The following is a 115343-nucleotide window of genomic DNA, read 5'->3' on the forward strand; positions in this document are numbered from 1 at the left end:
AAATAAAACTCTTGTTTTTTAGTAAAAATTCGTAACTTAAAGTATCAAATCATCATAGATAAAATGTTCTATAACGTGCAAAATGCGATATATATATTGGCATAGGTGCCGGAAAAAAAGTTGATGTATTATATTGACAATGCAACATGTTCCGTAAAAATCATATCCCCTTTTCTCGCCCCATCTCTTATTAAAAAACTTATCGACCTGCATAATAGGAACTTCCATGTAGAATTAATCACGACAGATGATATAGAGGGCTATTATGGTGATTTAGAAAAGAATATCCATAAACTGATTATCCAGTACAGTAGTACATACTGATGAAAATGCACGTTTATCTGGAAAACGATAGTAAATAGCAAAGTTTATCGTTTTTCTCTTTGTTTTTTTATTGGCAGAGTCTATCTCTTGGAGTTTCTATAATACTAAAGAAATTGATTCTATTCGGTATTTAATTTCTATATTAGGGATATGTATTGTATTGGGCTGGTTTTTGAATATCAAAATTAAAAACAAGCGAATATTTACATATACATAGAAGCAATTGTTCCCTTTTATAGCCCTTTTTTCGTCAAATGGCCACTACGATAGTGATATATACATCTATAGTAAAATGAATATCATAGATGATAGGATTGTTTTTTAGGCACATTCAATTTTTACTAAAAGTGGTATACAAAACAATTAAGAAATCAAAATTAGCGTGACAGATTGGGAAGCTTGTATGAAGAATCAATTGAAATCACATCACTTTTTATCCCTAAAAAGGAAACAGATTTATTTTGTATAGTACTCAATAAGCATTAAAATAATTGGCTGATTATTAATTTTAAATTTAAATAGCATTATGACAATTAACAATAATACAATCATAATTATAATTAATCCATATTTGACTAATAAGAATTGACCTTTATTTAATTCTTTTTGTAAATCCATTAAGTTCCCAATTCCAGTTGATTTTTAATTAATTTGAAATAACCTCCTCTATTATTTATTAGCTCTAAATGAGTTCCTTTTTCAACTATTTCTCCCTTATCTAAAACTAATATCTGATCTGCGTTCTTGACTGTACTTAATCTATGGGCAATTATTACAACTGTTCTATTTTTAAAAAAAAATTGTAAATTATTTTGAATTACATTCTCATTTTCTGCATCCAATGCACTCGTTGCTTCATCCAAAAAAACAAAGTTAGGGTCTTTGTAAATTGCTCTAGCGATTAATATTCTCTGTCGCTCTCCACCAGAAATACCATTACCAGAAGCTCCTATTTTTGTATCTAATTTCATTGGCAAAGAATTTATGAAATCCTCAATATTTGCTATTTTTATTGCATAATTTAATTTTTTTAAATCTAATTTATCTCCAGTAATTATGTTTTGCTTAATGGAATCAGAAAATATATATCCATCTTGCATAACTACACCACAGTTATTCCTCCAGCTTTTAGGTGAAATTTCAGATAAATTATGTTTATCAATATAAATGTCACCCGCTGTTGGCTCATAAAATTTTAATAACAATTTCATCAATGTTGTCTTACCGCTCCCACTAGCTCCTACTATTGCTGTTACTTTCCCATTAGGTATTTGCAGGTTTAATTTTTTTAATACATAAGGAGATTTTGGGCCTTCATATTGGTAGCTTAAATCATTTACAATAATCCCTTTAGCAATATCGTTTACAGCCCTAGCATACTTCACCTGATTTTTTCTTTCTTCATCTTCTAAACTTTCGACTTCCATTAATCTCTCAAAACTTAACTTAGCATCTTGCAATGATCTAAAAAAGTTAATCATTTGACTTATTGGAGAGTTCATTTGTCCAATTATATATGAAATTGCTAATAAACCACCCAATGTTATGTTTTCATTAATCACTTCTTTAGCGGCAATATACGTTACAAATATGTTTTTAAACTGATTAATAAACTGAAAACCTGTTAATTGATATTGATCTAGTTTTAATACCCTTTGGTTTACTGCGAATAACTTCAATTGTATTTTACCCCACTCTTCCTTTTTATAATTATCAAAATTATTAAGTTTTATCTCTTGAATACCATTTATTAATTCATAAATAGATTCTTGATTTTCTCCTTTTTTTTGAAATAAATAATAGTCTAATATTTTTCTTTTTTTTAGGAAAACTACCGACCAAATAATTGATATAAGAGTCAAAATAGTATAACTAATTGCGATTTCAACATCATAACGTAATAGAACTAAAAAGAAAATGGAAAAACTTATAAAAGAAAACAATGTAATTAAGCTTTGTGAGGTTAAAAATGTTTCTATTCTTTCATGATCTTGAATTCTTTGTTGAAAATCTCCAACGACTTTTGTGTCAAAAAAATTAATTGGGAGCTTTAAAATTTTGTTTAAAAAGTCAGATAAAATTGAAATATTAACTCTTGTTCCTAAATAAAGAGTAACCCAATTTCTAATCACTTCAATAATTGTAGTACCTAAAAACAAAAATACCTGAGCTAAAAGCAATAGCAATACAACATTCAATTTTTTATTTTCAATTCCTTCATCTATGACTTTCTGAGTTAGAAATGGAAAAATTAAAGTAATTAAACTACCAACCATTAGTCCTAAGAAAAGTTGAAAAACTTCTTTTTTATATGGTTTTATATATTTAAATATTTCAAAAAAGGTAGGTTTGTTTTTAACTTTTGGCGGTATTAATTCATAAAATTTTTCTGTTGGACTAAGAAATAGAGCTATACCCTCCCCATCTTTATTGCACCAACTTTTTTTAAAGTCTTCCTCTTTAATTGAAATAGCTCCATAACCAGGATCAATTATTTTATAACTTGATTTTTTTATTTTAGTAATAATAACAAAATGCCCCTGCTTCCAATGTAATATTGAAGGTTGGTTTAAATTTTTTTTCAGATCTTCTAAAGTAAGTTTAGTAGCAAATGTCTCAAAACCAATTTTTTCAGCAGCATCATTCAAACCTAAAAGACTTACACCATCACTGGTTATATATGTAATATCTCTAATATATTTCAATGGGTAATTTTTTCCATAATTATTTGATATCATACTAAGGCAAGCAGGTCCACAATCCATTTGGTCATATTGAGGAATAAATTTCATCTGATTTAAATGTTTTATACTTTTTTAATCCTTTTTCTTTCTTGTAGTACTTTTCAAGAAGACCGTAAAAAACTAACTCATGCATACCTGAATTAGCTGTTATAAACCTATTAACTGTCATATGTATATAATGACTAATTAAATCTTTTATAATAGATTTAGACTCATTTATTAATCTGGAATCTATTATATTCTTCAATGCAATGTTTCGTTTATGAATTAATCTGGAATATGAATCTTTATTTAGTATTATTTTATGAATACGATCATATTCTTTTCTAAACTTTCTATCAATTTGGACTCTAATAATTTTATTAGAGTTTAACTCAATAGATATACTTTTATACATAGTATCTAGCATCGAGTATTTTTCTTCAAGAGAAAAATTAAACAACTCGAAATAAGTATCTATGCTCTTAAGACAATATAGCCATAAATCGTCTTCTCTATCATCTTTTTTCAAAGACTTAAGTAGCCTAACAATCATTGTACTGTCTTCACTGAAAACCGTCTCGGTTTCTTCGATATATTTCCCGTGATATCTTTCTACTTCTCTTTCGTATGTACAAATATCCAATTTCCAAACAATACCATTTGAAACAGTCTCTTTAAAACAATTATTAAACATATCTATAACCCTTCCTTTTTCTTGCTCATTTATTAAATGTAGTCTTATTCTCAAATGAAAGTCAGGATCTTTATACCTAATAAAAAACCATTTATCTATTATTTTACCTTTTTTGAGTTTTTCAATAATTTCATCAACTTTACTTATCAAAATCTTATTCGCTACATTTATTCCTGTGAATATTTTAAAATATATCCATTCATCGCATGGAGGAAAACTTCTTTTTATATCCTCGTATTTTATCTTAGAGTCAGTGTCAATCGGTTTAGGTTGACTATAAAAAGACATTAAGTATTCATTACAAAATGAATTTGTTTTATGATCTGAGATAAATTCAACAACTATAATTCTTTTCTTTTTTTCTAATTCTTCAAGTAACCAATCTACCATATAAGGATTTTCTAAATCCAATAATATTGGCTCTCTATTGTTTTCCAGTAATGAAATAAGATTTGGAATTTTTAGCTTCTTCAAAAACTTTTTAAAATTGCAACCCAAATCTGTTTCCCCATTTTTTGTCTTAAAATCATTAAAATCAGAATATTTAATATTCCACCTTGCTAGAGAGAAAATAATTTCCTCTCCATATTTAATTCTTGGAATAAAGTCAAAATATTGATAAAAAAGATGGTTTAGATGTAGGTCGAGTATATTACTTCGATATTGAGATTGAAGGTCACATAAAAAATGATACACAGGAAGCGTGTCTCTGTGGTAATTCTGAGCAGAAGATAAGAAAGGAATTATTTCCTTTTGATTTTTATCTTTTAGTTTAATATTACCATCAACTATACTTATTGATATATCTTTTAATAAAACTGTTTTTGTTCTACTACTAGCTTTTGATAAAATAGAAATTTCACAATCTCTATCAATATTTCTAATAGAAATATTTCCAGCTCTGTATGCAGGTAAGTGAATTATTTCTGCCAGTAATTTGTTTGGAAATATTTTTTTTTCAGTTTTTGTAATTTCATTAGCAAATTTTCTCATTTCATCATCACTTGATGTAAAACGACCAATATAGTGCAAAGCAGTTGTACTCCCTACTGACAGTAAAGAAATAGTGTCTTTAATTTTACTGTATAAAACTGAAAATGTTCCTGAAAATGCCTTAGTATTTTTCGCCTCATTAAGAGCATCTAAGTCCTCTAATTTTAAATCTATTTCTGTAGCATCATTTTTAAGTGCTTTAAGAATAGTTTTAAACCAAAAACCATCGATATTTTTATTACTAGAAAATTGCAGTTCATTATTTGGGTTCTCTATTTGATTAAAATCTATGTCGTCAATAACATTAGAAAAAGAGTTAAAATCATTTTCATCTTGGATATACCCAATACCAGTTACATTATCTAAAACTGACAACAAAGGCATTTGCCTAGCCTCATATCGTTTCATATAAGCTTCAATAAACTTATTTAAATTTCTATTTGGAACATACTTGTTTATAAAGTTTTTAGGTGTAAATACGGATAATATTTGAATAGCTTTATTAATTTTTTTTACATCTTTATGAAAAGAAAAGTCTTTTTTTTGAGGTAGTATTTTTTTAAAGTTTGTATTGACTAAATATTTAGGATTAAATTGTAACTTCGATTTTAGGGCAATATTAATTATCTCCTTGTATTTAGAAATATTATTATACTTAGTTGTATTATCTAAATCTATTAGACCTTTATCTAACTCATTGAGTAAGTTGAATACTGATTTTATATATTCATTAGGGTTCTTCATAAAGTTTTCTTCAAAAAAAACTATCAACTGCTTTAAAGGTGACTTATGATTTAAACAGGTATCTAATGAGCTTCTTATTATTTGTGATTTTATTAACGCATGTAAATACTCATCTATTTCGTGTTTTTCTATTCCCTCAAGGTTATCAGACAAAATATTATGAAGTTCTTTTAACGATAACCCTCTTTCTATTTTTTTTAAGACAAAATTCAAAACCTCATCTTTATTAATAGTTGAGAGTTTAAAATTTATGTCATTGGTGTTTTCTACTACTTCTATATACCTTATTTCATTTCCTAATGTGTAATAGGTATTATTTGGAAAATATTTAAGTCTTGATTTTATTTCTTGTTTTTTATTCATACTATGAATAAGCCTCATCAAGAAAGACATATCTAAACTAGAAAACCTATCATGGGAAACATCCACACGATCATTGTTGGAATTTTGTTCCAAAATTGAATATGTTGAAAATAATCCAAAAGGGACTGGATTAGAAGTAGTTCTGATATAGTACTTTAAAATACTTCGTATTATTTTTTTTTCTTTTTTCTCTTTATAATTATAACCGTTATAAAACTTTTCCCATTCATAATATAATTCAGGAGATGCTAGAAAAATCCCTTCTTTAAAAAGTGAATTATTAAAAAGTTTTTTCACAAAAGGTGTAATTTCTCTTTCTTGCTTAGGAATTTTAAAAAAATTGCTGAAAAGTAAAGTAGGTTCTCTTAAAATAACTTTATCAAAACAGAGTAGTTTGTTATCTTTCATATACTTCGTTAAGTTGTGTTAATTTAAATTTTTCAGCTATTTGAAAAATACTATTAATTTTTTCTTCATTATTAGAGTTAATATCAAAAAGAATAAACTCATCAACACCATAAGAATCTCTATATTTGTTTAATAAATCAAAAAGTGAGTTCAAAGTAACTGGTATAATTTTCCATGCTTGCGATAACGAAACTCCCTCTTTTTTACAAGCTAACTCAAATTTTACCTTAGCTTCTTTAATTGTTTTTCCAATTGATATACCAACTGCTATATTAACTTTAGGGTAAAATCCATTTTGGCTAAAAAACATTTCCTTATGCTTTATTAAATTTTCTTTTTCCAACCCAATATCACTAGTCCCTTGACCATGAAATAAAGACCTAGAAACATTAAATTTATATTTAATTATATCATCAAAATTATTGTATGAACTAGATAAATACCAAAGCTCCGGTAAATCTCCTTTAAAAGGGGGGATTATCACCTCTTTTTCTTCGAAATTGTATTGCTCGTTATTTATTAAATCAGCTATCTCAGAAATTTTTTGATTATAAAACCCTTTTTTACTAAAGTCTATTTTTTCTTTTAAATACTTTATCCCAGGATTACCTTTAGCCAAACCTAAATCTACTCGCCCTAAAAAGAGATTATTTAATAATTTAAAGTTTGTTACAACTGAATATGGTTCATACATTTTAATTAAAGTTCCTGCTGAACCAACTCTAACATTTTCGGTCATACCTGCTATAATTGTAAGTAGAATATCAGGATTTGTATATGGAATTCTTGGGTCTGGGCCATGATGCTCTCCTAGCCAAAACCTAGTATAATTCAACCTGTCAGCTACTGTAGCATATTCTATTATTTCATTTATAGCACTTAATGAATTTTTATCGCCTCTATCTCCAAATTCTAAAAGACCTAATGATATATCATTCATAGCTTAAATATTTATTAAATATAAGTTGTTTATTATTTCAATTTTATTACCACTGACAGCATACAAAGACACAGCTCCTCCTAACCAACCAGTTAAAATTTCTAAATCCCTATCTCGAAAAACACCTTTAACCATTCTTTGTTCCATGAAGCTTAAAGTTTTCTCTTTCCAAAAATCTATAGATTTTTCGTACATGCTATTTGTAGTTAATTTATATAAGCTGTAATACATAATTAAAATTCCACTGCTCCCATGACACATATGGAAATTCCTAACAGCAGTTTTATCTTCTTCTGTTCTATTTAGAGTACTTTGTGATAATAAAGTCGCTATATTTAAAATCTCATCATCATTAAATAGAATAGAAGTTTTATGCATTACTAAGGAACGACTTAAGTCTCCGTTACACCAGCCTAATCTATTTGTATAATAGTATTTATTGTTTTTATTCTGTCTAGAAAATGTAATTTTATTATTAGTTATGTTATAAGGGAATAAAGAACTAAAATCAGATAATTTTCCTCTTATCATATCAACATCTACAGTAATATCTTTTCTAAATAGACATAAAGATTTGGTAGTTTTTACAGCTATTTCTTTTACTTTATATTTTCTTATTCCTTTAATATAAAGGTTAAGGCATATAGATATGATTGCAAAACTGCCGTGTGCTATACCAAAATTAATCCCTTCAACATAAGGGTCATCAAAATTATTATAGAATAAAAAATCATTATCTACTGCGTATTCATATAGTTTATCTACTACTTCATTACAATAATCAACTCTATTTACTTCACTTAGATAATGAAGTAATCCTACAGCTCCATAGAAAAAATCAAATCTTTCTTCTTTCAACATTGTTAAGCAGTTTTCATAAGCACTATCACTAATTACATCTAATTGTTCTGAGTATTCCTTACCTAAAGCTTCCTCTTTCAACAAGACATTTAATAAGATACCTAAGCCAACTAGTCCATCTGCCAGTGTTATATTTTTAATTATTTCTGATTTATTTTCCGATATATCAGCAAAGATACTTTCAAGTACCTCTTGTGTCTTTAACAAAAAACTATCTTCATTTTCAATCTTATAAACTAAGAAGGAATAAAGTGCTAAACTTAATTTTCCTGAAAAAATACTTTCATCTTCAAAATCTGATATTTCAGAGTGTAAAACTTTCTCATTAATGAAAGAAAGAACCTTATTAATTCGTTTATCTATTTTTTTCATAAATCTTTATAATTTAGAAAACTTAAGTACTCATGTGATTGAGAGATTAATTGAGTATTAATCAAAGCTAATCCAATACCTATTAATCCGTGTTGAAAAGATAATTGAATTGTTTCATCAAAGCCATTTACATACGTTTTGTAACCTACCCAACTCGATTTATGGTTATTAAAATTAATAACACGATTCATCCAATAGTCAGCTGCCTTTCCGTAATTAGCTGATAGTTTTTTGAATTTATCGAAAAAACCAAAAAGTCCTGAAGCTCCATATATTAATTCAGCATCTTTTATGAAAATCCCATCATCATCTCTGAAGTTAGATGCATTATCTAAGATTTCCTCCCCAATTTTAAAGTAATCTATATCAACATATTTTCCTAAATGTAAGAAAGTATAACCTATACCAACATCCCCATATCCTAAACACTGGTAACTATTTTGATTTTTTTCTTCTCTTATATCAGTGAGAGGGAAAAGAGTATTTGGTACTTCTTGTTTAAAACTTAGTAAAAACGAAGTTGATTTTTTAATCATTTTAATGCATTTTTCTTTTTCTAATTGATTTTCTACCATTCTAGACAAAAAATAAATTATTCCAGACATCCCATGAACAAAACCTAACTCAACTATTGGATTTTCTTTATTTCGCATTGGAAATTTCCAGAAAATAGATTTTGTGTTTTTTGATATTGATAATTCATCAATAATGTTTAGTAAAGAAATCAAATCTGATTTATTGTTTATTGTAAAAGTTTCTCTCAGGTTTATTAAATAATTTCCAATATTCAAAGCTCCTCTTAAAGCTCCTAAATCTTTATCTTCTATTTTATCTTTTAATAATTTTAATATAGGAGATTCAATTTCTTTAATTAATTTTAAAGCATCATGCTTTTCAATACATTCTTTTTTATATAGAAAACAAACATATTCTCCCAATTCTATTAGATCGAACATTGAAAAATCCTCAACCTTTCCTTTACCTAAATATGCTATTGCCTTTTTTAAATAATAATAAGTTTTACCTAAATTTTCTTCTTTCTTAGTGTATAGGTAGTAGTAATAATAAAATAATGAAAGACCAAGAATACCGTCTTTTAAGCTAATAGAATTAAATTTATTTCTCGATTTTCTTAAAACTTTTTCTATGTCATGTATTCTTTTATCGATTTTATTTATCATATCAATATTGCTTCTGATATACAGGATTATCTTCGTATAAACAACAAAGAGGATAGTTAACTAGCAGGAAGTTCATCTTTTTTAGGTTGATAAAAGTGATACACAAAGCTTTTGAAATTTTGTGTATCATATTTAGGACAGTTATTGTGTACCAATTGCCCCCTCATCTGGTACGCATGTATTCACTCTACAAGTACATTTAGGACCACTTGAACTAAACACTTTACCTCCCTTTACTGTAGCCATTTGACTTTCTTGAAGTTTTGATAATGTTTCTTTATCAAGCTTTAATCTTTTTTTTAATTTGATTTTACTCATAATAATTATTTTTAGATTAATAAATCAGACTTAATACCATAGTTGATATTAAGTCTGAATAGTTTTATGCAAAAGCTAATTCTTCTGTACCATTACAAGAATTATCTCTACAAGTACATTTAGGACCACTTGAACTAAATACTTTACCTCCTTTTACAGCAGCCATTTGGCTTTCTTGAAGTTTTGATAATGTTTCTTTGTCAAGTTTTAATCCTTTTTTTAATTTGATTTTACTCATAATAATTATTTTTAGATTAATAAAAATGGCACACAAAATTTCAAAAACTTTGTGTGCCATAGTTAAGGCAACTACTCTGCACCAATAGCAACCTCTTTTGGCTTACAAGAGTTGTCTCTACAGGTACAAGCTGGTCCGCTTGAACTAAAAACTTTACCTCCTTTTACAGCGTGCATTTGACTCTCCTGTAGTTTAGATAAAGATTCTTTGTTCAATTGCAACCCTTTTGTTAATTTGATTTTACTCATAATTAAAAATTTAAAAAATTAATAAACAGGTTCTTTTAAAGTCGTAACCACTCTTGGACTAACATATGCATATGTATTTTTTATTTTCTAAATAAGAACTGTCATTTTCTAAGTTTTAATCAAGTCTATCTCTTTCACTTTCATTCCCAAAACTCACTCTTTTTCTCTTAATCTTATTATTTCCAAATTTATAGCGTATAGAAAATCTTATTCTTTGCCTATCATACTCTAATTGCCTATTGAAACTTATGCCGTTTGTTTCACTTTTAAGTCCCAAATTATTTGAATTTAGAATGTCTTGGAAGTTCACTGTAAACAGCCATTTCTTACTTAAAGAATTATATCTTAAGCCTAAATCAAGATTATATGCGTCAGATAAAAAATATACTCCATCTACTCCTGATGATGAGTACCAAAAATTTAATTCTCCAGAAAGTTGTTTATTTGAGGTTACATGGAAAGAATTATTAATTTGAAAATAATAATTGAAGCCTGCTTGATTATCTACAGTGCTGGCTATCAAAGAGTTAATTTCAGAATAGTTAATATTGAATTGTAGATATGAACTCAACCAATTTACAATTCCTTTTAAGGTGTACGATTCCGTTAAACCTAATGAATAACTGTTAACAAAATTTTCCCAAATTGTATATCTTAAATTATTTGAATTTTCAACTATTGTTATTTGATCAGAACCATTATTTGTTTCAGAATAATATAATGTAGTATTTAAATTATTTTTAAATGAATGACTAAATTCCAAATTATCTATAAAATAAGGTTTTAAAAATGGGTTTCCTTCCGAATAAATAAATGGGTTAGAATACCAACGAAAAGGGTTTAATTGAGAATAATTAGGTCTATTGACTCTTTTTCCATAACTCACAGAATAGTTATTTTTCTCATTAGGAGAATATGTTACATAAGCAGAGGGAAATAATTGTGAAAAATTATTTTCGCTAATTGTGTTCCCTTGTGTTAAACTTATAGAAGTCCCCTTAGTTTGTGTAAGCTCTAACCTTGTTCCAAATTTCAAACTCCATTTACCTAAATTCTTTTGAAAGTTTATGTATAGTGCTTGTATATCTTCATTATATTTAAAATCATTAGTTCTGCTTGGATCAAGCATAAAATCGTCATTAATTTTACCAAATGTTTTGATTCCACTACTAGTCTCAATAAATGAAAGTTTCGTTCCAACTGACATATTTAGAAATTTATAAGGAAGAGTAAAGTCAGCAGAAGCTGTGAAAAAGTTAATTTCTTGAGTTGAATTAAACCTTTCTATTATATTAGTACTAGCTTGATTTGTTGATGTTTCATTTAATTTTTCGGACTCATTATCATAATTCAAATAATCAAAATCAACTTTCATTATTTTACCTAAAGTATCAAGTTTAGACTTCAAAAAAACATTTAAAGAATGGTATTCTTTATCAATTTCATAGTGACCTTCTGTTGATGTCAACTCGTTTAATGAGGATGAGTTATTTTCTTCTAAAGAAGTAGGATTACTATAACTAGATAGATAACCAAAACCAATATCCATTTTCGGAGAAATATCATAATTAAATTCCAATCTGCTAGAAAGAAATTTCGATTTATTCTTACTATCTTCATTTATATTTGTTATTCCTTGATTATAAAATATACTCTCTTCTTCACTTGAACCAACTGAACCAAGACCACTATTAATATTTAATGATACTGATGTTTTATTCTTTTGAAAATTAAACCCACCTCCTAAATAGCCTTTAGAGTACCTAGATTTCTGATACGTTGATCTAATAAAACCCGAAAAAGAATCATTTTTATTTTTCTTTAATATTATGTTTACCAATCCACTATTCCCATCTGCATCATATTCAGCTGGAGGATTTGTAATCAGTTCTATTTTATCTATGTTTTCAGAAGGTAATGATTGTAGGAAATCGGTTAGATCATCACCAGATAGTTTAATAATTCTATCATTGACCATAACTCCTAGTCCACTTTTCCCTATTAAAGATAATTTCCCATCATTAATTTTAAGCAATGGGGTATATTTTAATGCATCAATGGCATTACCTCCATCGATTGAAATACTTTTACTAACATTAAAAATCAACCTATCCACTTTTCTTTCAATCTGAGGCTTATTAGCTGTTATCAAGACTTCTTTTAGTTCATTTTTGCTATTAATCAAGATTATATTTCCAAAATCTTTATCACCACTTAGTATTACTTCTTGTGTCCAATCTTCAAAACCCAAAAAACTTATATTTAGCATATATTCGCCTTCTTCTACCAATAAATTAAAGGCTCCATCATTATCTGTAGTAGTACCATTAACTATCTTGTTATCTTGGTTAGTTAAATAAACATTAACAAACTCAATCGGGGTGTATAAAGAATCTTTTACAACTCCTTTTATTTCAATTTGGGAATAAGCAAAAAAGGGCAGGAATAATATTAAGTAATAAAGTTTAGATAAATTCAAAGCTTAAATAATTAAAAAATGATAACTTCTAAAACTATAAACTTCAAATCTAAATGAAGTATGGGATGCGCATAAAAAAAGTATGGGCAACCCATACTTTTTTATGACTTTAATTATATGCTAGATTAGTGTTTATATGAACCCTTTTTCTTTAGCTTTTTGTAGTAATTTTTTATCATATGGACTTACAGCATCAAAAATTTGTTTCATTCGACTTTTTCGTTTTTCAATGGCAGGAAGTGAGAGTTTTAATATTTTAGGAAGGTCTTTCATCATGGTCCCTATTGAAAGTTCAAATAACATTTTTCTATCTATAGCATCTAACAAAAAGTCGTTGGTAACTTCTTTGCGAAGCAACTTTATGACAGTCTTACTATAATATGGAGGGTCTTGAATTACATTATTAATTGCCTCTACCAAACTTTTAGGCTTAATGTCATTTTTCACCAAAAATCCGTCAGGATCAAGATTCTTAATAATACTATGAATTCTATAATTATCATTGAAAGTTGTCGATACAATAATTTTTGTATTTGGCATCAATTTATTTATTTTTAAGCCCAAATCTTCTCCGGATATAATCGTTTTATCTTTTGAAGGCGGTAAACTTATATCTAAAAAAACAATATCCAACATTTTATTTTTATCTGAATAGGAGTTTATTTTGATAACAGCGGTATCACAATCATGAGCTTCATCTATATCGAATGATACAGTGTCGTTATTTTTTCCAACATAATTAAACGCACTCTTATAGGCATTCGTTATTAAAGGATGGTCATCAATAAGCAATACTGTATATTCTTTATTATCCATATTTTTTAATGTATTGGAATAGTAAAATGTAAAGTGGTTCCTTTGCCAATTTTTGATGAAATGGAACAGATACCTTTTAATTTTTGTATTCGAGATTTCATATTTTTAATACCAATTCCTTTTTTTCGTTTATTAACATCAAAGCCTATACCGTTATCATTTACACTTACTATCAAATTACTTTTTTCTACTGAACAGTTTAAAACAACCTTTGTTGCTCTGGCATATTTAATAATATTTTGTAATGCTTCCTGTAAAATCCTGTATAAATTTATTTTAACAGTTTCATCGATTCCGCTCCAGGAAATAGTATCGTCAATATTTAATTGGTATCTAAAATTGCCCAAATTACTTTTGTTTTCAAAAAGCTGGTTTAATACAGAGCTAAAATCAATTTCAGAACTATCAAAATTAGCATTTAACTTATGGGAGACCTCTCTTATTTCTTTTTCTATAACCTGCAATTCATCTAAGAAAGATTCATATTTATTTAAGGTGTCATCGTTTCCTTTAATGTCTAAAAACCCTAAATCAACACGAATCCCCAAAAGCTTTCCAAGAATACCATCGTGCAATTCCTGCGATATTCTATTACGTTCTTTTGTTTTTTCCTCTTCTAATTTTGCCTGTTGTCTAAGCGTTAAAATATAGACCTGTTCATTGGCTTTTTGTTGTTCGGTTTCCAATAATAATCTTTTGTTTCTCAATCTCTGTATTACGATATAGTAAATAAGCGATACAAAAAGCACGATTATCAAACTTATAATCAATATCTGCATTTTTTGCTTTGATAAGCGTTGGGTTTCTTCAATATATTCATCTGTTTCGTAGGCTATTCGAGTAAATTTATTTTGAGTTTTACGGTCAAAATCTTGTAGACTATCATTATACGTAATATATTTCTCCAGATAACCTTTTGAATTTTTAATATCTAGCCTAGATAATACTTTAAGAGAAGCTAAATAATCTCGACTATTTTTTATTCTCCTTGATAATGAATTTGCTTCTTTAGCAAAATTTATGGCACTAACCGTATCACCAATAAATGAATAATATTTTGATAGGTGAATTTTGCTTATAACTATACCTGCTTTATTATTGATGCTATCCCTAATTTTTAGAGATTCGTATAAATCATTTTTTACATTAGTTGTATCCTTATTAAGAAGTTTACAATAAGCTTTATTATCTATTACTCTGGCATACTTCTCTATATTTTTGATTTTTAAACTATCACTTTCTAAAATTTTATTGAAACAGTTTAATGCCTTCAAATAGTCTCCTTTTTCAAGATATACAAGACCAATATTATTTAAACTTGCGTCATAAAAATCTTTTTTGTTCTTTAACTTATCTAAATACTCCAGAGCCTTATTATGATAAAACAGTGCTTTGTCATATTCTTTAATATCATTTTGTAATAAAGCCAAATGATTATACGACGCATATAGTGCTTCATTCTTTTTTAAGGACTTATATTTTGAAATGGCCTTTATAATTAAAATTTCACTTCCAGAATAATCCCTATAACGTCCTTTGATAAAAGACATACCATATAACATTTTTGCCGCATAGTTTTGTTGGTTTATACTCTCAAATAAATTATAGGCTTTATTATAGTGGTAGTAAGCCGTATCATATGCTACTATTTTCTTATAATAGTTTGCATTGTTCCAATACACATCTGCTAAGGCAAAAGTATCTTTAAGTTTTAAGGCCAATTGATAAGTTTCCTTATTTAGTTCTTTAAAACGGAGCGTATCTTTTAACTTTAAATATTGATAGGCAATTTCACTTAAAGTTCGGGTAGCGAAGGTGTCAGTTTCATTAGACTTTATAGCTACATAAGCTTTCTTTAAATAGAGTTTTCGATTTTTTAAAGGAAGGGTTGCTTCTTTTGAAGATTTTATCCAAAGTGCAACACTATCATTTCTTGATTCAGTTTGGATTGTTTGGACAGGTTTAGAATTACAGCCCTGTAGAATATAGCATAGGAAAAATAGTATTGTTTTATGTACGATTTTCAATCTCAAGAAAGGTTTGTTTATAAATACAAATCTAAAAAAAGCCTTTAACTTATTATGTCAAAGGCTGTTTGATTTTATAATTTACAGAATGCTATCCCTTTTCCGTTTGATCAACATCTTCTCCGTCATCTCCAGTGGCTTGTATTTCAGTTTGGTTAATTTCTGAGTCTTCTGTAAGATCATCAACAGTACAGGAAACAATAAAATTAGAGAGTAAAACTAAAATAAATATACTTTTTAAGATTTTCATAAATGCAAAATTTTAAGATTAAACAATAGTGTATTTAGCTACATAAATAGCAGCCGTTTAAAATTGTGCACAATAAAAGCGTTAGTAATTTTTATAACGCTAGTGAAGCTCCGATTACAAAAATACTATCAAGAGATGAAGATGATAACCTAAAAAAGAGGTAATTAGTAAAATCTACACACCTGTTAGGAAAATCCTGTTTCTATATAGGGAAATTAATTTAAGGTAATAAATGCTCTATTAGATAAAGTTGCATTTATAGTATTAATGTTCTGGATAAACGTTTTTGTAAAAGGAATTTTATGGGCAGGAGCTTTAATAATGCAAACTGACTTCCCGTATTGGATTCTGGAAACATGCTTGCTATTTATAATATAGCTTTTATGAATTCTTAAAAAGAATTTTGGCAATGTGTTTTCAAATGTTTTTAATGTTTTATAAGCACCTATTACAGATCCATCTTTCATATGAAAATCAGTGGTGTTATTATCAGCTTTCAAAAAAAGGATATCGGTAGTATTTAAATATTGATAATCCTTATTCGATTTAAGACATATAATATCACAATTAGATGATGGATATCTTTTTTTATATCTGAGAACACTTCTATACAAACTGAGTTCAGTAAGCGGTTTTAAAAGGTAGTCGAAGAAATTATACCTAAAAGCTTTATACGCATTTTTTTCCGAAGAAGATAATCCGATAAAAGCGGGTAGGTTTTTATTATGTTGGTTGACATCTAAAAGGAAATCTGAAAAATTATCAATGGTAGTATCCATATCCAAAAAAACAATATCAGGATTTTTCTTAAATATCAGGGTAAGTGCTTCACCTTCATTATCAGTATTGCCGGAAAAGGTAATATCTTCAAAACCATCTAAAACGCTTCGGATGCTTCTTGTTATTTCAACTTTCTTTTCTATAATGATGTAACGCTTCAAAACATAACATTTAATACCTGTAAAATATACCCATTAGCAATACAATCACCGTATGGCTGTCCCATAAAAATAGTATGGATAGCACATACCAGTACTATTAAGAATTTAAAGAGCTTTCTATTTCATAATAAATTCAAGACAAAATGAAAGCTTATAAGGAAATAGTAAGAAAATTAGATAGCGAACTGGATATATTGGAAACCGAAACAGAAGATGTTTTGATAAAAGCAGAAAAAGGAATTAAACTTACCAAGAAAGCCTTAAAAGGTATCCGAAATCTGGTTGCCGATTGCGAGTTTAAAACAAAGCAAGATGAAATATCATTTTTCAAAAAGACAAAACCAAGACTTTTTAGCAGGCTTATTTATTATGTAAAACTGTTTAACATAGAAAGCAAAAGACCTAGGAGCAGCAGTAAATCACAAATCAAATATTTAAACAAACATATAGATAGGCTTCAAAACTATTTTAACGATAATCTGGAATTTTATCAGTATTACCGTAGAAATGCCACATCATTAGACGAGCAATACTTTTTAAGAGGAAAAGCTGATATACGGTTGTACTCCGATACTTTTCATTTTTTTACCGATGAACAATTTTCTACTAGCCATGATAGTACGGTTGCGACTATTTTAGCTTATGATTTGCTCATAATACACTTAAAGACTGAAATAGATAAACTAGAAAAATATAACGAAAAGGATGCAATTAATCCTCCTTTTAGAAAAAAATCAAAACTTTTTTGGACAGGGCATAAGACAGATTTAATAGAATTAATCTATGCCTTGCACAGTAGTGGGGTAATCAATAGTGGTACAGTAGGCATTAAAGAATTGGCAATAGCTGCGGAACGTTTGTTCAATGTCAATTTAGGGAATTACTATCATACTTTTGTTGACATTAGAGCTAGAAAGGTCAATAATACAAAGTTCATCGATGTGTTAAAAGAAGCATTATTAAAACGCTATCGGGAATCTGATGCCTAAAATACCATACCTATACCCAAGTTGGGTAAAATCAAAATCCTATCCCAATTCATTTTTTTATATCGAAATGGTTGCTGCACCATTTTAGCAAGCAACTAAATAGAACTAATATAACCCATTAAAAATGAGCAAATAAAAATACCCTACTTGGGTATAGGTATAGAATAAAAACCGATATTACTACTCAAATTTGTAAAACGAAAGTCAAATCACGGTAAAGCTGTCATTTAAAAATGAATAACCTTGGCAGCTTTACTTTTTAAATCGTTTTACTATGGCAGCAACAATTATCACTACAGAAGATTTGTATGAGTTCAAAATGGAACTTATAGAAGAAATCAAACAACTATTTAATCAGAATTCAGGAAGTGTAACCAAAAAATGGATGAAGTCACCCGAAGTGCGTGAACTTCTTGGTATCTCACCAGGCACTTTACAAAATCTACGAATCAACGGCACAATACCCTACACCAAAGTTGGTGGTGTCTTGTATTACGATTATCAAGAAATAATGCAAGTATTGGAGAATAATCGCGTGCATAATAAATTCTGATTTTGGAGGGTATAAACTACATCAAGCACCTTAATAGAGTCTTGACTTTATTTTCAAAAGATAATCGATTGAATCCAAGTCATATTAGCTTATATATGGCATTGTTTCAAATATGGAATGACTATCACTTTAAATCTTCTTTTTATATCAATCGCGCCGAAACTATGGATTTATCAAAACTAGGTTCAAAAACCACTTATCATAGATGTATTAAAGAATTAAGTCATTGGAAATACATCTTATACGAGCCCTCACACAACCCATTTCGAGGTAGTAAAATTAGGATGTTCAATTTCGGGACAACTTCTGAACAACCCTTGGACACCTCCCATACCAATATCGAGACAACTTACGAACAAGTAGTGGTATCTAAAGATAAACTTATCAAAACAGGAAGAAACAATACAAACAACTCAAAACAAAAAAATTATAAAAAAAAGAACTTTGATAAAAGTGAGAAACCTAAAACAACTGTGCCATATCAGGACAACTTAAAGACAACAACGGATAAAAATTATAACGAGCCCTTATGAAAACCCCGACACCACATATCATTTTTGAAGCTGACAAGCATTATGAACTTGGTAAGCTAAAAGGCAATCAAATCCTCTATGATTTTGACAAGATATTGGTATATCTAGATGCCAAAGGAAAATTGTTGTTTGGCAATAAATTCAAGATTTATAAAGAAGATAGAAGCATACTTTACAAACTCTGCAACTATCAAATCAGAGATTATCATACCTGCAAAAAAATAGGCATTAACCTGAAGAAAGGCATTTTACTTTCTGGACCAGTAGGCTGTGGTAAAACCAGTTTAATGAAACTCATTCGCCATATCACACCACATTACAAAGCCTATGAAATGATACCAACTCGTAACATCACCTTTGCATTTAATTATATTGGCTATTCCACTATTGAACAATATGGAGATAGCCGTTTTTATTGTTTTGATGATTTAGGTGTTGAACCTACGGGACGCTTTTTTGGAAAAGATTGCAATGTAATGGGTGAATTGTTGCTATCTCGTTATGAGTTGTTTTTAAATCATCGTGTAAAAACTCACGGAACAACCAACCTTAATGCTCAAGAACTAGAAGAACGTTATGGTAACCGGGTGCGCTCTCGAATGCGTGAGCTTTTTAATTTGATTGGGTTTGATAAAGGAAGTAAGGATAAAAGGAGATAGATTGATTTGTATTATAGTTTTTTGTATATTTAAACATTCCCTTAACTGTCTTAATTAATAGCAGAGATTAAGAATTATTTTTTTTAAACTTTAAAGTAGATAGATATTGAATGTCTAACTGTTAAGTATTGGACTATTCTTCTCGACAAACTTTTAGTTTATAAAGTTAAATTAATATGGGGGACATCTTCAAGTCAATAGCACTGTGTTTTTCAGGAGGAGGTTATCGAGCAGCTTGTTTTTCCTTAGGAGTTTTGTCATTTTTTGAAGAAATTGAGCTTCTCAAAAACGTTAAGGCAATATCTACAGTATCAGGAGGGACCATAACTGGTGTAAAATATGCACAAAGCCAACATGAAAGTAAAGAATTTGATGAATTCTTTAAAGAGTATTATAAATGGTTGAAAGATGATAAACTTTCGGGGAGGGCAGTTTCCCATATAAAAGGCACAAAAGTTTGGAAATCCCCTGAAAATAAACATAAAAAAAGAAATCCCATTAATGCCTTTGCCGTTGAGTATAATAAGGCTTTAAAAAATACCACTCTTGGTAATGTTCAAGATACCATATTAAAGAAGAAAACCCATTTGGAACGGGTAGTGTTCAATGCCACAGACTTTAGTACCGGGACACCGTTTAGATTTCAAAACGTTGAGGGTACAAATTTCAGATTTGGTAATACTGAAGCACATAAATACAAAGTGCTTATGGATCAAGTAAAGTTAGGGGATATATTGGCCTCATCCTCAGCATTTCCAGGAGGCTTTGAGCCTATTAGATTTCCAAATGACTTTGTTCCCGGTGAATATAAGGATGATGGGATTGGTTTGATGGATGGGGGCATTCTCGATAACCAAGGGTCTTCGGCGTTTATAAAAAACAACCCCAAGAACAACCCACATGATTTGATCTTTGTTTCCGATGTGGCGTCACCCTACATGAAACCTTTTCAATTTGCAAAAAAGAACAGGTTGACGAAAATATTGAAATGGATTTCAAGTATGCCAATATTTGTGGTTACCGTGATACTTACAATAATCTCATTCAAATATGAAAAATGGCCATTATATACTATAGGAATAATTCTATCGACAATAATGTTGGCAATTCAAATAATCCTTTACGTTGCTTCCGTTCAATTAAAAAAAGCTACAGGAATTGAACAAAATTTAACCATACCCCCGGATAGGTTCGGAACCTATTTGATCGATAGGGCAAAATCGCTATTGAAAATGGCCGGTGAGGTATTTTTAAAGAACGACCGTAGGCAAAACACAACTAACATTTACAAGGACTATTGGAAGATTACAACAACAGCTGCCATATACGAATTAAGGTGTGAAGATAATAATGGAAAGGATATCAATAAACCAGAAAATGTTAAGGAATGGGACAAAATCAAAAAGTATACGGGTGATATTCCAAGTAACATTAAAAAAGTTGCTAAAGAAAGCGCAAGCTTTCGCACTACCCTATGGTTTAGTAAGTCGGATAAGAGAGATAATACTTTAGATAAAGTAATAGCCAGCGGAGAGTTTACCGCTTGCTATAATTTAATTGCCCATTTGGTGCGCAAATACCCTCAAGAAATTAGTGAAGAAAATAGTGTTGCCAAAAAACTTTTGAAACGATTGTTAAAAGAGTGGGTGAAATTCGGGAAAGATCCATACTTTTTATTGAATAGTAGAAAACCCTAGCCAAGTAATTATAAATAAATTTTAGTAAATATGCCAGCTTATAGACACCTTAAAGGATACACCCTCGATCCTAGTTTTTCAACGCTTCTTTCGACCTATACGATTAACGAAAAAGTTTATCGTATACGTTGGGAAGAGGAAATTTTACCAGGACCCAAGGGAGATTATTTAGAGGTCATTGATTTTGACCCACCTAACAACTGTTGGTATAAGCCAGTTGATATTAATGACGTCAATATCTTATCACAGAATGGACTTACACCAAGTGAAGGAAACCCTCAATTTCATCAGCAATTTGTTTATACCATTGCTATGAGAATAATTGAAGTTTTTGAAGATGCCTTGGGAAGAAAGATTATATGGCGACCAAGACTATCAGAAGATGATAAAGGGAGATACAATGAAGAATACATACCTCGTTTAAAATTGTACCCACATGCTTTGTTGGAGCCAAACGCATATTACACCCCGGAAAAAAAATCTATTCTGTTCGGATATTTCAAGGCCAAAGACCTTTTACAGGGTGTAAATGTACCGGGAAGTACAGTATTTACCTGTTTGTCACCAGATATTATAGCTCATGAAATGACCCATGCCATTTTAGATAGTATCCATCCACACTTTATTGAGAACACCAATGTAGATGTTGGAGCATTCCATGAGGCATTTGCCGATACAATAGCATTATTAGAGCGGCTAAACAATAGAGACCTTGTTGTGCACCAATTGACATTTGCAAAAGGTAGATTGGATAATGAATCCATATTTGGAGAATTGGCTACACAGGTGGGTCAGGCAATTGGTTTTGGGCATACTGCACTTAGAAGTGCGATAGGCACTAAATCAGGTGATGGTTGGGAAAGGAGAACACCAGATAGGATGGCATTAAGAACTACAAACCAAGTTCATGATCGTGGGGCAATATTTGTAGCTTGTATTTTTGATGCATTTATAAGACTATATAACCATCGCACCAATGATCTTTTCCGTATAGCCAACCCTGGTTCGCTACTGCATCCTGATCTCATTCAAAGACTAGCGACAGAGGTACTTGAAATTAGCCAGAACTTACTAAAGATTTGTATTCAGGCACTTGACTTTGTTCCACCTTGCGATATTACCTTTGGTGATTACATTCGGGCATTAATAACGGCAGATTATGAAATGGCTCCAGAAGATGATGGTGGTTATAGAGTAGCTCTGATTGAGGCATTTCGTGAATGGGGTTTTAGTGTTGACCGGGTTAATACAATGTCTATCGATAGCCTAAAATGGAATCCGACCAAAGAAATGTTCGATGAGGAATTTGATAAAAATGCTCTGGACATTATTATAAAAAATATTAGACCCAAGATTAGAGAGCTTTTAGGCCTTAAACTGCGAGAGAATATATACAACAAAACGAAGGAAATCAATGCCATTTTACATGCTATCATAACAAAAGGATTGATCAATCTTCAGGATAGTGATAGCCATATAATAAATGAACTCAATTCTTATTACAGTACCTACAATGACCATTTAAAAGGAGACAGGGAGAAGATAGATAGCATGAAGAACAATCCAGAATGGACTAGTTTTTTAGAAAAGTTGGGGTTAATGCCCGATATGAGCTACCAACATACTTACGAAGGAGAAATAGTCCCTTTTAGTAATGATTTTAAGCTACAAGTGTTAAACGTTCGGCCTGTCTATCGTACTAGTCGTGAGGGAGCACGAATAGATCAAGTGGTGGTAACCATACTACAGACACTAAGGGTAAATGAGAGAGGGCATGATCTGGACGGGCTTAAATTCAGAGGAGGTTGTACCCTTGTCTTCGATTTGTCTGAGACATCTGCCCTTAACTATGCAATCGTAAAAAGACTAACAAGTCCAAGGAGGTTGAAAGAGCAATTGGAATATCAAACAGGTATGGATAATTATTATGTTGACCAAACTTCGTACATGGACGAGGATATGGCTTTCAAACCATTAAGTATACAAAATTTACACACACATGAATGATCATCTAACAACAAAGGTACGTATGTACCGAATGCATGAGCTCGGTGACTGTTTCTTATTGTCCTTTGAACACAAGGACGTAAAAAGCCATGTCTTGATTGATTGTGGTTCTTTTAGAAACTCAAATGCATCTTCAAAAAAATTCAAGGAAATTACATCCGATATTCGTAATATAGTTGGAGATAAAGGCCTTGATCTGGTGGTGGCCACGCACCAACATAATGACCATATGTCAGGGTTTCAATATGGTAGGGCTGATTTTGAAAACATTGGGATCAATCAAGTATTTCTTTCTTGGTTGGACGATGAAAATGATTCTCTTGCTCTTGATATTGGAGAACAACATGATAAGGTAGTCAGGCGGTTAGCTGCTATTCGAGGGATATTGAAGAAGAAGAAAATCAAAGAATTGGATCCTGTCCGTATGGCTTTGGATGAAGTGGTTGACGAAAGGAGCTTTAGTCCGGACAATTCTTTTACAGGGAAAGCCACACAATTTTTAAAAGAGGCTGGGATAAATCCCATACAATATCTTCGTCCGGGTCAAATTGTAGATGTTCCCAACATGTCCAATGATATAGTTCGCATACATGTTTTGGGACCACCAAGGGATTACAAAGCTATTAGGTCTACTAATCCAAGAAAAGGTGAGTCATATGATAAGCATCTAGCAAATATTATGTTCTCGATTGATGAATTGAATAATGCCTTGCAAGATCAATCGCCAGACCCTCACTTCCCTTTTAATAATAAATTTAGAGAGATTCCTGCCGATAAAACCAAAGCTAATGCTTCAACAATTGCTCAATATAGAGAATATAATAAGGTAAAATGGCAGAAAATTGATCATGACTGGTTGAGCATTGCTAAAAGATTTGCCCTACATCTCAATTCTTATACCAATAATACAAGCTTGGTTTTAGCTTTTGAACTGGTAAAATCAGGTAGGATATTACTTTTTGTTGGAGATGCTCAGGCTGGGAATTGGCGATCTTGGGATTCAATAGATTGGAAGGACAGTAAAAACCATCTTGATATTGATGTCCTTTTAAGGAACACAGTATTCTATAAAGTTGGTCACCACGGTAGCCATAATTCCACATCAAAAAAAGCTTTAGATCGCATGACTCATGAAGATTTGGTCGCTTTTATCCCTGTGAATAAAAAAGATCCGAACTTAACCAAAAAGAATCCTTGGAGAATGCCAGCCAAAAACCTATATAAAGAGCTTAACAAGAGAACCAAAGGACGAATGGCTAGAATGGATGAAGGAAAGGTCAGACGAAAAAAGAACAATTGGAAACCTAGAAGCCTGAAAGTTGATCCTTTGTTTGTAGAATATACAATCAACGATTGAAGTTGAAAAACTAGTACTGCTTTAAAGAATGTACCGCATTTCCAATTTCGAGAAGCAATTCCAGATGGAATGATGCTTTTCTATAATTGAAAGTAAGATTTACCCTTACCTGTTGCTTTATGATTTGGGCGTAGAACTTACTGGTAGATTCTTTGGAAAAGATTGCAATGTGATGGGTGAAATACTACTATCACGCTTTGAGCTTTTTTAAACCATCGAGTTAGAACACACGGCACAACCAACCTCAACGCTCAAGAGTTGGAAGAGCGATATGGCAACAGAGTTCGCTCTCGAATGCGTGAGCTATTTAATTTAATAGGGTTTGATAGAGAGAGTAAGGATAAGAGGAAATAACCTTATAAACTGTTAGGATTCAAAACTTAAGTAAATAACATTTTATTATATTTATAGTCAATAACATCCAATATATTAACACTTAAGAGCTAATGGATTTCCTTTGGCTTTTTTAATTATGTGTTCTTTGGATAAACTAAATATAGTGTATGTCTGATGTTGCAAAAGGACCATTTGCAGGTTATATTTATCAATTTGAACAAGGGTTACATGAATTAACCTCTTTAGAACATGGTGAAGATTACCTTTCCATTGAGGATGTTGATGATGTCGCTACACACAAGTCAAATGGAACTGTTCTTATGACTTTACAGGCCAAACATAGTATTTCTCAAAGCGGTTCAACTTTTTCAGATGGTAGTTATAGTCTTTGGAGAACAATTGAAATTTGGTTAACTAAATTGGAAGATGGAACATTTAATACTGAAACTGAATTTATTTGTGCAACGAATAAGAAAATACCTGAAAATTCTTTGATTAATACTTTATCGAATGGAACTTTAGAAGAGTCCGTTTTAGCAATAAAGGATTTAAAGTCAAGGTTGGCTAAGAAGAGAAAAGAAAAAATGGACAAAGGAGATAATTTAACAGCAATAAACAAAATCTCTTCTATTGTTAACGCGGTTCTGAAACAGGAAGAACTTTTAACTATTTTGCTTTCTGGCATAAAGGTTAAAGATGAAATTAATCTTAAGGATAAAATTTGTGGCAAATTGTTTTTAGGAGGAGATAATATTACTGATTTACAAAGAGATAATATTTACGAAGGATTATTAGGATGGATACAAAATAGTTGTATTTATAAATGGAGAAATGGAAAAACTGCTATTATAAAAAAGAAAGATCTCGATAACAAGTATCAAAGTTTAAGAGATTCACCTTCCATAATTAAGGCAATTTTTAGAGGTAAAAATCAAATAGAAATTGAGGACGATTTAATAGAATCAAAAAAAGGAGACGTTTTTGTGCAACAGTTAGAGGGGATTTCTTTGAGGAAAGAGGCAAAACAAAGGATTATTAGAAAGGCCATTGAGGATTACTTAAGGTATGAAATCGAACACACATATATAATTAATGAAGTCGGAGATTTTACTAAAACCGATTTCGATCATTTCATAGAACAATGCTATGAACAATGGCAAGATGTTTTTGACTCATTCATTATTAAGGAAACTGAAGAGTATACTGAAGATGAGATGAATGAAATGGCTGTTAATATTTATAATCATGTCATGAAAAAATTAGAAATGAAATTTCAATTAGATTATTCTTTTCATGCAGATAATATTTATATAAAAAATGGAGGTTTTCTGAAGCTATCAAATATCCCTAAAATCGGATGGCATCCAAATTGGGAAAATTTATATTTAAAAAAGAAAAATGATTAGAGATTACGAAAAAGAGTTTGATCTTTATAGAATTATGCAAAATAGTGCAATTAGCGCACTAGCGATTCATAGTTTTACATTAGGTTATTATAAGATTGCTAGGCATAAACCCGAGAAGTTAAATTTTCCTAAATTACTTTATCTATTTTACGTCCTACCCATTGTATACCATAGAAAATCTCGAGATACTTTTAAAAGCTCTAATGAGATTTACACTGCTTTGGCAAATGATAAGAACGTAATTTTAGGACTTCAAGATCGATCCAATAAAATGTCCCCTCAAACATTTGAAGCTATTAATCTTCTTTATAGTAAGAAAATTTTATCCTATAATAAGCCCGAAAAAACTGTGGTTATTCTTCGAGGGTATCAGACTGAAAAGATAAATATTATAAGCAGTCTTGGAAGAGAAAATGTTGTTAGAATGATTCAAGATAGTGCCTATAAATTGGGGCATATTTTTGCCAAGAACAGCGAGAAAAATATTCAACTCACTTTAAATATTAGATTCTAATGCAATTAAAAATAAAAAATATTATTCTTTACCCTTCTAATTTAGAATCCAAGCCAAGGGTTATCTCTTTCAGTTTTGACAAGTTGAACATAATTACAGGGTATAGCCAGAGAGGGAAATCTGCAATTATAGATATAATTGATTATTGTTTAGGGAGCGGGGAATGTAATATTCCTGTTGGTAAAATAAGAAATTCTGTAAGTGTGTACGCACTTTATTTAAAAATTGGAAATGAATTTTATTTTATCGCACGCGAGAATTACGATGAATCTAAATCATCTATGTATTTTTATAAAGAGAATGTTAAAGGAGAAAATTTAACTTTGAGAAGTAATGAGTGGTTACAAAAAAAATCTGAATACAAAGTTAATACTCATTTTATAAAGAAAATGCTTAGCGAACTCGCAGGGTTTAAAAATTATTCAGATGATAGCGATTTTGGTTTCAACGCAGCGGCCAGTTTTAGAGATACTGCAGCATTTCAATTTCAGACGCAAAATATAATTGCGAACCCTTCAACTATGTTTTATAAAACAGACTCTTGGGAGCATCTTCAAAAGTTAAAAACCCTTTTTCCGCTTATTCTAGGATATAGTTCGTATGATATAATAGCTTTAGAAAGTGAAATTGATAATTTAGAAAAACAAAGAACTAAACTGGTTAATATTCTTGAAGACCTAAAAGAACAATACGAAAATTGGCAAAGCGACATTTATAAATATTATAGCGAAGCTGTTTCTTTGGGATTAACCAATTCGGATATTAATATTGAAACAGCATCAGTTAATGTTATAAAAGATACATTAGCGAAAATAATATTATCCGCAAGAAAGGGGAAACTTTATCAAAAAGGAAGCGCAAATAGATTTAGTAAAAAAGCTAAAGAATTAGTTGATAAAAGAGATTCTTTGGTAAGAAATTTAAATACATCAAAGAATAAATTATATAAGATAGAACAGCTTCAACAATCTAAAGAAGATCTCTTAGGAGAAGTAATTAAAGAAAAAGAGAATCGATTAAAACCAGTAGAGTGGTTTTTACAGCAAAATGGAAGTAATCACTGTCCTTTTTGTGACTCTGAATCTACTAAAGCAATTGACGAGCTTCTTTCCTTAAATGACGAAAAAGAGTTAAATCGTAAAATAATGGAAGAAGCTAAGTCTATAGAGTACAATTTTGATAAGGAGAAGAAAGATGTCAGTTCTGTTATTCAAAAAACCGAAAATAAAATTTTGGAAATTGAATCGAACTTGAAAATTTTGTTTGAACAAGAAAGTGAACTAAAAAAAGGGATTAAGGATTCATATGAATTTATTGGTAAAGTTGAACATGCTATTTCTAATTTGAGTAAAATTGAACCATCTGGGGAATTAAATAATGATATAGAAGTTTTAAACGGAAAAATTGCGACTAAAAAGACTTCACTCAATAGATTACGTAGCAAATTTGACAAAGAAGCTTCTCTCATAAGATTGTCTAAGTTAATCGGGAAATACGTAAAAATTCTTTCAATCGAGTCTAAAGAAAATAGAATTGTTCATCTTGATCCAGATAGTAGCTTAAATATAAAAATTGAAGACACTAAAACTGGAAATAAATATTATTTAGCTCGTTTGGGTAGTGGAGCAAATTACATGGGATATCATCTTGCAACAATGTTTGGATTACATGAGTTTTTTTGGAAACTGAATGAATCAGAAAAAGTCAACTACATACCGTCTTTTTTGGTTTTAGATCAGCCTAGTCAGGTTTATTACCCAGAAAGCTTAAATATGAAGAGCAAAGTCAAAAAAAACTCAAAGGATATTGAAGATACAAAAAAAATATTTGAAGCTTCAGCGGAATTTTTGAAAAATACTGAATATAATATCCAACTTCTTATTTTGGAACATGTTCCAAAATCAATGTGGGAAGATATTGACCCAAAAGTTGTTAATTTTGTAGAAGAATGGAGAGGGAATGAAGGGACAAATGAATATAGTGCCCTAATTCCGCAAGAATGGTAATGATTTTTATCATTATTTCTTAAGAAATAATTGTACAATAATTTTTAGTATTTCTCTTAAAATAATTATAACCTCTAAAAAGAAATCTTTCATAATTCCAGTTTTAAATAATTAGTAATTCCCACTAATATTGAAAGCGCTATCGCTCTTACGTTTTTAGACTTTTTAAAGTAGTCAGCTTCATCTGCATTTGTCATAAATCCCATTTCAACTAATACGGCAGGATAATTTCTTACCTCTCGTAATACCTGAAAATTGGCAAACTTGACGCCTCGTTTTTCAAAACCTAATTTTTTGGTAGCCTCATTTAAAATTAATAACCCTAAACCAATTGAGTCTTTAGTATTTTCTCTATCAGAATGGTGTACATAAACTTCAACACCATTCGATATAGTTGGTGAAGCATTACAATGTAATGATACAAATACATCAGCATTTAAAGCTTTGGCCAATTTACTTCTGTCACCCAGAGAAATCAGGGTGTCCGTGTATCTGGTTAAATAAATATCAAACTCATCACGTAAAACAGTTTTGTTTAGCTCAATAATTTGCTTGGCAATATCCAAGACCACATCCTTTTCTCTAATATCCTTTATACCAATGGCACCAGTATCATTTCCGCCGTGTCCAACATCGATAACTACCACTTGTTTCTGACCAAAAATCAAACAGACTTTTAGCAGCAAAATCACAAAAACTTGTGCTGAGCGACGTCGAAGTACGACGTTTTTGAGTCTTTGACGCTTTAAAAGTTTTAGGGTTATCAACATAAGCCTTTCTATTTTTCATACATTTTGATGTCAATTCGCATCAAACAGATATAACCTGATTTAAAATTTATTTTATTCACAAATAACTGATTATCAATAATATGAATTACAATATACAGTATTTTTCGAAAAGTAAAATCAAGCAAATTTTAAATCTATTTCGATATGAAAAAATCACTGTATCTCACTTCACTATTATTATTTATTTCAAACACCATTTTTGCACAAATTGGAGGTATAGAAGATTCGGTAAATGATATTTCCGATACCATTCGTTCCATTTTTCCAATTCTATTAGGCGTTATTTTCCTCGTTGGTTTCCTCTTTAATGCAGGACATTTCTTTGGCGAAAACGCTGACCTTAAAAAAGGAATCACGCGCGTACTAGTATTTGTGCTCATTGCGGGCGCAGTAGTCGGCATCTTTACCTACCTAATAAGCATCGTAGTTTAGTATGAAACGCTACGAAGTCTATAAAAACATACGAAAGCGCGCAATGATAATGGGTTTACCCATTTCATTGTTCGCTATGATGATGACATCCGTAATAGGTTCGTTATTGTTCATCATCTTTTCGTTCAGTTTTACTGTTATCATTTCGGTATTTGCCATTAATGCGGTTTTATATGTGGCACTTACGCATATTAACAGAAACCCAGCATTACTTCACATTAAAAAGGTGTTTCCGCTAACCATAAGTAATAAAAAAGAAAGTCACCTTTATTATGAGTAAGATAAACCTATCAGCATATCATCCCATTTTAGATATTCAAAACCATTTGGTGTTTTCCAATAATGGCAATGTAGTATTATGTTTTAAGGGGGAATTGCCTGAAATCTACTCTTTGTCTGAAAAAGACTTTGAAGACATACACGGAGCATGGTTTCAAGCTTTTAAATCCTTGCCTACAAGCACAGTTATTCATAAACAAGATGTATATCAAAAAGGCCACTATGTGGCCGATAGGCTACCCAAAAATACTTTTCTTCAAGAAGCGACATACAACCACTTCAAAGGAAGAGATTACTTAAAGCATCAAAGCTATTTGTTCTTTATCATGCCTTTCAATAAGGCGTTGAACAATACAAAGTTTGTCAACCCTTTCCGGAAAGTTGAAAAAGGCATCCATAAAAAAATGGACCATAACATTACTGAGTTTATGGCTTCGGTAAATGATGCTGTTTCCTTTATTAATAATAGCCGAAAGCTACTGATGAAACCAATGAATCAAGATGAAATTTTGGAATACACAAACAGTTATTTCAATGGTTTTAATGAGGGATTTGATACGGATGTTCAGCTAAAAAAGAAGCACATTGAAATTGGAGACTATAACTTTGATGTGCTGGCTGTAAACAGTGAGTTATGTTTTGGCGAAGTGGTACAAAGCAGTAAAACCAATGATAAATTTACTTCAGATGATTTTGTGTTTCACCAAGGCTTTATTGATGGGTTAGGGTTAAATCTCAATGAAAATCACATCGTCAATCAAATCATTTATTTGGATGACAAACATAAATGGCGCAAGCTACTTGATAAGAAGATTGAAGAGCTTAATAAGAGTTCCAACTTCGGTTCTCATAATAAAGTGGTGCTGAAGAAAATTCAACACATCGTAAATCAAATTAATGAGGATGATGCTTCAAGAATTATAAGAGGACATTTAAACGTCATTTTCTGGAGTAAGGAAGCCGAAGAGTTAGGCAGAATTGCATCCAAAATAAAGACAGAATTTAAAGAACTGGACATTGTACCTTATTATCCAAAAGGGGAAGAACGAAAAAACTTTTTTCTAAATTCTTATGCTTGCTTTTCGTCCAATTTTTCCAATGAAGATTTGTACGTCACCGATTTAAAACACGCACTGTGTTTATACATCAATAACAGCAATTATAAGTCTGACAAAACAGGAATTATCTTTAACGACAGACAATACAATATTCCTGTTTTAAAAGATGTTTGGGATGAAAAAAAGAAACGCATCAAGGCAAGAAACTTTGCGATTTTTGCACCTACGGGTGAGGGAAAATCCTTTTTAGCAAACAATATTCTACGCCAGTATTTTGAACAACAAGTTCGCTTGGTGATTATCGATTTGGGAGGCTCGTATTCCAAGTTTGCAAAGCTTTATCCAGACGACCATATCATATTACGTTACGAGCAGGGAAAGAACCTTGGCATCAATCCATTTTATATTTCTTCACAGGAAGACCTAACACCAGAACGATTGGAAGATTTGGGTGTATTCTTATTGGAATTATTGGCACTAAAGGATGCAACTAAAGCGCACGAAGTAGCTATCAAAAAAGCACTTCGTTATTACTATCAAAAAACAAATGGGAATAATTCCCTTGCTTCTTTGTATCAATTTATCGATGATAAAAAAGATACACTCATTCAGGAACTTAAAATACAAGAAGAGCATTTTAGTGTCTACAACTTTTTACACATCCTTTCGGAGTATGTCGATGATGGACTCTACAGCTTCTTGTTCAATGTAAGTGAAGACCAAACTTATAAGATTGAAGATAAGCGAATGATTGTCTTCGAGCTTGATGAAGTAAAGGATAATAAGGAAATTCTTTCGGTAATGTTAAAGCTGATAAAATCGGCTATCCAACGAACCATCTGGCGCAATCGTTCTGAACGTGGAATTATACTTTTTGATGAGTTTGCCAAACAATTGAAGTTTGATAACGTACTCGAAAGTGTAGAATTTTATTACCAGGCTATTAGAAAACAAAATGGGGCGATTGGTATTATTCTACAATCCATTAATCAGTTGCCTAACAATTCCACATCGGCAAGTATTCTAGAAAACACTCAAGTGATTTACAGCTTACGTAATGAGAAAGGTTATGATGAATTACAAAAGCGCTTAAACCTTTCAAGCCACGATTTAAACCAATTAAAATCCATTCGAAACAATCTAACAGGTGAACGCAAGTATACCGAAATGTTTATCAAGATTGGAAAAGAAAGCAACATTTTCCGATTAGAAGTACCTAAAGAAGTCTTTGCTGCATACCTCACAGACGGTAAGGAAAGCGAGCAGATAATGGCGCTATTTGAAGAACACGGCTCAATGGAAAAAGCCATCAACATATTTATTAAGCAGTCATAGACTGCATTTAGTATTAATCTTTAAAACGTAAAAAAATGAACTTTTCGAAGAAAAATCACGAACACCACCAAGGAAATAAGAATTTGGTGAGTAAAAACAAAATCAAGAAAACAATTTTATCCGCAGCGTTGCTCATACTTGTTAGTGCCACTGGCACTGCCCAGGGGATGCCAGTTTATGATAACACCAACTTTATCAGTTTAGCAAAGCAGCTCTTTGAAGCTGGTAAACAAACTTCACAATTATTGAAAACAGTTGACTTTTTAAAACAACAAAAAGAACGTATCGAGCAGGTAAGTAATGTTATTCAGCAACTAAATGCGGTGCAAGACATCATTCAGAATAATCAGCAATTATTCAATATGGTTCAAGGTGATTTACAAGAGATTTTAAACTCGGAGTATATCAAACCAGATGAAGTCAATCGCGTGACAGAATCTTTTACACAAATCATAGAAAGTTCAATGTCCACTGTTGATTATATCAATCAGATATTATCAAGTGGTAGCATGAAGATGACAGATGCTGAACGTGCAGAAGTATTGAAAAAACACGAATTAAAATCACAGGAAATGGTTGCCGAAGTGCAAGCGAAAACCAAACGTTATCGTGAGATTATTTCCTTCAGAAAAATGCAAGACATTATCAATAACAGAGAAACAGGCTATTAAAAAAGATGTTTTTAGGAATAGGATTAGAATATATAGATACGGTTTTCACTACGATAAAAAATAGTGACTTCTCACAGTACACCATTACTGGAATGAAGACGCTGGCTATTCTGTTTTTTCTAATCAATATTCTTAAAAAGTACAACGAGGGTATTGCCTCAACAGATGGGCATACTTGGGGATTAACACCAACGGAACTAGCGAAAAACTTAGCTATTGTCATTATAGTCATTTTTTCAACACAGGTATTAGGTGTTTTCGATTCCATTTTAGTGGCAATCGAAACCCAATACCGAGACACGGCTCCGGCACTCCTTCCTTTGCAGATGCAGGATATAGATTTGGAACAGGATGTGGGTGCCTTGGAAGCCGCCAAAAAAGCATTAGCAATGTTATACGAAGCTTTGGTGACACCATTGTATGGACTAAAAGTTTTGTCTTTTATCATGGCTATTTTCTTATGGCTGATTGATTTGTTTATCTACCCATTGTTCCTGGCAGAGCGATTCTTTTTGTTAGGGATTATGCAAGCCTTTTTCCCTTTGGTGATTAGTTTGGCTGTATTTGAAAAATTCAGAAACCTAGCCTATAACTTTTTCAAGCTCTATGCCGGTGTGTATATGCTTGTACCTGCTTTCTTTTTCGTGAATGTCTTTGTCAATAATCTCTATACGGAAATCAACACTAATTTTTGGAATGATTTATTCGGAACAAATTGGGGAAGTGAATTCTTTGCACCACTCATTGAATTTGGTTCATTAGGATTTATCGTGTTCCTGAAATTTAAACTCTACCGTCGTGCTACTTCTTTTGTCTTTAGGCTATTTAGCACTTAAAGTGCATTTGGCATCAAAACTCAATTTAAATATGAAAACACCTTATAAAAATATCTACTCTATACTAAAGTTAAATCGCTTTATAGTTTTAACCGTTGTTATTGGAGCTGTCCTTACTTGTATCATTTCGGTAGTGATGGTAATAAAATTGCACAAAGAAACTGTAAATAATGCCTTTGTGGTAAATGGTGATGGTAGTGTCATTCCTTTAAGGATGGTATCACAATTGGAAAATTTAGGTGTGGAAACACTTGCTCATTTAGACGTGTTTCACAACTACTTTTATAACATCGATGCCAGTAATTATGAAAAGAATTTAGAAAAGGCGCTTTGGTTGGGTAATAGCTCTGTGGATGCATTGTATAGACAGAAAAAAGCAGATGGAGTATACAACAGATTACTTCAGTACTCATTAGTTCAGAAAGTATTAAGTATCGACACCAAAATTGACTTACAAAATGAACCCTATGGGTTCGAAACCAAAACTATTTTTCAAATAAATCGAGGATCTGTTGTTGATACTTATGAGTTAACAACATCGGGAAATCTAATCCACGTCAATCGCAACTTTCCGAAGAACACACACGGATTACTCATTACCAACTTTTTTGAAAATCAACTTAAAAAAATAGAAAGCTATGAAGATAGAAAAGAATAAAATTGTCTTTGCGGGATTGATACTCTGCGTGGTATTGTTCATTGGTTCGTACTATGTCATCAATTTTAGCGATAATGAAGAACCTACTGTTGATACTAGTCAAATTCCAGTTCCTGAATTGGAAGATGAACAGAAAGAATACAAGTCCAAATTAGAAGCCCTGGACGATTTAAAAGAAGTACGCCAAACCAATGCGCCCAGTATTTATGATGAACGCTTACTGGACTCCACAGGAGTGTATGATGAAGATTTGTTAGAGAAAGAGAAGATGCGAATGATTGATAGTATTTACAATCAAGGAAAAATAAATTATACCGAAGCATCCTACCGAAAGTCTAAAATTCCGAACAAACCAACTATCGTAATTGAAAGAGATACTACCTCAAAAATTGAGCAACAGGAAACAGCTGTTGAAGCCAAAGAATTAGGCTTAGAGCATCAGCTATTTTTTGCATCGAATCCTGTAAAGAATGATATGCTTATTAATCAAAATACGGATGCCCAAATTTTCGTCGGAGTAGATGGAAAACAAACTGTTCGACAAAATTTTAGGTTGGAAATGCGATTAACAAAAGAAGCCACCATAAACGGAAAGCGTTTACCCAAGAACGCACCAATTTATGGTTTTGTAAAGTTTCAACCCAATCGTACAATGATATCCATTGAACATATCAATCACCAACCTGTAAAACTTTCGGCTCACGATTATCAAGATGGTAGCAACGGTATTTATATCGAAAATAGTTTTAGAGCTGAAGTGAGACAACAAGTGGTTGGTGATGCCATTAACGATATCAATATTGCTGGCGTTCCCCAGGTTTCAGGCATCAAAAAACTATTCCAGCGCAACAATCGCAACGTTAAAGTGACGATTGTTGACAACTACCAATTAATCTTAAAAATCTCAAAGAGATAATTTTAAAACTCACTCTTATGAAAAAATATATTATTATACTATCATTAGCTTTAATTAGTTCAGTTCAAGCACAAAAGCCATTAGACACCATTTATGTCAATGAGCATAAAAATGTTGCGCTGTTTTTTCCTAAACCCATACGTCAGGGAATCACTGGAACTTCAAATTTTGTATTCACTTATAATCGCGAAAAAGAACAATATTTTGGTTTGTTACAAGCCCAATCAGGAACAGAAAGTAATCTTTTAGCTGTCACCAATGATGGACAAGTCTATTCCTATATTTTAAAGTATAAAAAAGAGCTTCCAAAACTTAACTATTTTGTAGGATTAAGAGAAAGTATTGGTAATGAAGTCAGAAAAGCCATTAAGGAAAAACCAAGCGTACTACCAATTTCAGAAGCACAAAAGAGAATCACTTTTTTTGAAAGGTTTAGCAAGTATCTTTTAAAACTAAAACCTGAAAATCTAAAAACAAAACGGAATAAAGGTATAAAGTTACGATTACAAAAAATGGTATATCAAGGCGATGAAGTCTATTTGGTAATAGAATTTACCAATAACTCTGGAATTGATTTTGAGATTGATTACTTAAATGTATATCGCATTAATGGTAACAAAAAACGCAAAGCTTCCTACCAAAGATTGGAGCAAGAAATTATTCATAGATTTCAGTTTCCTTCAATGGTTAAGAATAAACATTCAAAGCGGTTTGTACTAACATTACCGAAGTTTGTTTTAGGTGATAATGAAAAATTGAAAATCGAGTTGATGGAATTGAAAGGGAATAGAAAGTTACAATTAAAGTAAATGAAAGCCTCTCAATTGAGAGGCTTTTGTATTTCTATCGAACAATTTGCAGATGATTGTGCGATGTAGTTTCATACGAACAATTTTGTTTTATATTCGTTTTTAACAAAACTTTCAACTTACCGAAATCCTTACTGATTTTCTTTTCTAAAACTCTAGCATAACGTTGAGTGGTTGACAATTTAGTATGACCTAATAATTTTGAGACAGTTTCTAACGGAACATCATTCAGCAGAGTAACAGTAGTCGCAAAAGTATGACGTGCTACGTGAAAGGTTATTCGCTTATGAATTCCTGCTTTTTCAATAATTATTTTCAAATACCTATTAGTCGCTTGATTGCTAAATACCGGCAGTAAGGAGTAATCATTATTGACATTTGGATGCTCGGAATACTTTTTTAAAATGCGCTTAGCTTCATCAAGTAGCGGAACTTTCACTGGCGTTTTTGTTTTCTTTCTGTGAACATGAATCCATTGCTCACCATCAATACCTGTTACAATACCATTCTTTTTTAAAAGTTTAACTTCAATATAGCTCAATCCTGTGTAGCAAGCAAAGACAAAAATATCGCTCACTAATTGTAATCCATCATCATCGAAAGTCAAGTTTTTGAAAATTTCAAGCTCATGTGTTTCTAGATAATTACTATCGTATTCATCGAATTTTAATTGATATAAAATAAATGGGTTTTGTTTTATCCAACTAAATTTTACAGCAATATTCAGGAGCTTTTGAAAGCGCTCTTGATGCTTCATAATTCCATTATTCGTTAGAGGTTGTGAAGCTCTTAATGGTTTACAAACACGCATATAGTTTTCAAAACTTGTTATAAACGAATAATCGATTGTTACCAATTTGACATCAGATACCTTTAATTTTTTAGATAAAAATTTCAGCAAATATTTTTCAGTAGCACCATAGTTTTTAGCTGTACCTGGTTCTAACTTTGGTAATTCATTTTTAAAATGATAATCCAATAACTCTTTTAATGTAGATACAGCTTTATCTTTACCTAAATATCGTTGTTTGATAGCTTGGGCTGTAATTAATTTATTCTCAACATAGAGCTGTTTATGGCAATCTAAAAGTTTGGCATATACATTATCTAAATATTGATTAATTGCCTTTGCACCAGAAATACGTGAATTAATTCTATTGGCAGAAGCTACCCAATAGTGAGGTAGCGTACTTCTCTTTGTGCTTACGTCTGCACGAATACCATCTACAGTAATTCTTGCATAAATAGGAATCTGTCCATTACTTTTTTCGGCTGATTTTTTCAACCAAAAGTGAATACTAAATGTTTTTGAAGTTCTCATTACTTTCGTTTTTAGTGAAACAATACTTTAAACGAAAGCCAAATCGCTATACGAAAGTCAAATGCGCGATTGAGAGTTTAAGATACGAATTTTTACAGAAATAAATAGGACACCTATTAGGACACCTTAACATATACTCTCAAAACGAAACAAATGGAAATAGTAAAAATTTAATTTACTGATTTCCATTTGATTAACTGTTTTTAGGTTTGTAATAAACCTTTAAAAGTCGGGGTGGCAGGATTATACCCAAACCACACAATATTATAGTTATCAGTCTGTTACAGATTCTGAAACTTAACTGTTAGCCGATTTGTTGACGATATTATAAATGAACTTAAAGTAAAATGCTTTACTTTCTGATGGTGCAAATATATAATTTGTAATATTCCAAACCAATATAAAAAGTCATTTATTTTATGGCTTTTATTTGCTCTTCAAACTCTGTTTATTATATCCTGTTCATCTATTTCAATATAGGTCTTTTATGCGGTTAACTTCTATAGAAAAATTTGTGGTAGAGAGTATTCATACAATATTTCCGAAATATAAACGTCGCAAAATATTTTCGGAAAAGGGATGGCATAAAGCCATCTCTTCTTCCATCGCTTATTCCGTTTCCTTTCCGCTCCAAAATTTTGTCTTTCGTTTGGTCGATGCTCAAATATTGTTTAATACTATTTCTTTTGTTAATTTACTCAATAATTTGTATATTGCTATATGGCAAAACAAATAGACATAGTTATTCATGAAAGTGAGTCAGAGTTAAAGGCTTTACTTAATCAACAGACCAAGCTGTTGGAATATCAGAGGGCAAAAGCATTATTATTAATAAAACAAGGTAAAGTTAGCTACACTTACCAATTGGCAAAAAAGCTTAAGCGTGAACGTAAGACTATATATAATTGGCTAAAGCTATATGCCCAAGAAGGGATAGCCTCTTATTTAAAGATAAAAAGTCGCGGTTCTCGCAAAGAGCAAATTCCTAAAGAAGTTAAAGAAGCACTATCAGTAAAGTTATCGGATTCATCCACGAGCATAACAAGTTATGTAGAGCTTTTGGAATGGATTGAAAACCATTTTGGTTTGGTTTTAAATTACAAGACACTTTACAGTCATTGTCGAGCCCATTATAATAGTGTTCTAAAAGTAGCACGAAAATCCCATCATAAAAAAGATGACAAGGCTGTAGAGGCCTTTAAAAAACTACCGGATAGGCTACTTGAGGTTAGAACTATTCTAAATAAAGATAAGTATGATAGTATGAACCTTTACTTTCAAGATGAAAGCAGGTTTAGGTTGATGACCAAACAAAACTAGTAGGAAGATACCAGCATAGTTATAAATGGTTATGGCTTTAGGGCTGTTTCTCACCTATTACAGAAGATAGTTTCTATTGGAGACACCATGGTTCTCCAATACTATCTTTAAAGGGTTCCTTAACGATTTTAGTAAACAAAACCCTAGAGAACTTAAAATCATCATCATCGATAACGCAGGATTCCGTGCTTGTCAAAGCATTAGTGTCCTTGATAATATCAAACTTATATGAATTCCGCCTTACAGTCCTGAACTAAACCCTGCCGAGAAAGTTTGGCAATGGATGAAAGCTAAAGTGACAATGAAACTCTTTAAAGATATTACAATATTGCAAGATAAAATTACAGAGATGGTTAATCAGCTCAATCCTCGGTTAGTTAAATCTATTACTGGCTATGAATTATACTCTAAAACATTTTTTGAGTATTTTTAAATCAGAAATGGTATAACATAGGTTTAGATAATACAAAAGCAAAAGAGTTAGCAGATTCGTTAAATGATTTGTTGGCTAATTATTCAATTTTTTATCAAAACACAAGAGGCTTTCACTGGAATATTAAAGGCGATAAATTTTTTGAATTACACGTTAAATTTGAAGAGTTATATAATGATCTTTTTGTAAAGATAGATGATATTGCCGAAAGAATACTTACGTTAGGTTACCATCCAAATCATCAATACACTAGCTATTTAAAAAGTTCCGAAATTAAAGAAGCGACTAAGGTAAGCAATGGCAATGAGTGTGTAGCACAAATTTTAAATGCTTTTAAAACATTATTGATAAAACAGCGACATATTTTAGACTTATCTTCAGAAATTGATGATGAAGGCACTAATGCTCTAATGAGCGATTATATTAGAGAGCAAGAAAAATTGGTTTGGATGTATAGCTCTTTTTTACAGGAATAATTTTTTTAGGACACAAGAAATTGTACGTGTAAAATTTTTATCATTAGCCTATTAAACTGTTAATAAAACGCTACATCATTAATCTAAATTGTAGCTTTTAAAAGTATTTCTAAAATCAAATAGCAAAAACAATATAGGCTTAATTTTATCGCCAAGCTTGTCATTAAGTATTTTAAAAGCTCTTGTTATGTGCCCTTCGACAGTTTTAATAGAAATGTTTAAATATTCTGAAATTTCAATATGCGTAAGACCTTCTTTTTTACTTAAAATAAATATTTTTTTGCACTTATAAGGCAGTTGTTCAATTTCTTTATTGACGAGATTCATTAAAAAGTCAATATCAAGCTGTTTATCGTCTATAACCAGATCTAGTGCTTCTAAGTACTTCTTTTCTAAATAAAGCAGCTTCTTGTCTTTTCTAAATTCGTCAATAAATTCATTATACACAGAGCGGTAAAGATAATTTTTTAATGACGAAGAAAATTCAATCTTTTTTCTTTTTGTCCAAATCTTTACAATAACATTTTGGACGATATCTTCGGCTTGAACATTATCTTTTGTTAAAGAAAGTGCATAAGCACATAATTTATGATAATAAAGATCCATAAGCATGTCATATGCCTTGCCGTCTCCAGTTTTTAGACGTGCAATTAAAAAATGATCTTTATTTATATTCAATTTTTAAAAAGTTCTAATGGTTTTTAGTTTGCCAAATGTAAAAAAAATGAAAAGAAAATAAAAGAAAATAGAGGGGGTAATAAAATTTACACGTCTATATTGTAAACTAAGCATAAATGGGTAAGTCAAAAATAGAATTAATTATTATTAAATTTCTAAATAATGAAGCAGGATATGATGACCTTAAAATTTTAGATTTTTGGCTAGGGAATACTGAAAATTTACCTTTTTTTAATCGATTTGTAAAAACAAATCATATAACAAATTTATGTATGAGCGAATTTAATGTAGAAGAAGCAAGATTAAATATTAAAAGAAAGTTAAAAGAAAGAAAAAGAAAAACTTTCAAGAAAAACTTTTATAAAACAACAGCAGTAGCTGTACTTGCGTTCTTACTAAGTGTGCCATTTTGGTATAATACAACTACTAAAAATTTAGAATATAAAACTGTAGAAGAAAAGGCTATCGTTCCAGGTACTAACAAAGCTATTTTAACTTTAGAAGATGGCAAACAAATTACTATCGAAGAAGATAAAAACTTCGCCACTAATAAAGTTTATAGTGACGGTAAGGGGTTAGTGTATACGAAGAAACAAAATGATAAAATAACTGCTACAGTTGAATATAATTACATTACTGTGCCTAGAGGAGGCGAATTCTACGTTGAACTTTCAGATGGCACCCAAGTTTGGTTAAATTCAGCATCAAAATTAAAATATCCTGTTTCATTTGTTAAAGGGAAGACCAGAGTTGTCGAATTACTATATGGTGAGGCTTATTTTGATGTTTCTCCCAGCTCAAAAAACAATAATTCAAAGTTTAAAGTAACTTCTAATTTACAAGACATTGAAGTTTTAGGTACCAAATTCAATATTAATGCGTATCAAGATGAAGAATATATAATTACCACCTTGGTTGAAGGGAAAGTGTTAGTAAAGAATCTGGTAAACAATAATTTTTTAACTCCAAGGCAACAGGCTATAATGAATATTGATACAGGAACTATTGAAGTGCTTAATGATGTAAATATTTCAGAGGTAATAGCCTGGAAAAATGGCATATTTAGTTTTAAGAATATGGCATTAAAAGATATAATGAAAACCCTTTCAAGATGGTATGATGTGCATGTTATTTTTACTAATCCTGAAATTGAATCAGTTGAATTTACAGGAGTATTAGGTAAAGAACAATCTATTGAAGAAATTCTTTTAACTATTGCTAATCCTAATGATTTAATATATGAAATTAAAGATAAAACTATAATTTTTAAATAAAAAATAAGGAAACATGGTTCGAATTTTCAGACACAAACCATTGTTTCCCTTTCTAGGTATTAATTAAAATAAATATTAACTAACACTTTACAAATTTATGGAATTAAAATTTACTACGGTGCTTTTCTTGGCTAAGAGAAGAACGCTTATACTATTTATGAAAATATTTATATTCTTATTTTGCACAGCAGTCTTTAGTTTATCCTCTGGTAATGTTTTTTCGCAAAATGTTAAAATTAATATAGACTCAGATAAATTAGTGACAGCAGATGAAGTTTTTGAAATGATAAAAAAACAAACTGATTATCGTTTTGTGTACAAGTCAGATGCATTTAAGGCAAGCCCAAAGATTCAATTAAAAAAAGGCTTAATCAAAGCACACGACTTAATTATAAAGGTATTATCTCATGGTGATTATGCATATCAATTAACAAAAAACAGAACTATTCTTTTAACAAAGAAACCTGAAGTTGCTAATTCTTTACAAGATGAGGTTAAAGGTGTTGTAACAGATAATGAAGGGCTACCATTGCCTGGAGTAACTGTTATTGAAAAGGGTACAACAAATGGTGTTGCTTCAGACTTTAATGGTAATTATACTATTAAAGTTAGCAGTGCTGATGCAATTTTGGTTTTTTCTTATATTGGGTATACCACTCAAGAAGTTAAAGTAGAAAATCGTTCTGAAATAAACATTCAGCTTATTCAAAGTGCTAATCAACTTGATGAGGTAATAATAACAGGGTATCAAGAAATTAAAGCAAACGAAACTACTGCTGCGTATAAAAATGTCACTAACGAACAATTGGACCGAAAAACCAGAACTAATATTACAAATAAGTTAGAAGGTTTGGTTCCTGGGCTTGTTCTTACTCCAGATCCTACGGAAGAAGGTGCAAGAAAATTAAATATTAGAGGTTTGGCAACTGTAACAGGTAATGCTAATCCTCTTATAGTAGTAGATGGTTTTCCGTTGGTAGGTGATCTTTCTACCATTAACCCAAATGATGTAGAAACCATAACCGTATTAAAAGATGCCTCAGCAGCTTCTATATATGGATCTCAATCTGCAAATGGTGTTATTGTAATTACTACAAAAAAAGGAGCTTTAGGAGAGAAATTTAGAGTAGATTACACCAGCAGTTACGCTATAACACAAGCTCCAGATCTTTCATATAGCTTACAAAGAGCTACTACTGATGATATAATTGATCTGCATCAAGGCACATTTGTAGATGGTTCACCTTCTTTTCTAGATGCTACTTTTAATATTGATCGCGTTTATAACGCATTGAATAGGGCACAATTTGGCGTAATTACACAAGATGAAGCCAATAACATCATCAACGGATTACGTGGAACAGATAACTTATCACAACTACAGGACGAACTAGTTAAAGATGTCACAGAATTGCAGCAAAATATTTCCATAAGTGGTGGGTCTGCTAAAAACACCTATAGAGCCTCTTTAAATTATGTAAATAATAAACCAAATACGCCAACTCAAAATGCAGATAGAGTTATTTTTGATTTAAGAAATAGTTCGCAACTATCAGATAAAATAAAATTGGATGTTTCTGGAAATTTTTCGCTTTTCAATTCTAAAGAAAATATTTTAGATAGAAATGTATTGTTGGGTTTACCAGCGTATAATCTTTTAAGAGATAGTAATGGCAACCCATTACCCGTAGAATTAGGCTCTCTTGGCGTATCTACTGGTGATATTCGAACAGGTGGTAAAAGCCCATCAGAAATACAGCGATTAATAGATTTAGGTTTATTAGACGAAACCTTTATACCACTATCAGATTTTAACGATCGATCGATTAGTAGTAAAAGTTTTAATATGAGACTTCAGGCTTTATTAAATATAGACATCTTAAAAAATTTAAAGGGTACTATTGGATTTCAATATGAAAATGGTAATTCAAAAAGTGATCGTTTTGCATCAGGTGATTCCCGAGAAATGAGAAATATAATCAACAATGCCGCAAGCAACTCATTTACTGGGAGTCCAGAAGATTATAACATCCCCTTAGGAGGAAGTTTAAGAGCTACCAGAGGCGATAGAGAATCATATACACTCAGAGGTCTATTAAATTTTAATAAGAATTTCTCTAATTCTGATCATATAATTAATAGCATCGCAGGTTTTGAATTAAGAAGCATTTCCTCTACAGGTAGCATTGTGACTCGATTTGGATACAACCCTGTTAGCTTACAATTCCAGTCTATTAACGAATTGGGATTGAGAGAGGGTATACCCACACAAGATTCTAATAGTAGTATCCTATTTTTTGATGTTAATGACCCAAATTTAGGTTTCAACAATTTTACTGAGCAAGTAAATCGCTTTGTTTCTGCTTATGGAAACGCTTCCTATACTTACAAGCGTAGATATACCGCTTCTGGAAGCATACGTGTCGACCAATCTAATCTATTCGGCACAAATCCTAAGTTTAGATATAAGCCTCTGTGGTCTGCTGGCTTAGCATGGAACGTATCAAACGAGCCTTTCTTTAATGTCGGTTTTATAGATAACCTAAACCTGCGTTATACCTATGGTGTAAATGGTAATATAGATAATTTGCAAGGTCCCTTTACAATTGCCCAAACTCAATTTGCATTTAGAACACAATCACAATCTAATCGCATCTTAAGTCCTGCTAATAATCAGCTTAGACGTGAAAGTACATATACATCAAATATTGGTTTAGACCTATCTGTTTTTAAAAACCGTTTAAACCTTACCTTAGATTATTACAACAGAAATAGTGAGGATTTACTTGCACCTGTACAGACAGATCCAACTAGTGGATTTCCAACTTTAGTTTTAAACCAATCTTCCATTGAAAATAAAGGTTTTGAAATAGGGTTAAATGCTAATATAATACAATCAGAAAATTTTCAATGGTCTTCAAATATCAACCTTAGAACAAATAAAAATTTGGTGAAGAGAGTCTTTATCGAAAATGATCTTCCTGCCTTTAGAGTTGCCGTACCTGCCATAGTTGAAGGGTTTCCTGCCAATAGCTTGTTTAGCTATCGATTTGGAGGGTTAGATGAAGAAGGTCGTGCTACCGCAATTAAGGAAGATGGTACGGTAATTACAGATTCTAGAGCAGCAGAAATTACTGATCTTGTGCATACAGGTACCGTAGACCCAACAGTTAGTGGTGGTATTACGAATAATATAAGATATAAAGGCTTCGAACTGTCATTTTTATTTGTCTATAATGGAGGGCATGTAATGATTAATGATACGTATGGCGGCATATATTCGGCAGTTCCTATTTCATACCATAGTGATGTAAATCGTAGATGGAGACAGCCTGGAGATGAAGCTACTACAAATATTCCTGCTGCAGCGTCAGCACCTCAGAATATTGAGAGATTGTTTACCCGTGCCGACATTAATGTATTAGAGGCAGACTATCTAAAATTAAGGGAGCTTATCTTTTCGTATAATTTTAATGAAAATGTATTGTCTAAAACGCCGTTTAAAGATTTAGGCATAAGATTTCAGGTAGATAATCTTTTTTATTGGGCTAAGAATGATGAAGGCATTGACCCAGAAGCACATGGTTTAGGAAGACGTTTTTTCTCTATTGAGCCAACATTTACATTTGGTATTAGAGCATCGTTTTAAATTAATATAATAACAGACGAAATAATGAAAAATATAACAAAATTTTTAGCATATACCTGTATCACAATTTTATTTTTTAGCTGTGATGATTATTTAGATGTGGAACCTACAGGCTTATTAATTCCTACTACAATAGAAGATTATGAGTTATTATTAAATAGCAATGAAATTGTCAGTTCAAATGATGAGAGGGTCATCTTTTATGCTGCAGACGATTTTTATGATATACAAAGCCCATTTTATCTTCTTTTACCAGAAGGTAGCAAACAACGTGCTTCTTATATTTGGGATGATGTTATTTACAGTGAAGATCAAAACCCTACATTATGGGCTGTACCTTATAGAAATATATTCACATATAATTTGATAATTGATGAAATTGATGCTGCTGAGGGTAATAATGAAGATTTAAAAGCATCTATTAAAGCAGAAGCACTAACAGGTAGAGCATTAGAATATTTATTATTGGTAAATACATTCGCCAAACATTACGACAGTAATACGGCAACATCAGACTTGGGTGTTCCTATTGTTACGATGCCTGATGTTAACTTACCTACGCCACGCAGATCTTCTGTCGAAGACGTTTATAATTTTATCATTGAGGACCTTACCCAAGCTATAGGTAACTTGCCTTCAGATAATACGAGTCGTTTTAGGGCAACCAAAGCAGCAGCTTATGGCTTACTTGCTCGTGCTTACCTTTTTCAAGGCAAATATACTGAGGCATTACAAAACGTAGAAAGTGCTTTGGATGAAAACAGCTTTTTGGGCAATTATACAAGTATTGTCACAGAAGACCCAAACTTCGATAATGCAGCTCAATTCCAGGCAAGAATAGCTCTAGAAGACGTATTTAATCAAGAACAGGTATACCACCGTAACTTTCAAGCATCAGGAGGTTTTAGCGGTTTAGGATACATAACTCCTGAAGTTGAGGCCTTATTTGAAGATGGTGATTTGAGAAGATTAGTAAGCCTAAACGATTTTGGAGGATTCTTCTCGGCACGACTTTGGCAGGCATTTCCTATGCTCTCTAATCATGCCATTTCGGTACCAGAAATGTATGTAATTAGAGCTGAATGTAATGCCAGGCTTGGCAATCTTCAAAGTGCGTTAGATGATATCAATTTGATTAGAAAAAATAGAATTTTGCCAGATTTTTATCAAGATATTATGTCATCTGATGCCGATGAAGTATTGCAAAAGGTATTAAATGAAAGAAGGATAGAATTATTGGCAACAGGTTTGAGATGGTTTGATCTAAAACGCCTTAATAAAGAGCCGCAGTTTGCAAAAACAATAACGCATACCTTAGATGGTGTAGATTACACATTAGAACCCAATTCTAATAATTATGTATTCCCTATTCCGTTACAGGTTATTGGGTTTAATCCAGATATGGAGCAAAATCCTAGAGATTAAAATAGTACTAACAGATAACACCTAAAATTTGGAAACTCTTCAGGTTTTAGGTGTTTTTAACAAAGCTTCAAATGAAAAGAATATATGTTTTAACATTCGTGATATTACTGTTTAATAGTGTTGCTTATGCTCAATCAGAGTGTGAAGTTAAGCTTCAATCAATCAACACCACATATAAAGGGGCATGTAAAAAGAAACTTGCTCATGGTAAAGGAGAAGCTAAAGGCGAAAAAGACACTTATATAGGCGACTTTAAAAAAGGATATCCGCACGGCGAAGGCACCTATACATGGGGAAATGGTAACATATATAAAGGAAGTTTTGCAAAAGGTAAAATGGATGGAAAAGGCGTGCTAACACTTGTTAAAGCCAACGGAGAAACAGAAATACAAGAAGGCTATTTTAAAAAAGGGAAATACCTAGGTAAATATAAAACACCCTATGTAGTAACAAATAATCAAGGAGTTAGAAAAGTTGATTTTCAAGAAGTTTTAAAGAAAACTACTAACGAAATAAAAATAACCATCTATGCGAATGGTAGAATTATTAATCCGCCATTAACAATTACCGATGCTAACAATTCGTTTATTGAAAATAGAAACGATGCTGTTGTACTTAAAAATGTAAATTTTCCAATAAAAAATATTGATGTCTCATTTACTTTTGAGTCTTTTTCTTATAGAGCCATTTTTGATATATACAAAGAAGGCTCTTGGCAGATAGCCATCTCATTATAAAATTTAAAGCTTATATGTCTTACAGATACTTCTATTTAGCTTTTACGCTAATATTCCTGTTTTTTTCTTGTCAACAATCTAAAAAGCAACAAGACACATTACCTCCAAACACTTTTAAAGTTTCTGGTAAAATAGAAAATTTAGATACAAAGGTGATGTTTTTTGACGGTAGAGATGCATCGGGTAACCGTGTTTGGGATACCATAAAGGTTGACCATGGTTTTTTTGAATATACAGGAAAAACCTTTGCACCAAGCCAGGTTAAAATCTGGCCAAGAATAGAACGTATTGAAAAAAGACCCAATAAAAGAAGTTCTATAGCCACACCTTCCAATAAATTTGAGTTTTTTGTATCTGATGGTGCTATTGTAAAATTTGATGGAAAAATTACCGATTTTGTTGAGGCGTATCCATCTGGTACAACAATTAATGAGGAGCTGGCTTCTTTAAATAAAGTGTTATATCCACTTCAAAATAAGCTTGCTAATTTCAAGGTTTTACGAGCAAAGTCTAATGAAGCAGAACAGAAACAACAACTTACAGATTCTATAGCTAATGTAGAAGCGATAATTTTAAATAACACTATTGATTTTATAAAACAAAATCCTACTTCTGAATTATCAGCCTTTTTAGTAAACGATTTAAATGCCAAATCCTTAATTTCTAAGGAAGAAATAGCAACCCTTTTTAAGGAACTCGATGGCGAAGCGTTAAAAACAAGTACTTTTTACCAATCGCTTAATACAAGAGTTATTGCCCTCAAATCTGTGGTTGTTGGTAATATGGCTCCTGCAGTAATCAGCACCGATTTAATAACAGGTAGTAAATTTAATTTAAACGACTTACGTGGTAAGATGGTGTTGCTAGATTTTTGGGGCACCTGGTGTGGACCTTGTGTTTCTGAAATGCCTAGACTAAAAAAATACCATGAGCAGTATAAAAATCAATTGGCCATTGTAGGCGTAAACCAAGGCGATCGATTAAAAAAAGTGCGAAAATTTGTTAACGATCATAATTATAACTGGCATCATATACCAGCGAAAGATTCACTAAAAAATTTAGTCGATGTTTTTAACGTTACCATATTTCCAACCAAAGTATTACTTGACGAAAAAGGAAAGATAATATACCATAAATCGGGTGTTGGAGATGATGCTTTTAAATTAATTGAACGTACTCTCAGCAATAAGTCAAATACGCATTAATACTTACGTAAAATGAAACCATTAAAAAATAAGACACTACACAAACTACCTATAATTGTACTGCTTACAATACTTACTGCATGTACAAAAGAAAGTAAAACCATAGCGATAGATGTCAAATTACCAAATTACAGTATTAAAGATTCTACAAATTTACTGTACTTAGTCAATAAGATTAGTTTAGACATTGTAGACTCTTTGAAGTTAGGCAGGGAAAATTACATTTTTCATATAGATAAAAAGCCTTATGAGGAAATATATTATGTGGGTGTGGGAAAAAACAAAACTCCCAGATCTTCTCTCGTAAGTTTTTTTGCTGGAGATAAGGATATGCAGATTGAGGTTGAAACAGAAAATAATGAAACTATAGCATCAACCATAAATGGGAAGGAGAAAGAACAAGTAACATACGAAGAATACTTAAAACGTATAAAAGTTATAGAAGATAAGGAAAAGGATTTGAATGTAAAGTGGGATCAGTTGGTTAAGGAAAATAAACAAAGAGATTCAATCTTAAGAGCACCTTTAGATTCAATTTATACAGAAATAACAAAAGAATATAAAGCGTTTTATGATGACTATATTGCCAATAATACAAATGCGACATCATTATACCTTTTAAATACTAAGCTTAGGTTTAAATATAATGCTGAAGAACTTACAAGTATGTTAACAAAATACCCAAGCGAGTACAGCTCAACTTTGGGATTTTTAAAATTAGAAGAGAAAATAGAGATACTTAACAATTTAAAAATTGGAGCCATTGCACCAGATTTTACAATACCTGACGTTAACGGCAACCCAGTCTCTCTTAGTTCTTTTAGAGGAAAATATACGCTTATAGACTTTTGGGCATCTTGGTGTGTACCTTGTAGAAAAGAGAATCCGCATGTGGTAGAAGCCTATAATTTATATAAAGATAAAGGCTTCGAAGTGTTAGGTGTATCGTATGATTTCCCTGGAAAAAGAAAAGCATGGCTAGAAGCCATTGAGCATGATAAATTACCATGGACACAAGTTTCAAATTTAATGGGTTGGAAAGATCCTACGGCAAAGTTATACAACATCAGAGGTATTCCAGCACCATTTTTGATAGATCCTGAAGGGAAAATCATTGCAAAATATGATGAGCTTAGAGGAGGCAATAACCTAATCAAAAAACTTTCAGAAATATTTGATACTAAAGTGATTAAATAAAAAGGTATAAGTAAGTCTTACTTAATATTTTTGACTATTGTTATTACTTTGCACTGGTGTACTATGCTTTATAGTCATGTACTAATTTTTTCAAATTGAAGCTATCTCTAGGAAAATATTCACCATTATTCACTTTTCCTAGAATTTGTGGACACCTTTTAAATAGTCGTTTCGCTGAACGTTTAAAAGCCTTAGGATTATTATAATTCAAAAAATAGATATCACTTTGATAAATAGGTAACAAGGTTGTTTGAAAAAACACTAATTTATGTGGAGCATATTAATTTTCCCAAACAATTGAACCAAACAATCTACTTGATTGTTTTTATAAATTAATGAATTTAACCCATTAGCAGCAGCACCTTATATTCCTTAAATTATAGATTTTTATGGTATCAATTGCAATGGGTTCATTTTTAACGTTCTTTTTCAAATCTACCAAATCTAGTTTATGTTGTAACATTAATGATTTCAATAACTTATTTGAAGATTTATCACTATAAAATTAAACATAATTAACTTCTAATTCCACTCAATCTTTAGTTTTTTCTCCTTTAGGTTTGTCTTTGGAAAAAAAGATTGACTTGTTATTAGTGGGATTTTGGAAACCATATCCTGTTTCGATGATGTCATTAAGCGTCAGTTATTTAAGTTTAACAAATGAATTACTAAATTGTTCTTTCTTTAGAACTCTATATCCAAACTGTGCGTTTAAATTCCAAATCCAACATAATGATGTTATTAATACAATTGATTCGTTTTAACTATTGTAATCGGTATCCTTTATCTACACTTTTTTAGGCTTAATTACAATCTCATACGATTTACCTTTTTTAACGATTTTCTTGGCGACTTTCTTAATATCTTTTTTACTAATAGCATTAAGAATAGCTTCAAAATTTTTAGGATCGTCTAAATTATAACCGTCTCTGTAAAATGTCTTTAACAATGACATTTTATAAGCGTTATGTGTTTTGTTTTGTTGCCTGTCTTTTCTATAATTTGTCAATGCTTTGTCGAGATCTTCTTGTTGTATTTTGCCTTTGCAAATTTTAGAAGTTTCTGAATGTACAATAGCAATGAGTTTCTCAGCCAAATCTGGGTTACAATCAAAACTAACACTTAAATAGGCCCTACTTTCTGGCTCTTTAACTAAATACGAATTCACCCTAGGTGAATAGACGCCACCCTCCTGTTCTCTAAGCCTATCTAGCAATCGTAATTCTAAAATATCGCCTAATGCCCTTACCAGATAATTGTTAGTCACATTATACTTCATGTCTAATTTGTAAGTTAAATTGACATTAGTCTTGGGGTCTTCCATAGCGATAAATATATCCTTGTCTATCTTATCGGCATTCCATTGTATATGGTGGTCGGTAAACCTTTCAAAGTCGTTATTAGTGGGAATGCTCGCAATGTATTTTTTTAATAACGGTTCAATTGTTTCAGGTTTCACGTCCCCAACTATAAAGAATTCAAAATCTGCAGCGTTTTTAAACCTGTCTAGATAAACGGCTTTTGTTCTTTCGAAAGAAACCTTATCTAAATAAGATTTGTCATAAATTAGTTTTCTAGGATTGTTTTTTCCATAGAGCGTAGTTATGATACTGTCTCTTATTTTTGAATTTAAGTTTTTGCTATTGGCAGTAATAGAATTTTTAATATTCTTTTTTAGAACAGTAAATGCTTCTTTATCAAATCTTGGTTTTACAAAATCTAAATGTACTAATTGTAACAACGTTTCAACATCTTTTGCTGTAGAAGCACCTATAAGCTCTTCCCTTGTTTCTCTAATATTAAGTCTTGTAAAGGCTGTTTTACCTGTTAAAAGCTTCTTTAAATCGGACGCTTTATAGTTTCCAACTCCTGAATTTGATTTAAGACTATTTACCAATGTTGCTTGTGCAAAATCTTGATTATTTAGTAAAGACGTTCCTCCAGGGCTTATTGCTTCAAGAGAAACAGCGTTTTTCTGCTTATCGGCAAATTTATAATGCACTTTTATACCATTACTTAAATTATAAGTTGTAGCATTTAATGCTTTATTGTTTATGGTACTTGTTATGGTGCCCTCTTTTATGTCAACCCCTTCCAATAAAGTTTTTCCCTCAAATGAATCTTTATAAGGTTTTAGTGTATAGTCATTTTCAACGTTATTTAGTATTTCATTTACTTCGGCTTTAGTTAAATTATGATGTCCTTCTACGCCAGTAACATTAATAAATCTATTCTTTTTTGTATATAATTTTTTAATAGTCTTATGAACATCTTCTGGTGTAATATTAGATAGCAGTTGTTTTACGAGATCATATTGCTTAACGATGTCTATTATAGTAATATTATTTAAATAGTCATCTTTAATTTTATTAATAATAGTACCATGGGCGATTTCATCTTTTTTACTAACCAGTGTTTCATAGTAATTTAAAAGTAATTTAACAGATCGATCTATTTCTGCAGCGGTATATCCAAATTTTACAGCTCTATTCAACTCAGTAACTACAGCCTTAAAAGCATCTTGTTGCTGGTTGGGTTTGGGTGAAATAGTTATACTCAACAGATTATTTACCCTTGAAAGTTGTGTATAATTAATACTGGCCGACAAAAAGGGCGCATCTGGCTTTTCTGCTTCATCGGCAATTCTTGTAGTAACTAAAGAGGTGGCCATATACTCAAGAAGCTCATCGCGTAAACTATTTACTGTTTGCGTCTCTAACGATTTTTTATGTCGAATACCTAGCTCTATACGTGAGGTTGAAATTTCAGTATCCATACCTAAGCTGTACAAAAGTTCGTCATTTTCGGGTATTTCTACTACAAATCGTTCTCTGGGATTTTTAACAGCGGGTATTTTAGAAAATAGGCTCTTTATTTTAGCTTCAATAGCATCTACATTAATATCTCCTATTATAGCTATTGCCTGTAAATCAGTGCGATACCAATCGTGATAAAAATCACGCAATGCCTGATATTTAAAATTTTCCACGATACGCATTAAGCCTATAGGTAATCTATCGGCATATTTTGAATGATTGAAGGTTACAGGTAGTGAGGTTTTAAATAAACGCATATTACCACTTTGCCTAGAGCGCCATTCTTCTTTAATAACGCCACGTTCTGCATCAATTTCTTCATCTGTAAGCAATAAATAGTTACACCAATCGTGCAGTACCAAAAGTCCTTTATCTATTAAAATTGGTGTTGTTGGCACATTATTTATGTTATAAACAGTCTCATCAAATGAGGTATAGGCATTGATATCCCTTCCAAAAATCAGCCCTTGTTTTTGAAACGTGTTAAGTATACCCTTGCCTTTAAAGTTTTGTGTACCATTAAATGCCATGTGCTCTAAAAAATGGGCCAGGCCTTGTTGGTTATCATTTTCTAATATAGAACCCACGTTTTGAATAATATAGAAACTGGCAGCTTTTTCTACAATATCTGTGCTTTTTATATAATAGGTAAGTCCGTTAGGTAAGACTCCTTTTTTAATACTCTTGTCTATTGGAAGTGCTGCTTCCAAGTTTATTTTTTGTGCATTTAATTGTAGAAACGATAAGGTTATAAAAACCAGTGTAATACTATTTTTCATTTTTTATAATACGTTTAAAATTAAAAAAACAGCACCAATAATGTGCAGGTGCTGTTTTTACCAAACTAATTCAAATAATTTAACTAAAAAACCAATTTATGAAATTGTAATTTTATGTTAGGACGGTTTAACATTGCGACACCCTATGTAATAAATGTTAAAATTTTGACAACATATTTTTAAGAGAGAATGTTATATATCTTGTTATACTTATTGAAGATTAAATCTTTCTTTTTAACTGTTGTAATTCGGTTCTGGCTACAGAACGAATATCATATTAATCTACTTTTGTAGCTTTAAGATATATGCCATTAGATATTAAAATTCAACAGATGAAATTCTTAATCTTACCATAAGATTTTACTTAGTTTCTCAATAAACATCCAGCATATTTTTTACATGTTGTAAGACACTAATTTCTTCATTAAACTCATATTGACTTTTAGTGTTTAACCGAAAATGAAAGGCACTTTTTGGAGTTCATAGCAGCGATATGAACAATAAAAGCAACAAAGTATGAATAGATTTCGGCCATTTTTAGGATATAAATTTAACATACAGTCTAAAATAAAAATCATGATTTTTATTTTTTTAACAGATTAAGTTAAGGGTAATCAAAAAATTCTTCGTCATAGATATTAGAATAAGTTAAATACAATACGTTCCATCTTTCATCCGCTAAACATGTTTTTATATTTTGAATTAATATACGTTAACAGAAAGATGTAAGGGCTATTGCTCATTATTTTAAGTAATAGCCCTTTTAATAAAAATAAAAATTTAACAATGAAAAAAATATCGATTTTACTTTTTCTTTTGCTTATAGGGTTCACTTCTAATGCACAAATACATGAACCTGTATCATGGGAAACCTCCGTCGAAAAGGTATCAGATAATCAATTTGAATTAATAAGTCGGGCTATTATAGATAGAGGATGGCATTTATATTCTCAAAATGTTCCAGAAAATGGGCCAATACCAACAACATTTACATATGATAGTGAAGATGGAAAAATAGAACTTATTGACGGTACTCTTGAAGAAGATGGACATACAATTAATGATCCTGTTTTCAATATGAAAATCAAATTTTTTGAAAACAATGCTATTTTTAAACAGAAGATAAAAGTACCTAAGGGCATTACAAGTGTTACTGGTATTGTTGAGTTTATGGTATGTGATGATGCTAGATGCTTGCCACCTACAGAAGTGGACTTAATATTTCATATTCCTGATAACGCTTCGATCTCTATAGCAAGATCAAACTCAATAATAACCAAAGAAAAAACAAGTGCCTCACAATTAAAACCAGAAGCATCCAAGACTAATTCTATAACTATATCTGATGCACAAAAAACAAAAAGAAAAAAAAGTTTATTAGGTACTTTTCTTATAGCTTTTTTGTTTGGTTTTACAGCGTTATTAACCCCTTGTGTGTTCCCGATGATACCTATGACAGTGAGTTTTTTTACAAAGCAAAGTAAAAACAAAGCACAAGGCATACGAAATGCTATAATTTATGGTATATCTATAGTTGTAATTTATGTGCTTCTTGGAACCATAGTTACTGCTATTTTCGGTGCAAGTGCTCTTAATGCCTTATCTACCAATGTTTGGTTTAATATTATCTTCTTTTTGCTATTAGTAATCTTTGCAGCATCTTTTTTAGGTGCTTTTGAGTTAACCTTACCGAGTTCATGGGGTACAAAAGTGGATGCTCAAGCAGACAGAGGAGGCCTTATAGGTATCTTCTTTATGGCATTGGCATTAGCCATAGTATCTTTTTCATGTACTGGCCCTATTGTTGGAACCATTTTGGTTGAATCTGCAACTGGTGGTAGTATGATTGGGCCAATTATTGGTATGTTAGGTTTTTCTTTAGCTATAGCTCTGCCTTTTGCACTATTTGCAGCGTTCCCTGGGTGGATGAATTCATTGCCAAAATCTGGAGGTTGGTTAAATACAGTTAAGGTAGTTCTAGGTTTTTTAGAATTGGCGTTTGCTTTTAAGTTTTTATCAAATGCTGATTTAGTATTACAACTACATTGGCTAGAACGTGAGGTATTTTTAGCTATCTGGATCGCTATTTTTGGAACATTAGCATTATATCTTTTTGGGAAGATTCAATTACCACATGATTCTCCCTTAACACACATATCTGTAGGTAGATTAAGTTTAGCATTAGTATCGTTAACATTCACACTTTACATGCTACCTGGATTATGGGGTGCTCCCTTAAATTTAATAAGTGCTTTCCCGCCCCCTCAACATTATAGTGAGTCTCCATATGGTGTTGGTTTTGCAAAAAGCGGTGGTGCTATTGCAACTAATCACGATCAACTGCCTGAAGGAGCTCATTTAATGGCTCCACATAATATTTTGGCTTTTAATGATTATGATAAAGGTTTAGCTTATGCAAAGAAAGTTGGAAAGCCGGTAATGATAGATTTTACTGGGCATGCGTGCGTGAATTGTAGAAAAATGGAACAAAATGTTTGGGTAAAACCCAAGGTACTAGACATTTTGAAAAATAAGGTTGTGTTGATTTCACTTTATGTGGACGATAAGCGAAAACTAAATGAAAATGAAATTGTTGATTCAAAACTAAAGCCAGGAAAAAAATTAAAGTATATCGGGCAAAAATGGAGTGAATTGCAAACTATTAAATACAAAGCAAATTCACAACCCTTTTATGTATTAATGGATCATGATGAAAAAAACTTAAACGATCCTGTAGCATATACGCCCGATGTAGATGAATATTTAGCATGGTTAAATAATGGATTATCAAATTTTAAATAATAATTATAAATATAAAATAATGAAAAAAATAGTATTTATTATAATTGCTATACTGGCGATACAATCCTGCAAAAAAAATGAAATAAAAGATTATGTAACAATATCTGGAAAAATTACTGATAAAAACTCAGACTCACTAGTTGTTTTAGCAAGAAACTATTCTAAAAAAATTAAAGTAAATACAGATGGAACTTTTCATGATACCCTAAAAGTAAAAGATGATAATAACTTTGTTATATATGATGGTAAGGAACAAAGTTCTATTTTTTTAAAAAATGGCTATGATTTAAACATAACCCTTGACACCAAACAATTTGATGAAACTATTAAATACAATGGTGTAGGTTCTCAGCCAAACAACTATTTGGCAGAAAAAACAATACAACAAGAGCAGTTTTTAGCTAAAAATAATGATATCTATTCGCTTGACAAAAATACGTTTGATACTAAAATAAATACATTCTTAAGCGATTTAGAAACAAAGCTTAAATCGGCTAAAAATTTAGACTCCTTATTTATTGCACAACAAACCAATGTTTTAAATTCTACTAAAAAACGATTTTATAATACTTATAACGAGAAGCAATACCTGTTAAACGAACTAGGCAATGGTAAAACTTCGCCCGAGTTCGTAAACTTTGAAAATAATGCAGGAGGCTTCACCTCATTAAGTGATTTAAAGGGAAAATATGTTTACATAGACGTATGGGCTACTTGGTGTGCACCTTGTAAAAAAGAAATCCCATTTTTGAAAGAATTAGAAAAATCCTATCACGATAAAAATATCGAATTTGTTAGTATATCTGTAGATCAAGAAAAAGATCATGATAAATGGAAACAAATGATTGTTGATCAAGAATTGGGAGGAATTCAATTATTTGCTAACAAAAGCTGGAATTCCAGTTTTATAAAAGACTATAGAATTAATGGCATTCCGAGGTTTATTTTAATTGACTCTGAAGGAAATATCGTGTCTTCAGAAGCTCCAAGACCATCTTTAAAAAAAGACATACAAGAATTATTTAGGGGGTTAAATATATAGTTCATGTTATGTCATGTTATGCTTCTTAAAAAATAAGATTCCATCTTAAAGCAGTTAATAAACTAAGATTTTAGATAAATAACTGAGTTTTTGAAAGAAAAAAGTCATTTTAAATATTTACAGGATGGCTTCTTTATTCAGAGAATTGTTAAAATTCACAAAACAGAATGTTAAATTTTAAAAGAAAGAATAAGTTCTCGAATTTAGAAGAATACTTTCAAGAGTTTAGAAAATATATCATAGGTAATGATGTCGTTTTTGAATCTAGTTACGGCAATCAAAAATTATTATATGCAGATTGGGTAGCTAGCGGGCGTCTTTACAAGCCTATTGAAGATACCATACAGCATATTATTGGCCCAATGGTAGCCAATACACATTCATTTTCTAGTGAAACAGGTAAAGCATCTACATATGCTTATAAACATGCAAGACAAATCATAAAAAAGCATGTAAATGCTGATGAAAATGACATTTTAGTAACAGCAGGAACAGGTATGACAGGTGTTTTAGCCCGTTTGCAACAAATAATGGGATTACGATGGCCTGACAGTATAAGAAATAATGTGCAACTTGCTGAAAATGAAAAACCTGTAGTCTTTATATCACATATGGAACATCACTCAAACCATGTTCCATGGATGGAAACAATAGCCGATGTTGTTATTTTAGAACCAGATGAGCATAATATGGTTTGTCCACATAAACTAACACAAGCTATCCAAAAGTATAAAGATCGTTCTTTAAAAATAGGCTCATTTACAGCATGTTCGAATGTGACAGGAATTATTACTCCTTATCATAAATTAGCAAAAATTATGCATCAGTACAGAGGGTTTTGTTTTATAGATTTTGCAGCTTCTGCTCCCTATGAAAAAATTGACATGCACCCTACAGATCCTGAAGAACGTTTAGACGCAATATTTTTTTCACCACATAAATTTTTGGGCGGGCCAGGTACTTGTGGTATATTGGTTTTTAATAAAGATTTGTACAATACAAAAAGTCCTATTGTACCTGGCGGAGGAAATGTTAAATGGACAAATCCATGGGGAGAATATCAATACTTTGATGATATTGAGACTAAAGAAGATGGAGGAACACCTGGTTTTTTACAAGTGATGAAAACCGCCATGGTTATTCGCTTAAAAGAAAAAATGGATGAAACGAATATACAAAAACGAGAAGAGCAATTACTTACGATTTTGTTTAAAAAATTAAAGGAGATTGAAGGACTTTATATCTTAGGAGATTTAAAAACAAGAAGAATTGGCTGTGTATCTTTTGGTATTGAAAATATACATTATAACCTTATTGTCAGACTCTTAAATGATAGATTTGGTATACAAGTGCGAGGGGGCTGGTCTTGCGCCAGTACTTATAGTCATCATCTTTTTAAGATAAAGCCGCAATATTCTAAAGAAATCATGACGGGTATTAACAATAAGGATTTATCTCATAAACCTGGTTGGGTACGTTTATCGATACACCCAACTACAACTGAAGCAGAATTAAGTTTTATTTGTTATGCTATAGATAAAATCGTTGAGAATATAAATGAATGGAAAAATGACTATGTATATTGTGCAAGTACAAATGAGTTTGAAAACCTTAAAAAAGACGATTCAGAAATGGTAGAATTAACTAAGAAATGGTTTGAGGTTTAAAATTAGAAATTTCTGTGGTTAAATGGCGAGTTTAAGTTTTCAGAAAACAAATACACAAGAGTTACTAATAAATAACTTGTTTAATTTCTAAAATAGTTTCTGAATTAAAATACGATAAATCAATTTAAAAGATGAACTCATTTAAAGTTTTTTTTTGATAGAATTTTTTAAGTACAATTACCATAAATGCTATATAATTAAATCCTTTCCAACTGATCAGGGTTGTATCGAATCTATTTAAAAGAGATCGAAAACTATCTATCCAAGCATTAGTTCTTTCAATGGCATATCTTTCTTTATATAATTTTTGATCAAAATAAAATTCATTATCACTACCGCCCCTATTACGTTTGTTCTGGGCAAATCGCAATAATCCCTTTAGATTCACAGATATTTCTTAATGCTCTGGTGTCAAACCCCGCATCTGCATATAAAAACAACCCGTCCACGGAGATCTCGGCCTGTTCCAAAGTAGCGGTAACTTCTTCAAAATGGACCTCTATATCGAACACATCGTTGTAGTTGCCGCTAACAGGTTCTGACATCGCTAAGGCAAACCTTGTCGGTCCGTCAAATATTGGGCATTGGTGATTTTACTTTTTTTCCTGCCTTGGTACCCAACCTGTTCGCTACCTTTCAAAGCCGTGGTATGGCTACCGTCCAAATCACCGCTGGACAGAGCAAGCTTTGATCTGTGGTTCGACAACAAGTGGGTTCAGCACGCTTTCCACGAACCCGATTTGCACCACTTTCTATAATTGTGGAATACCGATTGATAACTTATGGAAGTGCCCTCGAACAGGGCACCTACCGGCAAAAACTCCCATTGGATGCCGTTTTTCAGCTTGTAAAGTATGTAATTTACAAGCTCCGCCAAGGAAACTTTTGGTTTTGGACCTCTTTTTCCTTGTGGTAAATATGGGATTATTTCCAATTCTATCATATCTTTGCTCAGTACTATGGTACATAGGGTTGTGTTTTTATGTTTAGCAGCACAAATTTCTACAACCCTTTTGTATTTTCAAAAACTTTAAATGAGTTCAGTACATATCTATAGTTTTAAGTATAATTTTATTTTTCTTTCGATAAGAAGAAGTGGGAAATAAATACATCTGTGGTTATATCTCTTATAAAAAACGGCGATTTTGGTTAACATTCCACTCAGCTCATTCCCCTTCATTCCACGACTTCCTGCAAGAAAAAGCAGGAAACCACTACGCTTCGGGCAAAGAGCTTCTCTGCAGCTGGTCTTGGACCCGATTCCCGTTTTTGGCTTTCCACTTCGCTACCCCTTCCCGCTTTGCTGGGAAGGAACGCTTCATTCCCAAGCCAAAACCGTGAATCAAGTCCGCTTCTCATCGGAAAGTCAAAGCCTCGATTTTCTTAACAGAATTAACGGCAAACCCTTCTTGAGTCTTTGCTCGATAATTCTTAAAAACCGAACCTTTGCCTTACACATTTTAAGGGGTTTATAACGGATGAAGCTTTTATTGTTTTTCGGGACAGCGAAAAACAGGCAGTGCATAACCAATTCTAGATTAAACCCAGCCGCTCATTTCGCTTAACTGTCGGTACGCTCAAATCACGACCAGATTTAAAAGAATTGCTAATGCCCTTATGGAACTTGTCAAGACTATACGAGTTTTAGTGAAAAATAAGGTTTCTACTTCCTTGAAAATCCAAGGATTTTACTACGTCGCAAACACACCTGATTTATTCCCTAAAAGTCTTGACAAAACCCACTTAATCCATTGTGCGGAGAACGAAAGAAATCAAACAAACACCCCATAAAATTTAATTCAGTTTAAACCAAAAAGGGAAATTATTAATCTTTTAAATCTTGTATTATGAGTACTATTAAAAATCACGTACAGTTAATTGGAAATGTTGGACAAGAGCCAACCATTACGAACCTTGAAAGTGGTAAGAAAGTAGCCCGATTGTCATTAGCTACCAATGAAAACTACAAAGACAGTAAAGGCGAAAAGCAAACGGACACCAATTGGCATACCGTTGTCGCTTGGGGCAAGACTGCCGAAATCATCGAAAAGTATGCCGATAAAGGCAAAGAAATCGGTGTGGTCGGAAAACTAAAGACACGCACCTACACTACAAAGGACGGTAATCAACGCTATGTTACCGAGGTGGTAGCAGATGAAATCCTGTTGATGGGTAGTAAGTAAAAAACAAAGAGGGCACTAGTACCAGTTTTCAATTAGTTCGTGCCCTCTTTTAGTTATTCACTTTAAAAAATGAACAATGAAAGCACAAGTTAACGAAATAAAAGAGCGGTTGCAATATTTTAGTGGAACAGAAATGTTCTATCAAATCCCGCTATTGAAAACACGATTTACGGACGGACTTAAATATTTAGCCAACGTAGCGGAATGCTTTTGGCTGATAACAGATGTCTCGGTAATTGCCAAAAGTCTCTTGAATCGAAGCCATTTTATCACAATAGACTTCAAAAGACTGTCCGAGAAGAAACAAGATTATTCAGGCTATGAAGCCGAGATAATTTACAGCGATGGAAACGGTAATATATTGGTAACACATCGATACCATTTTACCGATTTTCCACTGGACGAATTGAGGTTATATTTTGTCGACAATACATTGATGTTACCGAGCGAATATTAAATCGTAAAGCTATGGTACACTTAAATTATAACAACCTAGATGGCGAGACCCAAGAACGGTTGCTTTCGATGTCAAAAAAGGAAGTTGAAAAAAGGTTTGGGGAGCAATTGAGGAACTATGCCAGGGAACACTATGTAAATTACCAGACCCTGTTGGAAGAAGAAGCGATACGAAATCTATACAATTATAAGTATATTTTCAATATCTAAACTAAAATATAAGGATTAGACCTTTGAGTTTTCAGAGGTCTTTTTTTGTGCCTCTATTCGTAAAATAGTTAGGGCAAATATTTTGAAACTCGACGTCTTAGATTTGGGTTTTCATAGAAATCCTATTTTTTGGTATCAAAACCAACTATTTGAGAACAATTCGTATTTCAATCTTATACCTAAATAGAATATCTTTGAAAGACTATTAAGCAGTACCAATTTTAAGTATCGTTATCCCTCCCAGTAATTCGGGATTGATTTGACTTTCGCCGATAACGATACCCACCAAAAATTAGACATATTGGAATTTTTAATTCCGAAAAAGCAACTGACTTTTTAGTCAGGTTGTTTGAAAAATTTTGTCCCTACGGGACGAATTTGAGAAGCAAGAGGGTAACACGCCGAGGCGGTGTTAACGATTGGTTTTTAGTTGTAATTATTTGATTTTCAAATAGTTAATATTAGTTGAATTTTAGTAAATAATAAAGTTTTACAGTAAATCCTGTTGAAGCCCCTTTAAAATGGCAATTTTTTACAGTAAATGAACTCAAATCATCAAAAAAAATACAATTTTTCTGCCATCAGTATCAAACCAAAAGTGGCAACTCGTTTTCGGAAATTTTCCAAAAGAATTACCCGTTCACATACTAATACGCTAGAAGCAATGATGAACTTTTTTGATTTGAACGAGCTATCCCCAAACGAATCTTTGGGTGCAAATATGAGAACTTTGGAAAATAGCTTAAAAAAACGAATCAATGCCCTTGTAGCCATTATTAAGGATATTGAAAAGAACCAGACCAAACCTACCAATGCGATGTTGGAACTGCTCTTTCAGGAAAACCCAGAAGAGGTATCTCCACAAGAAGAACTCTTTGAATTTGAACAACAAGAATTGATTACCGAAAATGAGGAACTGAACCATTACCGAAATCGTTACGAAGAAGTTCAGCAACAATTCCATTCCGTGAAATATGATTTGGACAAACTAATAGATAAAACCACTTATGTAAAAGGCAGTTTTGGAGGTGGCTATTTAAAACTGGATTTGACCAGAGAAGAATTTGAGAACATAAAACAAAAATTATAAAATGTATATCACAGTAACCAAACAAACTTTAGACGGTAATTATGCACAGAGTTCAGCAGATTTTGTCGCATATCTTGAAAAAGAGAACGAGGGAAAATCTATTGATGAAATGGAACATTTTTTTAACCAATATGGCGAGGAAATATCAAGTACCGAAGTCATACAAGAAATAGATGGTAACACCGCTAAACTCAAAAAGACAGAACCCAAGTTTTATTCCATCACGGTCAATCCGAGTGCCTATGAATTGAAGAAATTACAAAATCATTCCGAAGAACTAAAACAGTACACCCGAGAACTGATGAAGGAATACGCGAAATCATTCAACCGTGAAATTAATGGGCGAGCTGTTACCGTAGATGACATAAAATACTATGCTAAAATTGAACATCAGCGGACGTATAAAGGAACGGACAAACAAATTCAAGAGAACCAACCTTATGCCACCAAGATACTTCAAATTAAGAACGATATCCGGAAAATTGAAAGCGGCGAATTAAATGGGAACATCAAAAAGTTACAGCAAAAGATGTTCCGGTTGGAAAAAGAAGCTCCACATCAACTAGATGGCAAACGCATTGTTAGAGGGATGCCAAAAGAAGGCTCTCAAAGCCACATTCATATTATTGTGAGTAGAAAGGATATGTCCAACAAATACAGTTTGTCCCCTGGAAGTAAATACAAGGCTTCAGAGACTGTGTTTAATGGAAAACCTGTAAAGCGTGGATTTGATAGGGATAAATTCTTTAAGGCATCTGAAAAGGCCTTTGACACCTTATTTCAGTACAAAAGAAATTATGTTGAAACCTATAAGGCTCGTAAAACATTTCTACAAAATCCGAAACTGTATTTTTCTATCCTTTCGGGATTGCCAACCAATGAAAAAGCGACTGCCTATAAATTACTTGCAAAATCTGGAGTTCCAATATTGAACATCCCAACAAACAAAGTGCAATTGGCAATTAAGGTAATCAAAAAGTTTAAAAAAGGAATTGACCGAGCCGTACAGTCGGGTTCTATTGGGATATGAATATGTTAATGCCACAAATCATTCTTTACATTGTTGTGCCGTTATTGTTTATAGGTACGGTCTTATATGTGTTTCTTCATGAGGAACAGTCAGGCAACGGAAATAAGAAATATCTGGTACGCTTTAAGCTCCGTCGTGGAAAATTTCAAATAGAAAATATAAAAAGAGGTGCATCAGTTATTGGTTCTGCGGGAAGTGGAAAAACCGAAAGTGTTATCTATAATTTTCTTCAACATTTCAGTAAAAATCAATTTTGTGGTATCATTCACGATTATAAGGATTTTGAACTTACTGAAATCGCCTACCCCTTATTTAAGGAAAAGGACACTAATTTTTATACTATTGCCTTTGACCAAATCCATTTTCGTGTAAACCCCATTGCACCAAGATATTTGCCCAATGAAGAAAGCGTTAATGAATTATCAAAAGTGCTCATTGAAAATCTTTTAGAGTTTGATGAATCCAGTACCAACAGTACTACAAAATTTTTTAGTGATGCCGTAGAAGGCTTAATGGGTGGATTGATATGGAAACTAAAAATATCCTATCCGCAGTATTGCACCTTGCCCCATTTAATTGCAATTTTTCAATTAATGAACACCAAGCAATTAATCTCATTTTTAAGTTCCAATATTACGTCCAAGAGTATGGCAAGTGCTTTTATCAACGGAATGGATTCCGATAAGCAAACGGCAGGTGTAAAAAGCACGTTGGCCAACGCATTTAAAAAGATAGGTTCTCAAAAACTATTTATGGCACTATCAAAAGATGAAGTTCCACTAAATATAAATAGTAGTGAAAACCCAGCAATTATTTCAATAGTAAACCACCCCAAATATGAATCGGCATATTCCCCAATCATTGCAGCTATAATGCATACAGTCATTAAGCAAATGAGCATAAGAGGACAACTGCCTTCCTTTTTAATGATGGAAGAAGCTCCAACTATAAAACTGCTTAATATGCACCGTATTCCCGCAACTTTACGAAGCTATGATATTGCCACAATTTACGTGATGCAAGACAAAATACAGAATGATATGCTATATGGAGATAAAGCGAGTAAGGCTATTTTAAGCAATCTTTCCTATCAGTTTTTTGGCAAAGTTAATGACCCAGATACTGCCAAATATTATGAACGGTTTTTTGAATTGGTCAAGATGGAAACCACAAGCATCAATAAAGGATTCAATCTCAATTTCGATACCCGAATTACCAAAGGCGAAAAGGAAGTGTCCAAACGTAGAGCAGATGTTTTTTTCCGTCTAAAACAAGGGGAATTTATCACTTTTGCGGATGGAAAAGACAAAAGAGTTCAATTTAAACTACAAGCTATTCAAAAAGAAATTCCCAAGCCATATAAACACTACACAGAAGATGAATTGCGTCTAAATTTTGAGCGGATTTATAGAGATATAAAATCCACTTTTAAACTGAACTGAAATTATTTTTAGCAAAAATTTTAACATAATTTATTTGATTTTTTATAACTTTGCATCACCGATGAAGCAAATTTTTCATAAAATATCATCCTTTTTAATGGCAATTGTAGTGCTTTTTTCTACAATGTCATTCACTATTGATATGCATTATTGTGGAGATACTTTAGTAGAAACGTCAGTATTTCATAAAGCCGAGGGTTGTGGAATGGAAATGGAAAACCCTTCAACTGAAGGTTGCTCCATTAAGGTAAAAGATTGTTGTTCTGATGAACAATTAATCATAGACGGTCAAGACGAATTAAAAATATCTTTTGACACACTAACATTTGACCAACAATTATTTGTTGCTTCATTTATATACACTTACATCAACCTTTTTGAAGGTTTAGAAGAAAATGCAGCTACTTACCAAGATTATAAACCACCCCTCGTCATAAAGCAAATCTACAAGCTCGACGAGACTTATTTAATTTGATTTTTAAACAATAGATTTCTTTTATCCGGTGGATGCATTCCATTAGGATAATTCTTTGTATTCGGTGTTTTCGCAACACCAATGTCTAATTGTTTAATTATCAATATAATGCTAAATAAAAGCATAAAATTTCTAATAGAAAATAAACTTGTTGCAGTATTACTACTCGTGCTATTTATAGGATGGGGAATAGTAAATGCACCTTTCAATTGGGATACTGGTTTTTTACCAAGTAATCCCGTAGCCGTAGATGCCATACCAGATATTGGAGAAAACCAACAAATAGTTTTTACCAAATGGGATGGTCGTTCTCCGCAGGATATTGAAGACCAAATCACTTATCCATTAACAACATCACTTCTTGGAATTCCAGGCGTTAAAACCATTCGTAGTTCGTCTATGTTTGGATTTTCGAGTATCTATATCATTTTTGAAGAAGATATAGAGTTTTATTGGAGTCGCAGTTGTATTCTCGAAAAATTAAATTCATTGCCAAGTGGATTACTTCCCGAAGGAGTAAATCCCGCTTTAGGGCCAGATGCAACGGGATTAGGTCAAATATTTTGGTACACGCTAGAAGGTCGTGATGAAAAAGGTAACGTTACTGGTGGATGGGATTTACACGAGTTGCGAAGCATCCAAGATTACTATGTAAAATATGCCTTGTCATCTGCAAGTGGTGTTTCAGAAGTAGCCTCTATTGGTGGCTATGTTCAGGAATATCAAGTAGATGTGAATCCAGAATTGATGCGTCAGTATAATATTGGCTTGCATCACGTTGTAAAAGCCGTAAAGGAAAGCAATAAAGATATTGGTGCACAGACATTGGAAATAAACAAAGCCGAATACTTGGTACGTGGCTTGGGTTATGTTAAGTCTATTGCAGACATTGAAAATGCCGTAGTAACATCTGAAGATTATACAGCTATCAAAATCAAAGACATCGGTAAAGTCTCTTTAGGCCCTGCAACACGTCGTGGAATTTTAGACAAAGAAGGTGCAGAAGTTGTTGGTGCGGTTGTGGTAGCTCGATATGGTGCAAACCCGATGGAAGTCATTAATAATGTTAAGGAAAAAATAAATGAATTAAGTCCTGGATTACCGTCAAAAGTATTGAGCGATGGCAGGACTTCACAAGTAACTATTGTACCCTTTTATGATAGAGCGGAACTCATTCAAGAAACACTAGGAACACTTAACGAAGCATTGACTTTAGAAATTCTGATTACCATTTTGGTCATCATCATTATGGTATTTAATCTTCGAGCTTCGGTACTCATATCCGGACTATTGCCAGTTGCGGTTTTAATGGTTTTTATAGCAATGAAACTTTTTGGCGTTGATGCCAACATAGTTGCATTATCAGGTATCGCTATTGCCATTGGTACAATGGTAGATGTTGGTGTTATACTCTCGGAAAACATTATCAGGCATCTTGATGAAAATGATAGCAAATCACCCATAAACACCGTTGTTTACAATGCTACTGCCGAAGTATCTGGAGCAATTGTAACGGCTGTAATGACCACTATAATCAGTTTCATTCCTGTATTTACAATGATTGGTGCAGAAGGTAAATTGTTCAGACCATTAGCATTTACAAAAACATTTGCATTAACGGCTTCCATAATTGTTGCCTTATTCTTAATCCCACCATTTGCAGCATTCTTATTCAGAAAGAAAACCATAAAAAAGATGTCTAGTTATATCATCAATGGTGTTCTAATAGCACTTGGTATCGTAGCATTACTATTTGGGCACTGGCTAGGATTAATCCTAATTGCGTTTGGAGCTACTTCCCTTATAAAATTACAAGATAGAATAACGGAAAAACGAGCCAACATTTTAAATATAGGTATTTCAGCTTTTGCGATAGTTTTTCTTTTGGCTGAATATTGGCGACCACTAGGTGTAGATAAAAGCATCTTTTGGAATCTCATTTTTGTTGGGCTTATCTGTTTTGGATTATTGGGAGCATTTACGGTATTCCGAAGATATTATACACGAATTTTAAGATGGGCTTTAGCCAACAAGATACTTTTCCTATCCATTCCAACCCTTATTGTTATTGCTGGTTTTTTCATTATGAAGAATACCGGAAAGGAATTTATGCCATCATTAAATGAGGGTTCGTTTCTACTTATGCCAACTTCAATGCCACACGCAGGAATAGAAGAAAACAAGCGGATTTTGCAACAGTTGGATATGGCGGTAGCCAGTATTCCAGAAATCAAAACCGTTGTTGGTAAGTCAGGTAGAACAGAATCAGCTTTAGACCCCGCACCTTTATCAATGTACGAAAATGTTATTCAGTATAAACCTGAATATATGTTGAATGAAACAGGAGAACGCCAACGCTACAAAGTAAATGATGAAGGCTTCTTTATTCGGACAGATGGCACTTTGGTTGAAAATCCAAATAAGGCAGTAGGTTCTAAAGAAGTTGAAAACGCTCGAAAAGTTGGCAAAAAAGTTTTGATAACAGTTAGCGAATCATCCGATAACCTCATTCCTGATGAAGATGGCGAGTTTTTTAGAAACTGGCGACCAGAACTAAAAAACCCTGATGATATATGGAAAGAGATAGTAAAAGTAACCAAGCTGCCTGGTGTTACTTCAGCACCTAAATTACAACCCATTGAAACCCGATTGGTAATGCTGCAAACAGGAATGCGAGCACCAATGGGAATCAAGGTAAAAGGCCAGAATTTAAAACAAATTGAGGCTTTTGGCATTCAATTGGAAGATATTTTGAGACAAGCGGAAGGCGTTAAGACCGAAGCTGTTTTTGCAGATAGAATAGTTGGAAAACCCTATCTATTAATTGATATAGACAGAGAAAAACTAGCACGTTATGGTATATCCATAGATGATGTTCAAAATGTGTTAAAAGTAGCTGTAGGCGGAATGGTATTGACCCAAACCGTTGAAGGTCGTGAACGTTACGGCGTTCGTGTTCGTTATCCAAGAGAATTACGGGAAAACCCAAACGATTTGAAACAAATTTATGTACCTGTTGAGAAAGGCAGTCCAGTGCCATTGAGCGAGTTGGCAACCATTCGATATGAACAAGGTCCACAAGTCATAAAAAGTGAAGATACTTTTTTAGTGGGTTATGTGCTGTTTGATAAACTGGATGGATTTGCCGAAGTAAACGTAGTTGAAAATGCCCAAGGGCTTATTCAGCAAAAGATAGATTCGGGAGAATTGGTAGTACCAAAAGGCATCAACTATCAATTCACGGGAACATATGAAAATCAATTAAGAGCAGAGGCAACCTTATCGGTTGTAGTGCCATTAGCATTACTCATTATCTTTTTGATTTTGTATTTCCAGTTTCGTTCGGTAGCCACGTCATTAATGGTCTTTACAGGAATTGCCGTTGCATTCGCTGGTGGTTTTGTAATGATTTGGCTGTACGGACAAGACTGGTTTTTAAACTTCAATTTTTTCGGGGAAAATTTACGGGACTTGTTCCAAATGCACACAATCAATTTAAGTGTTGCCGTCTGGGTTGGTTTCATTGCCTTATTTGGTATAGCCACAGATGACGGTGTAGTAATGGCAACTTATCTGACCCAAACTTTTGATAGAAACACACCCGAAACAAAACAGCAAATAAGAGCCTCGGTGGTTGAAGCTGGAGAAAAACGTATTCGTCCTTGTCTGATGACAACGGCCACCACCATATTGGCATTGTTGCCAGTCTTAACGTCAACAGGTCGAGGAAGCGATATAATGATTCCTATGGCAATACCAAGTTTTGGAGGTATGGTCATCGCCTTAATTACATTATTTGTTGTTCCTGTTTTATACAGTTGGAAACACGAGGCTCAACTTAAAAGAATAGCGAAATGAAGAAAATAATTTTAATAGCGATTGGACTTTTAACCTTTGGATTTTCAAATGCACAGCAATTGGAAACACTTATTGATGAAGGATTGAAAAACAGTCCTGAAATCCAAAAATTTGAATTGCAATACAGTATTGTTTCTGAAAAGATAAACGAGGTAAATACCATACCCAATACTGAATTGGGAGTTGGGTACTTTGTTAGCGAACCAGAGACAAGAACAGGAGCTCAACGCTTTAAAGTGTCCGCTAAACAAATGATACCCTGGTTTGGCTCTATTACGGCAAGAGAGAATTATGTGAGTTCCCTAGCCGATGTCAAATACGAGGATATAGTTATTGCAAAAAGAAAGTTGGTGGCTTCCGTTTCGCAATCCTATTACAATTTGTATGCTAACAAAGCAAAGCAAAAGGTGTTAGTGCAAAATATTGAATTGCTCGAAACCTATGAGACTTTGGCATTGACTTCTGTTGAAGTTGGAAAAGCTTCAGCAGTAGATGTATTGCGGTTGCAAATGCGTCAAAATGAGTTGGAACAATTAAAAGAGGTATTGGCTCAACAATATTTAGCGGAACAAACCGCCCTCAATAAATTGTTGAACCGTGATAAGGATATTGTTGTGAATGTAGTTGATGAATTGACCATTCCTTCTGAAAGCACTTTGGTTAATACAGAAAACTTATCCCTACATCCGGAATTGATAAAATATGACAAGCTGTACCAATCTGTTGAGCAGTCAGAACTATTGAATCAAAAGGAAAGCCTTCCTATGATTGGTTTTGGGCTGGATTATGTCAATGTTGACAAGCGACCTAATATGGATTTTAGCGACAACGGAAAAGACATTGTAATGCCAATGGTATCGGTATCAATTCCAATTTTCAACAAAAAATATAAATCGCAGACCAAACAAAATGAGTTACAACAGCAGGAAATAACGGCACAGAAACAGGAGCGATTGAACAAGTTGGAAACCGTTTTAGACAAAGCCGTAAACGATAGGATTTCTGCAAGAATCAGTTATAAAACGCAAACCAAAAATTTAAAACAGGCTAATGATGCCGAAGAAATTTTAATCAAGAGCTATGAAACTGGAACTATTGATTTTAATGATGTTCTGGATATTCAGGAATTGCAGTTGAAGTTTCAAATGAACCAAATAGAATCTATTAAAACCTACTATATACAAACCACAATCATCAATTATTTAAGTAACTAAAAACTAGTATAATTTAAAATCAATAACAATGAAAAAAGTAAGATTAACAACAACAATTATGGTAATGGCTTTTGTAAGCCTAACAGCAATGTCTTGTAAAGACAATAAAAAGCAAGATTCCCAAGATGCGATGCATTCTGAAATGAACCACGATAAAATGAATACATCCAATGATATGATGGATGCTAATTCGCAGAATTCGGGTGCACAGAAAGTATTGGCAGACTATATGGCACTTAAAGATGCTTTAGTAGAAACCGATAAAGACAAAGCTGCTAAAGCTGGAAACAAATTGAACAACACTTTGAGTGAATTTGATATAAGCGGCTTTACTGCTGAACAGCAAAAAGAGCTTAAAGACATTATCGCAGATGCCAAAGAACACGCAGAGCATATTGGCAAGAGTGAAATGGACCACCAACGTGAACATTTTAAAACATTGAGCAAGGATATTATGGATATGGTGTCAATTACCGGAACGGTAAACACTTTGTACCAACAATTTTGCCCGATGTATGATGGTGGTAGTGCTTGGTTAAGTATGAACGAGGAAATTAGAAACCCTTATTACGGCAGTAAAATGCTGAAATGCGGAAAAGTGCAAAAAGAGATAAACTAAATGAGAATTGTGAAAATCATAGCATTGGTCATATTGTTGTGTTTTGTAGGCATACAGTTTATGTCCACGGAACTAAACCAAACTACTGTTGTGCCAAAAACTGATTTTTTATTGGTAAACAATCCACCAAAAGACATCAGTACATTATTGGAAGGATCCTGCTATGATTGTCACAGTAATAATACAAACTATCCTTGGTACAATAAAATCCAACCCATCGCTTGGTTCCTCGAAAATCATATAGCCGATGGAAAGGAAGAATTGAATTTCAATGAATGGGATGCGTATTCCAACCGAAGGAAGAATAGCAAATTAAAGTCAATTATGAGCCAGTTAAAAGATGATGAAATGCCACTTTCATCTTACACCTTAATTCATAGGGATGCGAAACTATCAAAATCTGAAAAGACCTTGGTTATTGATTATATAAAGAAACTAAAAGACAATTTAGAATAAAGCCCTGATATGGGAAGGAAATACTGATTAATTGGTTAATAGCCCTTCCCGTGTCAGGCACAAAAAGAAAATAATGAAACACACATATCACATTCACGGAATGACTTGCAACGGATGTCGCAGTCACGTAGAGGAAACACTTTCAAAGGTAGATGGTGTTTCAAATGCTAAAGTTAATTTAGAAAAATCAGAAGCCACTATCGAAATGAAGCAACATATAGCTATTGAAACATTTCAAGAAGCATTAAAAAACGATGGTGGAAAATACAGCATTCATAAATCAGGAGAACATCATCAACATTCCGAAAATAAAAAGAAACAGCACCCTAAAGGGAAAGGCACAGGTACGTTCTATTGCCCAATGCATTGCGAAGGAGATAAAACCTATAACAAACCAGGCGATTGTCCTGTTTGCGGTATGGATTTAGTGGAAGAACAAAATGTTTCTACTTCCCAAAAAGAACAATGGACGTGTCCTATGCATCCAGAAATAGTAAAAGATGAAGCTGGTTCGTGTTCCATTTGCGGAATGGATTTAATATTAATGCAACCAGACCTTTCTGCTGAAGAAAAAACCTATAAAAAACTGTTGAAAAAGTTTTGGATAGCAACTGCATTCACATTGCCAATATTCTTAATGGCTATGAGCGAAATGCTCAACAACAATCCATTGTACGATATAATGGAACAGAAATATTGGAATTGGATTCAGTTTGCACTTTCAATCCCAGTCGTATTTTACGCTACGCGGATGTTTTTTGAGCGTGCCTACAAAAGTATAAAAACGTGGAATCTTAATATGTTCACACTTATTGGGATTGGTGCAGGAGTAGCTTGGTTATTTAGCGTTTTTGGAATGATATTTCCAGATATATTTCCGGCACAGTTTAAAACCGAATCTGGTGCAGTACACGTCTATTTTGAAGCTGCAACGGTTATTCTAACGTTAGTGCTTTTAGGTCAGTTGTTAGAAGCTCGTGCACATAGCAAAACCAATTCCGCAGTAAAAGAACTATTAAAGTTAGCACCCAACAAGGCAACAAAAGTTGTAGATGGAGAGGATATTGAGGTAAGTATAGACGAAATTAAACTTAAAGATATTCTAAAAGTAAAGCCTGGCGATAAAATTCCCGTGGACGGTATTGTTAACGAAGGAGAAACAAGCATAGATGAATCTATGATTACCGGAGAGCCTATTCCCGTAAATAAAACCGTGGATGATAAAGTGAGTAGTGGTACTATTAATGGCAATCAATCCTTTTTAATGAAAGCTGAAAAAGTAGGTAGTGATACATTACTTTCCCAAATTATACATATGGTCAACGATGCCAGTCGTAGCAGAGCACCCATTCAAAACTTGGCAGATAAAGTTTCAGGTTATTTTGTGCCAGTAGTCGTTATTATTTCATTCATCACGTTTGCAGTTTGGGCTATTTGGGGCCCAGAACCGGCTTACGTTTATGCCTTGGTAAATGCAATTGCCGTATTAATTATTGCTTGCCCTTGTGCATTAGGTTTGGCAACACCTATGTCCGTTATGGTGGGGGTTGGCAAAGGTGCTCAAAATGGTGTGTTGATTAAAAACGCCGAAGCTCTCGAAAAAATGGATAAGGTTGATACGCTAATCGTTGATAAAACAGGAACTATAACGGAAGGAAAACCAACAGTAGATACGGTAGGTACTTTTAGTAAAAATATTAGCGAAAGCGAGATTCTTCAATACATTGTTTCATTGAATACTAATAGTGAACATCCACTTGCCGAAGCGACCGTGAAATATGGTAGTGAGCAAAATACTAAAACTTTAAAATCTGACGGGTTTAACGCTGTTACAGGAAAAGGTGTTGAGGCTGTAATAAATAATAAAAAAGTAGCATTAGGAAATCCGAAAATGATGGAATATACGAATGCGGAAATTTCTAAAGAAATGAAGCAAAAAGCAGAATCTTTTCAAAAACAGGGTAAAACAGTTTCTTATTTGTCGATTGATAATGAGATTGTTGGTTACGTAGTAATAGGCGATAAAATAAAGAAAACAAGTGCTAAAGCTATAAAAGAACTTCAAGACAAAGGTATAGATGTTGTAATGCTTACGGGAGATAACCATAATACAGCACAAGCGGTTGCTTACGAACTTAACTTGGCAGATTTTAAGGCAAGTATGTTGCCCGAAGATAAACTCAAAGAAGTAGAAAAATTACAGGCAAAAGGCAAAATAGTTGCTATGGCGGGCGATGGTATCAACGATGCCCCAGCATTGGCAAAAAGTGATGTAGGAGTAGCGATGGGAACAGGTACTGACGTTGCCATAGAAAGTGCAATGATAACCTTGGTCAAAGGTAATTTACACAGTATAGTTAAGGCGAAAAATTTAAGCCATTCCGTAATGAGAAACATAAAGCAAAACCTATTTTTTGCACTCGTCTATAATACATTGGGGGTACCTATTGCAGCAGGTGTTCTATTTCCATTTTTTGGAATTCTACTATCGCCAATGATTGCCGCTTTAGCAATGAGTTTTAGTTCTGTTTCAGTAATTGTAAACGCATTAAGATTAAGAAATATTAAAATATAATAAAATGAAAAAATACATAGTTTATATTGGGATATTAGCTATAGGGCTACTATTGGGATGGGTAATTTTTGGTGGTTCACCCGATAAAAAAACAGAGCATAACCATAATGAAGTAGCTGAAACCAATCAAATGTGGACGTGTTCAATGCATCCACAAATTATGCAACCAGAACCAGGCGATTGTCCTATTTGTGGTATGGATTTAATCCCTGCGGAAAGTGGTGCAGATGGTTTGTTGGCAGACCAATTCAAGCTGTCTGAAAACGCAATGGCGTTGGCCAATGTACAAACATCCATAGTTGGCAATGGAAAAACAAATGAAAATACTATAAAGCTATCAGGAAAGATTGTGGAAAATGAAGAATCGAATGCAGTTCAAGTCAGTTATTTTTCTGGAAGGATTGAGCGTTTGAATGTGAGTTTTACCGGAGAAGAAATCCGCAAAGGGCAATTATTGGCCACTATTTATTCCCCTGAATTATATGCGGCTCAACAAGAGTTGATTACGGCAGCTTCTTTAAAAGAATCGCAACCTGAATTGTACAACGCTGTAAGAAACAAATTAAAACTCTGGAAATTATCAGAGAGCCAAATAAATAAAATAGAAACATCAGGAAAAGTTTTAGAAAACTTTCCTGTTTATGCCACAGTTTCGGGTACGGTTTCAGAAAAATTAGTAGAGCAAGGCGACTATATAAAACAAGGACAGCCGCTATTGAAAATCGCAAAACTAAACACGGTTTGGGCAAATTTCGATGTCTATGAAAACCAGATTGATTTATTCAAAAAAGGGCAAGAAGTGGCAATCACTACCAATGCATATCCAAATAAGGAATTCAAAGGTAAAGTTTCGTTTATCGACCCTGTGTTAGATACACGAACCAGAACGGTAAAATTAAGGGTTGTATTAAATAATACTGATGATGCCTTTAAGCCAGGAATGTTTGTTGAAGGCAAAATTAAGGGTGTTTCTTCAACTCAAAAACAAGCATTAAATATCCCATCCACAGCGATTTTATGGACAGGAGAACGTTCCGTAGTATATGTAAAAACAAATCCAGACGAACCAGTTTTTGAAATGCGAGAAGTAAAATTGGGCAATACCATAGGAGAAAATTACGAAGTGCTAGACGGTTTAGAAAGTGGCGATGAAATAGTTACAAATGGAACTTTTACAATTGATGCAGCAGCACAATTGCAGGGTAAAAAATCAATGATGAACAAGGAAGGCGGAAAAACAATGACAGGACACGAAGGACATCTTGGAATGGAAACAACAAATACCAACGAAAAAACAGACCATTCTGAAATGAATGAACGCATTAAAGTGTCCACAAAATTCCAAGAACAACTAAAAGATGTTTTTGAAAATTATACAAATCTAAAAGATGCGTTGGTAAATGATGACCCTAAAAAGGCAAAAGAAACAGCTACTACTGTTGTTAGTAGTTTAGGCAAAATCGATATGAAATTGTTATCAGATAAAAATGCTCATAACCATTGGATGAAGTTAGAAAACGAAATCAAAGCTTCAGCAAATTCAATTGCTTCTGAAACACAAATAAAAGAGCAAAGAAATCATTTTAAGCATTTGTCATCACACTTAATAAGTGCTGTTGAAATATTTGGTATAAACCAAAAAGTGTATAGCCAATTCTGTCCTATGGCAGATAATGATAAAGGTGCTTATTGGTTAAGCAAAGAAGAAAAAATATTGAATCCCTACTTCGGTAAGGCGATGCATAATTGTGGCAATGTAACGAACACTATTGACTAAAGACCTCGTAATCGCAGTACGGAATGGGTAAAAATTTCAAGGATATATTAAAAAAACTAGACAATGAATTAGATATTCTTGAAATTGAGGAACAAGATATTTTGCTCAAAGCTGAAAAAGGGATAAAACTTGCAAAACAAACCCTTAAAACAGTTAGAAGTATTGTTGTTGACTATGAATTTGAAACCAAGTTGGAGGAAATTACTTTTTTCAAATGCACTAAACCAAAAATTTATAGTAAGCTCATTTATTATGTGAAATTATTTAACATTGAAGGTAAAAGACCAAGGGGAAGCAATAAATCTCAAGTAAAATATTTGAACAATTATATTGAAAAACTACAAACTTACTTTAACGACAATCTTGACTTTTACCATTATTATCGCAGAGAAGCAACCGTGTTTGATGAACAATATTTTTTAAGAGGTAAAGCGGATATTAGGCTATTCCCAGACTCACTTCACTTTTTTGTTGATGAAGAATTTGCAACAAGCCACGATAGTACCGTAGCCACAATTTTAGCTTATGACCTTTTGATTGTACACCTAAAACGAGAGATTGATAAATTAGAAAACAATAACAATTATGCAAATTTAAAGATGTTACAAAGGAAAACGAAAATTACGTGGACAGCCCACAAAATATATTTAATTGAACTGATTTACGCTTTGCATAGCACAGATGTCATCAACAACGGTACTGTTGACATTAAGGATATTGCCTATTTCGTTGAAAAAACATTTAAAATTGATTTGGGCGATTATTATAGAGCTTTTCTGGAAATACGAATGCGTAAAAACGGCAGAACCAAATTTTTGGATATTCTGAAAGAGCAGTTAACCAAAAGAATGGATGATACTGATAACATAAAATAAAAAACACCCAAGATGCTCTAACTTGGGTGTTTCTCTTTTTGGGGAAAATCTCATTTTATTTGGTGGTTTTTAGATACCTTATTTTTGTAGGGAAGTACTAAAACGCCCTATTGTATATCATTGAAAATGAGAGAAAAAAACACCCAAGAAGCCCCACCTTGTGAATAAAATCCATTAAACCACCTCAATTTTGTAGAACGAAAGTCAAATCAGGTCAGGGGCTATCATTTTAAATGAAAGCAAAACGGTAGTCCCTTTCTTTTTAATCCGTTCTATTATGCCTACAAGTATTATTACCACAGACGACCTTCGGGAGTTCAAGATGGAACTGCTCGATGATATTAAGCAAATTCTCAACGAACAATCAGGTCATATTACCAAAAGGTGGCTAAAATCCCCTGACGTAAAAGAACTTTTGGGAATCTCTTCCGGTACTTTACAGAATTTAAGAATCAATGGCACATTGCCATACACCAAAGTTGGCGGTGTACTCTATTACGATTATGAAGAAATAATGAGCGTAATGGAGACAAACAAAATTCACAATAAATTCTAATATCGTTTTGGAGCAGGTCAACTACATAAAGCACCTAAATGCCGTATTCTTGCAATTTTCAAAAGACAGTCGTTTAAATCCTACGCACATCAGTTTGTACGTGGCATTGTTCCAGTTATGGAACAACTATCACTTTCCTGTAGAATTCTATATCAATCGAGAAGAAGCGATGAAACTTTCCAAAATCGGTTCAAAAACCACTTACCACCGTTGTATCAAAGAACTGCACCATTGGAAATACCTCTTGTATGAACCCTCTCACAATCCGTTTAAAGGTAGCCGTATCAAGATGTTCAATTTTGGGACAAGTGCTGGACAAGCTCTGTACCCAAGCAGTACCAATATCGGGACAAGTAATGGACAAGCGGTGGTATCTATAAACAAACCTATTCAAACTATAAAAAACAATACAAACGGGAATAAACTTGACCAGCCAAAAAATGAGAATGAAGTCATTGATTTTTTTCAAAAAGAAAATTGGCCAGAACTGGAGGCTAAAAAATTTTACAACCACTACCAAGGTATCGGCTGGAAAGTAGGTGGTAAAACAAAAATTGTCGATTGGCACGCCACAGCTCACAACTGGATGATAAAAGCGGACGAGCTCAAAACAGAAAAAATAATGGTCGCAGTTAGCCAAAATACGGACAACCTAAAGACAAGTTCCAACAAAAATTATAATGAACCCCTATGAAGATTTACCAACCACATATCATCATCGAGGGCAGCGTCCAATACAAATTAGGGGAACTAAAAAACAATCAGTTACTATACGATTTTGATAAAATGCTCATTTACCTCAATGCCAAAGGAAAACTGTTATTTGGCAAAAAGTTTAAAATCTTTGAAGAAGACCGAGATATTCTGTTCAAGCTCTGCAACTATTTCATCAAGGATGAAACGAATTGCAAAAAGCTAGACATAGACATCAATAAAGGCATTTTACTTTCTGGTCCTGTTGGTTGCGGCAAGACCAGTTTAATGAAATTGTTACGCCATATTGTACCACATCAAAAATTGTATGAGGTTATACCAACACGGAACATTGCCTTTGCCTTTAATAATATCGGTTACACTATTATTGAGAACTATGGGGATAAGAAATTTTATTGTTTTGATGATTTAGGTGTAGAACCGACCGGAAGGCATTTTGGGAAAGATTGTAACGTAATGGGAGAAATTATACTATCCCGTTATGATTTATTTTTAAGTAACAAAATTAAAACACACGCTACTACAAATCTAAATGCTAAAGAACTGGAGGAACGTTACGGTAATAGAGTACGTTCAAGAATGCGACAATTGTTCAACTTAATTGCCTTTGACAAAAGTAGTCGTGATAAAAGAGCTTAAATCTAATTTTGGTTTTCTTCCTCTAAATGAAGTAACTCGTGAATCATATCGTTTTCATCCAAATATTCTGCTAACCACTCTTGTTGAGATAACCAATTGATATACTCTCTATCAGATTCCCAAATGTCTTCAACGAATTCCCCTCGATATTTACCAAAACTAAACTTTGTTCCATAATCTTGTTCTTTAACTTCAGTTTTGAACAATTTATGATACGCTTCCATCAAACCTTCCTCTCTACATCTGTAATACAACCATTGTTTTTTATAGCCCTTGTATTGTCTTCTTTTTTCAAGGTATTTTACTTTCTCAACATCAGATAAATCCTTGTAAGAATGTCGCTTGGCTTTACGTGGAAATAGTAAACCAAAGGTCATCCCCAAGGTGTTTTGAAAGACGTTTAAAAAGAAAATTGCTAGTGCTCTCATTTTTTAACTTGGCAAAAAATTGGTGTATTTAGAACATTAAATTTACGAAAAATGCTCGAAAAATTTAGGACTTAAATGCAAAAAGACATAGGCTATTTTTCGGCAAAAGATTTAAAAACAATATATATTTCTTTAAAAAAAGAGGAAATTATTTCTCTCAAACTCTTTACAATCTCAACAAACAATTCTTTCATAATCCAGTATTAAAATAGTTATACAATCCCATTAAAATAGCCAAAGCCATAGCTCTAATATTTTTGGGCTTTAAAAAGTAGTCCGCTTCATCTGTGTTGGTAACAAAACCCATTTCAATGAGTATTGAAGGGCGATACTTGGTATTCTCACGCAGCACTTGAAAATTCGCAAATTGCACACCTCGCTTTTTAAACCCCAATTTCATAGTACTTTCATCCAGAATGGATAATCCGAGTGAAATGGATTCTTTTATGTGTACTTCTTCATCACTAGAACTATGCACATAAATATCAATTCCTTTTGAAGAAGTGGCAGAGGCATTACAATGTAATGACACAAATAGGTCTGCCTTTAAACTTTCAGCCAATCGGTTTCTGTCTGATAAGGAAATCAACGTGTCATTGTACCTGGTCGAATACATATCAAATTTGTCATTCAATAGGATTTTGTTCAGCCTTAAAATTTCATTGGCAATACGTAACGCTACATTCTTTTCTTGTACTTTATTTTTTCCAATTGCACCTGTATCTTTTCCGCCGTGTCCAGGGTCGATGACAATGACATTTTTTGTTTGCAAATCCTGACCAAAAATGAAGCACATTTTTAACAGCATCAGCAGAAAAATGACGTTTTTGGGCGTTACCCACTTCCAAAATTTTAGAGTTATTAACATAGTACTTCTAGATTTTCATAAAATTTGATACCAATTCGCATCAAATAAAAACAATTCATATCAAAAATTATTTTATTCACAATTTATTGATTATCAGTTATTTGCATTGTAATATACAGTATTTTTCATATATCAAAATTGACGTAAAATTAAATCACTTTGAGTATGAAAAAATCACATTATGTAACCATCCTATCGTTACTTATTTCAAGTACAACTTTTGCACAAATTGGTGGTATCGAAGATTCAGTAAATGATGTTTCCGATACCATCCGAACCATTTTCCCAATAATTCTGGGAGTTATCTTTTTAATTGGCTTCCTATTTAATGCTGGACATTTTTTTGGCGAGAATGCCGACTTAAAAAAAGGAATTACCCGTGTGTTGGTCTTTGTATTGATTGCAGGAGCAGTAGTAGGCATCTTTACGTATCTCATTAGCATCGTAGTTTAATGAAACGCTTTGAGGTCTATAAAAACATACGCAAGCGAGCCGTGATAATGGGGCTACCCATATCATTGTTCGCTTTGATGATGACCGTCGTTATCGGCTCGTTATTGTTCATCATTTTTTCTTTCAGCTTTACGGTCATTATTTCAGTATTCCTATTAAACGGCATACTGTATATCGCTTTGACCCACATTACCAAAAACCCTGCTTTAATGCACATTAAAAGGGTATTTCCACAAACAATCAGCAATAAAAAAGGAAGTCGCTTACACTATGAAGAAAATTAACCTATCGGCATATCATCCTATTTTGGATATTCAAGACCATATCGTTTTTGCAAACAATGGCAACGTGGTATTGGGCTATCAAGTGGACAGTCCTGAAATCTATTCCCTTGCGGAAAAAGATTTTGAGGATATGCACGGGTCGTGGTTTCAAGCGTTTAAATCATTGCCTATCGCTACGGTTATCCATAAACAGGACATTTATCAAAAAAGCCAATATGAAGCAGATAAATTACCCAACAAAAGTTTTTTGCAACGTGCCACGCACGATTATTTTAAAGGTCGGGAATTCATAAAACATACTTCTTACCTATTCTTTATTCTCCCATATAACAAGGCGTTGAACGCCCCAAAATTCACCAATCCGTTTCGCAAGGTCGAAAAGGGCATCCATAAGAAAATGGACCACAATGTACAGGAGTTCATTGCTTCGGTCAATGATGCCGTTTCCTTTGTCAATAATAGCCGAAAGGTGTCATTGATGCCTTTGGATATAGATAAAGTGCTATCGTTGACCAATGCCTATTTCAACGGATTTAACGAGGGGTTCGATACCGACATCCAGTTGAAGAAATCCAATATCGAAATTGGCGACCATCATTTTGATGTGTTGGCAATCAATAGCGAACTGTGTTTTGGCGATGTGGTTCAGAGCAGTAAGACCAATGACAAATTTACTTCGGACGATTTTATATTCCACCAGGGATTTATTGACGGATTGGGACTGAATCTCAATGAAAACCATATCGTCAACCAAATCATTTATTTGGATGACAAACATAAATGGCGAAAACTGTTGGACAAGAAAATAGAGGAACTCAAAAAGAGCTCCAATTTTGGAACACAGAATAAAGTCATCTTAAAAAAGATTGAAGATATAGTTGCCAAAATCAATGAGGATGATAGCTCACGAATTATTAGAGGACATTTAAACATTGTGTTCTGGGATAAGGACGAAACCCATTTAGAACTGATTGCTTCCAAAATAAAAACCGAGTTCAAAGAATTGGATATAGTGCCCTATTACCCAAAAGGCGAAGAACGAAAGCAATATTTTTTAAACTCATATTGCTGTTTTACTTCCAACTTTTCAAATGAAGATTTGTATGTAACAGATTTAAAACACGCTCTTTGTCTGTACATAAACAATACCAATTATCAATCGGATGCCACAGGTGTAATCTTTAATGATAGGCAACATAACATTCCGGTCTTGAAGGATGTATGGGATGAAAAGAAGAAACGCATCAAGGCCCGTAACTTTGCCATTTTTGCACCTACGGGAGAAGGAAAATCCTTTTTGGCAAACAATATCCTACGTCAATACTTCGAGCAAGATGTTCGATTGGTCATTATTGATTTAGGAGGTTCGTATTCAAAATTTGCTAAGCTCTATCCGGATGACCATATCATACTACGCTATGAGCAAGGAAAAAACTTGGGTATCAATCCGTTTTATATTTCTAACGTCAATGATTTGACACCAGAGCGATTGGAAGATTTGGCAATCTTCCTTTTGGAACTTTTAGCTTCGGGAAAGGAAACTAGCAAAGCTGAAGAAGTTGCAGTCAAAAAAGTGCTTCGATATTACTATCTACAAAATACGAACAGTACTCATTCCTTGGAAAATTTATATCAGTTTGTAGATACCAAAAAAGACGCACTTTTAAAGGAGCTTCATATTCAGGAGCAGCATTTCAACATTTACGATTTTCTACACATCCTTTCGGAATATGTTGATGATGGCTTATACAGCTTCCTATTCAATGTAAGTGAAGACCAGACTTATAAAATTGAGGATAAACGTTTGATTGTTTTTGAACTCGATGAAGTCAAGGACAATAAGGAAATCCTGTCCGTGATGCTTAAATTGATTAAGTCGGCCATTCAAAGAACCATTTGGCGAAACAAAGCCGAAAAAGGCATCATCCTATTTGATGAGTTTGCCAAACAACTCAAATTTGAAAATGTACTTGAAAGTGTCGAATTCTACTACCAAGCAATTAGAAAACAGAATGGAGCAATTGGGATTATCCTTCAATCCATTAACCAATTGCCCAACAATTCCACATCAGCAAGCATTTTGGAAAACACCCAGGTCATTTATAGCCTTCGGAATGAAAAAGGTTATGCCGAACTAAAGAACAGGCTTAACCTATCAAGCCACGATTTAAACCAGTTAAAATCCATTCGCAACAACCTTACGGGAACACGAAAATATACCGAAATGTTCATCAAAATAGGAAAGGAAAGCAACATTTTCCGATTGGAAGTACCGCCAGAAGTCTTTGCTGCCTACCTGACTGACGGAAAAGAGAGCGAGGCCATAATGGCCATTTATGATAAGACAATTAATATGGAAGAGGCTATTAAAAGCTTCCTTCAGAAATCACAATAAGTATCACTTTAAAACACAAACAAATGAAACACAAAATCAAAATTTTAGTATTAGCAGTAACCTTTATTGCTTTATTGCCTGCCCGTGCTACGGGTCAGGGGATGCCTGTGTATGACAACACAAACTTTATCTCTTTTGTAAAATCATTATTGGAATCTGGTAAACAGACCGCCAATTTAATGAAGACGGTAAAATTCCTTAAAACGCAAAAGGAGAATATCGACAAAGTAAACGATGTGATTAAACAACTCAAAGCGGTCAGGGAATTAGCAAGAAATAATCAACGTTTGTACGATGTTGTGCAAAGCGATTTAAGGGAAATCCTTAATTCCCCTTTTATCAAACCCGACGAAGTTACCCGTATTTCAGATTCCTTTGATGCCATCCTGCAAAATTCAATGGCTGGTATGGAATATATCGACCAAATACTGTCCAGCGACAATATGAAAATGACCGATGCCGAACGTGCCGAAGTACTTAAGGAAAAGGAATTGGAGTCCAAGGAAATGGTAGCAGAAATTGAGGCGAAGACCAGACGTTATCGAGAGATTATTCAATTTCGGGAAATGCAGCATAAAATCAATAACCGAGAAACCAATTACTAATGTCAGGTATTTTTTTAGGCATAGGGCTAGAGTATGTAGACACTATTTTTCAAACGATAAAAAATAGCGATTTCTCGCAATACACTATTGCGGGAATGAAAACGCTGGCCATATTATTCTTTCTCATTAACATCCTAAAAAAATATAATGAAGGCGTTGCCAATAATGAAGGCTATACATGGGGATTGACCCCTGCGGAACTGGCAAAAAATTTTGCTGTAGTGATTTTGGTCATTTTTTCCACTCAGGTATTGGGAGTATTCGACACCATTTTGGTCGCCATCGAAAACCAATATCGGGACACGGCACCCGCACTTCTCCCGTTGCAGATGCAAGACATTGACATCGAACAGGATGTGAGTGCTTGGGATGCCGCCAAAAAAGCGATGGCAATGCTTTACGAAGCTCTGGTTACTCCCTTATACGGTTTAAAAATACTATCCTTTATTGCCGGAATATTCCTTTGGCTGTTGGATTTGTTTATCTACCCTTTATTCCTTGCGGAACGCTTCTTTTTATTGGGCATTATGCAAGCGTTTTTTCCATTGGTAATAAGCCTTGCTGTATTTGAAAAGTTCAGGTCATTGGCCTATAACTTTTTTAAGCTCTATGCCGGTGTTTATATGCTAGTTCCTGCATTCTTTTTGGTCAATGTTTTTGTGAATAATCTTTATACCGAAATCAACACAAACTTCTGGAGCGACCTATTTGGTACGGATTGGGGCAGTAATTTTTTCGCACCGCTTTTACAGTTAGGCTCTATAGGATTTATTGTGTTGCTGAAATTCAAATTATACAAACGAGCGACCTCGTTCACTTTTAAACTCTTCACTGGCTAAGTGCCTAAGGCACATTTGGCAAATACTAATCATAGATAAAAAATGAAAACACCATATAAAAATATTTACAACATCTTAAAACTCAATCGCTTTATCGTACTGGCGGTAGTTATCGGAGCTGTACTAACGTGCATCATTTCCGTACTGATGGTCGTAAAACTACATAAAGAAACGGTAAACAATGCCTTTGTGGTCAATACGGACGGAAGTGTAATTCCCTTAAAATTGGTATCTCAAAAAGAAAATTTAAAGGTAGAAGTCTTGGCACAATTGGAATTGTTCCATACGTATTTCTATAACATAGATGCCAGTAATTACGAAAAGAACTTGGAGAAAGCACTATGGTTGGGCAATAATTCCGTAGATGCCTTGTACCGACAGAAAAAAGCCGATGGAGTTTACAACCGATTGTTGCAGTATTCGTTGGTTCAAAGAGTATTGAATATCGAATCCAAAATTGATATTCAAAACGAGCCTTACAAGTTTGAGACGAAAACCATTTTTGAAATCAACAGAGGCACTATCACAGATATTTATGAATTGACTACAACTGGAAATATGATTCACGTTGACAGGAACTTTCCAAACAATACTCACGGACTGCTGATTACCAACTTTTTTGAAAGTTCGTTACGAAAATTAGAAAATTATGAAGGCTCATAAAGAGCATTTAAAACAGATACAATGAAAGTAGAAAAAAATAAAATAGTCTTTTCCATAGTGTTGGTGTGCATCCTGCTTTTTATAGGCGGTTATGCAATGCTGGTATTGGACGTGGACGAAGAACCGACCATAGAGAACAACCAGATTCCCGTACCGGAACTGAAGAACGACCAAAAGGAATACGATTCCAAATTGGATGCCCTAAACGATTTAAAGGAAGTCAGGCAGACCAATGCACCCAGTATTTATGATGAACGACTGTTGGATTCCACAGGTCACGACCCTGATTTATTGGACAAAAGGAAAATGCAGATGGTGGATAGTATTTACAAACAAGGGCAGATTAAATATTCGGAACAGAGATATGAAAATATAAATCCTAGATACAAACCCACAAAACCAAATATTAAGAAGGAAAAAGACACAATGGATGCCATTGAAGAAAAAGAAAGGAATGTCGAGGCCAAAGAACGTGCTTTGGAACATCAGCTCTTTTTTGCCTCGCACCCCATTGAAAATGATGATTTGAACTCAAAAAACACGGATGAGTTCATCTATGTACGTGTAGATGGCACACAGACCGTGAAAACCAATTATCGTTTACAGATGCGGTTGTTAAAAGATGCTACCATTTTTGGGCAACACTATCCTAAAAACACGCCCATTTATGGATTTGTCGATTTTAAACCCAATCGGGCGATAATCGCCATTACAAATATCAACCATAACCTCGTTAAGTTGACCGCATATGATTTCCAGGACGGTAGCGAAGGGATTTATATCGAGAACAGCTTTAGGGCAGAAGTTACCAATGAAATCATTGGCGATATGGTCGATGACATCAATATTACAGGAGTGCCACAGGTAAGCGGTTTCAAGAAAATATTCCAACGTAACCACAAAAATGTAAAAGTTACAATAACCGATAATTACAAACTTATTTTAAGAATGCCCAAAACCAAATATCAAGGAAAGCCTATAATGGGCAGTTACTAAACTCACTATCATTATGAAAGGCCCTTAAAGGGCAATTAATCAAAACTTACTCTTATGAAAATTTTAATCACATTTTTATCACTACTTTTTTCAATACCAATAATTGCACAACAGCCTCTGGATACCATTTATGCCAACGACCAAAAAAACGTGGCTCTGTTTTTCCCAAAACCGATTCGACAGGGTATTACGGGTGCTTCACATTTTATATTCACTTACAACCGTGAAAAAGAACAATATTTTGGATTGTTACAGGCAAAGCCTGGAACAGAAAGTAATCTGCTGACCGTTACAAGTGATGGAAAGGTTTACTCTTATATTTTGAAGTATTCCGATAAACTTCCGGAACTTAATTATTTTATCAATGAAAATGAAAGCATTGGTAGTGAGCTTCCGAAAATAATAAAGGACAAACCTATTACCAAACCATTAAATGATTATGCCAATAGGATTACATATTTTCAAAAATTCAGCGAGTACTTATTAAAATCCAATTTTGAACACATAGAAACAAAACGCAAAAAAGGCATTAAAATCCAATTGCAAAAAATGGCATACGATGCTTCTGAAGTGTATTTGGTTATAGAAGTCAAGAACAAATCCGGAATCACTTTTGAAATCGATTACCTCAACGTATATAGAACCAATGGAAACAACAAGCGAAAAGCCTCTTACCAAAGATTACAACAAGAAGTTATTTATAAACACAAAATGCCATATTCCATTACAGATGGGAAAAGCCAACGATTTGTATATGTGATTCCAAAGTTTGTTTTAGGCGATAATGAAAAATTGATGCTGGAGCTGAAGGAACTGAAAGGGAGTAGAAAGGTGGTTTTGGAAACCAGAATTTAAGAGGTGTTCTTCATCTCTTTTTTTGTGCTTAAAAAAGTATATTTGTTACAGATATAACAAATAATTATTAATGCAAAAAACAATATTTGAAATTGCCAAAATGGATTGTCCTTCAGAGGAAAATCTTATCCGAATGAAACTGGATGGAATTTCAGATGTTAAAAACCTAGACTTCGATATTCCCAATAGAAAATTAACTGTTTACCATACTGGACAAATAGACCAGATTGAGCAATCAATTATTGACCTGAATTTAGGTGGGCAAAAACTATCTTCTGAAGAAACAGAACAAACTGAATTTTTAGAAGACAAGAACCAAAGAAAATTACTTTGGACAGTTCTCGCAATTAACTTCATATTCTTCTTATTGGAAATTACCACAGGTTTAATCTCAAAATCTATGGGATTGGTTGCCGACAGCTTGGATATGCTTGCTGACTCATTTGTCTATGGCATAAGTCTTTTTGCTGTTGGAGGCACATTTACAAGAAAAAAGCGAATTGCAAAACTCGCTGGGTACTTTCAAATTACTTTGGCACTAGTAGGATTTATTGAAGTCCTAAGGCGATTTTTTGGAGAAGAAAAATTACCCAATTTTTCAACTATGATTATCGTTTCGATTTTTGCATTAATCGCAAATGGTATTTGTTTGTATTTGCTTCAAAAATCTAAAAGTAAAGAGGAAGCCCATATGAAAGCAAGTATGATTTTCACTTCAAATGACGTGATTATTAATTTAGGGGTAATTGTAGCCGGACTTTTAGTTAACTGGTTTAACTCAAATAAACCTGATTTGATTATCGGAACTATTGTTTTTGCTTTGGTCATTCAAGGGGCGTTACGAATTTTAAAACTCGCCAAATAAAAAAGTATCTTTGTTACAAATTTAACAATGGTATAACTATAATGTCAATAGATGTGTTATGTCTATGCAATTGTTACAAAACCAACCAATGCAAAACGAATGAATCCAGTTTATCTAGACCTACATATCCACACTTCGGATGACCCAAATAACTTGAATCCAGATTACAACTTACAACTGTTAATTGATAACATAAACAACTACACGAAAAATTCAACTTTTTTAATTTCAATTACTGACCATAATACTATAAACAAAGCTGTATATCTCAAAGCCAAAGGTTTAGGAATAAATATTTTAGCTGGTGTTGAACTTCATATAAAAAATTACCCATCCTGTCCACCTTACCATTGTCATATCTACTTCAATTTAGATGAAATAGATGACACGGTTATTGATGATTTAAATACAAAATTAGATGAACTCTATCCAAATAAAGTAGTTAATAAGGACGATGATACAATACCATCAATCGAAACCGTAATTAATACTTTTGATTTATACGAATTTTTACTCTTACCTCACGGTGGCCAATCACACTCTACATTTGATAAATCAATTCCTGACGGTGTTAGATTTGACAGTACGATGGAGCGGAGTATCTATTATAACCAATTTGATGGCTTTACTGCAAGAGGAAATTCAGGACTTGAAAGAACGCAAGATTATTTTAAAAAGCTTGGGATAAATGAGTTTGTAAATTTAATGACCTGTACAGATAATTATAATCCGAGCCAATACCCCAACGCTAAATCATCACAGGCTAAACCTTTTGTGCCTACCTGGATGTTTTCGCTTCCCACTTTTAACGGTTTAAGATTATCACTTTCAGAATCTTCAAGGTTAGTTTATTCAGAAGAAAAGCCTAAAAATTGGTCAGAAAACATAAGGGCAATAAAGCTGTCTAAAACAAACATTGAAATTGATGTAGAGCTAACATCAGGTCTAAATGTTGTAATTGGCGGTTCATCGAGCGGTAAGACACTTTTGGTGGATTCAATTCACAACAAAATTTATAATGATTTTTCAAAAACCAATTATGGGCATTTTGAAGTAGATAAAATGATAGTGGAAAACCCATCTGGACTACACCCTCACTACATATCACAGAATTATATAATGAGCATTGTCAACGAAACTACCGATGACAACCTTGGCAATATTGATATAATCAAAAAGGTTTTTCCTGGCGATGACACTATTCGTGAAAAAGTAGATGCAGGGCTTTTAAAATTAAAGTCAGATTTGAAAGACTTGGTTAAATGTGTCAAGATAATAGAAGATGAAGACAAAAATTTGAAGAAAATACCAATTCTCTCAAGGCTGGTTAACAAACAAGATGTTCAAAAAAATGTCCTTTCCAATCTTTTACCTACACAAGAAATAATAGACAAAACGGAATATTCACAGCATCAATATGAACAACACACTTCAGTTTTAGACGAGATTGAAGCTTTTTTACTTGCCAATCCGTTCGTTGAGTTTAATGAAGATTTGATTGCAGACTTAAAGGAAGAGCTTAATAAGGCCTACTATGTTTCCCAATTTGAAAGCAAAACAAGAAAAATAATTCAACTTTCTAAAACGGCATATGATGAACATTTAAGAGCATCAAACGAGGAAGAGCAGTCTAAAAAACAACATTTTGACACTTTAATCGCCAGTATTAAAAAATACTCAAAGGCTTATTCACGATTCAAGAATATCATTGAGAAGATTTCTGAATACGCTATCCGTTGCGATTCGGAAGTAATAGAATCTATGGGACACAAGCTGTATATTCAAAACGATTTTAGCTTGACTAAAGAGAAGTTTCTCGATGTGATAAATTTCTACTTGAAAACTGATAAAAAAGTAATTCTTTTCAATCAATTAGCCCCAGAAAACTTGTTTTTTGAAAATTTCAAACAACAGTCGCCTAAAGTACATAGTTATGATGATTTTGAAATTAAGGTTAACAAAAAATTTGAAGACCTAAATAAGAAAAAATATAAAATAGAAACTGCTGATGGAAGGGATTTTGACAATTTAAGTGCTGGTTGGAAAACCTCTGTGATACTCGATATAATTTTAGGATATGATGGAGACATTGCACCGATTATTATCGACCAGCCAGAGGACAATTTAGCGACTAACTATATAAATAAGGGATTAGTTAAAGCCATAAAAAAGATAAAGCCGAAAAAACAAGTCATTTTGGTTTCTCACAACGCAACAATTCCAATGTTGGCTGATGCCCAAAATATAGTTTTGTGCCAGAACAATGATAACAAAATAAGTATCGTTTCGAGTAGATTGGAAGGTCAAATAGCCGACAAAAACGTATTGGATTATATTGCAGAAATCACAGACGGAGGCAAACCGTCAATAAAAAAACGAGTTAAGAAATACAATCTTAAACATTTTACAGAATAATTATGAAACTATATTTTTCAAAAGACGACCAAGATGAGATAGTTGTAAAAATGTCAACTTCTACCGTACAGGAAGATTTCTCTTATGTAGAAATGATAAAAAACCTATTAGAGAATAACGAGTTTGATGATACAGACTTTACCGACGATTTTACCGATGATGAAAAAACAAGAATAGAAACAATGTTAAATTCTATTAATGCTTCAATAGTATCAGAAAATGACGTTGAGGAAAACAACCAAACATCTGAAGATGCTCTCGATTAGTAAAGGTGTAGTATTGTATATGATTATATTTTTCTATTCCGTTAAGATTTTCTTTTAAAACCAATTCTTTCTCTGTTCTGTTGTTCAACTTGTATCTTATCCTTTTGTAGCAAATAATTCAATGCTTCGTGAATATCCTTAAATTTTAAGTTCATTTCCTTTTCAAGCTGGGCAATCCGCTCTTTAAGATTGCTATAATCCGTAAGATGCTTTCGCAAGGCTACAAAAGCTCTCATAATGGATATATTTACATCAATGGCCTTATCGCTATTAAGTACGCTAGAAAGCATTGCCACGCCTTGCTCCGTAAAGGCAAAAGGAGTGGTCGGGCTAAATTTAATGTTCTCTGGAAGCTTATCACAATTTGTGATAACCTCTTTCCATTCACCTTTTGAAAGCTGAAACATAAAATCGTCCGGAAAGCGTTTTAAGTTTCGTCTAACGGCTTGTTTAAGAACTCTGGTTTCAACTTCATAAAGTTCTGCAAGGTCAAAATCAAGGATTACTTTATTGCCTTGTATATTGTGTATTTTGGTTTTTATTATTGATAGTTCCATTTTCTTTTTGTTAAGGGATGTTATAAATTTTGTGATGCCACCTTCGAACTAGGCTCATTTTCTGCCTTTTTGAATTGTTTTCTTAATTTTTGCATATCATCACTTATTTTACGCTCAATGACTTTTGCATAAATTTGAGTGGTTGATATTCGGGAGTGGCCCAACAACTTTGAAACCGTTTCAATTGGCATACCATTACTCAAAGTAACCGTTGTGGCAAACGTGTGTCTGGCGATATGAAAAGTGAGATTCTTTTTAATTCCGCAGACATCGGCAATTTCTTTTAGATAAGAATTTAGTTTTTGGTTCGATATTTTAGGAAACATACTTCCTTGGGATATAGATTTACGATTGCTCTTATATTTTTCAATAATTTGTAATGCCTTTGGCAACAATGGTATTCGGATGGGTTTTGTCGTTTTTTCCCGTTTATAATAAATCCACAGTTCGCCATCAATTCCTATACAGATATTATCCGCAGTCAAATGAATGACATCTATATAGCTTAAACTGGTATAGCAACTAAAAACGAACAAATCCTTTACTAGTTCCAATCTTGGAATACCAAATTGTTTGTTTTCTATCGCTTGAAGCTCGTCGAGGCTTAAAAAGCCTCTTTCCGTTTTAATGAATTTAGATTTGAAATTGATAAAGGGGTCGCGTTCAATCCAACCCAATTTTAACGACAAGGTTATCATCTTTCTAAAACGCTCGATATGTTTCATTACGGTATTATTGCCCATTGGTTTTTGATGGTCTTCCGGTACATAGTCTCGGAGAAATTTCTCGAACTTTATAATAAAGTGGTAATCGAGTTCACGCAAATAAAGGTCTGTGGTCTTATAGAACTTCAACAGAAATTTGGAGATATAACTTTGGGTAGTGTAGTAATTTTTTTGTGTCCCCCATTTTAACTTACCAGCCATATCCTCATTATGGTAATTGATAATATCAGTAATTGAGCGATTATTTTCATCCTGTCCAAAATACCGTGCTTTAACTGCTTGTGCCGTAATGAGTTTACGTTCTGCCTTTAGTTCCCGGTAGCATTCAAAAAGATAGGTATAGATTTCGTCCAGGTAACTGTTGAGCACCCTAGATTTTTGGCTGTTCCCCCGAGCTCTATTTCGGTGGACATCCCAATCGGAAATCAAAACCTTTCGTTTTAGGCTGATGGTAGCCCGTTTTCCGTTTACGGTAATTCTAGCATAGATTGATGCTTGCTTGTCTTTTGCCCTTGCGAAGTCTGCCCAGAACAAAATACTGAAGGTTGAAGATGTTTTCATTTGTTTCGTCTTTTAGTTAACAACAGATTGTTGTCAGACGAAAGCCAAATCACTTATAAAGATACATTTTTTGACCGAACCAAAAAGGCGATTTTAACAATTAGGTCAACACAAACGTTAAAACGGTTTTGTTATCCGATTTGTTGACTTTTGTTGACGGATTAAATCAATTCATTTGAATTTAGAAAAAACAAAAAAACCTAAAAATCATACGATTAACAGGTTTTTAGTAACAATTGATATGTTAAATTGTCGGGGTGGCAGGATTATAAAAAATTCTGTAACCCACTATATTTTAGTATTTTAAAACACTTTTAACTATATGTGTTCACCTAATTGCACACTAAAGTCAAAAAGAACTATTTAAAAACAAATTTAATTTGTCTTTACAATGGTCAAATATACAATTTCCAATAAAAAAATGTAAAATAAATTATACTTTTTACATAGATGGTAGAAGTTTAAAAATAGATCTTATACTTAAAAAACGACTTTTCTATTTAAAATGTTTTTTAACCTCAAGCAACACACCATACAATTTCTTAAGTCAAACACTATTTCTTTTTTAACGAAATAAAAAATAAAACTATACTTAAACCTATGAATACGTATTGAAACAGCTTTTGGTCATTAAAAAGTGTCAACCCTAGTACTAAAAACAATATGCCAAAAATAAATATGTTGGTTTTTTTCATTTATTGATATTCACATTTTAAGATGTACTGTTACTCTAAGCTTGTCAAAGCGAATTTTATCTTAAGTACTGTCAATTCTTATCAAATATAATTATGAACTAGAATGTAGTCACAACAAAACAGAATAAGTTAAGTTCAAAAACAGTATTTAAACCTTTTTATTAATCAAAAAAGAATATTTATTAAGCCCATATTTTATTTTTGAAATGCCCTATAATATCTGTGTTAACTTATATCAAATCTTTTAATCTAAATATCAATACCTATTCTAAATTTTTATGAAAAACAATCTAATTTTAATCTGTTCCTTTTTTCTATTTGTAGGGATTTGTAATGCTCAAAAAGTAAAACTAAAAAATGATATAATTTTTATTAACGGTAAAGAAACCTTGAGCTATGCGAAGAAGTCTCATAATAATGAGTATGTTATTTATGAGTTACATACAAAAAATGAAATCATTAATGTTCTAAGCAATATTAATGACGGTTATAAAAAAATACTATTTGTCAAATCTAAAAAGAGTTTAGAAACCACACTAGGCTACTGGAATAAATCATTTATCAAATGGCTTATTGAACAAGACGTACTGACCTTGGAGGGTAAATTAAATAGTGACCAAATCGACATTTTTATCAAAAAATATGATGAAAAAATAACACAAAGAAAGGGATATAGAAACTAATCATATATTAACACTAATATGATGAAACTACTCTACTACCCAAGCATCTGCTTTTTTATATTATTCATTCAGTATTTTATAACCTATATATTTTCTAAAGAAAGAGACATAACAATTATAAAAGGCAATTTACTGTCTATAATTTTGGCATCACTTTTTTTAGGCGGAATACTTTATTTATCATCTGTCTTTATTAAAAACTTTGATAATGGCGTACTATTCTATATGCTTTTGTCAATGTCTCTTTATGGATATTGGTTTATTTTAAACCCGCTTCAAAAGGTACTTTTATCAAAAAAACACAAAAGAAATTTTTTAATTGAAGAAGATCTAAAAAATGAAGGATTAAATTTCAGAATCTTTTTTACAGATAAAATAAGCACCAATGCAATGGCAACTGGTATTGTTCCTTTCTATAAAATTATAATCTTAGCTAAAGATTTAAAGGTAAACTTAGATTCCTCAGAATTAAAAGCTATTGTTTATCATGAAATAGGACACCACAAAAGAAAGCATATTTTCATAATGTATGTATTAAACGTCATAATCCTAAGTTTATATCTTATGGGAAGTACAGTAATGAACGAGTTTGATTTTCCAAATAAGTTTTTCGAAGGGCTATCTGTCTTTTTAGGGGGCGCTTTGTTTGTCCTTATTGTTTATTATATACCTAACAAAATCATGTACTTTTTAGAGTATGATGCAGATTCCTTTTCTGCCATCAAAAATGATCGTAAACATATGATTAGCGCTTTAAAAAGTTTAGATGAGTTATCAGACGGAAAGTTGACAAAAGGAAATATTAATCATCCAAATTTAGAAAAAAGAATAAAAAATCTAGAGTTGTAAATTCACTAAAAAACATCACAAACACCTAACATTGCGTACAAAGACCGTATTTAAACCGCTATTGAGGTTTTTTTAAGATTATTTGTAATAGGTCTATATAATTTAGCTGAAAATAAATTTTAACAACAATAAAAAATTATGAAGACAATCAAGCAATTAACGATTTTATTTCTTTTCGCATTTGTATCACAAACCGCATTTGCCCAAGAAACCATTAAAACACATAGCTTTAAAAAAGGTGAGGTATTAGATATTTTGCTGGTAGAGCGAAAACCAAACATAGAAAAAGAATATAAACGATACAGAGAAACAGCATTTACAGTTGCCATCAAAGAGAGTTTTAAATTACTTCAAGCCTCTGGCACATCTAATCTACAAGGTAATATTGAACCCAATGTGTTTATTATTGGTAAATGGGACAATCTCGAAAAACGCGAAAATTTTTTAACAGATATTTACAATCAAGTTCCAGATTTTGATGAGCAAAGGCGAACTATCTTTTCAATTTTCAATTTGACTTATTATGAAATGCCAAAAGATGTTACTTTTAGCATCAATAATGAAAAATATAATGTGGCTACTGCTTACTGGAAAAAAGATGATAAAAATTTTGATGCATTTTTAAAAAAGTATAAAAAAGAATCTAATTCAAGTGGTGGAAAAACCGTGGTAGAATTAACCAATGGTAAATCACCATATAAATACTATTACAATCCAGATTATTTTGTGATCACGGAATGGGACAGTAAGGAAGAATTTGATGAATTTCACAAAAAGAATAATAAAATGAATACTGAAGGCTTATTAAATGTCAATCAGTTTTTGATAAAGTAGTTAAATATAAATCAATATGCAATCCATCTATAATCAACTCATTTATTTTGCCTTTTTTCAATGTGTGCTTTTACTTATGGTGTATGTGTTTTCTTCAAAAAGAAGAAAACTCGTCAATAACTACCTCATAGTTTTAATTATTGCCATTCTTTTAGGGCTGATTGGCAAAACATTATATATACAAGGCTATTTTGGACAAGATTTTAGGTTGATTGCATTTTCAGAACTTGCAGGCTTACTTTTTGGTACCACAATTTATTTATTTACCAGAACATCATTTTTAGGAAAAAACTATAAAACGGCAGATTTGGTGCACTATATACCTGCATTAAGTTATACGGTATTTGTGGTTTTTTATTTTATGTTACCCTCTAATCTTGCTATGAAAGATAGAATGCTTTCTGGTGAAAGTGATAGAATTATATATTTATTTCACGCTATGGGTTTAATAGTAAATACAACGTATTGGTTTATTAGCTTTAGAGGTTTATTGCTATTTAGGAAAAAGTTAAAAAATGAGCTTTCTTATTCCGTTAAAGATTCTTTTTTCTACAACCTGCACATTGTGGTAGGTATTTGTTTATTTGTATGGTCAATTATTTATGTAATCAGTTTGTTTGGCCCCATAATGATAGAGCGCGATTTTAGAACTGTTGTTTGGCTCATTATGTCATTTATAGTGCTATTTATTGCTTATTATAGTATGATTTCGCCAGACATATACAAGCGAAAGCCTCTTAACATTGTAAAAAAGTACAATCAATCTAAATATTCTAATGATGATTTAGATCGCTTAAAAACCCAGCTTGATGCTGTTATGCAAGACAAAAAGCCATACCTTAATAATAAGCTGTTAAAAGCTGAATTATCTGAAATGATAGGTATATCTAATCCTGAAATGGCACGATTATTAAACGAACGCATTGGTATGAACTTTTTTGAATACGTTAATTATTACAGAATTAAAGAATTTATTGAAGTTGCTAAAGTTAAAAAAGATGACTTAACCCTATTTGGTATAGCCCAAGAAGTAGGTTTTAATTCTAAGGCTACGTTTATCAAGTCTTTTAAAAATTTAATGGGTACGACGCCCTCGCAGTATTTTAATAATTAGGTACTATATTTTATGCCATTTAGAGGAACATTCCTAAAACAAACAAGTAGTGTAACAAAAAAATAAACTTAGCGTCATATAAGTGTAATCAGCAAAAATCTTTATTATAAAGCTACTTGACTTAAGTATTGAAGGAAAAAATTAATAATCAACAGGAATATTCTTGGTAATGAAAAAGTTTTCGTGAATAATAAACTGGTTAGTCAAAAACGAACTCTTTTTGGAACTAATCATAACATCGAGATTAATGGAACCGAGTATGACCTTAAATATACTATAAAAGATGCGTGGAAAAGATTAACAGGAAAATCTGTAATCCAAATTAATTCTGAAGGTGCATTAATATCTGAACACAGTATAAAAAATCGTGCCTTTTTAACCACACAATTTATAATTGGATTTATTTTAATGTACTGCTCATATTTAATCCTTATGATGATAATAGAATCTGCAAAAAACGGATTTGTACATTACGCACATTAAAAGTAATCTTGATATCCAAGATTAAATCTTTGAATTATATAAGTAGTTTGGGCGAAAAAACTGCACACAAAAACGTGTTTTATAAAAACCCAAGTCCAGTTCTCTATAGGGAATTAATAAACTTTCAGCTTAATCGCCTATTGAGGTGAGCGTACAAGAACTTAGAATATAAGCAATTAGCAATTTAGCAAAACTCTATTTGTCTTTTAAATTTTATGTGACGTAGTTATAACAATCGTAAAATTGAGAGTTTCTCTACGTATATCCACATCTGTTAACCATATTTTTTTAGATGCAGTTTAAAATTTACTATTTATTAATGTGTTGGGTTTAATGTATACTACCTTTTCTTTGAAGTCTAAAACAATGTGAAATCGTTTTAATAAATTTCCACCCATTAATGCTGGAATAACAGACTTAAATTCTGTTTTAGTCAGATAGGCAGGCATATTGTAAATTTCAAATCCTGCAATGTCAAATTTTGGTAACAATACAACATCTGATTTTGATACACTACCATCTGTTCCTGAAGATGTAGCTTCTCCAATAACTTGAAATTTATTTAATAGGTCGTTGTTTTTTACTTCTTCAGCGTAAATAAGTAGCTCACCATTGTAACCAATATCTAACATTGCAAGTATTTTAGATTTTTTTCTTCCATTATAAACTATAGTTCCTATATATGGTAAATTATTAATAAACTTTAATTTACTCTTTGTAAAATTTTTTGATAATTCAGGAAGAATATCATAAACCACTAATTCTTTTTTCTCATAATTAATTCTCACTTTTTTAGTTTCAAAAAAGTTCCAACCAATAATTCCATCTAAAATATCGTTTTCTGGATATGAAATACCAAGAATATTAATATTTCTGTAAGTTCCATTTCCAAGCTTTATAGAATTGTTTGAACTCAACTTTTCATTAGATTTTCCGTTTGTACCTTGATTTGAAACTATGCTATCGAAAGCAATTTCTAAATTATGGTGCTTTAATCTCGTTGTATTAAGAACTGTAATATTAGCTCCTAAATCAAAAACCATACTCAAAGTATCAGATTTGTTTATTGAAGCCTTTATATAAATTCTATTGTCATCTTTAAGTTCAAATGGAATTATTTCCTGTGCAAATGCTGTATTTGATAGCGTAAAAAATATTAAAATTTTAAAAAGTTTTTTCATTTATTGTGTATTTTTTTAATTATGGGCAACGATTTTTATAAAAAATCATTGCCTTTTTTCTCATTAGTATCTCGCTTCTTTCGCTTTACAGAATTACCCTTTCCACCAAAACGATAAGATAAGCCAAAATAGACAGTTCTACTATTCCAGCTAAACTCACCTGCTTGAACTAAAGGTCTATCACCATTAAATGAAAATTGTTGCGTTTTAAAAATATCATTCATATTTAAACTTAACGTCCCTTTTCGGTTTGCAAAGCTATAACGAGCACCAGCATTTACAAAGTAGAATGCTTCGGTTTCAAATTGTAAATTTCTATTTGCGCCTCTATACAAACCAAATAATTGAAATGTTAGGTTATTGTCAATTTTAAAATTATTAGTCATCTTAATATTGTATAACACATTATCAACTTCAATTTCTTGGTCTTCAGCTATACCTTTTTGAGTTTGTGCATAGATGTCAAAACTGGCATTGAAGCTCCACCAATCCAACGGTTTGTAATTTCCGGATAACTCAAAACCATAGGCTGTATTATCCTCGTAGTTATTATAAGAAAACAATATTCTTGATGGTAGCTGTGGATCCTGAAATGCGAATCGTGTAATTTCATTAGAAATAGCTCTATAAAAAAATCCACTTGTAATACTGCCTTTATTTAATTTTCTTGTATAATTTGCTTCAATTGAATTTGTAAACTGTGGTTTTAAATTAGGATTACCAACATTTGTTACACGAGCCGAAGACCAAACTCGTATCGGATTAATTTGGTCTAAACCAGGTCTATCCACCCTTCTACTAAAGCTTAATTGATACGAATTATTTTGAGTCTCGGTATTTGGTGTATATTTTAAGAATGCCGAAGGATAAATACTAAAAATTTTATCTTCAAATAATTCATCATTGGCATTAACTTGTTTAAAAAGACCTTTAACATCATAGTTTTCGATGCGTGCGCCAATTTGATATGCCCATTTCCCTATGTTTTTACTATAATTTGTATATAATGAAAAAATGTCCCTATTGTAATTATAGTTTGAATTAAAACTATCATTATTTGATGTAGTAAACGTATTGTCTATTTGTTGCAGACGAGCTTCGGCACCCATTTCTAAAGTTGCTGTTTCAGATAATGGATTTACATAATCTAGATTAATGATGGTATTGTTTCTTGAGTTATTAATATCATCTACATAGTTATTGGTATTCGTTTCGTTTTCAATGGTAAAATCTGATAGTTCACCGCCATTATAGGTGTTGTAATCAAGTTCTAATTCTATAGTATGATTGTCCTCATTAAAGAAATGCTTATAATCAAAGTTATAGCTCGCATTTGTGTTGTCCCTTTCACTATCATATCCTTGATTAATAAACTGGGGTTGACTATTAAATAAAACTCTGTTTTTACTTAAAACATCACTATCAAAAATATTCTGGTTAGTATAAACAGAAATGGTGTTTTTATCGTTTATAAAATAGTCTAAGCCTATTTTGAATAAGTGCGAATCACTATCACTTGCAGAATTCCATTTTTCATTAGAATTGTCTTGTTGTCTAAAAATGCTTCCTACTACCCTTCTTTTTCTATGATTAAGCCCGTAGCTACCGTAAAGATTAAATTTTTCAGCCCTGTAATTTAGCGTAGTACTACCATTATACTGCACATTATCCCAAATAATAACACCTGTGTTTATAGAACCATTAAAACCTGTGTTTGTGTTTTTATGCAACACAATATTTATTATGCCACTCATACCCTCTGGGTTGTATTTTGCTGAAGGATTCGTTATCAATTCAATTTTTTTTATCGATGTTGAAGGGATTTGTTGAAGCAGTTGGTTCGCACTTATATTTGTTGGTTTCCCGTCTAAAAGTACACGAACATTAGTATTGCCACGCAACGATAAATTACCGTCTTGATCTAAATCTACAGAAGGAATATTACCCATAATATCTGCAGCAGAAGCACCAGCCGTTGTTAAATCTTTACCAACGTTTATTACCTTTCTATCGATACGCTGTTCAATGGTAGAACGTTCTGCAATAATTTCAACGCTATCTAATTCTTCTGTATTCTCTTCAAGTGCTATGATACCTAAATTGGTTATTGCACTACTTATATTTATCTCTTTTGTAACAGTTTTATATCCAATAAATTGAACCTCTATAAGTACTGGTCCAAACGAAATATTTTCAATTTCAAATTGACCATCATCATTTGATATACTGCCCGTTATAACTTTGCCATCTACTGTATCTTTTACAATAACAGTAGCATAACTAATGGGTTCTTTCAATACTTTGTCTATTATTTGACCTGTAATAGTCGTTGTGAGATTATTAGAATTTTGAGCATTACTTATGTGCATATTGGAACAACATAAGATGATTGCGAAAAAAATGTTTTGAATAGTAGCCTTCATAATGTTTAAATTTTGAAGCAATAGTATTCAATACATACCTGAAAGCATCTTATAAATTTGTTAATGGAAGTTCATTAACCGTTATACTACTGAATGGAAGATTTACTGAAAGTTCAACTACAGTATTTGCACCTTAAGTACAGCTATATAGTAATAGTTTTTTTGTGTAAGTTGAATAGAAATATACGAAATTAGTGTAGTTGATAAAGGACAGTTCTTTTATCTCATTGTCTCAAAAAACTTGGACTTATAAGTTACACCAATAGGAATTATTTGATTGCTAATATGTATTTGATTGTCTGTAACTTTTTCAGCTTTATCTAAATTCACAATAAAGGAACGATGTGTTCTTATAAAGTTGTATTTTTTTAATTTTTCTTCCCAATTGCGCAGACTGTCTAAAATTATAATATCCTTATTTTTCATAACAACCTTAACATAATCTACTTCAGCTTTTAGAAACAGTATGTCATCTGTAGTGTTTTATAGATTGTTTTATCTGCATACAAAAATAGTTGCTCGCTATTTTGTTTTTCAATATGCAAATCCCTAACTCTTGAGACTGCTTTGAAAAAGCGACTGTAAGAAAATGGTTTTACTAAATAATCAATTACGGCTTCTTCAAAAGCTTCAATGGCGTAATTAGAATAGGCCGTGGTTACAATAACTTTAGGCGGATTTTTAATTGTTTTCAGAAAAGATAATCCGTTAATTTCTGGTAACTGAATATCTAAAAATAGAACATCTGCATGTTCTAATATATCTAAGGGAATGTCTAAACCACTTTCATATACCCCTAAGCTTGATAAAAATGGGGTTTTATCAATATAGCTTTGCACAATTTCTTGAGCAGCGTTTTCATCTTCTAAAATTAGACATTGTATCATAGCTTAATAGTCAAATTTATTTTAAATACATCATTTTCCTTAACAATGACTAAGTTGTGTTTCTTAGGATATAGTAATTCTAAACGTTTTTTTGTGTTTTTAATTCAAATTCGCCATTATCATTAGTAGAAACACCATCCACTAAATTTATATTCTTATACACCGCAACGGTTGCAAATGGAATGCTTTCTTGACTGGCAGTATGCTTTACTACACCTTTGTAAGTTTGAGAAAAAGAAAAAAAGAGAACAATAAAAAAAATACTAAAAAGAAAAAGTCTATCCATTTTATGAGTTTATGTTTCATAACATCCACTTCTTATTTCTTATCTAAAACTTTAATCTGTGAATGGCTTATTTTAATCTGTAAATAAGCCATTCTCTACAATTATTCCTTTTGTAGAATTAGATAAATTAGAAGTGTTTACATGACGAAGGATTGTAAAGCAAGAGGGTAACACGCAGAGCGGTGTTACTATTTTCATATTTAATTGATTTTCAATTAAATACACTTGTTTTCAGTATTTTATTTTTTTGTAATTTGGTGCAAAAATAAAAATGAGCTTAGTAAAATCAAGGATTCATTGTAACAATTCAATAAAATATGGATAATTTTAATACGATTCGGTTAAAGAAAAAGGTCATTGAAAAGTTCAAAGAATATTCTAAAAAAACAAGTCCAAGTTATTCTGAAACACTAGATTATATGATTGCCTTTTTTGAAGATACAGGCCTCTCTCCTTATGATACAATGCACAATCCTATTTTATCATATACTAGAGCTTTAAGTAAAAGAACAAAAGCTGTAACAGATATTTTAAGAAATATTGAGAAAACGCAATTGATACCTACTCGTGAAATGTTAGAGTCGTTATTTGAAGAAGTAGAAAAAGAAGAACCTGTTTATATTGAAAGAACTCAAGAGGAAATTGAAGCTTCTAAAACAGAAACCGAAAAATTGTTGGATTCATATGCTAAAGAATTAGATAAAAATAGAAATGAGTTATATGAAGTGAAAAATGAATTTAGCTATCTCTTAAACGAGCTGTCTTATATTAAAAATACATTTGGTAAAAGTTATTATAAACTAGATATGTCTAAAGAAAAAATTGAAAAGCTAAAATCAAATTTTCTCTAATTGGTTTTGTTTAATCATCATAATGAATAACTAACGCACTCGCTTATGGCTCGCTTGTTTCATTTTTAAAGTGATGGATTCTCCTAGCTAAATATGGAATTTATACAAAAGGTATCGATGATACCCAACCTCTAAATCCATCACTTTAAAAACGGATTCTCTTTATGGTGAAAATTTAGATTATTTAACTACTAATAATTGTTTCTGTTTTTTTATTTCAAAACGTTTGAGTAAGTTTTGAATATCCTCACTAATTTTAGATTCAATCACTCTGGCATAAATTTGAGTAGTTGATAATTTTGTATGCCCTAAAAGTTTAGATACAGTTTCTATAGGAACTCCATTTGATAACATAACTGTGGTTGCAAAAGTATGTCTAGCAACATGAAAAGTGATATTTTTATAAATACCACAATCTTTTGCTATTTCTTTTAAATAAGAATTTGTTTTCTGATTGGAGCAGAGTGGAAGCAAAGTTTTTGAGTTCGTGTTTTTTGAAATATCTCTATACTTATCAATAATGTCTAACGCTTTTGGTAAAAGCGGAACTTTTACGGTTTCATTTGTTTTTTCTCGTTTGGTAAATATCCAGTAATTACCGTCTATGCCTCTAGTGATTTGATTTAAGGTAAGTTCCTTAACATCTATATAAGACAAACCAGTATAGCAGGAAAAAATAAAACAATCTTTTACTTTTTCCAATCGTTCATTATTGTACTGGGTGCTTTCAATAAGTTCTAATTCACGCTCTGACAGATATTGTCTATCATATTTATCAAACTTTAGTTGAAACTTGCTAAAAGGATTTTTTGCTATCCATTCTAATTTAATAGCTAAATTTATCATCTTTTTAAAACGTTCTAAATGTTTCATTACACCGTTATTTGCCAATACAAATTGTTTCCTTGAATTTCTATAGTTTCTTAAATACTGTTCAAAATCAATAATGAATCTATAATTCAATTGCTTTAAGTAAATATCCTTTACTTTTAATTTTCGATTTAAATAGTTGTTTAAATACTTTTCTGTAGTATAATAATTCTTCATTGTTCCAAACTTCAATACAGTAATCATATTTGTGTTGTGATATTCAATAAGTTCCTTTAATGTTTTATGAGTATCGTCCTTACCAAGGTAACGAGCTTTAATCACATTGGCTGAAATGATTTTATCTTCCTCTAATAACTGTTTATGGCAATCTAGTAGTTTGTTATAGACATAATCAAGATAGTTGTTTAGAATTCTAATTTTAGTGGAAGTTCCTCGCCCACGATTTTTAGTATTATCCCATTCTTTGAATAGTACATTTCGTTTAAGGCTAATCTCTGAACGCTGTCTATTAACAGTTATACGAACATAGATAGATACTTGATTCTTGGCATTGCGTGATTTTCTAGTAAAGAAAATGATTGAAAAGGTGTTGTTTGTCTGCATTTTACGCGTCTTTAGTTAAACAAATATTTTGTAAAGACGAAAGTCAAATTGCTCTTAAAAGCTCCTTAAAATTACAACAATTCTGCGAAGAAAGTGTACACCTAATTGCACACCTTTTATACTGTATTTAATGATTTCATTTGATATCATAAAAAACAAAAAACACTGAAAATCATACAATTAACAGTGTTTTAGTTAGACCTATTACTAGGTTCGTCGGGGTGGCAGAACTAAGTGCAGTTTTGCAACCTATTAAATATCAGATAGTTATTTTATTTTTTCAAAACAGGTAACCGAATAGGTCACTTTTGCTTTGATAGAACTTATCATAAATATGGCACAAATGTAATTTAAAATTCTAATAAAACATAGCAAATCAATACAATATTTATTACGGAAAATGAATTATTTACTGACTCTAATGAGTTATATTTTTAATGAGTTTTATTCTAACTGTTTAGGGCTAAAATAGAAAAACCTAAGTTTAAAAAACTTAGGTTTTTCTATCAATTAAATGGTCTTTTTTATAATATATTATAGCTTGGTTTCCAAAACCACCTTTCGACTGCCTTTCAGTTCTTTTAGCTCCAGCATCAACTTTTCATTATCGCCTAAAACAAACTTTGGAATTACATAAACAAAGCGTTGGCTTTGTCCATCTGAAATAGAGGATGGTATCGGGTGTTTGTATATTACTTTCTGTTGCAAGTTTTGGTAAGAGGCTTTGCGTTTATTGTTCCCATTGGTCCTGTACACATTAAGATAGTCGATTTCAAAAGTGATTCCGGATTTGTTTTTAACTTCAATTACCAAATACACTTCAGAAGCATCATAAGCCATTCTTTGCAATTGTATTTTGATTCCTTTCTTACGTTTGGTTTCAAGACGTTCAAAGTTGGATTTTAATAAGTATTCGCTGAATTTTTGAAAATGTGTTATTCTGTTTGTGTATTCGTTCAAAGGTTTAACTTTTAGCTTCTGTTTAATCTTTTCCGGAAATTCACTACCGATACTTTCATTTTTACCTATAAAATAATTCAGTTCTGGAAGTTTTACGGAATATTTCAAAATATAAGAGTAAACCTTCCCATTGTTTGTAACAGTCAATAGATTGCTTTCTTTTCCTGGCTTTGCCTGTAACAATCCGAAATACTGTTCTTTTTCCCGATTGTAGGTAAATACAAAATGATTTGCCCCTGTGATTCCCTGACGTATAGGGTTCGGGAAAAAGAGTGCCACGTTTTTTTGGTCGTTGGCATAAATGGTGTCCAAAGGTTGTTGTGCAGATATTGACATTGAACAAATCAATAGTAAAAGTGTGATATATGTTTTCATAAGAATAATTTTCAATAATTTAAGATTTAACAAATGCCCATTATGGGCTACAACTTAGTGGCTTTTAGGCTTTCCAAATAATTGTTGTAATGAAGGTTTCGAGGTTTTTAGAATAAGTTTGTAATTATCAGTTACCGTAACCTTTACCTTTTTGTGGTTGCGTTGGAATATCTTTCGAATACCGCTTACCTGTGGAACTCCTGCAATATTGATGTCATCCACCATATCGCCAATTACTTCATTGGTAACTTCCGACCGAAAACTGTTCTCCACATAAATGCCCTCGCTACCGTCTTGGAGGTCAAAAGCTTTTAGTTTTACTGGCTGATGATTGATGTTCTCGATGTTAATGATTGTCCGATTTGGCTTAAAATTGACAAATCCATAAATAGGCGTATTCTTGGAATAGCGTTGTCCATAGATGGTCGCACCTTTTATCAATCGCATTTGTAAGCGATAATTGGTTTTAACGGTCTGTGTGCCATCTACACGTACATAAATAAAGGCATCGGTGTTTTTTGAATTCAAATCATCATTTTCAATGGGATGCGAGGCAAAAAAGAGTTGGTGTTCCAAACCAAGTTCTTTGGCTTCAACTTTAGTTTCATTTTTTTGAACTTCATCAATGGTATCTTTGACCACTTTTTTTTTGTGTTTTTGAGGAATGTATCTCGGATTGATATTTTCATACGTCTTTTCAGAATAACGGATTTGTCCCTGCTCATAAATACTGTCCACCATCTGCATTTTTTTCTTATCCAATAAATCGGGGTCGTATAGTCCTGTGGAATCCAACAGCCGTTCATCATAAATACTGGGTGCATTGGTCTCCCTAACTTCCTTTAAGTCGTTTAGGGCATCCAATTTGGAATCATATTCCTTTTGGTTGTCTTCCAGTTTCGGTACGGGAATTTGGTTGTTGTCAATGGTCGGTTCTTCGTCTTTGCCCATAACGAGCATTGCATAACCTCCTATAAATAGCAGGATGCATACCAACACGATGGAAAAGACTATTTTATTTTTTTCTACTTTCATTCTGTATATTTTTAAATGCCTCTATTGGCTTTCATAATTTTCTAATTTTCGTAACGTACTTTCAAAAAAGTTGGTAATCAGTAGTCCGTGGGTATTGTTCGGAAAGTTCCTGTCAACGTGAATCAAATTTCCAGTTGTGGTCAATTCATAAGTATCTGTGATAGTACCTCTATTGATTTCAAAAATGGTTTTCGTTTCGAACCCATAAGGTTCTTTTTCTATGTTAACCTTTGATTCTATACTGAGGACTTTTTGAACCAATGAGTATTGCAGCAAACGGTTATACACACCATCGGCCTTTTTCTGGCGGTACAAGGCATCTACGGAACTATTGCCCAACCATAGTGCCTTTTCCAAATTCTTTTCATAATTACTGGCATCTATGTTATAGAAATACGTATGGAACAACTCCAATTGTGCCAAGACTTCTACTTTTAAATTTTCTTGCTGAGATACCAGTTTCAAGGGAATAACACTTCCGTCCGTATTGACCACAAAAGCATTGTTTACCGTTTCTTTATGGAGTTTTACGACCATTAACATCGAAACGATACAGGTCAGTACAGCTCCTATAACCACCGCCAAAACGATAAATCGGTTTAGCTTCAGTACGTTGTAAATATTTTTATAAGGCGTTTTCATCGATTTTCTGATTATTTTCAATGTTACCCAACAGCAAAATTTCAGATACTATCACCTCCGAAACATAATGTTTTACGCCCTCTTTATCTTTGTAGGAGCGAGAGGCCAGTTTCCCTTTGATAGCAATTTCTTTGCCCTTTCTTACGTACTTTTCGATGATTTCGGCAACTTTGCCCCAAGCTACAATGGTGTGCCAATAGGTACGTTTTACTTTATCACCTTGTGCATTTTTAAATAATTCATTGGTGGCTAAAGAAAACCGAGCTTTTTTTCTTTCGTTTTCCAAATTCGTAATGTCAGGATCTTCCCCTGCATTACCGATTAACTGTACGTTGTTTTTTAATTTGTTCATGATATATTATTTGATAATTAATGTGCTTTTTAATGTGGATTATCGACTTGCTTAATCGGCTTTAAGCCGTAAAGAGTTTAAATACAAAAGAGGTTGCCCTACGGTAGAGTTTGAATTTCAGCAAGACAATAAACCCAATAGACCCGAATTGCAGTAAGGGTGCGAAAAAATTACTTCCCCAATCCGTACCAAACAGGTCGCTCCAGAAATTGGTGTTGATTTCGGTATAAAGATTATTCACGAATACATTGACCAAAAAGAATGCAGGCACTAGCATATACACACCAGCATAGAGCTTGAAAAAATTGTAAGCCAACGACCTGAATTTTTCAAAAACCGCCAAACTGATAACCAACGGAAAAAAGGCTTGCATAATACCCAAGAGGAAAAACCGTTCCGCCAAGAACAAAGGGTAGATAAACAAATCCAATAGCCACAGGAAAATTCCAATGATGAAGGACAATATCTTTAACCCATATAAGGGAGTAACCAAGGCTTCATATAGCATTGCCATAGCTTTTTTGGCGGCATCCCAAGCACTCACATCCTGCTCGATGTCAATATCTTGCATCTGCAACGGGAGGAGTGCGGGTGCCGTGTCCCTATACTGGGTTTCGATAGCTACCAAAATGGTGTCGAAAACAGTCAATACCTGTGTGGAGAAAATAACCAAAATGACCACTGCAAAATTCTTTGCCAGTTCCGCAGGGGTCAACCCCCACGTATAGCCCTCATTATTGGCAACACCTTCATTATACTTTTTTAGAATGTTAACGAGGAAGAACAATATGGCCAGTGTTTTCATTCCCGCAATAGTGTATTGTGAGAAATCACTGTTTTTGATGGTGGTAAAAACTGCATCAATGTATTCTAACCCTATGCCTAAAAAAATACCTGACATTAGTAATTGGTTTCTCGGTTATTGATTTTGTGCTGCATTTCTCTAAAAGCGATAATCTCTCGATAACGTCTGGTCTTGGCTTCGATTTCTGCGACCATTTCCTTGGATTGCAGTTCTTTTTCCTTTAAAACCGTCGCACGTTCGGCATCTGTCATTTTCATACTATCGTTCGATAGTATCTTATCAATATATTCCATACCATCAATGGAGTTCTGAATAATGGCATCGAAAGAATCCGAAATACGACCTACTTCATCGGACTTGATAAAAGGAGAATTCAAAATATCCCTTAAATCGCTTTGTACCACTTCGTACAGACGTTGGTTGTTCTTCGCCAGTTCCCTCACCGCTTTTAACTGCTTAATCACATTATTGACCTTGTCGATATTCTCTTTTTGCTTTTTTAGGAATTTTACGGTCTTTAACAATTGAGAGGTCTGTTTACCAGATTCCAACAATGATTTGACAAAGCTGATAAAATTCGTGTTGTCATAAACAGGCATTCCTTGGGCAGAGACATTGCCTCCGATTAGTACTACAAATAGTACCGATAAGGTTAATTTTTTAATTGTGTTCTTCATGATTGTTGTTTTAAGAATTAATAAATATGTTGATGGCTTTTTCCATCGAATTGTGTTCTTCATATAGTTGCATTATAGCCTCACTTTCTTGTCCATCGGTGAGGTAGGCTGCATAGACCTCTTTTGGTACTTCCAATCGGAAAATGTTGCTTTCCTTTCCTATTTTGATGAACATTTCGGTATATTTTCTCGTTCCTGTAAGATTGTTGCGTATGGATTTCAATTGGTTCAAATCGTGACTGGAAAGATTTAGTCTGTTTTGCAATTCAGCATAGCCTTTTTCATTCCGAAGGCTATACACTACTTGTGTATTTTCAAGAATGCTGGCTGACGTAGAATTATTAGGCAATTGATTTATAGACTGTAGAATAATGCCAATCGCTCCATTTTGTTTCCGAATCGCTTGATAGTAGAATTCTACACTTTCCAAGACATTATCAAACTTTAATTGTTTGGCAAACTCATCAAAAAGAATAATCCCACGTTCGGAACGGTTTCTCCAAATGGTACGCTGTATGGCCGATTTAATCAGCTTCAACATAACAGACAATATTTCCTTATTGTCCTTGACTTCATCTAGCTCAAAGACAATCATACGTTTGTCCTCAATTTTATAGGTCTGGTCTTCGCTAACGTTGAACAGGAAGCTGTATAACCCATCATCTACATATTCCGAAAGGATGTGCAGAAAATTATAGATACTGAAATAATCCTCCTGAATCTTCAGTTCCTGAATGAGTGTATCTTTTTTAGTATCTACAAACTGATATAGTGAAGCTAAAGAATGGAAGGTGGCATTGCCGCTTTTATGATAATAGTAGCGAAGCACTTTTTTAATAGCGACTTCTTCGGCTTTAGTAGCTTCTTTTCCCGAAGCCAGCAATTCTAATAAGAAAATAGAAAGCTCTTCTAATCGCTCTGGTGTTAAATCTTCTATGGATGAAATGTAAAACGGATTAATCCCTAAATTTTTTCCCTGTTCATAGCGAAGGATGATATGGTCATCTGGATAGAGCTTGGCAAATTTGGAATACGAACCTCCCAAATCGATGATGACCAGCCGAACGTTGGCCTCGAAGTATTGTCGAAGGATATTATTCGCTAAAAATGATTTTCCTTCGCCAGTGGGTGCGAAAATGGCAAAGTTTCGAGCCTTGATACGTTTCTTCTGCTCGTCCCAAACATCTTTAAGTACAGGAATATTATGTTGCCGGTCATTAAAAATGATGCCCACTTCATCCGACTTATAATTGCTGTTATTAATGTATAAACATAGGGCGTGTTTTAAATCGGTGACATACAAATCTTCGTTGGAAAAATTAGAAGCAAAACAGCAATAACTGTTAAGGAAGTAATGCTTCCGTTCTTCACCTTTAGGGTAATAAGGGACAATATCGAGTTCTTTGAACTCTGTTTTAATCTTGGAGGCAATTCTACTTAATTCCCCTTTTTCCTTAGACCAGAAAACAATATTAAGGTGTCCTCTTATAATTCTTGACGAATCATCCTCATTGATTTTGGCAACGATTTCTTCAATCTTCTTTAAGATGACTTTGTTCTGTGTTCCAAAATTGGAACTCTTTTTAAGCTCCTCGATTTTCTTATCCAGCAGCTTTCGCCACTTGTGTTTGTCATCCAAATAAATGATTTGATTGACGATATGATTTTCATTGAGATTCAAGCCCAATCCATCAATAAATCCTTGATGGAATACAAAATCGTCTGAAGTAAATTTATCATTGGTCTTGCTACTTTGAACTACATCTCCAAAACAGCCTTCGCTATTTACAGCCAATACATCAAAATGATTTTCACCTATCTCTATATTGGATTTATTTAACTGGATATCGGTATCAAAACCTTCATTAAATCCATTAAAGTAGGCGTTGGTCAAAACAAGTATTTCGTCTTGGTTCAATGGTCTTAGGGATACCTTTCTACTATTGTTGACAAAGGAAACGGCATCGTTTACCGAAGCGATAAATTCCTGCACGTTATGGTCCATTTGCTTATGAATACCCTTATCGACCTTGCGAAACGGATTGGTGAATTTTGGGGCGTTCAACGCCTTGTTATATGGGAGAATAAAGAATAGGTAAGATGTATGTTTTATGAACTCTCTACCTTCAAAATAGTCGTGTGTGGCTCGTTGCAAAAAGGTTTTATTTGGTAGTTCTTGAGCCAAATATGCTGCCTTCTGATAAATATCCTGTTTATGGATGACCGTAGCCACTGGCAAGGATTTAAACGCCTGAAACCATGCTCCATGAATGTCCTCAAAATCTTTTTCCGCAAGGGAATAGATTTCAGGATTGTCCACTTGGTAGCCTAAAACCATATTGCCATTGTTTGCAAAAACGATATGGTCTTGAATATCCAAAATAGGATGATATGCCGATAGGTTAATTTTCTTCATAGTTTATTAGTGTTTTCATGGTTTGCCAAAATGCCTGCGATGCAGGCTTTTTTATTGCTAATGGTTTGCGGAAACACTTTTTGAATATGCAAGAGTGCTGGATTCTTGGTAATGTGGGTTAAGGCAACATATAGTGTCCCATTAAACACAAATACCGAAATGATAACCATAAAACTGAACGAAAAAATGATAAACAGTAATGAGCCGATAACGGCGGTCATCATCAGTGCGAACAGTGATATGGGAAGCCCCATAATCACCGCACGCTTTCTAATGTTTTTATAGACTTCGAATTTTTTCATAATCAGAATTTTTTGAACTGCCTCTTTGAGGCCTAGACTACGATTCCGATTAAGTAGGTAAAGATGCCTACGACTGCTCCTGCAATCAATACAAAAACCAATACACGGGTAATCCCTTTTTTTAAATCGGCGTTTTCGCCAAAGAAATGCCCTGCATTAAATAGAAAACCTATTAAAAAGATAACCCCAAGAATAATGGGAAAAATGGTTCGGATAGTATCGGAAACATCGTTAACGGAATCTTCAATACCTCCAATTTGAGCAAAAATGGAATTGGAGAGCAGTAATAATAAAGTGGTTAGATAGACTGATTTTTTCATATTAAAATGGTTTAAATTTTGTTTCATTTTTATAGTATGAAAAATACAGTATATTTGAATACAAATAACTGAATATCAATATTTTATATAAATAATATTTTTTAATACCGTTTGATTTCAATTGGGATTAAACGGTATCAAATCTTATGAAATTCGACCTTAAAAAATCACTGTGTTATGAAAAAAAGTTGGAAAAAAATGCTCAAAAACGTCAGTTTTTTGATTTTACTCTTAAAAATGTGCCTTGTTTTTGGTCAACAAAAAACGGTTGTAATTGATGTTGGTCACGGCGGAAAAGATTCTGGTGCAATTGGAAAAAATGGTATTCGAGAAAAAGATGTAGCGTTAAGCATTGCCAAAGAGATTTTAAGACTGAACAAAATCCTATTGAATGACAAGTTTGATATATATTCGACCAGGTACAATGACACTTTGATTTCCTTATCGGACAGAAGCCTATTGGCTGAAAGCTTAAAGGCAGATGTGTTTGTGTCATTACATTGTAATGCCTCTGCCACTTCTTCAAAAGGAATGGATGTTTACGTACATAATACCACAAACGATAACGAGATGAATATCAAAAAATCCATTGCACTCGGATTATCCATTATGGAAGAAAGCTCTCTGAAATTGGGCTTTAAAAAGCGAGGTGTACAATTTGCGAATTTTCAAGTGCTGCGTGAAAACATCAAATACCGTCCTTCAATTCTCGTTGAAATGGGGTTTGTTACCAACACCGATGAAGCGGATTACTTTTTAAGGCCCAAAAATGTTAGAGCTATGGCATTGGCCATTTTAATGGGATTGTATAACTATTTAAAATAAGGCTATGGCAGATTTTTTTGTGAAGATTATAAAAATAATTATTGAAATAATTAGAAAATTACTTAAACTAAATACTTGAAAATTCTAGCATAAGTATAATCATTACCAGTATCTTCTACGTTATAGTGATTCTTTGAATAAAAATGCTTTAGTTTATCTGGACTCGAAGAGTCTTTGCCATTTATTAATTCTCCATAAATTTTTTGATATTTTCTGTCTTTTGCCCATTCTTCAAATTCTTGTAAAGCTATAGAACCTGTATTTTTATTTTCATCAAAAACTCTTAAATAGTGAAGTTTCAATTCTTGTCCAAAATTTTGGAACTCCAAAATAAAAGCATTTTCATTGTTATTGTATTTTCCAAACATATTTCCAGAAGCGGAATTAAATATGAGAGATATTTCTTTATCATTATGAATAATGGTTTTCATAGTTATAAACTTCTAAAGTTTTTCTAAATTTATTGAATTTTTAACAATTATGAGAATACTATTTGTTTTCTTTTTTAAATTTTTTGAGTTTATTTTGGGAGCTATTTTCAGGTCTTTATTTCCACGTAAAAGGTATCAAAATAAATATGATGGATTATCCAGTATAGAAAGGGTCAGAATTCTGGAAAAAAGGAGGCAACAACGAGGTTACCGAAAAGGGTGGTTGTACCATCGGTGTGAAGAAGAAGGATTATTGGATGCCTATCAAAAATTATTTGGGCCTTATCGTCAATCTGAGCAGGATGCGACCAAATTCAGTTTTGGCAAATACAGAGGCAAGTATGTAGAAGATATTTGGAAATCCGATAGGGAGTACATCAATTGGCTTTCCCGCCAAGATTGGCTGGCTGAATATTTGGATGAAAATGATATGATTCACGAATTACTTCACTTAGAGCAAGAAAACCAAAGTTAGATTTGGCCTTGTTTTGTTTTTAACTCATTAAAAACACGTAAACCCTAAAGAGGTTTTTCTATTCTGGTATCAGGTAGAAATTAGGATGATATCTAACTTTTCTATTTGAGACTTTAAAAAATAAGCTGTCTGTATCCTTACATCCAAAGATTACTTCTAATTTACCCTTTCTAGAAATTATATTAAGGCACTTTGGGGTAATTATTGGCTTTTTACGGATTTTATGTTTATAAAATTTGATGGTATCATTCTTTTTTCGATAAACTAAAGGTTCTCTAAACACCTTTTTCATACTGAACTTCTCATCTGTTGTATAATTATTTTCAGCAGTCGCAATATTTGCATTCGTGATAAAAATCTCTTTAGGATATTTTTCTTTACTATAGTGAAGAATTATATCAGGCTCATTTTTTTGGTTTGGAAAATGTATTAAGTTGGATATAGTGTCAATCTTTCCTAAATACGCATATTCTACTTG

Annotated in this window: 104 protein-coding genes and 2 pseudogenes (1 of these 106 running past the window's edge); 66 read left to right on the plus strand and 40 right to left on the minus strand. The window is 32.6% G+C overall.

Features of this window, described 5'->3' with window-relative positions:
- Window positions 1–941 precede the first annotated feature (941 nt).
- The 13 genes from AC1EUY_RS00005 to AC1EUY_RS00065 form a co-directional block, all read right to left on the minus strand.
- Entirely contained in the window at window positions 942–3116 is a 2175-nt protein-coding gene (locus tag AC1EUY_RS00005; protein WP_480193466.1) for a peptidase domain-containing ABC transporter, read from the minus strand.
- Complete coding sequence (locus tag AC1EUY_RS00010; protein WP_480193467.1) at window positions 3094–6252, minus strand: lantibiotic dehydratase; 3159 nt, start codon at window positions 6250–6252, stop codon at window positions 3094–3096. Before AC1EUY_RS00010 ends, AC1EUY_RS00005 begins: the two co-directional genes overlap by 23 nt.
- Window positions 6242–7192, minus strand: coding sequence for an LLM class flavin-dependent oxidoreductase (locus AC1EUY_RS00015; RefSeq protein ID WP_480193468.1), 951 nt, complete (start codon window positions 7190–7192; stop codon window positions 6242–6244). The genes AC1EUY_RS00010 and AC1EUY_RS00015 overlap by 11 nt, the downstream gene beginning before the upstream one ends.
- Window positions 7193–7195: 3 nt before the next feature.
- On the minus strand, window positions 7196–8425 hold the full coding sequence (locus AC1EUY_RS00020; protein WP_480193469.1) for a lanthionine synthetase LanC family protein: 1230 nt from the start codon (window positions 8423–8425) through the stop codon (window positions 7196–7198).
- Window positions 8422–9606, minus strand: coding sequence for a lanthionine synthetase LanC family protein (locus tag AC1EUY_RS00025; RefSeq protein WP_480193470.1), 1185 nt, complete (start codon window positions 9604–9606; stop codon window positions 8422–8424). Before AC1EUY_RS00025 ends, AC1EUY_RS00020 begins: the two co-directional genes overlap by 4 nt.
- 141 nt (window positions 9607–9747) lie before the next feature.
- Window positions 9748–9924 (minus strand): class I lanthipeptide, encoded by a 177-nt coding sequence (locus tag AC1EUY_RS00030; protein ID WP_480193471.1) that lies wholly within the window; start codon window positions 9922–9924, stop codon window positions 9748–9750.
- A gap of 64 nt (window positions 9925–9988) precedes the next feature.
- Complete coding sequence (locus tag AC1EUY_RS00035; RefSeq protein ID WP_480193472.1) at window positions 9989–10162, minus strand: class I lanthipeptide; 174 nt, start codon at window positions 10160–10162, stop codon at window positions 9989–9991.
- 71 nt (window positions 10163–10233) lie between these two features.
- Entirely contained in the window at window positions 10234–10410 is a 177-nt protein-coding gene (locus tag AC1EUY_RS00040; RefSeq protein WP_480193473.1) for a class I lanthipeptide, read from the minus strand.
- Between the two features lie 115 nt (window positions 10411–10525).
- On the minus strand, window positions 10526–12889 hold the full coding sequence (locus AC1EUY_RS00045; RefSeq protein ID WP_480193474.1) for a TonB-dependent receptor domain-containing protein: 2364 nt from the start codon (window positions 12887–12889) through the stop codon (window positions 10526–10528).
- 132 nt (window positions 12890–13021) lie between these two features.
- Window positions 13022–13705: a response regulator gene (locus tag AC1EUY_RS00050; RefSeq protein ID WP_480193475.1), complete on the minus strand. Its 684-nt coding sequence runs from the start codon at window positions 13703–13705 to the stop codon at window positions 13022–13024.
- 5 nt (window positions 13706–13710) lie between these two features.
- Window positions 13711–15738 carry a tetratricopeptide repeat-containing sensor histidine kinase gene (locus tag AC1EUY_RS00055; RefSeq protein ID WP_480193476.1) on the minus strand — a complete coding sequence of 676 codons (2028 nt, stop codon included), beginning with the start codon at window positions 15736–15738 and terminating at the stop codon, window positions 13711–13713.
- An 85-nt stretch (window positions 15739–15823) separates the two neighbouring features.
- Window positions 15824–15982: a hypothetical protein gene (locus tag AC1EUY_RS00060; RefSeq protein WP_480193477.1), complete on the minus strand. Its 159-nt coding sequence runs from the start codon at window positions 15980–15982 to the stop codon at window positions 15824–15826.
- 215 nt (window positions 15983–16197) lie between these two features.
- On the minus strand, window positions 16198–16923 hold the full coding sequence (locus AC1EUY_RS00065) for a LytR/AlgR family response regulator transcription factor (protein WP_480193478.1): 726 nt from the start codon (window positions 16921–16923) through the stop codon (window positions 16198–16200).
- 143 nt (window positions 16924–17066) lie between these two features.
- Here AC1EUY_RS00065 and AC1EUY_RS00070 point away from each other — a divergent pair, with 143 nt between their 5' ends.
- The 11 genes and pseudogenes from AC1EUY_RS00070 (at window position 17067) to AC1EUY_RS00120 (ending at window position 28980) form a co-directional block, all read left to right on the plus strand.
- Window positions 17067–17912 (plus strand): RteC domain-containing protein, encoded by an 846-nt coding sequence (locus AC1EUY_RS00070; protein WP_480193479.1) that lies wholly within the window; start codon window positions 17067–17069, stop codon window positions 17910–17912.
- A 274-nt stretch (window positions 17913–18186) separates the two neighbouring features.
- The gene (locus tag AC1EUY_RS00075) at window positions 18187–18465 is read left to right on the plus strand and encodes a helix-turn-helix domain-containing protein (RefSeq protein WP_480193480.1); all 279 of its coding nucleotides are present in this window, start codon (window positions 18187–18189) and stop codon (window positions 18463–18465) included.
- A 68-nt stretch (window positions 18466–18533) separates the two neighbouring features.
- Window positions 18534–18998 (plus strand): hypothetical protein, encoded by a 465-nt coding sequence (locus tag AC1EUY_RS00080; protein ID WP_480193481.1) that lies wholly within the window; start codon window positions 18534–18536, stop codon window positions 18996–18998.
- Entirely contained in the window at window positions 18995–19657 is a 663-nt protein-coding gene (locus tag AC1EUY_RS00085; RefSeq protein ID WP_480193482.1) for an ATPase, read from the plus strand. Before AC1EUY_RS00080 ends, AC1EUY_RS00085 begins: the two co-directional genes overlap by 4 nt.
- 176 nt (window positions 19658–19833) lie before the next feature.
- Window positions 19834–21354, plus strand: coding sequence for a patatin-like phospholipase family protein (locus tag AC1EUY_RS00090; protein ID WP_480193483.1), 1521 nt, complete (start codon window positions 19834–19836; stop codon window positions 21352–21354).
- Between the two features lie 30 nt (window positions 21355–21384).
- Window positions 21385–23361 (plus strand): hypothetical protein, encoded by a 1977-nt coding sequence (locus AC1EUY_RS00095; protein WP_480193484.1) that lies wholly within the window; start codon window positions 21385–21387, stop codon window positions 23359–23361.
- Complete coding sequence (locus AC1EUY_RS00100; protein ID WP_480193485.1) at window positions 23354–24718, plus strand: ComEC/Rec2 family competence protein; 1365 nt, start codon at window positions 23354–23356, stop codon at window positions 24716–24718. The genes AC1EUY_RS00095 and AC1EUY_RS00100 overlap by 8 nt, the downstream gene beginning before the upstream one ends.
- A 121-nt stretch (window positions 24719–24839) precedes the next feature.
- Window positions 24840–25072: pseudogene (locus AC1EUY_RS00105) on the plus strand (ATPase); the annotation flags it as partial.
- Window positions 25073–25221: 149 nt separating this feature from the next.
- Entirely contained in the window at window positions 25222–26460 is a 1239-nt protein-coding gene (locus AC1EUY_RS00110; RefSeq protein ID WP_480193486.1) for an ABC-three component system protein, read from the plus strand.
- On the plus strand, window positions 26453–26974 hold the full coding sequence (locus tag AC1EUY_RS00115) for a three component ABC system middle component (protein ID WP_480193487.1): 522 nt from the start codon (window positions 26453–26455) through the stop codon (window positions 26972–26974). The genes AC1EUY_RS00110 and AC1EUY_RS00115 overlap by 8 nt, the downstream gene beginning before the upstream one ends.
- Complete coding sequence (locus AC1EUY_RS00120) at window positions 26974–28980, plus strand: DUF3732 domain-containing protein (RefSeq protein WP_480193488.1); 2007 nt, start codon at window positions 26974–26976, stop codon at window positions 28978–28980. The genes AC1EUY_RS00115 and AC1EUY_RS00120 overlap by 1 nt, the downstream gene beginning before the upstream one ends.
- Before the next feature lie 89 nt (window positions 28981–29069).
- Here the strand turns inward: AC1EUY_RS00120 and AC1EUY_RS00125 are convergent, their stop codons facing one another.
- The gene (locus AC1EUY_RS00125) at window positions 29070–29648 is read right to left on the minus strand and encodes an N-acetylmuramoyl-L-alanine amidase family protein (protein ID WP_480193489.1); all 579 of its coding nucleotides are present in this window, start codon (window positions 29646–29648) and stop codon (window positions 29070–29072) included.
- A 267-nt stretch (window positions 29649–29915) separates the two neighbouring features.
- Here AC1EUY_RS00125 and AC1EUY_RS00130 point away from each other — a divergent pair, with 267 nt between their 5' ends.
- Genes AC1EUY_RS00130 through AC1EUY_RS00165 form a run of 8 tightly spaced genes read left to right on the plus strand, consistent with a single transcriptional unit; the run spans window position 29916 to window position 36765 of the window.
- Entirely contained in the window at window positions 29916–30203 is a 288-nt protein-coding gene (locus tag AC1EUY_RS00130; protein WP_480193490.1) for a hypothetical protein, read from the plus strand.
- Between the two features lies 1 nt (window position 30204).
- Window positions 30205–30483, plus strand: coding sequence for a hypothetical protein (locus AC1EUY_RS00135; RefSeq protein WP_480193491.1), 279 nt, complete (start codon window positions 30205–30207; stop codon window positions 30481–30483).
- Window positions 30476–32875, plus strand: a complete 2400-nt coding sequence (locus tag AC1EUY_RS00140) for a TraG family conjugative transposon ATPase (RefSeq protein WP_480193492.1) — start codon at window positions 30476–30478, stop codon at window positions 32873–32875. Before AC1EUY_RS00135 ends, AC1EUY_RS00140 begins: the two co-directional genes overlap by 8 nt.
- A gap of 35 nt (window positions 32876–32910) precedes the next feature.
- Window positions 32911–33546 carry a TrbJ/VirB5 family protein gene (locus AC1EUY_RS00145; protein ID WP_480193493.1) on the plus strand — a complete coding sequence of 212 codons (636 nt, stop codon included), beginning with the start codon at window positions 32911–32913 and terminating at the stop codon, window positions 33544–33546.
- A gap of 5 nt (window positions 33547–33551) precedes the next feature.
- On the plus strand, window positions 33552–34382 hold the full coding sequence (locus tag AC1EUY_RS00150) for a hypothetical protein (RefSeq protein ID WP_480193494.1): 831 nt from the start codon (window positions 33552–33554) through the stop codon (window positions 34380–34382).
- A 31-nt stretch (window positions 34383–34413) separates the two neighbouring features.
- Window positions 34414–35040: a conjugal transfer protein TraK gene (locus AC1EUY_RS00155; RefSeq protein ID WP_480193495.1), complete on the plus strand. Its 627-nt coding sequence runs from the start codon at window positions 34414–34416 to the stop codon at window positions 35038–35040.
- Window positions 35021–35956 carry a conjugative transposon protein TraM gene (gene traM / locus AC1EUY_RS00160; RefSeq protein ID WP_480193496.1) on the plus strand — a complete coding sequence of 312 codons (936 nt, stop codon included), beginning with the start codon at window positions 35021–35023 and terminating at the stop codon, window positions 35954–35956. Before AC1EUY_RS00155 ends, traM (AC1EUY_RS00160) begins: the two co-directional genes overlap by 20 nt.
- A 17-nt stretch (window positions 35957–35973) precedes the next feature.
- Entirely contained in the window at window positions 35974–36765 is a 792-nt protein-coding gene (locus tag AC1EUY_RS00165; protein WP_480193497.1) for a DUF4138 domain-containing protein, read from the plus strand.
- Window positions 36766–36799: 34 nt separating this feature from the next.
- Here AC1EUY_RS00165 and AC1EUY_RS00170 read toward each other — a convergent pair whose 3' ends face one another.
- Window positions 36800–38086: a site-specific integrase gene (locus AC1EUY_RS00170; RefSeq protein ID WP_480193498.1), complete on the minus strand. Its 1287-nt coding sequence runs from the start codon at window positions 38084–38086 to the stop codon at window positions 36800–36802.
- Between the two features lie 720 nt (window positions 38087–38806).
- Between AC1EUY_RS00170 and AC1EUY_RS00175 the strand changes: the two genes are divergently transcribed.
- From AC1EUY_RS00175 to AC1EUY_RS00185, 3 genes are all read left to right on the plus strand, one after another.
- Complete coding sequence (locus AC1EUY_RS00175; protein ID WP_321977978.1) at window positions 38807–39406, plus strand: helix-turn-helix domain-containing protein; 600 nt, start codon at window positions 38807–38809, stop codon at window positions 39404–39406.
- 232 nt (window positions 39407–39638) lie between these two features.
- Window positions 39639–39839 (plus strand): transposase, encoded by a 201-nt coding sequence (locus AC1EUY_RS00180; protein ID WP_415859568.1) that lies wholly within the window; start codon window positions 39639–39641, stop codon window positions 39837–39839.
- A 17-nt stretch (window positions 39840–39856) separates the two neighbouring features.
- Entirely contained in the window at window positions 39857–40315 is a 459-nt protein-coding gene (locus AC1EUY_RS00185) for a Dps family protein (protein WP_321978037.1), read from the plus strand.
- Between the two features lie 78 nt (window positions 40316–40393).
- Here AC1EUY_RS00185 and AC1EUY_RS00190 read toward each other — a convergent pair whose 3' ends face one another.
- Complete coding sequence (locus tag AC1EUY_RS00190) at window positions 40394–40993, minus strand: RNA polymerase sigma factor (RefSeq protein WP_321977980.1); 600 nt, start codon at window positions 40991–40993, stop codon at window positions 40394–40396.
- A 116-nt stretch (window positions 40994–41109) separates the two neighbouring features.
- Between AC1EUY_RS00190 and AC1EUY_RS00195 the strand changes: the two genes are divergently transcribed.
- From AC1EUY_RS00195 to AC1EUY_RS00220, 6 genes are all read left to right on the plus strand, one after another.
- Window positions 41110–42267 carry a FecR family protein gene (locus tag AC1EUY_RS00195; protein WP_321977982.1) on the plus strand — a complete coding sequence of 386 codons (1158 nt, stop codon included), beginning with the start codon at window positions 41110–41112 and terminating at the stop codon, window positions 42265–42267.
- 97 nt (window positions 42268–42364) lie between these two features.
- The gene (locus AC1EUY_RS00200; protein ID WP_480193499.1) at window positions 42365–45916 is read left to right on the plus strand and encodes a SusC/RagA family TonB-linked outer membrane protein; all 3552 of its coding nucleotides are present in this window, start codon (window positions 42365–42367) and stop codon (window positions 45914–45916) included.
- Window positions 45917–45940: 24 nt separating this feature from the next.
- Entirely contained in the window at window positions 45941–47341 is a 1401-nt protein-coding gene (locus tag AC1EUY_RS00205) for a RagB/SusD family nutrient uptake outer membrane protein (RefSeq protein WP_480193500.1), read from the plus strand.
- 71 nt (window positions 47342–47412) lie between these two features.
- Complete coding sequence (locus AC1EUY_RS00210) at window positions 47413–48078, plus strand: MORN repeat-containing protein (protein WP_321977988.1); 666 nt, start codon at window positions 47413–47415, stop codon at window positions 48076–48078.
- A gap of 14 nt (window positions 48079–48092) precedes the next feature.
- Window positions 48093–49283 (plus strand): TlpA family protein disulfide reductase, encoded by a 1191-nt coding sequence (locus tag AC1EUY_RS00215; RefSeq protein WP_480193501.1) that lies wholly within the window; start codon window positions 48093–48095, stop codon window positions 49281–49283.
- Between the two features lie 12 nt (window positions 49284–49295).
- The gene (locus tag AC1EUY_RS00220) at window positions 49296–50480 is read left to right on the plus strand and encodes a peroxiredoxin family protein (protein ID WP_480193502.1); all 1185 of its coding nucleotides are present in this window, start codon (window positions 49296–49298) and stop codon (window positions 50478–50480) included.
- A 787-nt stretch (window positions 50481–51267) separates the two neighbouring features.
- On the opposite strand, the gene AC1EUY_RS00225 is transcribed toward AC1EUY_RS00220, so the two are convergent.
- Window positions 51268–54075 (minus strand): M16 family metallopeptidase, encoded by a 2808-nt coding sequence (locus tag AC1EUY_RS00225; protein ID WP_480193503.1) that lies wholly within the window; start codon window positions 54073–54075, stop codon window positions 51268–51270.
- Between the two features lie 786 nt (window positions 54076–54861).
- Between AC1EUY_RS00225 and AC1EUY_RS00230 the strand changes: the two genes are divergently transcribed.
- From AC1EUY_RS00230 to AC1EUY_RS00240, 3 genes are all read left to right on the plus strand, one after another.
- Window positions 54862–56877, plus strand: coding sequence for a protein-disulfide reductase DsbD family protein (locus AC1EUY_RS00230; RefSeq protein WP_480193504.1), 2016 nt, complete (start codon window positions 54862–54864; stop codon window positions 56875–56877).
- 19 nt (window positions 56878–56896) lie between these two features.
- Entirely contained in the window at window positions 56897–57919 is a 1023-nt protein-coding gene (locus AC1EUY_RS00235) for a TlpA family protein disulfide reductase (protein WP_480193505.1), read from the plus strand.
- Window positions 57920–58086: 167 nt separating this feature from the next.
- Window positions 58087–59586, plus strand: coding sequence for an aminotransferase class V-fold PLP-dependent enzyme (locus tag AC1EUY_RS00240; protein WP_321978001.1), 1500 nt, complete (start codon window positions 58087–58089; stop codon window positions 59584–59586).
- Between the two features lie 124 nt (window positions 59587–59710).
- Here the strand turns inward: AC1EUY_RS00240 and AC1EUY_RS00245 are convergent.
- Window positions 59711–60529, minus strand: a pseudogene (locus tag AC1EUY_RS00245) (IS5 family transposase).
- A 904-nt stretch (window positions 60530–61433) separates the two neighbouring features.
- On the opposite strand from AC1EUY_RS00245, the gene AC1EUY_RS00250 reads away from it, so the two are divergent.
- The 17 genes from AC1EUY_RS00250 to AC1EUY_RS00330 all read left to right on the plus strand — a co-directional run bounded on the left by AC1EUY_RS00250 (window position 61434) and on the right by AC1EUY_RS00330 (window position 79755).
- Window positions 61434–61769, plus strand: a complete 336-nt coding sequence (locus AC1EUY_RS00250) for a single-stranded DNA-binding protein (RefSeq protein ID WP_321978003.1) — start codon at window positions 61434–61436, stop codon at window positions 61767–61769.
- 76 nt (window positions 61770–61845) lie between these two features.
- A complete protein-coding gene (locus tag AC1EUY_RS00255) occupies window positions 61846–62226 on the plus strand; it encodes a DUF6876 family protein (protein ID WP_321978005.1) in 381 nt (126 codons plus the stop codon).
- A gap of 11 nt (window positions 62227–62237) precedes the next feature.
- Window positions 62238–62435, plus strand: a complete 198-nt coding sequence (locus AC1EUY_RS00260; RefSeq protein ID WP_321978007.1) for a hypothetical protein — start codon at window positions 62238–62240, stop codon at window positions 62433–62435.
- Between the two features lie 541 nt (window positions 62436–62976).
- On the plus strand, window positions 62977–63525 hold the full coding sequence (locus tag AC1EUY_RS00265) for a BfmA/BtgA family mobilization protein (RefSeq protein WP_480193506.1): 549 nt from the start codon (window positions 62977–62979) through the stop codon (window positions 63523–63525).
- A gap of 1 nt (window position 63526) precedes the next feature.
- Window positions 63527–64555 carry a MobB family relaxase gene (gene mobB / locus AC1EUY_RS00270; RefSeq protein ID WP_480193507.1) on the plus strand — a complete coding sequence of 343 codons (1029 nt, stop codon included), beginning with the start codon at window positions 63527–63529 and terminating at the stop codon, window positions 64553–64555.
- Between the two features lie 8 nt (window positions 64556–64563).
- The gene (locus tag AC1EUY_RS00275; protein WP_480193508.1) at window positions 64564–65997 is read left to right on the plus strand and encodes a type IV secretory system conjugative DNA transfer family protein; all 1434 of its coding nucleotides are present in this window, start codon (window positions 64564–64566) and stop codon (window positions 65995–65997) included.
- Between the two features lie 61 nt (window positions 65998–66058).
- The gene (locus AC1EUY_RS00280; protein WP_321978015.1) at window positions 66059–66472 is read left to right on the plus strand and encodes an HYC_CC_PP family protein; all 414 of its coding nucleotides are present in this window, start codon (window positions 66059–66061) and stop codon (window positions 66470–66472) included.
- A gap of 108 nt (window positions 66473–66580) precedes the next feature.
- Window positions 66581–70330 (plus strand): efflux RND transporter permease subunit, encoded by a 3750-nt coding sequence (locus AC1EUY_RS00285; RefSeq protein WP_480193509.1) that lies wholly within the window; start codon window positions 66581–66583, stop codon window positions 70328–70330.
- The gene (locus AC1EUY_RS00290; RefSeq protein WP_480193510.1) at window positions 70327–71544 is read left to right on the plus strand and encodes a TolC family protein; all 1218 of its coding nucleotides are present in this window, start codon (window positions 70327–70329) and stop codon (window positions 71542–71544) included. Before AC1EUY_RS00285 ends, AC1EUY_RS00290 begins: the two co-directional genes overlap by 4 nt.
- Before the next feature lie 28 nt (window positions 71545–71572).
- The gene (locus AC1EUY_RS00295) at window positions 71573–72163 is read left to right on the plus strand and encodes a DUF3347 domain-containing protein (protein WP_480193511.1); all 591 of its coding nucleotides are present in this window, start codon (window positions 71573–71575) and stop codon (window positions 72161–72163) included.
- A complete protein-coding gene (locus tag AC1EUY_RS00300) occupies window positions 72164–72619 on the plus strand; it encodes a heme-binding domain-containing protein (protein ID WP_321978022.1) in 456 nt (151 codons plus the stop codon).
- 73 nt (window positions 72620–72692) lie between these two features.
- Entirely contained in the window at window positions 72693–75194 is a 2502-nt protein-coding gene (locus AC1EUY_RS00305; protein WP_321978024.1) for a heavy metal translocating P-type ATPase, read from the plus strand.
- A gap of 4 nt (window positions 75195–75198) precedes the next feature.
- Window positions 75199–76971 (plus strand): efflux RND transporter periplasmic adaptor subunit, encoded by a 1773-nt coding sequence (locus tag AC1EUY_RS00310; RefSeq protein WP_321978026.1) that lies wholly within the window; start codon window positions 75199–75201, stop codon window positions 76969–76971.
- Between the two features lie 23 nt (window positions 76972–76994).
- On the plus strand, window positions 76995–77846 hold the full coding sequence (locus AC1EUY_RS00315; RefSeq protein ID WP_480193512.1) for an RteC domain-containing protein: 852 nt from the start codon (window positions 76995–76997) through the stop codon (window positions 77844–77846).
- Window positions 77847–78123: 277 nt separating this feature from the next.
- On the plus strand, window positions 78124–78402 hold the full coding sequence (locus AC1EUY_RS00320) for a helix-turn-helix domain-containing protein (protein ID WP_480193513.1): 279 nt from the start codon (window positions 78124–78126) through the stop codon (window positions 78400–78402).
- A gap of 49 nt (window positions 78403–78451) precedes the next feature.
- Entirely contained in the window at window positions 78452–79096 is a 645-nt protein-coding gene (locus AC1EUY_RS00325) for a hypothetical protein (protein ID WP_321978031.1), read from the plus strand.
- Window positions 79093–79755 carry a P-loop NTPase family protein gene (locus tag AC1EUY_RS00330; protein ID WP_321978032.1) on the plus strand — a complete coding sequence of 221 codons (663 nt, stop codon included), beginning with the start codon at window positions 79093–79095 and terminating at the stop codon, window positions 79753–79755. Before AC1EUY_RS00325 ends, AC1EUY_RS00330 begins: the two co-directional genes overlap by 4 nt.
- 2 nt (window positions 79756–79757) lie before the next feature.
- On the opposite strand, the gene AC1EUY_RS00335 is transcribed toward AC1EUY_RS00330, so the two are convergent.
- A complete protein-coding gene (locus AC1EUY_RS00335; RefSeq protein ID WP_321978033.1) occupies window positions 79758–80183 on the minus strand; it encodes an exodeoxyribonuclease X C-terminal domain-containing protein in 426 nt (141 codons plus the stop codon).
- A 190-nt stretch (window positions 80184–80373) separates the two neighbouring features.
- A complete protein-coding gene (locus tag AC1EUY_RS00340; protein ID WP_321978036.1) occupies window positions 80374–80979 on the minus strand; it encodes an N-acetylmuramoyl-L-alanine amidase family protein in 606 nt (201 codons plus the stop codon).
- Between the two features lie 237 nt (window positions 80980–81216).
- On the opposite strand from AC1EUY_RS00340, the gene AC1EUY_RS00345 reads away from it, so the two are divergent.
- From AC1EUY_RS00345 to AC1EUY_RS00390, 10 genes are all read left to right on the plus strand, one after another.
- A complete protein-coding gene (locus tag AC1EUY_RS00345; protein ID WP_025743366.1) occupies window positions 81217–81504 on the plus strand; it encodes a hypothetical protein in 288 nt (95 codons plus the stop codon).
- A gap of 270 nt (window positions 81505–81774) precedes the next feature.
- Window positions 81775–84183, plus strand: coding sequence for a TraG family conjugative transposon ATPase (locus AC1EUY_RS00350; protein WP_480193514.1), 2409 nt, complete (start codon window positions 81775–81777; stop codon window positions 84181–84183).
- A 23-nt stretch (window positions 84184–84206) separates the two neighbouring features.
- Window positions 84207–84788 carry a conjugal transfer protein gene (locus tag AC1EUY_RS00355; RefSeq protein WP_480193515.1) on the plus strand — a complete coding sequence of 194 codons (582 nt, stop codon included), beginning with the start codon at window positions 84207–84209 and terminating at the stop codon, window positions 84786–84788.
- On the plus strand, window positions 84788–85627 hold the full coding sequence (locus AC1EUY_RS00360) for a hypothetical protein (protein WP_480193516.1): 840 nt from the start codon (window positions 84788–84790) through the stop codon (window positions 85625–85627). Before AC1EUY_RS00355 ends, AC1EUY_RS00360 begins: the two co-directional genes overlap by 1 nt.
- Before the next feature lie 42 nt (window positions 85628–85669).
- Entirely contained in the window at window positions 85670–86290 is a 621-nt protein-coding gene (locus tag AC1EUY_RS00365; RefSeq protein WP_480193517.1) for a conjugal transfer protein TraK, read from the plus strand.
- Between the two features lie 21 nt (window positions 86291–86311).
- Window positions 86312–87286 carry a conjugative transposon protein TraM gene (traM, locus tag AC1EUY_RS00370; RefSeq protein ID WP_480193518.1) on the plus strand — a complete coding sequence of 325 codons (975 nt, stop codon included), beginning with the start codon at window positions 86312–86314 and terminating at the stop codon, window positions 87284–87286.
- Window positions 87287–87340: 54 nt separating this feature from the next.
- Window positions 87341–88141 carry a DUF4138 domain-containing protein gene (locus AC1EUY_RS00375; protein ID WP_480193519.1) on the plus strand — a complete coding sequence of 267 codons (801 nt, stop codon included), beginning with the start codon at window positions 87341–87343 and terminating at the stop codon, window positions 88139–88141.
- A 70-nt stretch (window positions 88142–88211) separates the two neighbouring features.
- Window positions 88212–89006: a cation diffusion facilitator family transporter gene (locus tag AC1EUY_RS00380; RefSeq protein ID WP_321976166.1), complete on the plus strand. Its 795-nt coding sequence runs from the start codon at window positions 88212–88214 to the stop codon at window positions 89004–89006.
- A gap of 99 nt (window positions 89007–89105) precedes the next feature.
- Window positions 89106–91421, plus strand: a complete 2316-nt coding sequence (locus AC1EUY_RS00385; RefSeq protein WP_480193520.1) for a PHP domain-containing protein — start codon at window positions 89106–89108, stop codon at window positions 91419–91421.
- A gap of 2 nt (window positions 91422–91423) precedes the next feature.
- Window positions 91424–91687, plus strand: coding sequence for a hypothetical protein (locus tag AC1EUY_RS00390; RefSeq protein ID WP_321976168.1), 264 nt, complete (start codon window positions 91424–91426; stop codon window positions 91685–91687).
- Window positions 91688–91728: 41 nt separating this feature from the next.
- On the opposite strand, the gene AC1EUY_RS00395 is transcribed toward AC1EUY_RS00390, so the two are convergent.
- Window positions 91729–92244, minus strand: a complete 516-nt coding sequence (locus AC1EUY_RS00395; protein WP_480193521.1) for an ORF6N domain-containing protein — start codon at window positions 92242–92244, stop codon at window positions 91729–91731.
- Window positions 92245–92264: 20 nt separating this feature from the next.
- Window positions 92265–93530: a site-specific integrase gene (locus tag AC1EUY_RS00400; protein WP_480193522.1), complete on the minus strand. Its 1266-nt coding sequence runs from the start codon at window positions 93528–93530 to the stop codon at window positions 92265–92267.
- 973 nt (window positions 93531–94503) lie between these two features.
- On the opposite strand from AC1EUY_RS00400, the gene AC1EUY_RS00405 reads away from it, so the two are divergent.
- From AC1EUY_RS00405 to AC1EUY_RS00425, 5 genes are all read left to right on the plus strand, one after another.
- Window positions 94504–94908 (plus strand): hypothetical protein, encoded by a 405-nt coding sequence (locus AC1EUY_RS00405; protein WP_321978370.1) that lies wholly within the window; start codon window positions 94504–94506, stop codon window positions 94906–94908.
- Between the two features lie 144 nt (window positions 94909–95052).
- Entirely contained in the window at window positions 95053–95757 is a 705-nt protein-coding gene (locus AC1EUY_RS00410) for a M48 family metallopeptidase (protein WP_480193523.1), read from the plus strand.
- 138 nt (window positions 95758–95895) lie between these two features.
- The gene (locus AC1EUY_RS00415) at window positions 95896–96591 is read left to right on the plus strand and encodes a hypothetical protein (RefSeq protein ID WP_321978374.1); all 696 of its coding nucleotides are present in this window, start codon (window positions 95896–95898) and stop codon (window positions 96589–96591) included.
- Between the two features lie 16 nt (window positions 96592–96607).
- Window positions 96608–97705 (plus strand): helix-turn-helix domain-containing protein, encoded by a 1098-nt coding sequence (locus AC1EUY_RS00420; RefSeq protein ID WP_480193524.1) that lies wholly within the window; start codon window positions 96608–96610, stop codon window positions 97703–97705.
- Window positions 97706–97888: 183 nt separating this feature from the next.
- A complete protein-coding gene (locus AC1EUY_RS00425; RefSeq protein ID WP_321978378.1) occupies window positions 97889–98188 on the plus strand; it encodes a hypothetical protein in 300 nt (99 codons plus the stop codon).
- A 299-nt stretch (window positions 98189–98487) separates the two neighbouring features.
- On the opposite strand, the gene AC1EUY_RS00430 is transcribed toward AC1EUY_RS00425, so the two are convergent.
- The 6 genes from AC1EUY_RS00430 to AC1EUY_RS00455 all read right to left on the minus strand — a co-directional run bounded on the left by AC1EUY_RS00430 (window position 98488) and on the right by AC1EUY_RS00455 (window position 103163).
- Window positions 98488–99369, minus strand: a complete 882-nt coding sequence (locus AC1EUY_RS00430) for a retropepsin-like aspartic protease (RefSeq protein WP_321978380.1) — start codon at window positions 99367–99369, stop codon at window positions 98488–98490.
- Window positions 99370–99404: 35 nt separating this feature from the next.
- The gene (locus AC1EUY_RS00435) at window positions 99405–101792 is read right to left on the minus strand and encodes a TonB-dependent receptor (protein ID WP_321978382.1); all 2388 of its coding nucleotides are present in this window, start codon (window positions 101790–101792) and stop codon (window positions 99405–99407) included.
- 219 nt (window positions 101793–102011) lie between these two features.
- Window positions 102012–102218 carry a LytTR family transcriptional regulator DNA-binding domain-containing protein gene (locus AC1EUY_RS00440; protein WP_415859577.1) on the minus strand — a complete coding sequence of 69 codons (207 nt, stop codon included), beginning with the start codon at window positions 102216–102218 and terminating at the stop codon, window positions 102012–102014.
- 29 nt (window positions 102219–102247) lie between these two features.
- Window positions 102248–102679, minus strand: a complete 432-nt coding sequence (locus AC1EUY_RS00445) for a LytR/AlgR family response regulator transcription factor (RefSeq protein WP_480193525.1) — start codon at window positions 102677–102679, stop codon at window positions 102248–102250.
- A gap of 79 nt (window positions 102680–102758) precedes the next feature.
- A complete protein-coding gene (locus AC1EUY_RS00450; RefSeq protein ID WP_321978386.1) occupies window positions 102759–102965 on the minus strand; it encodes a peptidase associated/transthyretin-like domain-containing protein in 207 nt (68 codons plus the stop codon).
- Window positions 102966–103037: 72 nt separating this feature from the next.
- A complete protein-coding gene (locus AC1EUY_RS00455) occupies window positions 103038–103163 on the minus strand; it encodes a hypothetical protein (protein WP_480193526.1) in 126 nt (41 codons plus the stop codon).
- A 119-nt stretch (window positions 103164–103282) separates the two neighbouring features.
- Here AC1EUY_RS00455 and AC1EUY_RS00460 point away from each other — a divergent pair, with 119 nt between their 5' ends.
- Entirely contained in the window at window positions 103283–103816 is a 534-nt protein-coding gene (locus tag AC1EUY_RS00460; RefSeq protein WP_321978388.1) for a BfmA/BtgA family mobilization protein, read from the plus strand.
- Between the two features lie 180 nt (window positions 103817–103996).
- On the opposite strand, the gene AC1EUY_RS00465 is transcribed toward AC1EUY_RS00460, so the two are convergent.
- The 10 genes from AC1EUY_RS00465 to AC1EUY_RS00510 all read right to left on the minus strand — a co-directional run bounded on the left by AC1EUY_RS00465 (window position 103997) and on the right by AC1EUY_RS00510 (window position 113134).
- Complete coding sequence (locus tag AC1EUY_RS00465; RefSeq protein ID WP_321978390.1) at window positions 103997–105250, minus strand: site-specific integrase; 1254 nt, start codon at window positions 105248–105250, stop codon at window positions 103997–103999.
- Window positions 105251–105784: 534 nt separating this feature from the next.
- Complete coding sequence (locus tag AC1EUY_RS00470; protein ID WP_480193527.1) at window positions 105785–106585, minus strand: DUF4138 domain-containing protein; 801 nt, start codon at window positions 106583–106585, stop codon at window positions 105785–105787.
- A 54-nt stretch (window positions 106586–106639) separates the two neighbouring features.
- On the minus strand, window positions 106640–107620 hold the full coding sequence (gene traM, locus AC1EUY_RS00475; protein WP_480193528.1) for a conjugative transposon protein TraM: 981 nt from the start codon (window positions 107618–107620) through the stop codon (window positions 106640–106642).
- A 21-nt stretch (window positions 107621–107641) separates the two neighbouring features.
- Complete coding sequence (locus tag AC1EUY_RS00480) at window positions 107642–108262, minus strand: conjugal transfer protein TraK (protein WP_480193714.1); 621 nt, start codon at window positions 108260–108262, stop codon at window positions 107642–107644.
- Window positions 108246–108614: a single-stranded DNA-binding protein gene (locus AC1EUY_RS00485; RefSeq protein WP_480193529.1), complete on the minus strand. Its 369-nt coding sequence runs from the start codon at window positions 108612–108614 to the stop codon at window positions 108246–108248. The genes AC1EUY_RS00480 and AC1EUY_RS00485 overlap by 17 nt, the downstream gene beginning before the upstream one ends.
- A gap of 61 nt (window positions 108615–108675) precedes the next feature.
- Window positions 108676–109515: a hypothetical protein gene (locus AC1EUY_RS00490; RefSeq protein ID WP_480193530.1), complete on the minus strand. Its 840-nt coding sequence runs from the start codon at window positions 109513–109515 to the stop codon at window positions 108676–108678.
- The gene (locus AC1EUY_RS00495) at window positions 109515–110096 is read right to left on the minus strand and encodes a TrbJ/VirB5 family protein (protein ID WP_480193531.1); all 582 of its coding nucleotides are present in this window, start codon (window positions 110094–110096) and stop codon (window positions 109515–109517) included. Before AC1EUY_RS00495 ends, AC1EUY_RS00490 begins: the two co-directional genes overlap by 1 nt.
- A 10-nt stretch (window positions 110097–110106) precedes the next feature.
- Complete coding sequence (locus AC1EUY_RS00500; RefSeq protein ID WP_480193532.1) at window positions 110107–112512, minus strand: TraG family conjugative transposon ATPase; 2406 nt, start codon at window positions 112510–112512, stop codon at window positions 110107–110109.
- The gene (locus tag AC1EUY_RS00505) at window positions 112509–112814 is read right to left on the minus strand and encodes a hypothetical protein (RefSeq protein WP_480193533.1); all 306 of its coding nucleotides are present in this window, start codon (window positions 112812–112814) and stop codon (window positions 112509–112511) included. Before AC1EUY_RS00505 ends, AC1EUY_RS00500 begins: the two co-directional genes overlap by 4 nt.
- Window positions 112815–112846: 32 nt before the next feature.
- The gene (locus AC1EUY_RS00510) at window positions 112847–113134 is read right to left on the minus strand and encodes a hypothetical protein (RefSeq protein WP_480193534.1); all 288 of its coding nucleotides are present in this window, start codon (window positions 113132–113134) and stop codon (window positions 112847–112849) included.
- Between the two features lie 219 nt (window positions 113135–113353).
- Here AC1EUY_RS00510 and AC1EUY_RS00515 point away from each other — a divergent pair, with 219 nt between their 5' ends.
- On the plus strand, window positions 113354–113959 hold the full coding sequence (locus tag AC1EUY_RS00515) for an N-acetylmuramoyl-L-alanine amidase family protein (RefSeq protein ID WP_480193535.1): 606 nt from the start codon (window positions 113354–113356) through the stop codon (window positions 113957–113959).
- Between the two features lie 62 nt (window positions 113960–114021).
- Here AC1EUY_RS00515 and AC1EUY_RS00520 read toward each other — a convergent pair whose 3' ends face one another.
- On the minus strand, window positions 114022–114390 hold the full coding sequence (locus AC1EUY_RS00520) for a hypothetical protein (RefSeq protein WP_480193536.1): 369 nt from the start codon (window positions 114388–114390) through the stop codon (window positions 114022–114024).
- Between the two features lie 49 nt (window positions 114391–114439).
- Between AC1EUY_RS00520 and AC1EUY_RS00525 the strand changes: the two genes are divergently transcribed.
- Window positions 114440–114865 (plus strand): exodeoxyribonuclease X C-terminal domain-containing protein, encoded by a 426-nt coding sequence (locus AC1EUY_RS00525; RefSeq protein ID WP_480193537.1) that lies wholly within the window; start codon window positions 114440–114442, stop codon window positions 114863–114865.
- Window positions 114866–114923: 58 nt separating this feature from the next.
- Here AC1EUY_RS00525 and AC1EUY_RS00530 read toward each other — a convergent pair whose 3' ends face one another.
- Window positions 114924–115343: the 3' portion of a hypothetical protein gene (locus tag AC1EUY_RS00530; protein WP_480193538.1), read on the minus strand. It continues 381 nt past the right edge of the window; the window shows 420 of its 801 coding nt (coding positions 382–801); the start codon falls outside the window, past its right edge — the gene reads right to left on this strand; the stop codon is at window positions 114924–114926.

The sequence above is a fragment of the Maritimimonas sp. 2210JD6-3 genome, from assembly GCF_056591795.1.

What these genes read in the sequence shown, in the direction of transcription:
- AC1EUY_RS00500 (WP_480193532.1), bottom strand. Translation starts at nt 112,512, where the DNA reads ATGAAGAAAATTAACCTATCGGCATATCATCCTATTTTGGATATTCAA.
- AC1EUY_RS00290 (WP_480193510.1), top strand. Translation starts at nt 70,327, where the DNA reads ATGAAGAAAATAATTTTAATAGCGATTGGACTTTTAACCTTTGGATTT.
- AC1EUY_RS00435 (WP_321978382.1), bottom strand. Translation starts at nt 101,792, where the DNA reads ATGAAGGCTACTATTCAAAACATTTTTTTCGCAATCATCTTATGTTGT.
- traM (WP_480193496.1), top strand. Translation starts at nt 35,021, where the DNA reads ATGAAGATAGAAAAGAATAAAATTGTCTTTGCGGGATTGATACTCTGC.
- AC1EUY_RS00510 (WP_480193534.1), bottom strand. Translation starts at nt 113,134, where the DNA reads ATGAAAAAATCAGTCTATCTAACCACTTTATTATTACTGCTCTCCAAT.
- AC1EUY_RS00225 (WP_480193503.1), bottom strand. Translation starts at nt 54,075, where the DNA reads ATGAAAAATAGTATTACACTGGTTTTTATAACCTTATCGTTTCTACAA.
- AC1EUY_RS00485 (WP_480193529.1), bottom strand. Translation starts at nt 108,614, where the DNA reads ATGAACAAATTAAAAAACAACGTACAGTTAATCGGTAATGCAGGGGAA.
- AC1EUY_RS00215 (WP_480193501.1), top strand. Translation starts at nt 48,093, where the DNA reads ATGTCTTACAGATACTTCTATTTAGCTTTTACGCTAATATTCCTGTTT.
- AC1EUY_RS00285 (WP_480193509.1), top strand. Translation starts at nt 66,581, where the DNA reads ATGCTAAATAAAAGCATAAAATTTCTAATAGAAAATAAACTTGTTGCA.
- AC1EUY_RS00040 (WP_480193473.1), bottom strand. Translation starts at nt 10,410, where the DNA reads ATGAGTAAAATCAAATTAACAAAAGGGTTGCAATTGAACAAAGAATCT.
- AC1EUY_RS00365 (WP_480193517.1), top strand. Translation starts at nt 85,670, where the DNA reads ATGAAAACACCATATAAAAATATTTACAACATCTTAAAACTCAATCGC.
- AC1EUY_RS00495 (WP_480193531.1), bottom strand. Translation starts at nt 110,096, where the DNA reads ATGAAGAACACAATTAAAAAATTAACCTTATCGGTACTATTTGTAGTA.
- AC1EUY_RS00465 (WP_321978390.1), bottom strand. Translation starts at nt 105,250, where the DNA reads ATGCAGACAAACAACACCTTTTCAATCATTTTCTTTACTAGAAAATCA.
- AC1EUY_RS00445 (WP_480193525.1), bottom strand. Translation starts at nt 102,679, where the DNA reads ATGATACAATGTCTAATTTTAGAAGATGAAAACGCTGCTCAAGAAATT.
- AC1EUY_RS00085 (WP_480193482.1), top strand. Translation starts at nt 18,995, where the DNA reads ATGAAAACCCCGACACCACATATCATTTTTGAAGCTGACAAGCATTAT.
- AC1EUY_RS00315 (WP_480193512.1), top strand. Translation starts at nt 76,995, where the DNA reads ATGGGTAAAAATTTCAAGGATATATTAAAAAAACTAGACAATGAATTA.
- AC1EUY_RS00255 (WP_321978005.1), top strand. Translation starts at nt 61,846, where the DNA reads ATGAAAGCACAAGTTAACGAAATAAAAGAGCGGTTGCAATATTTTAGT.
- AC1EUY_RS00165 (WP_480193497.1), top strand. Translation starts at nt 35,974, where the DNA reads ATGAAAAAATATATTATTATACTATCATTAGCTTTAATTAGTTCAGTT.
- AC1EUY_RS00470 (WP_480193527.1), bottom strand. Translation starts at nt 106,585, where the DNA reads ATGAAAACATATATCACACTTTTACTATTGATTTGTTCAATGTCAATA.
- AC1EUY_RS00200 (WP_480193499.1), top strand. Translation starts at nt 42,365, where the DNA reads ATGGAATTAAAATTTACTACGGTGCTTTTCTTGGCTAAGAGAAGAACG.
- traM (WP_480193528.1), bottom strand. Translation starts at nt 107,620, where the DNA reads ATGAAAGTAGAAAAAAATAAAATAGTCTTTTCCATCGTGTTGGTATGC.
- AC1EUY_RS00455 (WP_480193526.1), bottom strand. Translation starts at nt 103,163, where the DNA reads ATGAAAATAGTAACACCGCTCTGCGTGTTACCCTCTTGCTTTACAATC.
- AC1EUY_RS00135 (WP_480193491.1), top strand. Translation starts at nt 30,205, where the DNA reads ATGAAACGCTACGAAGTCTATAAAAACATACGAAAGCGCGCAATGATA.
- AC1EUY_RS00050 (WP_480193475.1), bottom strand. Translation starts at nt 13,705, where the DNA reads ATGGATAATAAAGAATATACAGTATTGCTTATTGATGACCATCCTTTA.
- AC1EUY_RS00275 (WP_480193508.1), top strand. Translation starts at nt 64,564, where the DNA reads ATGCCACAAATCATTCTTTACATTGTTGTGCCGTTATTGTTTATAGGT.
- AC1EUY_RS00360 (WP_480193516.1), top strand. Translation starts at nt 84,788, where the DNA reads ATGTCAGGTATTTTTTTAGGCATAGGGCTAGAGTATGTAGACACTATT.
- AC1EUY_RS00320 (WP_480193513.1), top strand. Translation starts at nt 78,124, where the DNA reads ATGCCTACAAGTATTATTACCACAGACGACCTTCGGGAGTTCAAGATG.
- AC1EUY_RS00235 (WP_480193505.1), top strand. Translation starts at nt 56,897, where the DNA reads ATGAAAAAAATAGTATTTATTATAATTGCTATACTGGCGATACAATCC.
- AC1EUY_RS00265 (WP_480193506.1), top strand. Translation starts at nt 62,977, where the DNA reads ATGAACTCAAATCATCAAAAAAAATACAATTTTTCTGCCATCAGTATC.
- AC1EUY_RS00420 (WP_480193524.1), top strand. Translation starts at nt 96,608, where the DNA reads ATGCAATCCATCTATAATCAACTCATTTATTTTGCCTTTTTTCAATGT.
- AC1EUY_RS00120 (WP_480193488.1), top strand. Translation starts at nt 26,974, where the DNA reads ATGCAATTAAAAATAAAAAATATTATTCTTTACCCTTCTAATTTAGAA.
- AC1EUY_RS00015 (WP_480193468.1), bottom strand. Translation starts at nt 7,192, where the DNA reads ATGAATGATATATCATTAGGTCTTTTAGAATTTGGAGATAGAGGCGAT.
- AC1EUY_RS00430 (WP_321978380.1), bottom strand. Translation starts at nt 99,369, where the DNA reads ATGAAAAAACTTTTTAAAATTTTAATATTTTTTACGCTATCAAATACA.
- AC1EUY_RS00140 (WP_480193492.1), top strand. Translation starts at nt 30,476, where the DNA reads ATGAGTAAGATAAACCTATCAGCATATCATCCCATTTTAGATATTCAA.
- AC1EUY_RS00170 (WP_480193498.1), bottom strand. Translation starts at nt 38,086, where the DNA reads ATGAGAACTTCAAAAACATTTAGTATTCACTTTTGGTTGAAAAAATCA.
- AC1EUY_RS00390 (WP_321976168.1), top strand. Translation starts at nt 91,424, where the DNA reads ATGAAACTATATTTTTCAAAAGACGACCAAGATGAGATAGTTGTAAAA.
- AC1EUY_RS00380 (WP_321976166.1), top strand. Translation starts at nt 88,212, where the DNA reads ATGCAAAAAACAATATTTGAAATTGCCAAAATGGATTGTCCTTCAGAG.
- AC1EUY_RS00330 (WP_321978032.1), top strand. Translation starts at nt 79,093, where the DNA reads ATGAAGATTTACCAACCACATATCATCATCGAGGGCAGCGTCCAATAC.
- AC1EUY_RS00075 (WP_480193480.1), top strand. Translation starts at nt 18,187, where the DNA reads ATGGCAGCAACAATTATCACTACAGAAGATTTGTATGAGTTCAAAATG.
- AC1EUY_RS00340 (WP_321978036.1), bottom strand. Translation starts at nt 80,979, where the DNA reads ATGTGCTTCATTTTTGGTCAGGATTTGCAAACAAAAAATGTCATTGTC.
- AC1EUY_RS00305 (WP_321978024.1), top strand. Translation starts at nt 72,693, where the DNA reads ATGAAACACACATATCACATTCACGGAATGACTTGCAACGGATGTCGC.
- AC1EUY_RS00130 (WP_480193490.1), top strand. Translation starts at nt 29,916, where the DNA reads ATGAAAAAATCACTGTATCTCACTTCACTATTATTATTTATTTCAAAC.
- AC1EUY_RS00345 (WP_025743366.1), top strand. Translation starts at nt 81,217, where the DNA reads ATGAAAAAATCACATTATGTAACCATCCTATCGTTACTTATTTCAAGT.
- AC1EUY_RS00505 (WP_480193533.1), bottom strand. Translation starts at nt 112,814, where the DNA reads ATGAAAAAATTCGAAGTCTATAAAAACATTAGAAAGCGTGCGGTGATT.
- AC1EUY_RS00375 (WP_480193519.1), top strand. Translation starts at nt 87,341, where the DNA reads ATGAAAATTTTAATCACATTTTTATCACTACTTTTTTCAATACCAATA.
- AC1EUY_RS00405 (WP_321978370.1), top strand. Translation starts at nt 94,504, where the DNA reads ATGAAAAACAATCTAATTTTAATCTGTTCCTTTTTTCTATTTGTAGGG.
- AC1EUY_RS00145 (WP_480193493.1), top strand. Translation starts at nt 32,911, where the DNA reads ATGAACTTTTCGAAGAAAAATCACGAACACCACCAAGGAAATAAGAAT.
- AC1EUY_RS00095 (WP_480193484.1), top strand. Translation starts at nt 21,385, where the DNA reads ATGCCAGCTTATAGACACCTTAAAGGATACACCCTCGATCCTAGTTTT.
- AC1EUY_RS00010 (WP_480193467.1), bottom strand. Translation starts at nt 6,252, where the DNA reads ATGAAAGATAACAAACTACTCTGTTTTGATAAAGTTATTTTAAGAGAA.
- AC1EUY_RS00335 (WP_321978033.1), bottom strand. Translation starts at nt 80,183, where the DNA reads ATGAGAGCACTAGCAATTTTCTTTTTAAACGTCTTTCAAAACACCTTG.
- AC1EUY_RS00355 (WP_480193515.1), top strand. Translation starts at nt 84,207, where the DNA reads ATGAAACACAAAATCAAAATTTTAGTATTAGCAGTAACCTTTATTGCT.
- AC1EUY_RS00260 (WP_321978007.1), top strand. Translation starts at nt 62,238, where the DNA reads ATGGTACACTTAAATTATAACAACCTAGATGGCGAGACCCAAGAACGG.
- AC1EUY_RS00230 (WP_480193504.1), top strand. Translation starts at nt 54,862, where the DNA reads ATGAAAAAAATATCGATTTTACTTTTTCTTTTGCTTATAGGGTTCACT.
- AC1EUY_RS00020 (WP_480193469.1), bottom strand. Translation starts at nt 8,425, where the DNA reads ATGAAAAAAATAGATAAACGAATTAATAAGGTTCTTTCTTTCATTAAT.
- AC1EUY_RS00240 (WP_321978001.1), top strand. Translation starts at nt 58,087, where the DNA reads ATGTTAAATTTTAAAAGAAAGAATAAGTTCTCGAATTTAGAAGAATAC.
- AC1EUY_RS00195 (WP_321977982.1), top strand. Translation starts at nt 41,110, where the DNA reads ATGGGTAAGTCAAAAATAGAATTAATTATTATTAAATTTCTAAATAAT.
- AC1EUY_RS00400 (WP_480193522.1), bottom strand. Translation starts at nt 93,530, where the DNA reads ATGAAAACATCTTCAACCTTCAGTATTTTGTTCTGGGCAGACTTCGCA.
- AC1EUY_RS00480 (WP_480193714.1), bottom strand. Translation starts at nt 108,262, where the DNA reads ATGAAAACGCCTTATAAAAATATTTACAACGTACTGAAGCTAAACCGA.
- AC1EUY_RS00450 (WP_321978386.1), bottom strand. Translation starts at nt 102,965, where the DNA reads ATGGATAGACTTTTTCTTTTTAGTATTTTTTTTATTGTTCTCTTTTTT.
- AC1EUY_RS00030 (WP_480193471.1), bottom strand. Translation starts at nt 9,924, where the DNA reads ATGAGTAAAATCAAATTAAAAAAAAGATTAAAGCTTGATAAAGAAACA.
- AC1EUY_RS00155 (WP_480193495.1), top strand. Translation starts at nt 34,414, where the DNA reads ATGAAAACACCTTATAAAAATATCTACTCTATACTAAAGTTAAATCGC.
- AC1EUY_RS00350 (WP_480193514.1), top strand. Translation starts at nt 81,775, where the DNA reads ATGAAGAAAATTAACCTATCGGCATATCATCCTATTTTGGATATTCAA.
- AC1EUY_RS00005 (WP_480193466.1), bottom strand. Translation starts at nt 3,116, where the DNA reads ATGAAATTTATTCCTCAATATGACCAAATGGATTGTGGACCTGCTTGC.
- AC1EUY_RS00175 (WP_321977978.1), top strand. Translation starts at nt 38,807, where the DNA reads ATGGCAAAACAAATAGACATAGTTATTCATGAAAGTGAGTCAGAGTTA.
- AC1EUY_RS00210 (WP_321977988.1), top strand. Translation starts at nt 47,413, where the DNA reads ATGAAAAGAATATATGTTTTAACATTCGTGATATTACTGTTTAATAGT.
- traM (WP_480193518.1), top strand. Translation starts at nt 86,312, where the DNA reads ATGAAAGTAGAAAAAAATAAAATAGTCTTTTCCATAGTGTTGGTGTGC.
- AC1EUY_RS00220 (WP_480193502.1), top strand. Translation starts at nt 49,296, where the DNA reads ATGAAACCATTAAAAAATAAGACACTACACAAACTACCTATAATTGTA.
- AC1EUY_RS00250 (WP_321978003.1), top strand. Translation starts at nt 61,434, where the DNA reads ATGAGTACTATTAAAAATCACGTACAGTTAATTGGAAATGTTGGACAA.
- AC1EUY_RS00115 (WP_480193487.1), top strand. Translation starts at nt 26,453, where the DNA reads ATGATTAGAGATTACGAAAAAGAGTTTGATCTTTATAGAATTATGCAA.
- AC1EUY_RS00280 (WP_321978015.1), top strand. Translation starts at nt 66,059, where the DNA reads ATGAAGCAAATTTTTCATAAAATATCATCCTTTTTAATGGCAATTGTA.
- AC1EUY_RS00520 (WP_480193536.1), bottom strand. Translation starts at nt 114,390, where the DNA reads ATGAAAACCATTATTCATAATGATAAAGAAATATCTCTCATATTTAAT.
- AC1EUY_RS00490 (WP_480193530.1), bottom strand. Translation starts at nt 109,515, where the DNA reads ATGTCAGGTATTTTTTTAGGCATAGGGTTAGAATACATTGATGCAGTT.
- AC1EUY_RS00025 (WP_480193470.1), bottom strand. Translation starts at nt 9,606, where the DNA reads ATGATAAATAAAATCGATAAAAGAATACATGACATAGAAAAAGTTTTA.
- AC1EUY_RS00310 (WP_321978026.1), top strand. Translation starts at nt 75,199, where the DNA reads ATGAAAAAATACATAGTTTATATTGGGATATTAGCTATAGGGCTACTA.
- AC1EUY_RS00295 (WP_480193511.1), top strand. Translation starts at nt 71,573, where the DNA reads ATGAAAAAAGTAAGATTAACAACAACAATTATGGTAATGGCTTTTGTA.
- AC1EUY_RS00070 (WP_480193479.1), top strand. Translation starts at nt 17,067, where the DNA reads ATGAAAGCTTATAAGGAAATAGTAAGAAAATTAGATAGCGAACTGGAT.
- AC1EUY_RS00110 (WP_480193486.1), top strand. Translation starts at nt 25,222, where the DNA reads ATGTCTGATGTTGCAAAAGGACCATTTGCAGGTTATATTTATCAATTT.
- AC1EUY_RS00415 (WP_321978374.1), top strand. Translation starts at nt 95,896, where the DNA reads ATGAAGACAATCAAGCAATTAACGATTTTATTTCTTTTCGCATTTGTA.
- AC1EUY_RS00150 (WP_480193494.1), top strand. Translation starts at nt 33,552, where the DNA reads ATGTTTTTAGGAATAGGATTAGAATATATAGATACGGTTTTCACTACG.
- AC1EUY_RS00460 (WP_321978388.1), top strand. Translation starts at nt 103,283, where the DNA reads ATGGATAATTTTAATACGATTCGGTTAAAGAAAAAGGTCATTGAAAAG.
- AC1EUY_RS00395 (WP_480193521.1), bottom strand. Translation starts at nt 92,244, where the DNA reads ATGGAACTATCAATAATAAAAACCAAAATACACAATATACAAGGCAAT.
- mobB (WP_480193507.1), top strand. Translation starts at nt 63,527, where the DNA reads ATGTATATCACAGTAACCAAACAAACTTTAGACGGTAATTATGCACAG.
- AC1EUY_RS00035 (WP_480193472.1), bottom strand. Translation starts at nt 10,162, where the DNA reads ATGAGTAAAATCAAATTAAAAAAAGGATTAAAACTTGACAAAGAAACA.
- AC1EUY_RS00440 (WP_415859577.1), bottom strand. Translation starts at nt 102,218, where the DNA reads ATGAAAAATAAGGATATTATAATTTTAGACAGTCTGCGCAATTGGGAA.
- AC1EUY_RS00060 (WP_480193477.1), bottom strand. Translation starts at nt 15,982, where the DNA reads ATGAAAATCTTAAAAAGTATATTTATTTTAGTTTTACTCTCTAATTTT.
- AC1EUY_RS00300 (WP_321978022.1), top strand. Translation starts at nt 72,164, where the DNA reads ATGAGAATTGTGAAAATCATAGCATTGGTCATATTGTTGTGTTTTGTA.
- AC1EUY_RS00090 (WP_480193483.1), top strand. Translation starts at nt 19,834, where the DNA reads ATGGGGGACATCTTCAAGTCAATAGCACTGTGTTTTTCAGGAGGAGGT.
- AC1EUY_RS00525 (WP_480193537.1), top strand. Translation starts at nt 114,440, where the DNA reads ATGAGAATACTATTTGTTTTCTTTTTTAAATTTTTTGAGTTTATTTTG.
- AC1EUY_RS00385 (WP_480193520.1), top strand. Translation starts at nt 89,106, where the DNA reads ATGAATCCAGTTTATCTAGACCTACATATCCACACTTCGGATGACCCA.
- AC1EUY_RS00205 (WP_480193500.1), top strand. Translation starts at nt 45,941, where the DNA reads ATGAAAAATATAACAAAATTTTTAGCATATACCTGTATCACAATTTTA.
- AC1EUY_RS00100 (WP_480193485.1), top strand. Translation starts at nt 23,354, where the DNA reads ATGAATGATCATCTAACAACAAAGGTACGTATGTACCGAATGCATGAG.